Origin of the sequence: Pseudaminobacter soli (ex Zhang et al. 2022), assembly GCF_014595955.1 — a bacterium.
In the GTDB taxonomy this organism is placed as follows: Bacteria; Pseudomonadota; Alphaproteobacteria; order Rhizobiales; family Rhizobiaceae; genus Kumtagia; species Kumtagia pseudosoli.
In genome coordinates, this window is the sequence record NZ_JABVCF010000009.1 from 168,676 (window position 1) to 281,362 (window position 112,687).

Consider the following 112,687-nt stretch of genomic DNA (forward strand, 5'->3'; position numbering starts at 1 on the left):
TATCATCTGAACCAGGCCAACCCTCTCCTCCATGAAATTGAGCTCGGCGACAGCCTATGGGCGTTCACTCGCACGGTCTCTGGTGCCTATGCCCTCGCGGCTGAATTGGTCGTATGTGCTAAAACCATCAATTCACCAGGCTTTCGTTACGGAGCCTATCGCGTTTGGGGTGACCTGAGGCTCTCGCGCTACTTTTCTGTGGCGTATCAGCCCGACATAACCGCTCTGATAAGGTCGTTGAAGATTTCGGCCGGTGGCGATGTTCTTGGGAGAGCTTTTCAGGGCCATGCAGCCGTTCGCCGGATTACCCCGGAAGATAACGCAATTCTAAGCGCCTATTCGAAGGGTTTGTCCTTAGAGCCAAGGGCACGGTTGATACCGGAGGAACGATTAGAAGCCTTATTGGTGTCGGGAGATGCGGCTGCGGTGGCTCAACTTTTAAAGGATGAGCCTTCGGGGTTGGACAAGGAACGTCGTGAATATCTGACTGCGCGGGCAACGCCGGCCCGCGATCGTCGTCTCGTAGCTCAGCTTCAGGACCTTTATAATGGAGCATGCCAACTTTGCGGGTGGGCGCCGCGATCAGTATACGGCTGCGATATCTGCGAGGGACACCATATTCGGTGGCTAAGTCGCGGTGGCGCAGATGAGTTAGCGAATCTCGTGTTGGTCTGCCCGAACCACCATCGCGCAATCCATCGCATCGATGCGCCTTTCGATTTCTCCGTTCTAAGTTTTGTTTTCCAAGCGAGCTCAGAACCGCTTCTGCACTCGTTGCACGAGCTGACTGCGTGACGGCGACAGCAGCGCCATTTGCTTGCTCGTTGCCGATCTGTGCGAGCAGGGCTGGCAGGTCGATATTTCGGGTGGGGGCATCAGTTTCTCGCCACCCGGTCTCGAACGAGCCGGCGATCAGAGTGTTGATGATGTCAAAGCGCGGGTTCGGTGCGCGCTCCAGGCTGCTCGGGCCCGACAGTTGCAGGAACCTTCGGTTCGCTCCTTTCTGACGCGTATGGAGCGGAGAACTGCTCGACCGGAAGGTCGCTTCTCGGTCCTTGATCTTATCGATGATGGCCGTGCCCTTGGGCGCGAGTTGGCGAAGATCAATGGCTTGCCCGCTAGCGAACGCGACCCGGTTCTCGCCCGCCTCATCGATCCAATCATTGAGGTCTGCGAGACGGGAGCCAAATGCCCCGACACCGGCATCTCCCTGATCGACATCTGGCGATACTTCCGCCACACCTGGGCGCACGAATACAGGGCCATCCCCGGCCGGCAGATGATGGTGCTTGTCAGGAACGCAGCAAGGCCTCGACGCCCCATCATTGGAATAGCCATGCTGGCGAGCCCGGTCATGCGTCTCACGAAACGCGATCAGTGGATCGGCTGGTTGCGTGAAGCGATGGCCGACAATCTTGCTTCGGGGGTGCTCGATCCTGCGGCGTTTGGACCGGCAATGCTGCAGCGCCTGGACCAGTCCATCGCCTCTGTCCGTTGGGACGACCTTGCCACCACAAGCGAGATCACCGATCCGACGGAAGCCGTCGTTCTTCGGCTGGAGCAGGAGGCGGCCGGCGCCGCGTTCAAGCGCGAAGCATTGCTTCGAGCGCACTTCGAGGCCCATCGTCGGGAGGACGGCCAGGTGCCGCCATTCCGCGGCGCGGTGCAGGCGGCAGGCGACGAGACCGATTGGCGCGCGGCTTCAGAGGACCTGCTTTTCGTTCGCAAGCGCGCCGAGAGCCTGGCGCAACTTCTGTTCGCCAAGCAAGTTTTGCGCGCCAGCGGACTACATCAAGATCCCCATCGCTCGCTCCAGCAACTGCTTGCGGGTAAAATGGGCCAGCGTGCGATTGACATCACGTTGGCCGAGTTTCGCAAGGCGGGTCTGTCGAGCGAAGTTGCCGACATCAGCATTTGCGGCGCGGTCCACCCGTACAATGAACTTCTTGGCGGCAAACTGGTTGCGCTCCTGCTGACTTCGGCCGAAATCCGCGACGCCTATGCCGCACGCTACGGCAACCAGGTGAGCGTGATCGCTTCGCAAATGGCGGGCCGGGCGATCACGAAGCCCGCCCGCTTGAAGATTCTTACGACGACCAGCCTCTACGGGGTGGGTTCGAGCCAATACAATCGCCTCGTCCTGCGTGAGGCGGAATACGCTGATCTCGGCCAGGACGTTCGCTGGGCTGCGATAGGAAGAAGTCTGACGGGCGGGTTCGGCACACTTCACCTGAGTGCTGAAACCGCGCAGGCGTTGAGGTCCATAGCCCTCGCACGCCATGACTCCCGGCGCGTCAACAATCGTTTCGGGGAGGGAACGAGCCCCCGTCTGCGGCAAATCCGGGAAGGACTGGACGCTCTCGGGCTGAAGAGCGATGCCATCTTGCATCACGCGACACCGCGCATCTTCTACGGCTGCGAACTCTCGCCCGGGGCTCGTGCCAGTCTTCTTGGCCTATCTCACGTCGCTCCTTCCGCCCCTTCGGCAGCGACAATTGCAACCGCCTGGCGGCGGCGGTGGCTCTCTGCCCGCTGTCAGCGGACAGAGACCCTGGATCGACTCACTGATCTAGGTCCAAATAGCGTCCGCGCTTCATTGCACGCCGATTTCGACGGGCAGTTCCTGCTTCCCGGCCTCGTCTAATTCCCGGGTGTCAGTACTGGGAACGTTGCACATGAAGACACCGCCTAAGGTCGTTACCGGGGCTCATGGATTCATTTTCGTCCTCTGCGACGCGCGATATCTACGATGCAGGAGGAACTGCCGAACGAAGTGATCATCCTTGACTACGATCCGTCCTGCTACGCGGAACTGCGCAACGTCTATAACAGCGGACGAACGACGTCGGAGCCGGCCACGCTACAGCCGGATCAACTCGACCAGATTTTGGCCAACGGCGCCGGCATCTTCCGGCGGCGGCAGACCACTCCCAGAACGAACTGTTCGAGTTCACCTGGCTATTGGCCCATCGGGAGATGATAGGCCTGGCGGAAATAGTCGCGGAAGGCCTGCATGACGGGCGTGAAAGCGATGCCGCGTTTCCAGGCCAGGCCCACGTCCATGGCCGGGATCGGGTCGCTGAGTTGGATCGTTTCGATGCGCCTTCCCTCCAGCGACCAAGGCCGATGCACCATGTCGGATAGGATGGCCACGCCCTGTCCGTTAGCGACAAGCGATCGTACGGCCTCCACGGACGAGGTGCGCAACCGCACTGACGGACGGTAAGGTGTCTTGCTCCAGTATTTGAGAGACGTATGCGCCGCCTCGTCGACGGTCAGCATGATATAGGGCTCATCGGACACCTCCTGCAGCCCGACCGAGCCGAGCGATAGCAGCCTGTGCCTTGCCGGGACCCACAGCCGCCGGCGTGACGACAGGTGGGTTTCTGTCGAGAGGTCCGGATTGTTCGTATTGGCGGTCAGCATCACCGCCAGGTCGTAGCGGTTGGCCAGAAGGCCCTCCTCGATCGCATCTCGATTGAGCTCGAAGAGTTGAACATCGAGTTGCGGGAAACTGCGTCGCAGCCGCTCCAGGTGGTGGGGAAGGTAGTAGCCGACGACCGTGTACGAAGCAGCCACTCTCAGCGTGCCCTCGAGATCGCTGCCCGGCACGTTGATGTTGGTCATCTCGTCGATCTTGGCCAGCAACTCATAGGCATGGAAGAGCATCTGCCGGCCGGCGGCGGTAAGTTCCATGCCCTGCTGCGAGCGCGAGAACAGCGTCGCGCCGACTCTCATCTCGAGATCTTTGATTGCGGTCGTGATTGCCGACTGCGATATCGACAGGGCAACGGCAGCTTGGGACACCTGCCCAGTCTCTGCAGTAGAGACGAAATACCGGATCTGCTTGAAGCTGATTGCCATATGCGCTGATTATCGGATTTTTGGATAATTGGCCACCGTCGTTCGATGCAATCGATAATGCCGAAATGTTCAGCGATTAAATCTTTAATCGCACGGCAGGGAAAGGTCGAATCTGCCGGGATTCTGCTGATTCCTATTGTTCCAGTGGAAACGAAGCACATCGAAAATTCAGAATGCGGACATAAGAGAATAGAATTTTTCAATGCGCGCAGCTTTGGCTAACGTGACGGAAGATTAGGGAACAACGGCGCGAAACAGCGCTGATAACGGGAGGACTGCCAGCATGCGGCTGTCTGCGGTCGATCTCAATTGCGACATGGGAGAGGCGTTCGGGCGATGGACCATCGCCGACGCCGATGACGCGCGAATCATGGCGTTGGTCAGTTCGGCCAACATTGCGGCCGGCTTCCATGCGGGCGATCCCATGCTGATGAACGAGACGGTGCGGCTGGCCGCACAGCATGGCGTAGGCGTCGGCGCACATCCCGGCTACCGGGACCTCCAGGGTTTCGGCCGCCGCAAGATCGCCGGCAGCAACGAAGAGATTCTCAACGACGTGATCTACCAGGTAGGCGCCGTGCGCGAATTCGCGCGCTGCCACGGCGTCAATCTCCAGCACGTCAAGCCGCATGGCGCGCTCTACATGGAGATGGCCGTCAACGAGGATTTGTCGCGCGGCTTCATCGACTTCATGCGCCGCACGTCGCCGGACGCCTACGTCTTCTGCTTGGAGTCATCGCTGACGTGCCGCATCGCCCGCGAGATGGGACAGCCGGTCGTACGGGAATTCTATGCTGACCGGGAGTACGACAGGAGCGGCTCGATCGTCTTTGCGCGGCGGGTTGGTCGACTGGACCCCGAGCGAACCGCGGAAAAGGTGGTTCGCGCCTGCCACGAGGGGAAGGTGCGCACCGTCGATGGGGACGACATCGACGTCCCCTTCGAGTCCATTTGCTTCCACTCAGACACACCTGGCTGCGTCGAGATCGGCTCCGCGATACGCGACGCGCTCACCGCCAACGGCATCCGCATTGCGCCGGTGTCCGAGATCGTCGCCAGCCCAGCCAAGTCCTCCAGGAGCGCCATATGAGCAAGCAAGAGATCCGGTCGCCGCTTCCCGGTGTCTTCTACCGAAGGCCTACGCCGGACAGCCCTCCCTACAAGAACGACGGCGACGCCGTGGCCGCCGATGACGTCATCGGGCTGATCGAGGTGATGAAGTCATTCCACGAGGTGAAGGCGGGAGTAGCGGCTCGGGCCATCCATTTCCTGGCCGACAATGAGGATGCGATCATGGCCGGCGACGTCATCGCAGAGGTCGAGGGATGACCATCGGCTCCGTCCTCATCGCGAACAGGGGTGAGATCGCTGTGCGCATCAACAGTGCCGCCAAGGCGCTGGGCCTGCGTACCATCCAGGTTCACAGCACGGCCGACACGGACTCCCTTGCGGTCCGTCTGGCCGACGAGGCTGTCCCGATCGGTCCGCCGGCGGCCAAGAAGTCCTATCTCAACATTCCGGCGATCATAGAGGCGGCAAAGACGGCTGGCGCGGACGCGGTCCATCCGGGATACGGCTTCCTGGCGGAGAACGCGGATTTTGCGGACGCGGTGGTCGCGGCCGGCATGCGCTTCGTCGGCCCTTCGGGCACCGCGATCCGGCTGTTGGGCGACAAGGTGGCCGCTCGCGAGGCCGCCCGCAAGGCTGGCGTCCCGACGGTACCCGGCAGCGACGGGCGCATCTCCAGCGCAGCCGACGCGGCGAACATTGCGGACGAGATCGGCTTCCCCGTCATGATCAAGGCCGCCGCGGGCGGCGGCGGACGTGGCATACGCATCATCAAGGAGCGCTCGGAGTTCGAACGGCAGTTCCTGCAGGCAGCCGCGGAGGCCGAGGCCGCGTTCGGCGACGGCGGCCTCTATGTCGAGAAGGTCATCGAGCGCGCCCGCCATGTAGAGGTCCAGATCCTCGGCGACGGGAAGAACTTCGTCCATTGCTTCGAACGCGAATGCTCCCTCCAGCGTCGCCGTCAGAAGGTCTGGGAAGAGGCGCCGGCTTTCCGCCTGCCGCCGGAGGTGCGCGACCGCCTCTGCGCGAGCGCCGTCGAACTGGCCCGTTCGGTCGGGTATGTCGGCGCGGGCACCGTGGAATATCTCTACGACGAAGACGCGCAGGCCTTTTATTTCATCGAAGTCAACACCCGCATACAGGTCGAGCATCCGGTAACGGAGATGATCACCGGCATCGACCTGGTGCAGGAGATGCTCAAGATCGCCGGCGGTGCACCGCTGTCGGTGAGGCAGGAGGACATCGCGATCAGTGGTCACGCGATCGAGTGCCGCATCAACGCGGAAGATCCTTTCAAGGACTTCCAGCCCTGGCCGGGAAAGGTGGAGGGACTGACCGTCCCCGAGGCGGCGCATGTGCGCTTCGACACCCTCCTCTACGAGGGCTACACCGTGCCGCCCTTTTACGACTCGCTGCTGGGCAAGCTGATCGTCCACGGCGAGACCCGCGAACAGTGCCTGTCCAGGCTCGGTGAGGCGCTCGGCGAGCTCGAGATACGGGGCATCCCGACTACCGTGCCGCTCCACACCGCTCTGGCGGCCGACCCGGACGTGGCCTCCGGCCGTATCCACACACGTTTCCTCGAAGGCTGGCTGGAAACACGCTTCGCCGCGCGGGACAGCGAGAAAGAGGTGGCCTGATGAAGAACCGGTACAGTTTCGGCGGCGACGAGCACCTGTTCGTCGAATGCGACGAAAGCATGTCGCTCGAGGCTTTCTTCAAGAGCCTGTCGATGACGAAGGCCGTGAAGGCGAGCGGCATCAGGGGAATCACGGAGATATGCCCGGCCAATGCCTCCTTCCAGATCAAGTTCGACCCGGACGTCATCAGCCCGGGCGACCTCCTTCGTGAAGTGCAGGCTATCGAGGACGCGGCCGAAAGGGCGGAACCGGTCATCGGTACCCGCATAATCGAGATCCCCGTCTTCTATCAGGACCCCTGGACGCACGAGACGCTCATGCGGTTCCGCGAGCGGCATCAGGACCCCAAGGCGACCGATCTCGAATACGCCGCCCGCATCAACAACTACGCGACGGTGGAGGACTTCATCGCTGCGCATTCGGGCGCCCCGTGGTTCGTGTCGATGGTGGGCTTCGTGGCGGGGCTGCCCTTCATGTACCAGATGGTGGACCGCCCGCGGCAGTTGCAGGTTCCCAAATATCTCAGGCCGCGCACGGACACCCCGAAGCTGACGGTCGGCTATGGCGGCTGCTTCTCCTGCATCTATTCGGTGCGCGGGGCGGGCGGATACCAGATGTTCGGAATCACTCCGATGCCGATCTTCGATCCCGAGCAGAAGGTGAGCTACCTCAGGGACTTCATGGTCTTCTTCCGGCCGGGCGACATCGTCAAGTTCAAGTCGGTCGGTCGAGAGGAATACGATCAGACGGTCGCGGATGTGGAAGCTGGCCGCTTCGCTCCGGCCATGCGGGACGTGACGTTCGATCTGACGGAATTCCAGAAGGGCATCGACGCCTACAATGCGAAGCTGGAGGGGGCGATCCATGGGCGTTAGGGTCATCAATCCGGGTCTCTCCACCACCGTCCAGGACCTCGGCCGTCCCGGCTACTTCCATCTCGGCATTCCGATCGGCGGCGCCATGGACCGGCTCGCCATGCGGGCGGCGAACCTGCTCGTCGGCAATCCGGAGGACGCTGCAGGGCTGGAGGCCGTCTTCGTCGGGCCGCAACTCGAGTTCACGGCCGATACGGTCGTTGCCGTCACCGGCGCTGACATGCCGATCAAGGTCGACGGCGAGCAGAAGCCGGGGTGGACGGCCCTCGAAGTCAGGAAGGGCCAGGTGCTGAGCTTCGATTTCCTGAACAAGGGCGCGCGCATCTACATCGCGGTCGCCGGCGGCATCGACGTGCCGGTGGCGCTGGGGAGCCGCTCCACCTATCCGATCGGAGCGCTGGGCGGCTTCAAGGGGCGGGCGATCGCCGCCGGGGACGAACTACCAGTCGGCGCGGCTGGTGGCGCCAAGGCCGGCCGCAGCGTGCCGGAGGCCCTGCGACGCGGCCCGGGCCGGCCAACGGAGCTTCGCGTCCTGCCCGGCCTCTACTGGCATCGCATTGCCGAGAGCTCGCAGGCGGGCTTCTTCGAAGACGACTGGAAGGTGGCTCCGGAGGCCGACCGGATGGGCTATCGATTCCGGGGCGGGCGCAAGCTCGAATTCGTGGAGCGCGAGCAGCCTTTCGGCGCCGGGTCCGATCCCTCCAACATCGTCGACAGCTGCTATCCCTACGGCTCCATCCAGGTGCCGGGTGGAACAGAGCCGATCATCCTGCATCGGGATGCTGTGTCGGGCGGCGGCTACTTCATGATCGGCACCGTCATCTCGGCCGACATGGACCTGATCGGCCAGATGCAGCCGAATACGCCTACGCGTTTCGTCCAGGTCACGATGGAGGAGGCCATGAAGGCCCGCGCCGACCGCGCAAGGCTTTTGCAGGACATACGCACCGCACTCGTTTGAATACTGGGCGAACTGCCGCCACCACGCCCGGCGGCACAGAATAAGGGGAAGGGGAACTACAATGAAAAAACTGACGGGACTGATACTCGCCGCTGCCGTCTCGACCGCAGCACTCTCCCAGGCTTTGGCGGATGACTGGTTTCCGTATGACGCGGCCAAGATCGAGCCGCCCTTCGCGGCCGACGGCAAATCGGTAGACGTCTCCTACGAGCCGCTGCCGAAGGCCGAGAAGGCCTGGAACATCTGCGTTTCCTTTCCGCACATGAAGGACGCCTACTGGCTCGGCGTCGGCTATGGGGTGGCTGAGGAAGCTGCCAGGCTCGGCGTGAAGATGAACATCGTCGAAGCCGGCGGCTACACGGAGTTGGCCAAGCAGATCTCGCAGATCGAGGACTGCGTGGCGAGCGGCGCGGAAGCGGTCGTCATCGGCGCCATCTCTTACGACGGCCTGAACAACCTCGTCTCCGAGGTTGCCAAGAAGGGCATCCCGGTCGTTGACGTCATCAATGGCATCGGATCGCCGGACCTGACCGCGAAGTCGCTTGTTTCCTTCGAGGTGATGGGCAGCAAGACCGGCGAGTACCTGGCCGGGAAGCATCCAGCCGGATCCGAGGAGGTCGAGGTTGCCTGGTTCCCCGGACCGGCAGGCGCGGGCTGGGTGGAAGCCGCCCACAAGGGCTTCATGGAAGCCGTCAAGGGATCGGCGATCAAGGTCCTGGAGCCGAAGTTCGGCGACACCGGCAAGGAGGTGCAGCTCAAGCTGGTGGAAGACGCGCTCCAGGCCAATCCCAATGTCCGCTACGTGGCAGGCACGGCGGTCACCGCGGAAGCGGCGCAGGGCCTGATCCGCGAGCGCGGGTTGCAAGGCAAGGTCGACCTGCTCGCCTTCTACATGACGCCCGGCGTCTACGAGGGCATCAAGCGCGGCTTCATCCTCGCCGCTCCGGCCGATTCCATGGTCATCCAGGGCCGCATCGCGGTCGACCAGGCTGTCCGCGCCCTTGAGAAGAAGGACTTCATCAAGCACGTGGGCCCGAAAATCTTCGTGGTCGACCCGGAGAACGTCAATACGGTGCCGCAGACCAACATCCTGCCGCCCGACGACTACAAGCCGGTCTTCAGCGTGAACTGAGGCGCTTGTTCGTCGACGGTCCCGCCGACAGGGCGGGACCGTCAGCACGGGGTAGAGACATGAGCCAACCGCCTCTGGTCGAGATGACCGGGATCAGCAAGGAATTCCCGGGCGTCAAGGCGTTATCGGACATCGATTTCCGCCTTGATCGCGGCGAGGTCCACGTCCTCTTCGGCGAGAATGGGGCCGGCAAGTCGACCCTCATCTCGATTATTTCAGGTGTCCATCCTCCGACCGCCGGCACCATGCAGATCGAAGGCAAGGAGGTCGCGTTCCGCTCTGTCTACGACGCGCGTCAGGCCGGTATCGGCACCGTGTTCCAGGAATTCTCGCTTGTTCCCACGCTCACCGTCTTCGAGAACGTGCATCTCGGCCAGGAGCCGCGGCGAGGTCTCTTCGTCGATCGCCGAGCCATGGAGAGGAGCACCGAGGCCCTCTTCCGCGATCTCGGCTTCGAAGTGGATATTCGCGCACCGGTGGCCCAGCTCTCGCGAGCTCAGCAGCAGATGGTCGAGATTGCCAAGGCGCTGCATGCAAAGGCACGCGTGCTGATCCTCGACGAGCCGACGGCCTCCCTGACGGAAAAGGAAACAGAGAAGCTCTTTTCCTTCATGCGCCGCGCCAAGGAGAACGGCGTCGGCATCATCTATATTTCGCACCGCATCCAGGAATTTGCCGAGATCGCGGACCGCATCACTGTCCTGCGTGACGGAAAACTGATCGGCACCGTGAAGGCCGACACGGTTTCGGAACGCGACTTGGTCGAACTCATGACGGGCCGGGCGATCGACAAGGTCTATCCCCATATCACGCGCCGGCCGGATGGAGAGACGCTTCTTTCGCTGCGCGGCATCGTCGCGAGCGGTGTCCGGGGCGTCGACATCGGCGTCCGCGCCGGGGAGGTGCTGGGATTGGCGGGCCTCGTCGGATCGGGCAAGTCACGGGTCTGGCGCAGCATCCTGGGCCTGCAGCCGTTGAAGGCGGGAACGGTGACGCTGCGGGGCAAGGACGTCACCGGCCTGCCGACGCGAAAGCTGTTGAAGTCGGGCATCTTCTACCTGCCGCCCGACCGCAAGGGCGAGGGCCTGGTGCTGACTGCATCGGCGCGTGACAATATCAGATTGAGCCTGCTCGGACGCCGTGACCTCGCCGGTGCGTTTGGCATGCCTTCGCCAGCGCGCAGCAAGACAGAGGCCGACGCCATCGGCGCGCGCGTGGACTTGCCACCGCGAGCTTTCTCGAAAGCGGTCGCGACCCTGTCCGGCGGCAACCAGCAGAAGGTGCTGTTCGGCAAGGGGTTCGGCGAGGACCATCTGGTCTACATCTTCGACGAGCCCACCGTCGGCGTCGACATGGGCACCCGCAGCCAGCTTTATCTTCTCATCAGGGATCTGGCCGAGTCGGGCAAGGCCGTGGTGATCGTGTCCTCCGACCTACCGGAGGTCATGCATCTTTCGCACCGGCTGCTGGTGTTTTCCAGCGGCAGGATCTCCGCCGAGTTGGAAGGGCAGGACATCGTCGAAGAGACGATCTTGCGCCACTTCTTCAGTGAAACAAGGGTTTCCGCCTGATGACCTCGCCAGACTCCGTCACGAACGGATCGAGCCCGGTTTCGCCGCGTTTCGCGCCCGCCGCAGCAGTCAGGACGCTTTTCCTGAAGGTTGGCGTGCTTCCGTTCTTCCTTGTTGCGGCGCTGATCATCTTCTCGCTGGTCTCGGGCAATTTCCTGTCGCTGGAGAACCTGACGAACGTAGCGCGGCAGTCGGTCTACCTGATCCTGGTCTCGCTCGGACAGATGATCGTGCTCATCACCGGCGGGTTTGACCTCGCGGTCGGCACCACGATCGCACTGACGTCGGTCGTCAGCGCGCTTGCCATGGTTGCGCTTGCCACCGCCATGCCGGACTACGTTTGGCTCGTGATCGCCCTTGGCTGTCTCGCCGGTTTCGCAGCCGCCCTCGCGGTCGGCTGCCTCAACGGCGTCGGAATCGCTCAGTTCGGCGTGTCGCCCTTCATCATGACGCTGGGCGTCCAGTCCGTCGGGGCCGGTACCGCCCTGTTCCTGACGGGCGGCGTTCCGGTGTCGCGCCTGCCTTACGAATTCGGCAACCTCTTCGGCTTTGGACGCGTCCTGGGCATGCCGGTTCCGGTCCTCATTGCCATAGTGGCCATCGTGGTCATCTGGATCATGATGAACCGCACACGGCTTGGCGCCCATATCTACGCCGTGGGCGGAAACAAGAAAGCCGCGCATCTGTCCGGCGTGAATACGAAGAAGGTTCTGTTCTCCGCCTATGCGATCTGCGCGCTGTTGGCATCGCTTGCGGGTCTGCTGCTGACGGCGCGCGTGGAATCCGGCGAGACCAATCTCGGCGGCTCCGTGGCCCTGGAGTCGATCGCCGCCTGCGTCATCGCCGGCGTCTCGCTCAGGGGCGGCATCGGCCGCGTGGAGAGCGTGGTGCTGGGCGCCTTCTTCATCGTCCTCGTTCAGAACGGCATGAACATCGCGCAGATCGGCTCCTACCTTCAGATGGTCCTGCTCGGTGGTTTGTTGATCCTCGCGGTCATCCTGGACCAGCTTCGCTATCGCATCCTGGTCGGTCGGGCCTGACACTCCGCCAATCACTCCGCCAGCAAGCAGAGGATCAAGCGTTGCCAGCAACAACCAACGAGAAACTGTTCATGGCGCGCAGCATCGATGACGCGGTCGCCGCGCTCGCCGACCGCGCGGACGCTACTGCCCTCGCCGGCGGGACCTGGATCATGCGCGCGCCGATCCGGCGCGAGCCTCCGATCCGCTTCTGCGTCGGCCTGACCCGAATACCGGAGCTGAACGCGGTCGACATCTCCGCAAGCGAGATCCGCATTGGCGCCTGCGTGACCCATGCGCGGCTGGTTTCCGCGCTGGCCGGCGTCCGCGGCTGCGAAGGGCTCGTCACAGCGGCCGGCAGCGCGGCAAATCCAGCAGTCCGGCAAATGGCCACGATCGGAGGCAATCTGTGCGCGTCCGCCTTTCCGGCCTCGGATCTCGCACCGTCGCTCCTGTCCCTCGATGCGGAGGTCGAGCTTTCCGGACCGGGCGGGGACGAGCGGCTCCCTGTCGGCCGCTTCCTGGAGCGTCGAGGCTCGCTTGAGCCGGGCATTCTCCTGACCGCCGTCGTGATCCCGCGCAGGGCCCTGAAATCCGGTCATGCGCGCTTGCCGTTGCGCAAGGCCGGCGACTACCCCGTCGCGATCGTCAGCATGACGGCGGAGCTTCGAGGCGATGGGGCGGTCGAGGACATCCGAGTTACGGTGGGCTCGGTGGAGGCCTCGCCGCGTCGCTGGACGCAGCTCGAGCAAGCACTTTTGGGGCGCCGGCTCGACCCGAACGGTGCGTACGACCTGGCCCAGGCCGAAGCCCATATCTTCACCGGACGCGATGGTGTCGATGCGCCGGGTTGGTATCGGGTGCAGGTGCTGCCGGCCTTGGCTCGGCGTGCCGCTCAAGCCGTTCTTGCCGGTCCATGACCAAGATCTAGCGCAGCGGATGACCATGGCCACAAACATCTTGATTAACGGCGAGGCACACGTTTCGACGCGCGAGCCGATGACGCCGCTCCTTGACGTGCTCCGCGAGGAGTTGTTCCTGACGGGCGCGAAATCGGTCTGCCGCGAAGGCATATGCGGCGCCTGCATCGTCCATCTCGACGGACAGCCGGTGGTGTCCTGCCTGGTGCCGGTCGGCACGCTCGAGGGACGGGAGGTCCGCACAGTCGAATCGCTCGCGGCCGAGGGCGAGCCGTCTCCGCTTCAGCAGGTGATGGAAGAGCACGACGTGGTCCAGTGCGGAATGTGCTTCCCCGGCATCCTCATGACCCTCACCAGCTTCTTTCGCGAACGGCCGGATGCCGGCCGCGACGAAGTGAAGGCCGCTCTCGTCGGCAATATCTGCCGCTGCACGGGCTACGAGCGCATCGTGGATGCGGCCATAGCCTTGGCGAAACGGAGCTGAACCATGGCCATCGCTGATCCCGCAAACGTCACGATGGACCTGCCCCGGCGCGACGCGCGCGACAAGCTTCTCGGGCGCACACGCTACACCGTCGACCAATCGCTGCCGCGCATGCTTCATGCCGCCGTCCTGCGGTCCGAGGTGGCTTCCGCGCGTATCGTGAGGATCGACACCTCGCGCGCGACGAAGATGCCCGGCGTCCGCGCCATCGCGCTGGCGGAGGATGCTCCAGGCATGCATGGCATCGGCATCGCCGACCATCCGCTGTTCGCCTACGACGTCATCCGCTTCCATGGCGAGCAGATTGCCGCGGTCGCCGCCGACACCTACGAGCAGGCACAGGCGGCAGTCCGTGCGATCGAAGTCGAGCTCGAGCCTCTCGACCCTGTCCTGACCATGGCCGAGGCGCTGGCGCCCGATGCGCGGCTCGTCCACCCCGACTGGAAGAGCTACGAAATCCTATTCGAAGGCGGTGCGCGTGGCGGCAATGTCGCCTGGGAGGCGACGGTGGTCCGTGGCGACACCGAGAAAGCCTTCGCGCGAGAGGACGTGATCGTCGTCGAAAGCTGCTTCCGGGTCGGCCGTCAGAACCACGTGTCGCTCGAACCCAGAGCTGCCGTCGCTTCCTACGAGGACGGCCGATACCACATCGAAACTTCCACGCAGGCGCCCTGGACGGTTCGCAACCAGACGGCCAAGCTCCTCGGAGTCCCGCCATCACAGGTGCGCGTGACAGTGCCGCCCGTCGGTGGCGGCTTCGGTCAGAAGTTCGACTGCACCCTGGAGCCCTACGCGGCCATCCTGGCCCGCAAGTCGGGACGGCCGGTCCGGCTGGTCTATTCGAGGCAGGAGGAGATGCTGACCTGCCTTTGCCGCGAGAATGCCGAGATCAAGATCCGCTCGGCGGTCACACGCGACGGCGAGATCGTTGGCCGTGAAGCCGTCGTGCTGATGGATTGCGGCGCCTATGGCGGCGAACAGATCTTCCTGACGACCATGACGGCCCACACGCTGATGGGCAATTACAGGCTCGGCTCCGTCAAGCTCGCGAGCCGCGCGATCTACACCAACACGGCTCCAAACGGCGCCTTCCGCGCCTGCAACGGTGTCTACAATACCTTCGCGCTGAAGCGGCATACGGACGAAATCTGCGAAGCGGTCGGCATGGATCCGCTTGAATTCCGGCGGCGGAACGTGCTGGGGGACGGCGATCTCGGCGCGACGGGTCAGGTGTTCGAGGGCGAAGTATTGGGTCCGATGCTCGACCGCATGGCGAGCCTGCGGGATAAATCGCCGTCCCTGGAGCATCGGGCGGGCAATCGCCTCTATGGCCGCGCGACCGTCGTGGGGACCTGGTTCATCTTCGTCGGCCCCTCCACCGCGACCATCAATCTCAACGCCGACGGGACCGCTACGCTCGTCACCGCAGGCGTGGAGATCGGTCAGGGCACGATGGTTCAGGCGATGCCGCAGATCGTGGCCCATGAGTTGGGCCTGCATCCGGACGATGTGATCGTCCGGACCGCCGATACGGACGCGGCCGGCCTCGACCTCGGTGTAGGCGGCGGCCGGACGACCGTATCCGTGGGTGCCGCGAGTCGCGCGGCGGCGGAGGAGGTACGCAACAAGATCCTGAAGGCCGCGAGCGAGTTGCTCCAGGTGGCGCCGGAGAAGCTCGTGCTGCGCAACCGGCGCGTCGAGATCGCCGGCGTGGAAGGATCAGGCATGACGATTGCCAGTGTGGTCCAGCATGCGCAGCGGGCGACGGGTCCGGTGGTCGGCAGCGGCTCCTTCACCAACCCCGGCGTCGCTTCGATGCCGGGCTGCGCCGCCGGGCATTTCATCGATGCGCTCGAAATCCCCGTCTTCAGCGTCCACGACTGCGAGGTGGCGGTCGACCCCGACACGGGGCATGTCGAGGTCTTGAGCTACAAAGTGGTCCAGGATGTCGGCCGCGCGCTCAATCCGCGCGCCATCTATGGCCAGATCCAGGGCGGGGTGACGCAGGGTTTGGGCTACGCCCTACATGAAGAGCTCACCATCGGGGAGAACGGCTGCATTCGCCAAAGCAGCCTCGAGACCTATCGCGTTCCGCTCGCTCTAGACACGGTACCCGTTCAGATCGATCTTTACGAAGGAGCCCCCTCCATCGGGCCGCTGGGCACCAAGGGCGCCGGCGAAGTGCCGATCCTCAATGTCGCCGCTGCCGTTGCGTGTGCCGTCGCCAACGCGACCGGGCGCCGGGTTCAGCAGACGCCACTGACGCCTCCACGCGTGCTGGGCTTGCTGCTGGGCAGGGAACCCGCCATCGAATTGCCTCACATTGCCGATGACTGGTGGGAAAATGTGCTGATGAAGCGCCCATCGATTCCGGTCAGGCGCTCGTAGCTCGGCTACGCCGCGCTCGACGACGACATGGAGGCCACCTTAGCGACGATTGTCCAGCAGCACTGAAAGGCCCCGCGTCGCGGCCATCTGCAGAATCAGTTCTTCCAGAGCCTTGTTCGAGAGCCGCGTCGAGTAGCGGGTGCGTATCTCTGGAATAGCCACCCCGAGCGAAACCGGTGTCGATCGGCCGTGATCATCGAGATACCGGCCTACCGCCATCACCAAATCGGGGTCTATGTCCTTCGGAAGCTCCTTCAAATCTCACGCCCCCTCTTCCGCCAGAAGATTACGTAGGAAGCCGGGCGCGAGCAAGCAACCCAAGAATAATGGGCGAACAAAGTGTTAGCCTCAGAAGGGCTTCTCTAGAGGGCACCTGTGCCTGGCGGCCGACTCCTGTTCGCCGGTTCGGGCCTCCGCGCGGCTGATCCCCCGCTCCACCCGCCCCTTTTGAGGACGATCGCCAGCCACCAATAGGACCTTAGTCCGACACAAGGCACGCAGAGGTCCTCAGGCCCTCTCGAAGCCGAAACCACAACGAAAGCAGCGCGTTGGCGCGCAGAGCCAGAACAGGGTCTGGCAAGCGAGTGCGCAGATGCGGCATGCGACGGAGCCGGGGCGCGCAATCTCTACGAGGAGCAAGACAATGTCAGTAGTGTCCAAGACTTTTGCAGTCGTTCTGATGGCTGCATTGCCTGTTGGTCCAGCGCTCGCCCAGGGCGGCGGCGATGGAGGTTCGGGTAAAGGGGGCCCGGGGAGTTCATCCGGTGACCGAGCCTGCGGCGAGTCGGTCTGGGTGGGCGGATGCGGCGGCATCACGCTGCGGCCATCGCTTGATGAGATCACCGGATCGATCGGCACCTCCAAAAAGGCCAGCGCGGTCGATGCGGCCACCGGCAAGAAGTCTACGGCGAACAAGGCGGGAGGCGCGAGTTCGCCAGCCGCCGGCAAGGCCGGTGCAAGAGCTGGCCAACGCGATTCCACGTCAGAACATAACAGGGGCAAGGACAATGCCGGCCTGAATGCCGGTCCCGGCAATGGTGGCGAAGGGGCCTCCGGCGAACACGGGGATCGCGATCCCGGCAATTCGGGCAGCCATAACAACGCGCCCGACAGCCGTGGAGGAAAGTCGAAGGGCAAACGGTAATCCGCGGTCGCACTGTAGTCGGCGGCACCTTCCTGTGTATCGGATAGTGCCGCCGAGACAACATCTCCAAGTCTATAATGCAGCCATTCGCCATCTCACAAATGGATGATTACGATGGAGTTCTGGAGTCATCCACAGTGTTCCACGATCGTATAATTTGCTCGACAGATTTCTTCTTACGCAGTACGTTCTTCTGGGGGATCAAGGGGGAACGCGATGGACCACGACGTGTTGCGGCACGTAGCGCAGATCACGATTGCGTATTTGCAGCAGAACAGTGTCGCCGGCTCAGACTTGCCGAAGCTGGTGGAGCTTGTAGGCAAGGCAATTCTCGAGGCACACGCCAAGGAGCAAATGCCGAGACCGCTGAGTTCTGACCGCGTTGCTCAGATCGCCAGAAACCCCGTCGTCGGCTTGAAGAGCCGTCCGCAGTCGAAGCCTGTGGGATGGGTAGTCCTCTCGCCCAATGAATACCGTGACAAGCGAGCCCCACGTGCTGGGTACAGAACCGTATCGCCGGCTGATGCCGCGATGCGATTGACAATGGAACAGCATATCGGGCTGGTGAAAAGAATGCTGTCAGACCGCGAGCGGTTCGATTTCTCTCAAAGCGGTTCTCTCTGACGGCGAGAGGGGACTGGTCAATTCCACTTCGCTTCCGCGTGAACACTTAACCGGTCCAAGGGGCACGCCTGACGCCAGGAAGGCTGGTTCGATCCTGTGATGGGCAGTCCCATCTGCGGTGGCGAAGCGTTCGGCACGCAGCGAAGGCGCAATTGACTTTGCAAAGGGCAATTTCGAAGCGAGCCGGAAGCTGAAACTCCACCGCTAGTCGTATAAGAATAAGACGGCCCTCAAAGCGCCCGCCTCACCTCCAGGGCTTGTTTCGACCACCGGGAATCTTCGCTGTTTGCTGGAACAGACATGCCGCGTTGGTGTTTGGCACCACGATCGACGGCGTAGAGTCGCCACGTGCGGCGATTACCGCAGCATTAAAACAGCCGCGATCTGTCTCGGGCGGAACCCGCTGTGGGTTCGCTCACCCAATGAATGATCGAGCGCTAGGATGACAACAAGCGTGGAGAGCGGCCATGAGAGCACTGGTTTGGCACGGTAAGGAGGACATCCGCTGCGACCAGGTTACAGATCCCGGCATCGAGGAGCCTCGAGACGCCATAGTCAAGGTAACGGCCTGCGCGATCTGCGGCTCTGACCTCCACCTCTTTCACAACCTGATCCCGGCGATGCTGCCTGGCGACGTGATCGGACACGAGTTCATGGGAGAGGTCGTCGAGGTCGGCCCGGGAGTGAACGGAAAGCTCAGGAAGGGCGAGCGGATCGTCGTGCCCTTCACCATCTTCTGCGGCGAATGCGAGCAGTGCAGGCGCAAGAATTTCTCGTGTTGCGAGAGGACGAACAGGAATCGGAAGTTGGCCGAGGCCACATTCGGCCATCCCATCGCCGGGCTATTCGGCTACACGCACCTCACCGGCGGCTATCCCGGTGGTCAGGCGGAATATGTTCGCGTCCCCTACGCCGACACGACCCACATCAAGGTACCGGACAGCTTGACCGACGAGCAGGCGCTGTTCCTGGGCGACATCTTCCCGACCGGCTGGCAGGCTGCCGTCCAGTGCGACATCGAGCCCACCGACACGGTCGCCATCTGGGGGTGCGGCCCCGTCGGACAGATGGCGATCCGCAGCGCGATCCTCCTCGGCGCCAGGCAGGTGATCGCCATCGATTGCATCCCCGAGCGCCTCTCGATGGCGGAGGCGGGCGGTGCGATCCCCATCAACTTCGAGGAGGAGAGCGTCATCGAGCGCCTGAACGAACTCACCGACAACAAGGGGCCGGAGAAATGTATCGACTGCGTCGGCATGGAGAGCCACGTCTCGATGTCGCAGCCCGACACCATCTATGACCGGGCAAAGCAGATGCTGATGATGGAGAACGATCGGCCGCACGTGCTGCGGGAGATGATCTATGTGATCCGGCCAGCCGGCACGATCTCGATCCCGGGCGTCTATAGCGGCTTCTCCGACAAGATCCCCCTGGGACAGGCCATGAACAAGGGCCTCACCTGGCGGATGGGCCAGACGCACGTGAACCGCTGGACCGATGATCTCACCCGGCGCATCGAAGAAGGCGAGATCGATCCCTCCTTCGTGATCACGCACACTGTCGGCCTCGAAGAAGGCCCGGAGATGTACAAGATTTTCCGCGACAAGCAGGACAGTTGCATCAAGGTCGTGCTCAAGCCCGGGCAGGAGGTGACCATACAATGACTTACCTGTCGAACATCGTGCGCTCACCGGGAGATCCGAAGATCATCCGTTCCGGCCCCAGTTCCCTGGGGACCGCGGATCGTCTAGCCCGCGCATTGGGCTGGTTCAGCATCGGCCTGGGCCTTATGGAGTTGATTGCGCCGCACCGGATCACCCGGACCCTAGGCATGGAAGGCCAGGAATCGCTTATTCGCGCCTATGGCGCGCGCGAGATCGGAAGCGGGATACTGTCCTTGTCCATCGACAAGCAGGTCGGCTTGTGGAGTCGTGTCGCGGGCGACGGGCTCGATGTGGCGACGGTGATGCCCGCAATGCGCGACGACAATCCGAAGCGCGACAATGTCGGCCTGGCGCTGGCGATGCTTCTTGGTGTCATGGCGCTCGATGTAATCGCTGCTCAGTCCGTGACATCGCGGCATAGCCGCGGCAGCAGACAATGGCGCGACTACAGCGACCGCAGCGGCTTCCCGCGAGGCATAGAATCTGCCCGTTCGCAGGCTCATCGGCGACCGGGATCGCGACATGAAGGACCAGGAATTGCTGCTGTTCATTAGCGAGCAAGACTGGCCACGGCTGAAGCCGAAGCCGAGCCGGCACTCGGTCTAATCTCGCTGCTATGGAATGGAGCGTGGACCGTCAATAAGTCGCGCGCCCGCCCGAAAGATCGAACACCGATCCGGTGGTAAAGCTGTTTTCCTTCGAGACCAGCCAGGCCACCATGCTGGCGGCCTCTTCCACTTCCAGGAAGCGCCCCCGCGGGATCTTCGAGAGCATGTAGTCGATGTGCTCCTGCTTCATCTGGTCGAAGATGCGGGTGCGGGCCGCCGCTGGCGTGATGCAATTAACGGCGATGTCGAGTCCGGCAAGCTCCTTGCCGAGCGATTTGGTCAGCGCGATCACGCCGGCCTTTGACGCCGAATAGGCCGAAGCGTTCGGGTTGCCTTCCTTGCCGGCGATCGAGGCGATGTTGACGATCCGGCCATAGCCGCGCTGCCTCATTCCCGGCACCACGGCACGGTTCACGTGGAAGGTGCCGTTGAGGTTGATCTCGATTACCCGCCGCCAATCCTCGAGCGGGTAGGTCTCCAGCGTATGGTTCGGGCCTGCTATGCCGGCGGAGTTGACCAGGATCGAGACCGGACCGGACTCCTGCTCGCTGCGGGCATGCGCGGAGACCGCTGCATCGGCGTCGGTGATGTCGACCACGACACTGCGTGCCGCCTCGCCGAGTTCCGCGACGGCTGCCTGCAGCCGCTCGGCGTCCATGTCCCACAGGCTGACCTTTGCGCCCGACTGCACGAGTCTCTGAGCTACGGCAAAGCCGATCCCCTGCGCGCCGCCAGTGACGACCGCCGTCTGGTCCGTAAGATCGATCCTGTTCATATAGCCTCCCCATTCTTCCAAGCAGCGCCCCCGGCAAAACTCTCTGGCCGGCAGGCCAGCATGGGGTCGCCGGTGATTCTTAGCCAGATTCACATTGCCGGGAAATGGTGAGGCGCCAATGCCGACATGATCTCGGCAACTGTCATAAGATCGGAATACTTCTGGCCCATGTCGAACAGATTGGCCTCGTGCGGCCCCAGCGCGCGGTCGCCCACGCAGTCGGTGGCGACCATCGTCCGGTAATTGAGGCTCATGGCATCGATGACGCTCGCGCGTACGCAGCCGCTGGTCGTGCACCCCGTGACCACCAAGGTGTCGATACCCTTGGCGATCAGGTTCGCAGCAAGCGGAGTCGCGAAGAATGCGGAGGCCTGCGTCTTGCGGATCACGAGTTCGCCGGGCCGCGGCTCGAGAGCCGGCACCACCTGGCTCGCCGCGGCGGCCTCCGTGAGGTCGCGCAGGCGCGGCACCTTCTCGCACCAGAGGCTCGCATCCGAACCGTCCGCGGCATAGACGATGCGCGTGAAGATTACCGGCAGGTGGTTTTCCCTGAAGAAGGCGAGCAGCGGCACGGTCGCCTTGACCGCCTCGGCGATGTTGCCGCCGCCGAGGATCTCGGGATCGTGGAAGCCGTTGACGAAGTCGATGACGAGCAGCGCCGGGCGCGCGCCGAAGCCGGTCTTCTGGCCGAACTGCTGCTTCTGGTAGACGTCGTTGCCGCTCACGAGGCCCTCCTCAGGATCGAGAGATCCCCCTGTTCTTTGACGCCGGCGAAGCGCTCCAGCGATTTCAGCAGGTCCTCGCCGCGATAGCCGCGCCCGATCACAACGATGGTGTCGTCCTCGCGCCCCTCCTGCGCCGGCAGCATCTCCGGCGACTGGACGACCTTCCGCACGCTCTGCAGCAGCAGGCGTCCGGCAGGCGTTCGCACGACGCCTTTCACCCGCATCACGTCGTCGCCGCGCGCATGGAGCAGCGCCGAAAGCCAGACCCCGAACGCGGTCCAGTCGATCCGATCGTCCAGTTGGAGCCGCGTCGGGAAGATCGCCGATGCCTCGCCCTGCAGTTCCGGAAGCGGTTCGGGAATTTCGCCCTCTCCGGAGGGCGGCGGCACCGGCGAGCCCTTGATCGCGCCTTCGATCATGGCAGCCGGGCTGAGCGTCTGGAGCGTCGCTACCAGCCGCCCGAGCGAGGCCATGTCGGCCTCGTCGAGCTTGGTCACGACCAGCCGGTCGGCCGCCTCGACCTGGCGCCGACTGAGCGGCTCGCCGACGAGTTGCGCCAAGCCATGCAGGCCGTCCACGCAGACGATAGTCTCGCTGACCAGGATGTGATGAACCAGCATCGGATCCGTCCGGATCGCCTCGAGAATGGCGCCAGGGTCGGCAAGGCCGCTGGTCTCGAGTACGATGTGCTTGAGCCGCGCCTCGCCGGAGGCCGTGCGGCTCCGAATATCACAGAGGCGCCGCAGCCGTTCGACGAGTTCCGTCCTGGCCTCGCAGCAGGCGCAGCCGCCGGCCAGCACCTCGATCGCCGAGGCGCGCGCGAGCAGCGCATCATCGATTGGCGTTTCGGCCGCTTCGTTGACGATGACGTGGGCACCGGTGAAGGCGTCGGCGTGAAGCTGGTGGCGCAGCCAGGTGGTCTTGCCGGAGCCGAGAAACCCGCCGAGCAGGGTCAGGCGCATGCGGCCGTCAGTCATGGGCGGGAACGAGGCTCCAAGTCGAACGGAATGAAGCCCCCTCCCGGCTCGCTATGCTCGCCACCCTCTCCCCGCTGGGGAGAGGTGGCCGCCGGCATCGCCGCCGCGCTCTTCTCCCCACCGGGGAGAAGGTGGCCGCGAAGCGGCCGGATGAGGGGGACGAACTAGGATCGAACGCCATGATCGCCCAGTTGCCCCCTACTCGCCCAGAAACCGCGGATCGAGCGGATCGATCGGCCGCCCGAGCATCCGCTCCGCCTCGCACCAGACCTCGTCGAGATCGCGTACGATGGTCTGGCTGCCGAAGTGATTGCCAATCTGGATGCCGGGCATTTGCCCGTCATCATGGGCGGTGAGGCCGTAGGCCGGCAGCACGGAACGCAGCACCTGCGCCCGCCGGTAGCGGGCGCGCAGCCGGTCGCCCGGCGAGGCGGCGCCCGTCTCGGTCCAGTGGCCGGGTGCGGCCGGATATCCGCAATTCGCGCACATGGAGTTCTCCGCCGACGATGGAGCAACCACCCTAGAGCGGTTCACGGCAAGATGGAAACCGCTCCGGTGCTGCTCCTAACCCGGTCGGGATGGCGGCTCAGATGACTTCCGGCCGCTTCCCGCCCGCGAATGGATAGCGCTTGCGGAAATCGTCGGCGATCTCCTCGAAGGTCATCCACTTGACGCCGGAATGGCCGTTGATGTGCTCGATCAGCCGCTCCAGCATGAGCAGGACCTGCGGACGGCCGCTGACGTCGGGATGGATGGTGAAGGCAAAGACCGCGTAATCCATCTCGCGATAGACCCAGTCGAACTGGTCGCGCCACATCTCCTCGATGTCGCGCGGATTGACGAAGCCGTGGCTGTTGGGCGCCTTCTTCATGAACATCATCGGCGGCAGGTCGTCGACATACCAGTTGGCGCCGATCTCGACGAGGTCGATCTCCTTGCCGTGCTTGAGCGGATGCATCCACTCCTCGGCCTTCTTGGAATAATCGATGACGTTCCAGGAATCGCCGACGCGCGCATAGAAGGGCTGGAAGTCGCGATAGCCCTGGCTGTGGTCGTAGGTGAAACCGTACTTCTGCAGCAGCGCGGCGGTCGATTGCGACATCTCCCACCACGGCGCCACATAGCCGCGCGGCTTCTGGCCGGAATGCTTCTCGATCAGTTCGATGCTCTTGACCAGGACCGCCTCTTCCTGGGTCGGCGTCATCGCGATCGGGTTCTCGTGCAGATAGCCATGCGCGCCGAGTTCGTGGCCGTCCTTCACGATCATCTCGATCTCCTTCGGGAAGGTCTCGATCGAGTGGCCAGGGGCGAAGAAGCTGGTCTTCAGGTCGTATTTCTTGAACAGCCGCAGCAGGCGCGGCACGCCGACCTCGGTCGCGAAGATGCCTCGCTGGATGTCGGATGGCGAGTCACCGCCGCCATAGGAGCCGATCCAGCCTGCAACCGAGTCGATGTCGGTGCCGAACGCGCAGATGATTTCCTTCTTTGCCATTTACATGCTCCCATTCTGGCCGTCGTCGCGGCATGTTGGATTGGTCCAATCGAATTGATAGGAACATGGACGCATTGAAAAATCCAGAATTTTCTTTATCGTGAAGAACAACTTAAGCTATTGTCGTTCCACATTAATTTGTATTGCGCATCAATCGATGAGTAATTCTGGATTGCTGAAGCGGAAAGAAAAATGAGCTGGGGAGAGTTGTAGTGGCGAGTTTGAAGATTACGATCGCGGACATGGTTTTCACCGCGCGCCTGGAGACGGACAAGGCGCCGCATACATGCGCGGCCTTCGCCGCCCGCCTGCCCTTCGCAAGCAAGGTCGTGCATGTGCGCTGGAGCGGCGAAGGCGTATGGATCCCGCTCGGCGACCTCGACTTCGGCGTCGGCTACGAGAACCACACAAGCTATCCTGCGCCGGGGCAGATCCTGCTTTATCCCGGCGGCATATCGGAGACCGAGATCCTGCTCGCCTATGGCGGCGTGCATTTTGCCAGCAAGATGGGCCAGCTTGCCGGCAATCATTTCATCACGTTGACCTCCGGCCTCGACCTACTACCGGAGATTGGTCGGCGCGCGCTCTGGCAGGGCGCGCAGGACATCAAGTTCGAGGCGGCATGACGCGACCATGGGCGGCGCGCTCAACGACTATTCCGCCTGGGTGGGCCGCTCCGAGGAGAGCCGCGACAGGCTGACTGCCGGCCCGCTCGACCGGCTTGCAGCGACGCTGGACCGCGACGATCCGCGCGCAAGGGACGGCGACGTGGTGCCGCCGCTCGCCCACTGGCTGTTCTTCCTGCCCGATGCCCGCCAATCCGAGATCGGACCGGACGGTCATCAGAAGCGCGGCGGCTTCCTTCCGCCGGTGCACGAACTGCCGCGCCGCATGTGGGCCGGCAGCCGCATCGCCTTCCCGGGAGACATCCGCGTCGGCGACTTGGTCACCCGCCGCTCGACCATCAAGTCGGTGACTACCAAGGAAGGCTCCAGCGGCCCGCTCGTCTTCGTCACCGTCCGCCACGAGATCGGCAGGGAGGGCGAGCCGGTCGCGATCGTCGACGAGCATGACATCGTCTATCGCGGGCTGGAGGCGCCGGCTGCAAAACCCGCCCCCGCAGCACCAGCCGGTGCCTGGCATCGACAGTTTGTGCCCGACGCGGTGATGCTGTTCCGCTATTCCGCGCTGACCTTCAACGGCCACCGCATCCATTACGACCGCGACTATGTCACGCGCGAGGAAGGGTATCCTGGTCTCGTCGTCCATGGCCCATTGACGGCGACCCTGCTGCTAGACTTGATCCGCCGCAATGCCCAGCGATCGCGTATCGCGCGCTTCTCCTTCCGTGCCGTGTCGCCGCTGTTCGACGGCAACGAAATGAGCCTGGACGCCGATCCCCCGAACCCGGGCGGCATCGTGAAGGCCTGGGCGCGGAACCACGAGGGCCGCCTGGCCATGACAGCCGAGGCAGTGCTCGAATGAGCGGCAAGCTGCGACCTATCGATCGTCGTCCGCCTGCCAACGCCTTCAAGGGCGATGCTACAACGTAGGCGCCTCCCTCTCCTCGTACATCACGGGGAGAGGGTAAGCATCTCCGGTCAACGTATTACACGCCGATCGGCATATGCTCGGCCGAGCGGGTGACGGCGCGCGGAGCGGTCAGTTCCTTCCACACTGACAGCGCCTTCGCGACCGCCGGGAACGGCTTGCGGTGCAGGAGCTTGCCGCGGCCGGGCTGCGGCTGCGAGTTCTGGCCGTAGGACCACACGACGTCGCCGCGCGAGATCGTGTAGCGGGCTTGGCCGTTCACATGGAAGCCTTCGAAAACGTTGTAGTCGATGATCGACTTCTGGTTGGCGGCCGAGATCGTCTTCGAAATCTTGGGATCCCAGACGACGAGGTCGGCATCCGAGCCCGGGAGGATCGCGCCCTTCTGCGGATAGATGTTGAGGATCTGCGCGATGTTGGTCGAAGTCACCGCGACGAACTCGTTGGGCGTGATGCGGCCGGTCTCGACACCCTTGGTCCAGAGCACAGAAAGCCGGTCCTCAAGGCCGCCGGTGCCGTTCGGGATCTTGGTGAAGTTGCCGATGCCCGTGCGCTTCTGCTCGGTGGTGAAGGCGCAGTGGTCGGTCGCCACTACCTGCAGCGAACCAGCGGCCAGGCCGGCCCAGAGCGAAGCCTGATGGCTCTTGTCGCGGAAGGGCGGGCTCATCACGCGGCGCGCGGCATAATCCCAATCCCTGTTGAAGTACTCGGTCTCGTCGAGCGTAAGGTGCTGGATCAGCGGCTCGCCAAATACACGCATTCCCTTCTGCCGTGCCCGACGGATCGCCTCATGCGCCTGCTCGGACGAGGTATGGACGATGTAGACCGGCACCCCGGCCGCATCCGCGATCATGATGGCGCGGTTGGTCGCCTCGCCTTCCACCTCGGGCGGGCGCGAGTAGGCATGCGCCTCAGGGCCGTTATTGCCTTCGGCCATGTACTTCTGCTGCAATGCGGCGACGATGTCGCCGTTCTCGGCATGGACGAGCGGCAGCGCGCCAAGCGCCGCGCAGCGCTGGAACGACGCGAACATCTCGTCGTCGTTCACCATCAGCGCGCCCTTATAGGCCATGAAGTGCTTGAAGGTGTTGACGCCGCGCGCGACGACCTTCTCCATCTCCTCGAAATGCTTCTGCGACCAGCCGTTGACGCACATGTGCAGCGAGTAGTCGGACGAGGCCTGCCGCCGCGCCTTCGCCTCCCAATCGTCCAGTGCGGCGAGCATGCCCGCCTCGCCGGGAATGACGAAGTCGACGACCAGCGTGGTGCCGCCCGAAAGCGCCGCGAAGGTCCCGCTCTCCCAGGTCTCGGCAGCCGTCGTTCCCATAAACGGCATTTCGAGATGCGTATGCGGATCGATGCCGCCCGGCATGACATAGGCGCCTTCGGCGTCGACCGTCTTGTCGCCCTTCAGGTTCGGCCCGATCGCTGCGATCTTCTCGCCCTCGATCAGGATATCCGCCTCGTAGGTCCGGTCCGCGGCGACGATTGTGCCGCCCTTGATCACTGTCGACATGCTCTTCTCCCTTTATTCACGCTTCCCCTCGCGACCACTGCTCTTGCTGCGGCCACGATTTGATCACACTTCCGGCGGCGGGACCGCTCCCTTGCGCTCGACGATAAGCCTATACGTTTCCGGCTCGCGATGCTTGGCGAAATTGAAGATGGTCTCGCGGTAGCGCTTGCCGAGGTCGAGGTCGCAGCGCGCGGTGATGATCTCGTCATCCAGCGACACCGCCTGGGCGACGATCTCGCCGGACGGCGCGATGATGGCGCTCTGCCCGACCATGTTCGAGCCTTCCTCGACGCCGCACTTCGCCGTGCCGATCACCCAGGTCGAGTTCTGGTAGGCGCCGGCCTGCATCGAGAGATGGTTGTGAAACTGCGTCAGGCTGTCGATGTCCTTATGGCCGGTGTGGTCGTAAGGGGTGTTGTATCCAAGCATGACCATCTCGACGCCTTGAAGGCCCATGACGCGGTAGGTCTCGGGCCAGCGGCGGTCGTTGCAGATGCACATGCCCATCACCCCGCCGAAGCCGCGGAACACTGGAAAACCTAGATCCCCCGGCTCGAAATAGCGCTTTTCCAGATGCTGGTGCGTACGGCCAGGCTGCGGCTCGACATGGCCGGGCAGATGCACCTTGCGGTATTTGCCGATGATGTTGCCGGACCGATCCACCAGGATGGAGGTGTTGAAGCGCCGCTTGCGGCCGCCCTCCTGCACCAGTTCGGCGTAGCTGACATAGAATCCGACGCCGAGCTTCTTCGCTTCATCGAACAGCGGCTGGGTCTCCGGCCCGGGCATCTCCTTCTCGTAGTAGCTGTCGAGTTCGGCCTCGTCCTCGATCAGCCAGCGCGGGAAGAAGGTCGTCAGCGCAAGTTCGGTAAAGACCACCAGTTCCGCGCCCCTCCCCTTCGCCTCCCGCATCATCGCGATGAGACGCCTCACCGTATCCTTGCGCGTCTCCGATTTCGCGATCGGCCCCATCTGGGCCGCTGCCGCGTGGATGATCCTTGCCATATCTAGCCTCCCTTCTCCGCCTTGCTTCGTTCCAGAACGAAGCGGTGAATCTCCATGTGATCCGCCTTCTGGCCCAGCTCTGCCGAGGCCGCAGTCCAGAGTCCGGCGGCGGCGCGCAGCCCATCGAGATCGAGGCCGAGTTCGTGCGACAGGTCCGCGGCCGTCCGCAGATCCTTGGCCATCAGCGCCATTGCGAATCCCGACGCGAAGCTGCCGGAAAGCACGAAGGGCTTCATCTTCACTTCGGTCGAGTTGTTGCGTCCTGTCGAGACGTTGAGCACGTCGATGAGGACGTCCGGATCGACCCCAAATCTTTCCGCGACGACCACCGCCTCGCAAGCGGCGACCAGCCCGGCCGCGGAGACGTAGTTGTTGAGCGCCTTCACCGCGTGGCCCGATCCGACCGGCCCTGTCGCGACGATCGAACTGCCCATCGCCTCCAGCACCGGCCGCGCCCGCTCGATCTCACCATGATCGCCGCCGGCCATGATCGCCAAAGTGCCCGCCTCAGCGCGCTTCACCCCGCCTGAGACGGGAGCGTCGACGAACTGCAGGCCCTTTGCCGTCAGTTCCTCGGCCAGCCGCCGGGTCTCCAGAGGCGCAGAAGAACTCATGTCGATGACGAGCGCGCCCGGCGCCAGCGCATCCGCAGCCCTTCCCGATCCCATGAGCACGTCGCGCACGACGGGGCCGTTCGGCAGCATCGTTATCAGGACAGACGAGTCCTTCGCCGCCTCCGCAGGCGTGGCGCAGGCGATCCCGCCCGATGCGGAGAACGTCGCGAGCGCCGCTTGCGAAACATCGCTGCCGCGCACGCCGAATCCCGCCGCCACCAGCCGCGAGGCCATGGGCATACCCATCATGCCCAGGCCGACAAATGCCATCGGCCCGGGCGGCAGGATCGGCTCAGTCAATCCCCATCTCCTTGAACACCTCCTTGGCGATGCGGAAACTGTCCATGGCAGCCGGCACGCCGCAATAGGTACCGATCTGCAGAAAAATCTCCTTCAGCTCCTCCTTGGTGAGGCCGTTGTTGATCGCGCCGCGGATATGCAGCTTGAGTTCGTGCGGGCGGTTCAACGCGGCGATCATGCCGAGATTGAGGATGGACCGCGAGCGCCGATCGAGGCCCGGTCTGTTCCAGGTGCCGCCCCAGCACCATTCGGTCGTGAGTTGCTGCATCGCCCAGTTGAACTCGTCGGCCTGCTCCAGCGAGCGGTCGACATAGTCGGCGCCGAGCACCTCTCGACGCGTCTTCAGCCCGCGCTCGAAGCGTTCGGATCGTGGCTTGTTGGCTGTCATCGGTCCTCCTCAGGCCTGCGCCTCTCGCAGCTCTCGCTCGATCGCAATTGCATGGCCGAGCAGGCGAGTGTCCTCGTCATGCGCCGCCGACATCAGGATGCTCGTCGGCAGGCCTTTCTCGTCACGGCCGCTGGGAAGCGCCACCGCGCAGAGGTCGAGCACGTTGCCGAGTGCAGTGTTGCGCAAGGTCTTAAGATTGACGGCATGGAACAGTTCGTCGTCCGCCTCCAGCGGTGCCACTTCGGGCGCGGTGTGCAGCGTTGTCGGCATTGCAAGCAGCGCGCCGGAGAGCCGCGCAGTGATCCGGGGTATCAGTTGCTCCCGCGCCTGCTGGATGGAGAGCAGGTCGGCCGCAGACATGCGCTTGCCGCCCATCATGCGGAAGATCACGCGGCGATCCACCTGCTCCGCCTGTTCGCTGTCGGCCATTTCGCGATATTGGGTATAAGCCTCTGCGGCGATCAGCGTCCCATAGCGCGCAGTGATCTCGAGAACTTGGTCGAGTCCGTCGACGTGCTCCCGCCTGATCGTTGCGCCGGCCTTACCGAGAGAATCGAGTGCCCGCTCGTAGTTTTCCAGCACCGCCGGTTCGGCGCCATCCGTCACCACATTCGTCGGGACGACCACCGTCAGCGACCTGATGTCCGCCCGGCGCACGGGAGATGCAACCTCACCCCGCAACAGCATATCGGCGACGATGCAGTCCTCCACGGTGCGCGCGAGCGGACCAATCGTGTCGTAGCTGCGGGCGAGCGGGATCAGGTCGTGCTTGGCAATGCGGCCGGTGCTGGTCTTGTAGCCGACAATGCCGTTGAAGGCCGCGGGGATGCGCACCGATCCGCCTGTATCTGTGCCGATCGCGATTGGGACCAGCCCGGCTGCCACCGCCGTCCCCGATCCGGACGAGGAGCCGCCGGGAGCGCGGTGCGTGGTCCGGTCGTTCGGATTGACCGGCGTACCAAAATGTGGATTGAGGCCGAGCCCCGAATAGGCGAACTCCGTCAGGTTGAGCTTGCCCATGGTGACCATCCCGGCCGCAGCAGCATTTGCAACGCAGGGCATGTCCCGGTCCCGGACCGGACTGTCGGCCAGCAGCGCGGAGCCCGCCGTGGTGCGGGTGCCCGCCACGTGGAAGAGGTCCTTCCAGGCGAGCGGCACGCCGTCCAGCGCGGAGAGCGGGTTGCCTTCGCGATAGCGCCTGGCGGAGGCTTCCACCTCGCGGCGCGCCCGTTCGGGCGTGACCGTGATGAAGATGTTGGCGGCCGTGGACTTGTCGATGCGCTCCAGCAGGCACTCGATCACCTCGACCGGACTCGCTTCGCCGCTGCGATAGGCGAGCGCGATGCCTGCGGCCGAACGGCTGGCGATTGTCTCGATATCGGTCACTTCCCATCTCCCGTTCCTTCGCCAGACGATTGCTCGCCAGGCAAAACATCACCGTCGCTTCGCGCATGCGCGAAACGCTTCGTCCGTTGCTTCCGCAGCGGACTGGGGTTACCTCTCGCTTGCGGCGCGACTGGCCTCGAACGCCGAAGCCGAACCAGGCGCGCAAATAATTTCGGCCAGGCACGGCAAACCGCACCTAGCGCCTACCCCAGAAGGGCAGGCCCACTTCAGTTTCATTCGCTCCTCGGATCGCGCGGCCTCCCTCGGCCGCGCGCCGCATCCTCCAGGTTTCCCTAGTGTCCGTGGTCTGCGGCCACGCCGGAATCGACCTTGCTCAGCACATGGACATCCTCGGCCTTCCAGTTCGCCACGACCGGATCGCCGGTATCGACCGGCTCAGCGAAATAGGCCGAGTCCGAAACGTTGGCGACGAACACGTCGCTGGCGACGTTGATGGTCACCTTGACGTAGCTGCCCTGATACTCCGTGGCGTCTACGATGCCTGCTATCGAGTTCACCGCATTGACGCCGTTGCCGCGTCCTTTCTTCAGCGAGACGCGGTCGCGACGGACCGCGACCGACAAGGGCGAGCCCGCGGCAGCCGATGACGCGGCGTGCGCGGTCTCATAGATCGAGCCGTCGGCGGCCTTCAGCTTGAGCACGCCATTGCCGCTCTTCTCGACCGTGCCGGTGAGCACGTTCTGGCCGCCCATAAAGCGGGCGACGTAGGGGGTCTTCGGCTTGTCGAAGATGATGTTGGCGGTATCGGCCTGGTCGATGCGGCCGGTGTCCATCACGACCACCATGTCGGCCAGCGCGATCGCCTCAGGCTGGGTATGGGTGACGTGCACGAAGGTGATGCCGAGTTCGTTCTGCAGGCTCTTCAGTTCGCCGCGCATTTTGAGCCGCAGGAACTCGTCGAGCGCCGAGAGCGGTTCGTCGAGCAGCAGCACCTTCGGATTGGTGATGAGCGAGCGGGCGAGCGCCACGCGCTGCTGCTGGCCGCCCGAGAGTTGAGCCGGCATGCGGTCCTTCAGATGATCGAGTTGGACACGCTGCAGCATCTCGAGCGCGCGCTGACGACGCTCCTCTTTCCCGACGCCCCGCATCTTCAGGTAGAAGGCGACGTTGTCCTGGATCGTGAGGTGCGGGAACAGAGCGTAGCTCTGGAACATCATCGCTGTACCGCGTTCCACCGGCGGCTTGCCCACGACCATCTGGTCGCCGATGTAGATTTCTCCGGAGGTCGGCGTTTCGTGACCCGCGATCATGCGCAGGATCGTGGTTTTGCCGCAGCCGGACGGGCCGAGCAGGCAGCAATAGGAGCCGTGCGGAATGGTCAGGTTGATGTCCTTGACCGCATAGGAATTGCCGAACTGCTTGGTGACGTTGACCAGCCGGATTTCGCCCGATCCGGGCTGGGCGGCGACGCTCGTGCCCTGGAGATTTGGGTTGGCCATCATGTTCATTTTCCGCGGGACCGTTTGCGTTGGATGATGAGGATCGACGAAAGCGCGAGCGCAATCACGGCGAAGGAGACGATGGTGGTCACCGTGCCCAGCGCATAGAGCGCTGGCGAGGTGACGTTGGTGGTCATCGTCCAGATCTCGAGCGGCAGCGTGTTCTTCGTGCCGACGGTCAGCCAACTCCTGGGGAACTCGTCATAGGAGAGCGTGAAGCCGAATAGCGCCACCGCGATCATGCCGGGAAAGACGATCGGCACGACCACGTCCTTGACCGTCTGCCAGCGCGACGCGCCGAGATCGTGGGCCGCCTCTTCGTAGGACGGATTGAGCCGCCCCAGCACCGCGAACATGATGAGCAGCCCGAACGGCAACGCCCACGAGAGATGCGCGCCGAGAGCCGAACCCCACCAGCTCGCCGTCAGGCCGAGGTATCGGAAGGTCACCAGTATGCCGATCGACAGTACCAGGCCCGGTACGATGAGGCTGGCAATGGCCATGTAGAAGATCGCCGTCGAACCGCGGAAGCGGCGGCGGAAGGCAAAACCCGCGGTAACCGAGATCAGCACCGTCAGGAACATCACGATGAGCGCAAGCGGCAGAGACCGGTTGAACGCGCCGGCCACGTCGCCGGTGCGCCGCGGGCTGAACAGTTCGTGGAACCACATGAGGGACGGATCGCGCAGCGGGAAGACGAGCGAAGCCGACGGCCCCTGGAAGGACAGGATCAGCACCGCGATCATCGGCCCATAGAGGAAGATGACGAAGAGCGTGAACAGCGCTGCGAGGACGTAGAAGGTCCAGGGACGCGAGCCGTAGGAGGGGGACGCGGACATCGGCCTTTACCTCACGAGTTCCTTGCGCACGTCGACGAGCCGGAAGATGGCGGCTGCGATCAGAAGCACGACGATGAGAAGGATCACGGCGTTGGCTGCCGCGCGCGGATAGTTCAGGAACTGCAGGTCGTTGAAGATGCCGGAGGTGGCCGAGCCCGACAGGCCGCCGCTCATCACGGTCACGACGAAGAAGTCGCCCATCACCAGTGTCACGACGAACAGTGCGCCGAGCGCGATGCCGGTCTTGCAGAGCGGCAGCACCACATTCCACACTACGCCCCAGCGGGTCGCGCCGGCGTCGACGGCCGCTTCGAGCAGAGACTTGTCGATGCGCGCCATGGAATTGAAGATCGGTACGATCATGAACAGGGTGAACAGGTGGACATAGGCCACCACGACCGAGAAATCCGAGTAGAGCAGCCATTGCAGCGGCTGGTCGATGACGCCCGCCTTGATCAGCGCGCTGTTGATCAGTCCCTCGGTGCCCAGCACCGGGCGCCACGAGATCATGCGGATGATGTTCGACGTCCAGAAGGGAACGGTGCAGACGAGGAAGAGCCCGATTGCAATCAGCAAGCTGCGGACGTGGAAGACGAGGAAGTAGGCGATCCAGAAGCCCAGCACAAAGGTGATCGCCAGCGTGATCAGCGTGAACTTGACCGTGGACAGATAGAGCGTCCAGGTCGTCGGATTGGAGAACAGGTCGATATAATTGCGGAAGGTGAAGTCCGGCACGATGCCGACCAGCATCTGGTATCGGAAGAAGCTGACCACGACCACAAGCGCGACCGGGACGGCGAAGAATAAGAGCAGGACCAGCATCAGCGGCGCGACCTGAAGGTAGGTGGTCAGCGGCGATTTGCTGGCGGCATTACTGGGCGACATCGGGGCATTCCAAGGCGTTGCTCAAGCGGGTGATGGCGAGGGCGGCGACAAGGGCCGCCCTCCCCGGAATTCGAGGCTTACGCCGCGTTGAACTCGTTCCACTTGGCGTACAGGAACTCGGCCTCGTCCATGAGGTTGTTCCAGACCGCCACCTTCGAGAAGCGCTCCTCGTAGGAGCCCCCGTCGCGCACCTCGCCGGCCGAGTTGGTCTTCTCGCCGGTCGGGCTGGTGATGTCGGCGGTCGCGGCCTTGCCCTCGTAGAAGAAGCCGCGCTCGTTCTCGGTCAGAGCCGCCTTGGCGGTCTCCGGATTGGAGCTGTAGTAGCCCTGCTTGGCGATGAAGCCGCCGACCCAGCCGGAATTGTACCAGTTGAGGTACTCGTAGGCAGCGTCGCGCTTCAGGCCGTCGAGATGCGCCATCAGACCGAGGCCGTTGCCCCATCCGCGATAGCCTTCCTTGAGCGGCTGGTAGACGCAGTTGATGCCCTGCGTGCGCACGGCCGTCACGGCAGGCGACCACATCGACTGGATAACCACCTCGCCCGCCGCCATCAGGTTGACGCTTTCGTCGAAGGTGTTCCAGAGCGCGCGGAAATGCTTGGCCTTCTTCAGTTCGATCAGGCGGGCGATCGTCTTCGTGAGCTCTTCCTGGGTCGGGTTGCCCTTGTCGCCAAATTTCAGCTCGCCAGCCGCCTCCATCGCCATCATAGCGTCCATGATGCCGTTGGTCGGGATGTTCTGGATAGCTGCCTTGCCCTTGAAGTCGGGGGAGAACAGATCGGCCCAGCTCGTGATTTCGCGTCCGGTGAGATCGGGACGGATGCCGAGCGTGTCAGCATTGTAGACGCCGGGGCAGAAGTTCGCCCACTCGGTCTTGCCGGTGGCGAAGGCGTTGCTGTCCTGGTTTTCGCGGTAGATGAACTCGAAGGGCGAGTCGCCCTCGCGGGAGGCTTCCTTGCCGGCGAATGTTCCCTCGGTATAGAGGGGTGTCAGTTGGCCCCAGTTCTTGATCTTGGCGATCTCGACGCCCTGGAGGACGCCCTGCGGCACGGCGACCTTCGACTGCCAGATCTCCATGTCGGCGATGTCGATCGACTTCGGATCGTTGACCATGCGGTTGATCAGGCCGGGGTGGTCGACCACGGACATCTCGACCTTGAAGCCGAGGTCCTGGCTCGCCTGACGCGCGATGTCGACGATCGTTGAATAGGACATGCCGGTATGCACCAGCGTCACGTCCTTGAGGTTTTGCGCCCACACGGTGGGAAAGCCGGTAATAGCGGTTGCGCCCGCGATCGCCGCACCGCCCTTGAGCACGCCGCGTCTTGTCACCTTCTTGGCGGAAAGTCCGTCTGTCTTCTTCATGCTATTCTCCCATTGTTGTCAGCATTCACTGCCGTCCGGATTGCCGCCTCACCGGTTCCCCCGATGTTTTTCTAGCTTTCTTGCGAAGCCGATGAGCCAGCAGGTCTAGTTAATCCAATTCAGCCCTTCTCTTCTCGTCCGTTCCCTCACTATCATCCTCGTTTCTTCGCCCGGCAATCCCGGCGCGAGCCAAACACACCGATGCGCAAAAGGCAGGCAAGGCTTCGCTCAAATAAGCGCATGGCGCTGCAACGCCTGCAAGCGGTGGCCGCAGGTAGATCCATTAATCTGTTCACCCTCGCGCCACTTACGGGCGCTTTTTTCAATTGATAGAAAGACTAGACAGCAGAGTTTTGATTGTGAAATAATTATTTCTGAAATCATTGATCCAAAAATGTTATCAATGTGCGCTATGATCTGAAGCACCTTGCGACCTTCGTGGCAGTGGCCGAGGAGCTCAACTTCCATCGCGCCGCCGACCGTCTGACCATGGCGCAGCCCGCCGTGAGCAGGGTCGTTCTGGAACTCGAGGAAAGACTGGGCGTAAAGCTTCTGGAGCGCACCACTCGTAAGGTAAGACTTACGGAATCGGGGCGCTATCTGCTCGAAGAGGCCCAGGACATCCTGGGGCGCATCGACGTGGCCGAGAACACCGTCCGGCTTCTCGCCTCCGGCACCAAGGCGATCCTCAGGATCGGCTACACGACGATCACCGGTCATTCGCTTTTGCCAGACATCACCCGGGAGTTCCGGCGGGCCAATCCGGACGTGCGGCTGGAACTGACCTATCTCCATGCCCCCGCGCAGCGCGACAAGATCCTCCAAGACGAGATCGACCTCGGCTTCATCGAGGGCTCGTTCCAGAGCTCCGAGATCGAGTCACGGCCTCTCGCCCAGCATAGGCTGATGGCGCTGCTGCCGCCGAACCATCCGCTCTCGACACGGCAGTCCCTTACCATTGACGATCTCGCACGGGAGGAGTTGGTCATGGGCACCAACGCCGAGTGGCCGACGCTGCGCCGCATCGTCGTCGACGCCTTCCAGAAGGCCGGCCAGGTCCTGACCGTGGCACAGGAGGCGTCGAGCCTCACCGGCATCCTCGGCCTTGTCACCGCAGGCGTCGGCATCACCATCTTCACCGGCATGCCACGCTTCTGCGGCGAGCATGCGATCGTGCCGAAGCCGATCGTCACCGATCCGCCGGTGATCGTCGAGACGCATCTTGCCTGGCGCCGCGCCAGTCTGAGCGGCGCAATGCGCCGCTTCATCGAGACCAGCGAGCACGTCGGCAGGAGCTACATGCTTTGACCGGCTGACCAATGCTGCCGGTCCAATCCATCCAGAAAAGGGGAACATCGAGATGGAAAACTGGGCGAACCGCAAGACGCTGATACTGGGCCGCAGCGAAATGATCGGCCTGCTAAAACCGGGCGAGTACAACGACTGTGTCGAGCAGGCCTACCGCATGCATGGCGAGGGCCGCTTCTACATGGATCCGAAGGGCCACATCGTGCTCGACCGCTTTCCGGGCGAGTGGGAGGCGATGCCTTCCTACATCGAGGAGCCGCATGCGGCCGCCTGCAAATGGGTCTCGATCCGCGAGTGGAACCGCGAGCGGTTCAACCTGCCGACGGTGTTCTCGATCCTCATCTACACCCATCCGGAGACCGGGTTTCCACTCGCCATCGTCGACGGCAGCTATCACACGGTGATGCGCACCGGCTCGGCCGCCGCCGTCTCGGCCAAGTGGCTGGCGCGCAAGGATTCCCGCAAGCTGGCGATCGTCGGAGCCGGGCACATGGCTGAGGGCGCGCTCGCGACCTGCAACGAGGTATTCCCCTGGTCCGAGGTGCGGCTCTGGAGCCGCAGCCAGGAGACGCTCGACCATTTCGTCAAGGAGCAGCAGCCGAAATACGGCAGCTTCGAGATCAAGCCGTCGACCAACATCGAACAGGTGGTGCGCGGGGCCGACGTGGTCGTCACCATCACGCCGGCGCGCGGGCCGATCGTCATGGACGAATGGATCTCGCCGGGCACGCACATCGCAGCGGTCGGCGCCGACAAGAAGGGCGATCAGGAGCTTGAGGGCAAGATCCTGCAGCGCGCCCGCATCTTCGTCGACGACATCCGCCAGTGCCGCACCGATGGCGAGATCAACGTGCCTCTCTCCGAAGGCCTGATCACAGAGGCCGACATCGCCGGCGAGATCGGCGAGGTGATCACCGGCAGGAAGCAGGGCCGCACCTCGGACGATGAGATCACGCTGTTCGACTCGACCGGCATCGCGCTGCAGGATTCGGCGACCGTGCCGCTGGAATACGAGCGCGCGCTGGCGGCTGGAGTGGGCATCGAGAAGAAGATGATTTCGACCTGAGGAAGCTGCCGGGAGAGATTGAGAAGGGCCCCTGCTTCTTCGTCATCCTAAGGCGGAGCAACCGCGGAGCGGTGTCGCGAAGACCCTAGGATCCATGCCGGAGCAATGCGGCCGTATCCGGCAAAGCAGATTAACACTGGGATGCGAGCGGGCTCGGCACCGGCTGTGTTCGTCCGGACTGGTCCGGCATGGATCCTCGGGTCAAGCCCGAGGATGACAAACGCAGAGATGAAATCGGCCAATCGTCGCACGCGTCAATCAACCCCGCGAAAAACTTCGAGTCTCAGCCCGAACCAGCTAGACCCTCGAACCATTCGGGATTGGCCTCCTCGGGCGGAGGCCTGTCGGTTGTCCCCTCATCCGCCTCTCTCACGTCCTCCGCGAAATCTCCCGCAGCGCCTCCTCGAACCGGCCGATCTCCTCGACCGTGTTGTAGTGGACGAGCGAGACGCGGATGGCGCCGCTGTCCATGCTGAGCCCCAGCCGGTTCATCAGCCGCGGCGCGTACATGTGGCCGTCGCGGATTCCGATCTCGCGGCTCGCCATCTCCTCCACGATCATCTGCGGCGACAGCGTGCCGATGTTGAACATGAAGGTCGGCACCCGCTCCTGGATGCGGCTCTCGTCCGCAATGCCATAGACTGTCGCGCCGCAGCCCTTCAGCACGCGCAGCATCTCGCGGGCGAGCAAGATCTCGTAGTCGCGGATCGCACCCATGCCGGCGACGATGTTGTCCCGGCGCGTGCGGTTGTTCGACGGCGCAAAGCCGCGCCCGACCGACTCGAGATACCTGACCGCGGCATCCATGCCCGACACGTTCTCGTAGATGAAGGTGCCTGCCTCGACCTTGTAGGGAGGCTCGTCGGGGATGAAATCCTCGCGGAAGGTGGGCAGCCGCTTGAGCGCATCATACCGCCCCCAAAGAAAACCCATGTGCGGCGAGAAATTCTTGTAGCCGGAGCAGACGAGATAGTCGCAGCCCCACGCCTGCACGTCGATGAGCGCATGCGGGCCGTAATGGACGCAGTCGAGGAAGAGCTCCGCGCCAGCCGCATGGGCGATCTCAGCAACGGAAGCGACGTCGACGATCGAGCCAATGGCGTGCGCGGCCACCGCGCAGGCGACGAGCCGGGTGCGGTCGGAGACGAGCGGGCGCAGGTCATCAACGTGGAGATTGCCGTCCTCTCGCATGCGCCACCACTTGATCTTCACGCCTGAGGGCGCGAGCGCCAGCCAGGTGGCGATGTTGGCGTCATGGTCCATGTCGGTGACGACGATCTCGTCACGATCCGACAGCATCTGGCCGATGCCGAGGCTGACCAGCCGGATGAACGAGGTGGCGTTCATCCCGAAGCAGATCTCCTCCGGGCGGTAGGCGTTGATCAGGATCGCCACGCTCTCGCGCGCAGTCGCCACGGATTGATCCACCCGGACGCTGCGGCCATAGCGCCCGCCGCGCTGCACGTTGAAGTCGGTGAGGTGGGTGGTCACCGCATCGAGCACGCTCTGCGGGATTTGCGCGCCGGCCGCATTGTCCATGAAGATGAAGGAGCCCGCCTTCTGCAATGCCGGGAACTGGGCGCGCACCGCCTCGATTCGGAAAGTATTCTGCTGATGCACGGCTATCTCCTCCAGTCCGTGATGAGTTGTTCTGGTTCGAGGCGGCGAGCCCTTACCGCTCCGCCGCCTTCGCGCGCTTCTCCACCCATCCGACCAGCCGAACCATGGGCCAGAGGAAGGCGAGATAGACGACCGCCGCGGCGATCAGCGGAGACGGATTGGCGTAGAAGGCCTGCGCGTCGTTGGCTTCCTTGAGCAGTTCCGGTAGCGCCACGGCCGACGCCAGCGAGGTGTCCTTGAACATCGACACGCAGTTGCTGGTGGTCGGCGGGATGACCAGCCGCACAGCCTGCGGCAGAATCACCTTGCGCAGCGTGAGGATGAAAGGAAGTCCGAGCGCGTGCGCGGCCTCGAACTGGCCCTTCGGGATGCTCTCGATGCCCGAGCGGAAGACCTCGGCCGAATATGCCGACATGACGAAGGAGAACGCCAAGGTCGCCGACGCCCAGGACGACAGCCGGATGCCGACGAAAGGCAGCGCGTAGTAGATCAGGATCAGCACCACCAGCACCGGCATTGCGCGAAAAATGTCGATGTAGCCGATGGTGAGCCAGCGGAACGGCTTTGGCGCGTAGAGGCGTACGAGGCTGATCACCAGCCCGAGCGGAATGCCGATGCCGATCGCGCAGAGGCCGAGCAGCAGTGTGTTGACCAGGCCTCGCATCAGCGCCGGCAAAGCCGACGCCATGACCTGCGCGTTGAAAAAAGTCTCGAGCAAAGTCATTACGAACTCCCGCCAAAACAATCGTGCCGGCATTCAGCCGGCACGATCAACACAGAGATGCTGGTGCGATTACGCTTTCGGCAGCGGCGCCTCGACGACCGTGGAGGAATCCGCCGGCGGCTCGGTGCCGAACCACTTCTTATGGATGGCGGCCAGCGTCCCGTCCTTCTTCATCTCGGTGAGCGCGTCGTTGATCTTGCCGAGCAGCGGATGGTTCTTGGTCATCATCAGCCCGTACTGCTCGCCGGTCTTGATGCGGTCGACGACCGCCAGACCCTGCATCTTGGTGAACGCGTATCCCATGCCGGGTACGTCGCTGACCACGCCGTCGATGCGGCCGGCGGAGAGATCGAGCAGGACCTCCTGCTGGGTGTTGTAGCCCTTGATCTCGGCAAAGCCCTGTTCGGACTGGTGCTCCTTCGACCACTTGTCGCCGGTCGAGCCCGACAGCACGCCGACGATCTTGCCCTTGAGATCGGCAAGCGACTTAACCTCGCCGTCCTTCTTGGCGGCGATGCCCATGTCGGAATCGTAGTAGGGCTGCGTGAAGGACTGCGAGCCGAGCCGCTCCTGGGTGATGGTGATCGAGGAGATCGCCACATCGATGCGCCCCGAACTGGTCGCGGCGAAGAGCGGCTGGAAGTCGAGGCCCTGGATGTCGACGTTCATGCCGAGCCGCTTGGCTGCCTCGGTGACGATGTCGACCTCGAAGCCCTCGAAGTTTCCGCTCTCGCCCTTGAACTCGAAGGGCGGGTTGTTCGGGTAGGACCCGACATTGAGCGTCTCCTGGGCGACGGCCGGCCCGGCCGAGATGCCGAGCGCGGCGGCCAGAATGAGCAGATTTCGGCGGCTAAGTATCATTATGTTCCCCTTCTTTGTTGTGAGGGCTCCCCGCCCTCTGGTTGTTTGCCGTTCCGCCTTCCGCGGCTCGTCAATTCAAGGCTTCGACCATCCGGTCGAGCGCAGTCTCGATCTGCTCGGCGCTGCGGAAGACGCACATGCGCAGAAACCGGTCGGCAGGGCTGCCGAACAGGTAACCCGGCGCCAGTCCGACGCGGGCCTTCTCCAGAATGTCGGTGCAGGCGCGGCGCGAGTCGCTCTCTCCTTCCAGTGCGAAGAACGCGTACATGCCGCCGCGCGGCTTGGCCGGGAGTACGACCCGGTTGATCCGGCCCAGCCTGTCATAGGCAAGGTCGAGCCCCGTCTTGACCCTTTCCTTGATCTCCTGGACCAGCGACTCCCCTTGCCGTATCGCGGCAGCCGCGCCGGCCTGGATCGGTCCGGCGGTTCCGCTGTTGATGTACTGCGTCATCGCGGCGAGTTGGTCGGCAACGCCGGACGGATGCGTCAGCCAGCCGACGCGCCAGCCGGTCATCGCCCAGGCCTTCGAGAAAGTATTGACGGACATCACCCGGTCGCCGTCTTCGGCGATCTGCAGGATGGAGGGCGCGACATCTCCATCGAAGTAGAGCCGGCCATAGACCTCGTCGGAGATGATCCAGATACCGGTGCGGCGGCTGAATTCGAGCAGCGCCTCCATCTCGGCCTTCGTGGCTGTCCATCCGGTGGGGTTGGACGGGGTCGACAGGAAGATCGCGCGGGTCCGGGCGTTGCAACTGGCGAACAGTTTGTCGAGATCGAGCCGCCAGTCGCCATCCCTGAACTCGAGCGGGAACGGCCGCGGCTCGCCGCCGATCAGGTGAATGGCGTTGTGGATGTTCGGCCACTGTGGCGCGACATAGATGACGTTCGTGCCGACGTCGACGATCAGTTCCAGCGCCATGTAGAGCGCCTGCATGCCGCTGGGCGTGACGGTCGTGCGCTCGATGGGGATCGGCCGGCCGTGCAGCCGCGTTTGATAATCGGCCAGCGCCTCGATCAGCGGCCCGTACCCGCGCATGTTGGGAATGTAGAAGGTGAGCCCGTCGTCGAAGGCGGCCTTGGCCGCCTCGCGGATGAAGGCCGGCGTGACCATGTCGCCTTCCCCGTACCAAAGCGCGATCACGTCGCCCAGTTCGCGGGCGCGTATTGCCAGGTGGGAGATGTTCTCGGTTTGGAGGTCGCGAATTTGCGCGCGGATGCCTTCGAAGGCGTAGCGCGCCCTGCCCGCGGCTTCAGGTGGCATGAAAGACAATAAGGACCCCCACAGGACTTTTGCGCATGTTCGCCGGCGCCTGCTAGTATGAGATCATTCTATTGTCGGCCCGACAAGCAATGCTATCCGAAGCCGTGTGCATTTCAAGGCGCAAGTTTTAAGCTTAAACAAATTCGCCCCCTGCTTGCTTACCTTGATCGCCATCGGCAGATTCGGTTTTCGCCCTCCTGAGTCTTTCCGCCACGGCCTCCCCGAGAAACATCGTGTCGCTTGCCAGAATAAAGAAGCTGGCACCCTTCACGGACCATTTGGCGACGTCTTCCGGCCTTGCGCAGAAAATGCCAGCCGCCTTGCCCTTGGCCAGCGCCGCTGCAATGATGCTTTCGATCGCACTGGCAAGGCGCACGGCATGTTCGGGCCCAATCGCACCAAGCGAGACCGACAGGTCGCCGGGACCGACGAATACCACATCCACGCCCTCGGTCGCAGCGATCGCATCCGCATTCGCGAGCCCTTCGGCGGTCTCGACCTGGACCGCGACCAGCACCCCTGAATTTGCCGCGGCCAGATACTCGAAGATGCGATAACCGTAACCGGCGGCGCGCCCCGGCCCGACGCCGCGCTCACCTTCCGGCGGGAAACGCGCTGCCTTGACCGCCGCCCTCGCCTGCTCGGCGCTGGAAACGCGCGGCACAAGCACGCCGCGGGCGCCGCTGTCGAGAGCGGCCGCAATCGCCTCCGGTCCGTGGCCCGGGACCCGGACCAGTGCCGGGACGCCATGCACGTCGGCAGCCCGAACCAGGTTCTCGATGCCGTCGCGGGCGATCTGCGCATGTTCCCAATCCATGCACAGGAAGTCCGGACCCGAGTGCGCGACCACCTCTACGGCGACAGGGTGCGGGATCGCTGCAAACGTGCCGACGAGCTTCGCCCTTTCGAGACATCTATCGCGGAAGCCGGTCATTTGGCGTCCGTTTGTATCCATGCTGCCGCCCCCCTTCCGGATGTTCTTCCTTGTAACTAGGAGGAGAAGGCAGTCACCCGCAATACTCGCTATTTCATGCTTGAACTTTTCTCAGGCGCTCGTAGCGTGGCGTCCGGCGAGGAAACCCCAACATGATCAAACCGCATCCCCTGAGGGGGCCGAACCGGCTGAAGCTCGGCATCTTTTCCACCAATGCCGACGGCGGGCTGGCGATCACCGACGTGCCCGAGCGCTGGCTAGCAAGCTGGAACGACAACCTCACCGCCGCCCAGATCGCCGACCGCGCCGGTCTGGAATTCGTGCTTCCCATCGCCCGCTGGCGCGGTTTCGGTGGCCGCAACAAGGTGCGCGAATGGTCGTTCGAAACCTTCACCTGGGCGGCCGGTCTGGCGGCGGCCACCGAGCAGATCGGCTTGTTCATGACCGTACACGTGCCGCTGGTGCATCCGCTCTATGCAGCCAAGGCGCTCGCCACCGTCGACCACATCAGCCAAGGGCGTGCCGGCCTCAACATCGTCTGCGGCTGGAATCCGAAAGAGTTCGGCATGTTCGGCGTGCCGCTGGTCGAAAAGGGTTATGACCAGGCGGCCGAGTGGATCGACATCGTCGAGCGGCTTTACACGTCCCACGAGCCCTTCGACTTCGACGGTAGCTATTATCAGCTGAAGCAGGCGGTAAGCCGCCCGTCGAGCCTGCAAAAGCCGCGGCCGGTGACGATGAACGCTGCCTTCGGCGGACCGGGCCGCGATTTCGCATCGGCCAAATGCGATTATCTCTTCACCACCTTCTCCGAAATCGCCGAGGCCGGCAGGCATGTCGCCGACATCCGCGAGCGCGCCGACAGGAAGGGTCGCAGCGTCGGCTGTTACACGGTCGCCCATGTGGTGTGCCGCGAAACTGTCGAGGAGGCCGAAGCCTATTACGAGCGCTATGGGGTGACCATGGCCGACCATGCGGCGGTCGACGCGCATATGGCCGGCAAGAATGAATTCTCGCAATCGCATGACCGCAATGCCTACGATCTCTACCGCCAGCGTTTTGCTGGGGGCGCCGGCAGCTATCCGCTGGTCGGCTCGCCGGAGAAGATCGCTGAAGACATGATCCACATCGCCGTACAGGGCTATGAGGGCATCGCGCTCTCCTTCGTGAACTACACGCAGGAGTTGCCCTTCTTCTGCGACCGCGTGCTACCGCTGCTGGAGAGGGCGGGGTATCGGGTGTGAGGCGCGTGGCTGCGCTTGGAAGTCGCTGATCTTCTTGCCGATCAGCTGGCCAAAGAGCCCCTCTCCGTCTCGCCGTGCGGGCTCGCCACCTCTCCCCAGAGGGGCGAGGAAAGGCGCCAGACCGTGCGGCCGTCGCTCCTCTCCCCGCTGGGGAGAGGTGCCGAGCGAAGCGAGGCGGTGAGGGGCCGTCAGCCCCCGCTTACCCCCGCCTGATACATCGGCCCGCCCTTATGTGCCGGAAAACCGTAGCCGTTGATCATCACAAGATCGATGTCGCTCGCCCGCTCGGCGATGCCCTCGGTCAGCAACGCCCGGCCCTCCTCGGCCATGGTGGACAGCAGTCGTGATACGATCTCTGCGTTCGGAATCGGCCTCGCGAGAATGCCTTTCGCGGCGCGTGCGGCTTCGATCATGGCGGTGACGTCCGGATCGACCTGGCGCTTGCCGTCGACATAAACGTACCAACCGCGCCCCGTCTTCTGGCCGAAGCGCCCGGCCTCGCAGAGCCGGTCGGCGATGTCGACATAGCGGACGGAGAGATCGCGCGTGGCTGCCTGCCGTTTGCGCCGGGCCCAGGCGATCTCCAACCCGGCCAGATCGAAGACGGCAAACGGCCCCATCGCGAAACCATAGCCTTCCATCGCGGCATCGATCTCATGCGGCAGAGCGCCCTCTTCGAGCAAGTACTCCGCCTCGCGCCGGTAAGCGGAAAAGATGCGGTTGCCGACAAAGCCCTCGCAAACGCCGCAAACGATCGGCAGCTTGCCGAGCCTCTTCGCCACTGCCAAACCTGTCGCCAGCACATCCGGCGCGGTTTTTGCCCCGCGCACGACCTCGACCAGGCGCATGATATTGGCCGGCGAGAAGAAGTGCATCCCGAGCACGCGCTCAGGCCGGGAAGTTGCGGCGGCGAGCGCATCCGGGTCGAGATAGCTGGTGTTTGTGGCCAGCACCGCATCCGGGCGCACAATGCCATCGAGCTCGCGAAACAGCTTCGTCTTCACCTCGATATCGTCGAACACCGCTTCGATCACCAGATCGGCTGCGGCAAGAGCGTCCAGCCCGTCGGCGATCGTCAGCCGGCCGAGCCGCTCCGAGCGTCCGGCATCGTCGAGGCGGCCCGATTTGACGGCTCGCTCGAGCAGCCCTTCGATCCGCACCCTACCCTTCTGCGCTGCATCGGCTGACTGCTCCACGGCGACAACCCTGTAGCCTGCATCCAGCGCCGCCAGGGCAATGCCCGAGCCCATCAGTCCGAGCCCCGCCACGCCGATGGTTGACACCGGCCGGGGCTCGACGCCCTCCAGTCCGGCAACCTTGGCCGCCGCTCGCTCGGCAAAGAAGACGTGCCGCAATGCCTTCGCCTGGTCGGAATCGCGCAGACGCAAGAAGGTGGCACGCTCTTCGGCGAGCCCCTCGTCCAAGCCGACTTCTCCGGCAAGCCGGACAAGCCGGATCGCCTCCGCGGGCGCGGCCTGGCCGCGGGCCTTGGCGAGAACCTTTGCCGCTGCGGCCTCGGCAGCCTGATCGTCCGCATGCGGGACCTGCAACTGCCCGGTCCGCCGAAGGCTGGAGCCGACCAAAGCGCGGGCCGCACTCGCCGCCGCCTCGATGACATCGGCTTCGGCCAGCCGGTCCACCATGCCCAGCCGCATGGCCTCCTCGGCTCCAGCCATCCGTCCAGTGCCGATCAGCTCGATTGCAGCAGGGATCCCGGTCAGCCGCGGCAGGCGCTGGGTCCCGCCCGCGCCAGGCACGATGCCGAGCTTCACCTCCGGCAGCCCGAGCTTCGCCCCCTTCGCCGCGACCCGAGAATGGCAGGCCAGCGCGAGCTCCAGCCCGCCGCCGAACGCCGCCCCATTGATCGCCGCCACCACGGGTTTCTCGCTCGCCTCGATGGCAGCGACCACCTGCGGCAGGATCGGCTCAGCCATGGGCTTGCCGAACTCGCGAATGTCAGCCCCGCCGACGAAGTTTTTGCCGGCGCCGGTGACCACGACGGCCGTGATCTCCCTGCTCGTGTGCGCATGTTCGACCGCCGCCGCCAGCCCCGCCCGCATCTCGGCGGATGCCGCGTTCACCGGTGGGTTGTCGATCGTGATGACGAGGACGCCATCGGCAATGTGGCCGGTCACGGTTTCGGAAAAGCTGATGGTCATTCCCATCTCAATCCGGCAGCACCGCGATGGCCTGGATCTCGACCTTGGCGCGCTCCTCGACCAGTGCGACGACCTGCATGGCCGCCATGGCCGGGAAGTGCCGGCCGATCACCTCGCGATAGGCCTGCCCGATACCCTTGAGGCTGGCGAGGTACTCCGCGCGGTCGGTGAAGTACCAGGTCATCGAGGTGATATGCTGCGGCTCGGCGCCTGCCGACTTCAGCACGTCAACGACATTCTGCAGGGTCTGGCGGACCTGCCCGACCAGATCGTCGGTTTCGAACTGGCACTGCGGATTCCAGCCGACTTGGCCCGCGACATAGATCTGGCGGCCCCTGGCCATCACCCCGTTCGCGTAACCCGCCGGCTTTGCCCAGCCCTCCGGCTGCAGGATCTCATGCATCATATATCCCCAGATTGCCCTTATCGCTTAGACCGAAATGACTTCTCTTCGAGTCGTCATTCGATCTAGGCTCTTGTTTCTGCCGCATGATCTTCTCCGAAAAGTCTGCAACTTTTTGCTGCGCTGACCTTCGGTTCGGGATCATGCTCTAAAGCTCGGTCCGCACTTTCCAGAGTTCCGGAAAGAGCTGCACCTCGAGCATCCGGCGCAGATAGGACACGCCGGCCGTCCCGCCGGTGCCGCGCTTCAGGCCGATGATCCGCTCGACTGTGGTGACGTGATTGAAGCGCCAGCGGCGGAAATAGTCCTCGAAGTCGACCAGCTTCTCGGCCAGTTCATAGAGCGCCCAGTGCTCGCCGGGCGCGGCATAGATTATCTTCCACGCCGCACGCACCGCATCGCTTTCGGCGCGCGTTTCGCGCCAGTCGGTCCGCCGCGCCTCGTCGCCGATGTCGAACCCTTTGCGGGCGAGCAGGAGCAGCGCCTCGTCATAAAGGCTGGGCTGCGAGAGGATCGCCTCCAGTTCGGCCATCACCTCCGCGCGGTGCTGATGCGGCCCCAGCATTGCGAGGTTGCGGTTACCGGCGAGGAACTCGATCGCGCGGTACTGCCAGGACTGGAACCCCGACGACTGGCCGAGCGAGCCGCGGAACTCGGTATATTCGCTGGGCGTCATCGTCCGCAGCACGTCCCAGGCATTGTTCAGCTGCTCGAAGATGCGCGCCACGCGGGTCAGCATCTTGAAGGCGGGCTGCAGATCGTCGCTCCGGATCGCCCGCATCGCCGAGCGGATCTCGTGGATGGCAAGCTTCATCCAAAGCTCGGAGGTCTGGTGCTGGATGATGAACAGGAGTTCGTCATGGGCGGTGGACAGCGGCTGCTGCGCTCCGAGCACCCGGTCGAGCATCAGATAGTCGCTATAGGACATACGTTCCTGGAACGACATTTCCGCCCCTTCCTGGACGGGATCGTAGGGCTTGGCGCTCATGTCACCGCCGCCTTTCGCATGTATTCCGGGCGGTCCCAGAGCCGGTCCGCCATGATGCCGGCGAGGATGTCGACCGCCTTCAGCACGTCGTCACGGCCGAGATAGAGCGGCGTCAGGCCGAAGCGGACGATATCGGGCGCCCGGAAGTCGCCGATGACGCCGCGCGCGATCAGCGCCTGCATGATTGCATAGCCCTGCTCGTGACGGAACGAGACCTGGCTGCCGCGCCGAGAGCCGTCCCGGGGGGAGGCCAGCGTGAGTTCGGGACAGCGCGCCTCCACCTCGCGGATGAACAGGTCGCCGAGATCGACGGAGGCCTTGCGCACGTCTTCGATGGACACGCCGTCCCAGACGTCCAGCGCCGCCTCCAGCGCGGTCAGCGCGATCACCGGCGGCGTGCCGCAGCGCATGCGTTCGATGCCGCGGCCCGGGCGGTAATCGAGATCGAAGGCGAACGGCGCCTCGTGGCCCATCCAGCCGGAAAGCGCCGGACGTGCGATTTCCGTATGCTGCGGCGCTACGTAGATGAAGGCAGGTGCCCCCGGGCCGCCGTTGAGATATTTGTAGGTGCAGCCGATAGCGAAGTCCGCTCCCACGGCCGTAAGGTCGACCGGCAGCGCGCCGGCCGAATGCGCGAGGTCCCAGATCATTAGGGCGCCAACCTCGCGTGCCTTTTTGGTGAGCCGCCCCATGTCGTGCAGACGCCCGGAGCGATAATCGACCTCGGTGAGCATAACGGCGGCGACGGTCTCGTCGATCGCGTCTTCCACCTCCTCCGGCTCGACCACTTTCAGGACGTGTCCTTGCGCCAGCGAACCGAGCAGCCCCTGCGCCATGTAGAGGTCGGAGGGGAAATTGCCGCTGTCGGACAGCACGACCTTACGGTCCGGCCTGAGTTCCAGCGCCGAGGCGAGCGCCTGGTAGACCTTTATCGACAGCGTATCGCCCATCACGACGGTGCCCTCGGGCGCGCCGATCAGCCGGCCGATACGGTCCCCCACCCTGCGCGGCTGCACGTACCAGCCCGCGCTATTCCAGCCACGGATCAGCTGCTCGCCCCATTCCGCGCTCAGCATTTTTGCCACCCGCTCACCGGCCGCAATCGGCAGCGGCCCGAGCGAATTGCCGTCCATGTAGACGACGCCTTCGGGGATATGGAATTGGGCGCGGGTTTTGGTGAAGTCGGTCATGCGGGGACATTCTCCTGACGGGCAATTTGCGCCTTATGACGAGGATGATCGCCCATCATCCCTCCTCCCTCAGCCTGAAGCGCTGGATCTTGCCGGTCTGCGTCTTGGGCAAGGACTCCCTGAACTTGATCGAGCGCGGGTATTTGTAGGGCGCGATCGTCGCCTTCACGTGGTCCTGCAGGAGCTTGCGCGTCAGGTCGTCGGCCCCCACGCCGTCGGCCAGGACTACATGCGCCTCGACGATCTGGCCGCGTGCCTCGTCGGCAACGCCGATCACCGCGCATTCCGTGACATGAATATGGGCAAGGAGCGCTGCTTCGACCTCGGGGCCGGCGATATTGTAGCCGGACGAGATGATCATGTCGTCCGAACGCGCAGCGAAGCGGAAGAAACCTTCCTCGTCCTGGATGAAGGAGTCGCCGGTGAGATTCCAGCTATTGCGCACATAGTTGCGCTGGCGCTCGTCGGCCAGATAGCGGCAGCCGGTCGGGCCGCGCACCGCGAGCCGGCCGATCGTGCCGCGCGGCACTTCCCTCATCTCTTCATCGACGATCCGCGCCTCATAGCCGGTGACCGGGCGGCCGGTACGGCCCGGAGCCATGTCGGAGAGGCGGTTTGAGATGAAGATATGCAGCATCTCCGTGGATCCGATCCCGTCCAGGATCGCCTTGCCGGTCTTTTTCGTCCAGGCCTCGAACACGGGGGCCGGAAGCGTCTCCCCCGCCGAGACCGCGATCCTCAGCGACGACAGGTCGGCGCCCTCCTCCATCGCCTGCAGCATGGCGCGGTAGGCGGTCGGCGCGGTAAAACTGATCGTCGCGCGGTATTTCTCGATGATCTCGACCATGTTCGGCGGCGTGGCGTTTTCGAGCAGCGTCGCCGCGGCGCCGAAGCGCAACGGGAAGATCGCCAGGCCGCCGAGGCCGAAGGTGAAGGCGAGCGGCGGCGAGCCGACGAAGACGTCGTCCGGCGTGACGCCGAGCACCTCCTTCGCATAGCCGTCGGCGATGATCAGAAGGTCGCGGTGGAAATGCATCGTCGCCTTCGGCACGCCGGTCGTGCCGGAGGTGAAGGCGAGCAGCGCGACATCGTCGCGCCCGGTCCGCACAGCCTCGAAGCGCACGGATTTGTCGAGCGCGGCTCGGTCCAGCTCCGCGTCGTGGTTGGCGGTGCCGTCGAAGCCGACCACCTGTTTCAGGAACCGACTGTCCTTGGCGCAGGCGACCATCTCGTCCATCAGGCGCGTATCGCAGAGCGCGAGCGAGATTTCGGCCTTGTCGACGATCTTGGCGAGTTCGCCGGCCCTCAGCATCGGCATTGTGTTGACCACCACCGCGCCGGCCTTGGTCGCAGCCAGCCAGCAGGCGACCATCGCCGGATTGTTGGCCGAGCGTATCAGCACGCGGTTGCCCGGCTTGACGCCATAGTTTTCGACCAGCGCATGCGCGAGCCGGTTGGTCCAGTCCGACAGTTCCTTATAGGTGCGCCGCCGGCCGTTGCCGATCAGCGCGGTGCGGTCACCGAACCCTTTTTCGACCAGCCGATCAGTAAGCTCGGCGCCGGCATTGAGGTATTCCGGATAGTCAAAGCCCTGCATGAGCAAGTCTGGCCATTGGTCGGCCGGCGGAAGGTTGTCGCGCGTGAACGTGTCGAGATGGGCGGAGGGGCCGAGGGTCATGGCGCGACTGCCCTCTCCCCCCTCGAGGGGGAGATGGCCGCGAAGCGGCCAGAGGGGGTTGCCTCAGGAGGAGACGCCAATGGAACGCCGGCGCACGGCATGGACCTACCCCTCCCGCCTCGCTCCGCTCGGCACCCTCCCCTCAAGGAGGAGGGAAACGCCTGCACCATCATCTCTCTCCTCCCATGACCTGCCTGGCGATCACCACCTTCTGCACGTCCGACGCACCCTCGTAGATGCGCAAGGCCCGGATCTCCCGGTAGAGGCTCTCCACGATGTGGCCCTTGCGCACGCCGTCGCCGCCATGCAGTTGCACGGCTTTGTCGATCACCTCCTGCGCCTTGTCCGTGGCGAAGAGTTTCGCCATGGCGGCCTCGCGCGTCACCCGCGCCGCGCCCATGTCCTTGGTCCACGCGGCGCGGTAGACGAGCAGCGCGGCCGCATCGACGTCGAGCGCCATGTCGGCGATGTGACCCTGCACCATCTGCAATTCGGCCATGGGTGCGCCGAACAGCTGCCGGGCGGCGGCGCGCTTCACGCTCTCGTCCAGCGCGCGGCGCGCAAAGCCCAGTGCCGCCGCGCCGACGGTCGAGCGGAACACGTCGAGCACGGACATGGCGATCTTGAACCCCTCGCCGGGCTTGCCGATCATCGCAGCAGCGGGGACGCGCACCTCGTCGAAACGCAGGCGCGCAAGCGGATGCGGCGCGATGACCTCCAGGCGCTCGGCGATCGCCAAGCCGGCTGCGTCGCCCGGCACCAGAAAGGCGGAAATGCCCCTAGCCCCCGGCGCCTCGCCGGTGCGGGCAAAGACGACGTAGATATCGGCAATGCCGCCATTGGAAATCCACGTCTTCTCGCCTGAGAGGACATACGAGTCGCCGTCGCGCCGTGCCGCCATGTCCATGCTGGCGACGTCGGAACCCGAGCGCGGCTCGGAAAGCGCGAAGGCTGAGATAGCCTTTCCGGCCCGTGTCTTTTCCAGCCATGCCCGCTGCTCGGGCGTGCCGAACAGGCTGATCGCGCCGGTGCCCAGCCCCTGCATGGCGAAGGCGAAGTCCGCCAACCCGTCATGGCGCGCCAGCGTCTCGCGCGTGATGCAGAGCGTACGCACGTCGAGCGGCGCGGAATCAGCAGGATCGACCGCCGTCGGCTTCAGCCAGCCGTCCGCACCCAGCTTCGCAACCAACTCGCGGCAGGCGGCGTCGACGTCATGATGGTCGACCGGGAGGTTCTTTTCGCACCACGCCTCCAGCCGCTCGGCATGTTCGCGATGGCGGTCCTCGAAGAAGGGCCAGGAGAGGAAGGAGCGGTCAGGCATCTTGTCCAAGCCTCCACTTGACAGTTTGCGCCCCTTCGCGCCCCCCTCTGTCCTGCCGGACATCTCCCCCACGAGGGGGGAGATTTGCCGGCCGCATCGATTCCGCTATTCGCCAACGTTGAAGGTTGGCGAAATCATTGACGACAGCCGATCTCCCCCCTTGTGGGGGAGATGTCCGGCAGGACAGAGGGGGGCGCTGTCCCGCCAACCTGCCAACGTCCAGAAGGGGCGTCATCCTCAATCCCCTTCAAACACGGGCTTTTCCTTGGCCACGAACGCCCGGTAGGCGCGCTCGAAGTCGCGGGTCTGCATGCAGATCGCCTGAGCCTGCGCCTCCGCCTCGATCGCCTGGTCGAGGCCCATCGACCATTCCTGGTTGAGCTGGGTCTTGGTGATGCCGTGCGCGAAGGTCGGTCCGGCGACGATGCGCCTTGCAAGCTCCAGGGCCTCCGCCTCCAGGGAATCGGCATCGATCAACCGGTTGTAAAACCCCCAGCGATCGCCCTCCTCAGCCGACATGGTGCGGCCGGTGTAGAGAAGCTCCGCCGCCCTGCCCTGCCCGATGATGCGCGGAAGCATCGCGCAGGCGCCCATGTCGCAGCCGGCGAGGCCGACGCGGGTGAACAGAAATCCGGTCTTCGCCTCGGGCGTTGCGAGGCGGATGTCGGAGGCCATTGCGATGATCGCGCCGGCGCCGACCGCGACCCCGTCGACCGCCGTGATGATCGGCTTGCCGCAATTGAGCATCGCCTTGACCAGGTCGCCGGTCATACGGGTGAAGGCCAGCAACTGCTTCATGTCCATGTCGACCAGCGGCCCGATGATCTCGTGGACATCGCCGCCCGAGCAGAAGTTTCCGCCATTGGGCAGGAAAACCACGGCGTCGACATCATCCGCATAGACGAGGTCGCGAAAAGTGTCGCGCAGTTCGGCATAGGATTCGAAGGTCAGCGGATTCTTGCGCTCGGGACGGTTTAGGCGCACCTGCGCCACCCGGTCCTCGACGGTCCAGAGGAAATGCTTCGGGCTGAGCCCCGCCAGTTGCTTGGCCATCATTCCTTGCCCTCCCAATTGCTGCGGAAGGATTTGAGCATGTTCGCCAGGCGCCGCGTCTCTTCCTCGCTGACGCCGCCCAGTAGTTCGCCAATCCAGGCCTCGTGCGCAGCCGCCATCCTGCGGAACAGCGCGATGCCCTCCTCGGTGAGCCGCACCATGGACGTTCGACGGTCGCCGTTGCGCCGCGAGCGCGTGACCAGCCCGTCGGAAACCAGCCGGTCGACGATGCCGGTGATGTTGCCGTTCGAGACGAGAAGGAAGCGCGACAGATCGCTCATCAGCATGCCTTCGGGCGCCCGGTAGAGTGCCGCCATCACGTCGAAGCGCGGCAGCGTGGTGTCGAAGTCGCGCTTCAGCCTTTCGCGCAGTTCCGCCTCGATGGTGCGCGAGGCGCGCAGCAGCCGGATCCAAAGGCGCAGGCGCTCCTTGCCGTCCTTCGAGATCTCGGGCGCGGAAAGCGGCGCGCTCACCATGTCTCGCCTCCTGAAACTGAAATCGCCTGGCCTGTGACCGAGCGCGCCTGCTCGCCGCAGAGCCACAGCACGGTGGCTGCCACCTCGTCGGGCTGGATGAACCGGCCTTGCGGATTGACGGCGGCAAGGTTTTCGCGCGCCGCTTCGGCGCTGCGCCCGGTCTTTTCGACGATGCGCGCGACCGACTCGTCGAGCATGTCGGTCTCGACGAAGCCGGGGCAGACGGCGTTCACAGTCACGCCGCTCTTCGCCGTCTCGGCAGCGAGCGCTCGCATCAGGCCCACCACGCCGTGCTTGGCCGCCACATAGGCGGACACGTAGGGATAGCCTTTCAGCCCTGCCGTGGAGGCAATGAAGACGATGCGGCCCTTTTTCCGCGCCGTCATGCCGGAGAGCGCCGGCTTTACCGTCAGGAAAGCCCCGGTGAGATTGACGTCGAGCATCCGCCGCCATTCCGAGAGCGGCGTGCGATGGGCCGGTGCGCTGATGGCAGAGCCGGCATTGGCCACGACGATGTCGAACGGCCCGCGCTCGGCCTCCGCCTTCTCGTAGAGGCCTGACACTTGGTCCTCGTCGGTCACGTCCGCGGCGAGCGCGAAGATGCGGTCGGACTGCTCCGCCACTTCGGCAAGCTGCGCCTCGCGTCGCCCGCAGATGGTGACGTCCACGCCGGCGCCCGCGAGCGCCAGCGCGACAGCCTTGCCGACACCCGACCCGCCGCCGGTGACAAGCGCGTGGCGGAAGGGGATCATGGGAGCACCACTCATACCTTCAGCCCCATGGTCGCGTTGCGCTCGGCGAGCCGGTACATCTGGTCGCGGCCGCGCAGATAGGGATCGGGCCACTTCACCTCGCGGTCGTTGAGCGTGACCGCCGCGTGCAGCATCCAGTAGGGATCGGAGAGGTGCGGGCGGGCTAGGCAGACGAGGTCGGCACGGCCCGCCATGAGGATGGAATTGACATGGTCCGGCTCATAGATGTTGCCCACTGCCATCGTCGCCATCCCGGTCTCGTTGCGGATGCGGTCGGAAAACGGCGTCTGGAACATGCGGCCATAGACGGGCCTTGCCTCGATCGTGGTCTGGCCCGCCGAGACGTCGCAGATGTCGACGCCGGCCGCCTGCAGCATGCGCGCGATCTCGACCGCATCGGCCGGCGTCACGCCTTCATCACCGACCCAGTCGTTGGCGGAGATGCGCACGGAGATCGGCTTCTCCACCGGCCAGACGGCGCGGATCGCGTGGAAGATCTCGAGGGGATAGCGGATCCGGTTCTCGAGCGACCCGCCATATTCGTCGGTGCGCCGATTGGTCAGCGGCGTGATGAAGGAGGAGAGCAGGTAGCCGTGCGCGGCATGGATCTCCAGCATGTCGAAGCCTGAGCGCTCCGCCATCTCGGCCGAGGCGACGAATTGCTCGCGCACCATGTCCATGTCGGCGCGTGTCATCGCGCGGGGCACTTGGTTGCGCGGCGACCAAGGTACGTCGGACACCGACATGACCGGCCAGTTGCCCTCGGCAAGCGGCGCGTCGCCTTCCTCCCAGCCAAGTTGCGTTGAGCCCTTCGGGCCGGAGTGGCCGACCTGGGCGCAGATCTTCGCCTCGGTCTCGCGGTGCACGAAATCCACCAGCCGCTTCCAGGCCACCTCATGCTCGGGGGCATAGAAACCTGGGCAGCCCGGCGTAATGCGGCCTTCCGGGCTGACGCAGGTCATCTCGATGTAGACGAGCCCTGCACCGCCCTTGGCGCGTTCCGCGTAGTGGGAAAAGTGCCAGTCGGTCGGACAGCCGTCGATGGCCTTATACTGCGCCATCGGCGAGACCACGACGCGGTTCTTGAGCTTGAGCTCGCGCAATTGAAACGGCGCGAACATCGGCGCTCGCCTCACATTGCCGGCGCTGCCGGAGCGGCGGTGGAACCAGGCTTCGGCATCGCCCAGCCATTCGGGATCGCGCAACCTCAGGTTCTCGTGGCTGATGCGCTGCGAGCGGGTCAGCAGCGAATAATTGAACTGCACGGGATCGAGATGGAGATAGCGCTCGACCTCCTCGAACCATTCGAGCGAATTGCGCGCGGCCGACTGCAGCTTCAAGACCTCGGTGCGGCGCGCGCTCTCGTATTTGTCGAACGCAGCGGCCAGCGTCGGCTCGGAGTGCACGTAGTCAGCCAGCGCCACGGCGCTTTCCAGCGCGAGCTTGGTGCCCGAGCCGATCGAGAAATGCGCACTCGCCGCTGCATCGCCCATCAGCGCCAAATTCTTGTGCGACCAGCGTTCGCAAAGCACGCGCGGAAAGTTTAACCAGGCCGAACCGCGGAGGTGGTTCGCGTTCGACACCAAGGGATGGCCGCCGAGATGCTTGGCGAAGATCTTTTCGCAGGCGGCGATCGACTCTTCCTTGGTCATGTCGCCGAAGCCGAACTTGTCCCAGGTCTCCTGGCTGCATTCGACGATGAAGGTCGCAGTGTCGGGATCGAACTGGTAGGCGTGCGCCCACACCCAGCCGTGCTCGGTCTCCTCGAAGATGAAGGTGAAGGCGTCGTCGAACTTCTGGTGCGTTCCTAGCCAGACGAACTTGCACTTGCGTACGTCAATGTCGGGCTTGAAGACCTCGGCAAAGGCGGCGCGCGAGCGCGAGTTCAACCCATCCGCCGCCACCACGAGGTCGTGGGTCTCCATGTACGGCCCGGGGTCCGGCGCCTCGGTCTCGAAGACGAGATTTATGCCGAGTTCGCGGGCGCGCCTCTGGAGGAGCAGCAGCAGCCGCTTGCGGCCGATGCCGCAGAAACCGTGGCCCGTTGAGACGGTGCGCACCCCCTTGTGGATGACGGCGATGTCGTCCCAATATGCGAAATAGCGCCGGATCCAGACCGCGCTGACGGGATCGTTCTTATGAAGGTTGTCGAGCGTCTCGGCCGACAGCACGACGCCCCAGCCGAAGGTATCGTCGGGCCGGTTGCGCTCGACCACGGTGATGTCGTGGGCGGAGTCGCGAAGCTTCATCGATATGGCGAAGTAGAGGCCGGCCGGGCCACCGCCGAGAACCGCTACCTTCATCGCGATCTCCTCCTCGCGTTCGATCCACTATCGCGCCGGACGATGATTATTTCAAGCTTGAAATTTCAGGATTGAAGCGTTTTGTCTCACATGCTCCGAGGTGCGTCCTTCGAGGCTCGGCCCGCCGAGTCACAGATTTACCGTATCGAAGCAGTGCGGGCCCGCATCGCGGCGAAAAAAATCGGGAAAAAGCATAGCGGGGCGAGCCTCGAAGGACGCACCTCGCTCCTGCAGCACCTTACCCCCTTCTCCCGACAGACACTGCCCCAAGCCACTCCGGATCGACCTCCGGCAGCGGGATCGCCGCGATCAGTTCCCGCGTATAGGCATGGGCCGGACCATCGAAGATCGCCTCGGTCGGTCCGGCCTCGACGATCTCTCCCTGCCGCATCACGATGACCTGCCGGCATAGCCTCCGGATCACCGAGAGGTCATGGCTGATGAAGGCGACGGTCAGGCCCATCTCGTCCGCCAGTCTTTCCAACAGCGTGAGGATCTGCGCCTGGGTGGAGACGTCGAGGCCCGAGACGATCTCGTCGGCCAGCACGAATTTCGGCTCGAGCGCCAGTGCTCGCGCTATGCCGACGCGCTGGCGCTGGCCTCCCGACAGTTCGTGGCGATAACGGCTCGCAAAACTCGCCGGCAGGCCGACCCGCTTCAGCGCCTCGGCGACCCTGTCACGAAGATTGTCGCCCATCCCGTTCTGCTTCAGCGGCGCGGCGATGATCGCACCGATGGTGCGGCGCGGATTGAGCGACGACATCGGGTCCTGAAAGATCATCTGCAGGTCGCGCCGCAGCGGCCTCAGTTCCGCCTCGGCAAGATGCGTGATGTCGCGGTCCTCGAAGACGACGCTTCCGCCGGTGGGTTCGATCAGACGCACCAGCGCGCGCCCGAGCGTCGACTTCCCGGAGCCGGACTCGCCGACGATACCGGTGACGGAGCGCGCCGGCAGGTCGAAATCAAAACCCTTCAGGATCTCGGCCAGGGGCGCGCGGCCGAACAACGGCTTGCGCGTCATGTCCGGCAGCGCGACCTTCAGCCCGCGCACGCGGAAGAGGGCGTCAGCCATGCGGCGCTCTCCAGTCCCGGTCGGCGGCCGCGATCTCCTCGGCAAGCCCGGCCAGGACGGCATCATCGACAGGCTTCAGGGATGCGAGCGGATCGGTGTAGCGCGGCGTCGCGGCCATCAGAGCGCGTGTGTACGGGTGACGCGGCGCGGCGAACAGCGCGGCCGTGTCCGCCTCCTCCGCGACCTTGCCAGCATAGAGCACCGTCACCTTCTGGCTGATCTTGGCGACCACGCCGAGATCATGCGTGACGAACAGGATCGCCGTGCCATGCTCCCGCTGCAAGGCGGCGATCAGCCTGAGGATCTGCTTCTGGACCGTGACGTCGAGCGCCGTGGTCGGCTCGTCGGCGACGATCAGCCGGGGCTCGGCGGCGAAGGCAGCGGCGATCAGCACGCGCTGCCGCATGCCGCCCGAAAGCTCATGCGGATAGGCGCGCAGGACCCGCTCCGCATCGCGGATCTGCACCTCGTCCAGCAGCTGGCGCACGCGCGCGTCCGCCTTGGCTGCGTCCCAGCCGAGAATCTTCGTCAGCCGGTCGGTCATCTGCGGCCCGATCCGGCGCGATGGGTTGAGCGCCGTCAGCGGGTCCTGGGGGATCAGCGCGGTGCGGGCTCCGATGAGGGTGCGGCGCTGTTTGGGAGACAAACCACCAAGCTCGGTGCCCTCGATGGCGATCCGGCCCTCGGCTACCCGCACGCTCGGCGGCAGCACGCCAAGCACCGCCTTGCCGATCATGCTCTTGCCTGCGCCGCTCTCGCCGACCAGCGCCCGCACCTCGCCGGGATGAACGGCGAGTGAGACCGAACGCAGGACGCGCAGGCCGTTCGGCAGGGTGGCGCTGAGGTTGGAAATTTCGAGGGCGGGAGTCATGGAACCTGCCAGCCCTTTCCGTCGCCATAGGCGGTCGTCAATTGTGCCTGTAGGCGAGGAATATCCATTCCGATAAGTGGCTGCTTTGCCGGTCTGAGTTCTGCCTCTGCTTTGTTTCCTCGACTCCGAGGCATGGATTCCCGACACTCTCCGCTTCGCTTCGCTCGCTCACGAAGTCGGGAATGACGATTCCCATGTTCCGCTTCAGCTAGTCGCCGAGGTTGGTGATTAGCTGTGAGGCCGGTGAGGGTCGTCATTCCCGACCTCGTGAGCGAGCGAAGCGAAGCGGGAAGTGTCGGGAATCCATGCCTCGGAGGTGACGACACCAGAGCCGGTGTAGAACTTGGCAGTTTGCGGGGGCTCCAACGGAAGACCGCCGCAGGCTGCGGAAGGGGCGCAACGCAACCACTCATCTCAGCACCGGATCGAAACGCGCCTTCAGCCCCTCGCCGAACTGGCTGAAGGAAAGCACGGTGAGGAACAGCGTGACCAGCGGAAAGACCAGCACCCACCATGCCTGGTGGATCGAGAGCCGGCCCTCGGCGATGATGCCGCCCCAGGTAGGGTCGTCGGTCGAGATCGACAGGTTCACGAAGGACAGAATCGCCTCGACGATGACGGCGATGCCCATCTCCAGTGAAAGCAGCGCCACGATCGAGGGAAGCACATTGGGCAGCACTTCGCGCAGCATGATGTCGAAGCGGCCGAAGCCGGCGATACGGGCGTTCTCGACATAATCCATGCGCGACTGCGACATGGCCTCGGCGCGCACGACACGGCAGAAGCGCGTCCAGTCGATTACCGCTATCGCAACGATCACCGAGGTCAATCCGGTGCCGAGCACCGCTACGAGCAGGATGGCGAACAGCACCGGCGGAAACGCCATCCAGATGTCGACGATGCGCGAGACGATGCGGTCGGCCCAGCCGCGATAGTAGCCGGCGATCAGGCCAAGCGCCGAGCCAACCAGGCAGGCCGCAGTGGCTGCAGCAAAGGCTACGGAGAAAGCGATGCGTCCTCCGTAGATGATGCGCGAAAAGAGGTCGCGGCCAAGACTGTCGGTTCCGAGCCAGAAACCCGGCTCCGCCCCCTGCATCCAGAAGGGCGGGAGACGCTCGTAGAGAAGGTCCTGGGCCAGCGGGTCCTGCGGCGACACCAGCGGGGCGAACACCGCCGCGAGCAGGATAAGCAGCAGCCATCCTCCCGAGAGCCAGAGCCGCGCATTCCATGCACGCGGCAGCGCGCGCGTCTCAGCCATGACGGAGTCGCGGGTTGAGCAGCGCGTAGGTCATGTCGACCGCCAGGTTGATGAGCACGAAGATGAGCGCAAAGACCAGCACGATGCCCTGGATCAGCGGCAGATCACGATTGATCACCGCGTCAATCGCCATGTTGCCGAGCCCTTCGTAAGAGAACAGTCGCTCTACGATGACGGTGCCGCCGATGAGGAAGGTGAACTGCACGCCGACCAGCGTCAGCGTCGGCAGCGCGGCGTTCTTCAGCGCCTCGCGCAGGATCACCTGCGTCTCGGAAAACCCCTTCACCCGCGCCAGGACGACATAGTCGAGAGACAACAGTTCCTTCAGCGACTGCTTGAGCAGTTGCGCGATGATGGCTGCCAGCGGCAGGGCAAGCGCCAGCGCCGGCATGAACATGTGGCCGATCAGGTCTTTGGTGAGGTCGAAGCGCAGCCTGAGGATGCTCTCGATAAGGTAGAATTGCGTGACGAAGGGCAGTTCGAGCTGGGGCGAGACCCGGCCGGAAATTTCGAAAACCGGCATCAGCACGCCGAAAATCAGGATGAGCACCAGCCCCCAGAGGAAGTCGGGAATGGACAGCGCCGCGCCGTTGGCTACGTCGATGCCGGCCTCCACCGCGGTGCCCCTCTCCCGGGCGCCGATGATCGCCAGCGGCAGGCCGATCGCAAGCGCCAGAAGCAGCGCCATGATTGACAGTTCGAGCGTTGCCGGAAGCCGGTTCATGACCAGTCCGAGCACGTCCTGCCTGAGCGAAATCGACATGCCGAAGTCGCCCCGCAGAACACCGGCGAGCCAGATGAAGAACTGCTCGATGAGCGACTTGTCCAGCCCGTAGAGCGCCCTCAATCGAGCGATATCTGCATCGCTCGCGCCCGGCGGCAGCATCATGGCGATCGGATCGCCCGGCGCGATGCGGATGACCACGAACACCACCACCGCCACGCCGAACAGCGTGACGGCCATGGTGAACAGGCGGATGAGCAGGCACTGGAGGATCATTTTGTTCGGGCCAAGTTGCGGCAAGGTGCATCCTTCGAGGCTCGCCCATCAAGGCAGGCGACCTCTCATTCAAGGTTGTGCGGGCTCGCACCTCAGGATGAGGACCGGCGCGCCTGCAAGGCTAACCGGCGACGCTGAACCCGAGATGCCGAACCTCCGGGACTAGATGCAGGGCCTCAAAGATGAAGGCATTTGGCACAAACGTTCCTCATCCTGAGGTGCGACCCTGAGCGCGAGCGACCAAGTCGCGAGCAGTCGAAGGCGAGCCTCGAAGGACGCACGCCAATGCCGCGCGCCCTTACAGAACGCGCAGCATCGGCGATTTCCTCACGCCGGCGTCATCAGCGCGGGCAGCAGCGCGCCGGAGACATGCGGCACCACCTTCACGCTCTTTGAATGCACGATCGGCTGCGCATACTGGATGAGCGGGATGACATAGGCGTTGTCGGCGATCAGCTTGGACACCGCCTTCCAGCCGGCGATGCGCTTGGCCTCGTCGGGTTCGCCCCACAGCGGATTGATCGCGTCGATGACGTCCTGACCGTCCCAGACCGAGTGCGGGCTCGGCCCATACATGGCGAAGCCGGTCGAGGTGGTCGGATCGCCGATCGCGTTGCCCCAGTTGTAGAAGGCGGCGGGCGCGAGCTTGTCGGCGGCCCGCAGTTCGTAGTGCTTGGCGATCTCGTAGACCTCGATGTTGGCCTCGATGCCGACTTTGCGCCACATGCCGACGATCGCCTGGATCATCTCGTAGTCCTTGGGCTTGAAGCCCTTGGTGGTCTGGATCGTGAACTTGACCGGATTGTCGGTCGAGTAGCCGGACGCCGCGAGCAGCTCCTTGGCCTTTTCCGGATTGTATTCGACCTTGATCGACGGATCGAATGCCGCGTATTCGGGAGTCTCAAGCGTATTGAGCGGCAGGCCGTAGCCGCGCAGCAGCCGGTCGACGAGGAGCTTCTTGTCGATGGAGATCGCCGCCGCCATGCGCACGTTGTTGTCGAGCATCACGTCGATGTCGTTCAGGAAGATCATGCCGATATCGGAGATGTTCGTCACCGAACCGGTCAGTCCGTCCTTGGCGATCAGGCGGTCGTATTCCTCGTAGGGCACTTCGAGCGTCACCTGCGAGGAGCCGGACTCGATCTCCGCGACACGGCTCGCCGCATCGGGCACGAACTTGATCGTGACGTTCTCGAAAGCCGGCTTGCCGCCCCAGTAGTTCGGGTTGGCCTTCAACCGCAGGAAGGCGTTGCGCTCGAACTTCTCGACCATGTACGGGCCCGTGCCGATCGGCTTGGCCTCGAAACCCTCCGCCCCGACCTTCTCGAAATAGGCCTTCGGCATCACGTAGCCGGTGAGGAACGACATCCATTTGAAATAGACCGGATCGAACTGGACGACGTCGCCGGTGATCTTGTTGCCGTCGATCTTGAAGTTGTTGACGTTCTTCCAGACGAACTGGATCGGGTTGCCGGTTTCCTCCTTGCCGGCCCGCTCCAGCGACCAGACGATGTCCTCGGGCGTGAACGGCGAGCCGTCGTGCCAGGTGACGCCTTCGCGCACCACCATCATCACCTTGGTGCGGTCCTCGTTCCACCCCCACTGGGTCAGCAGGCCGGGACCGAAGGAAAGATCCGGCGCCTGCGGGATGAACTGGTCGAACACCGACTGGTAGATGCCCTGGATGGTCGGGTTCACCGCCGACGGACCGGTCGTGGGATCCCACGATGGCAGATTGACGTTGTAGGCGATGGTGAGTTCGTTCGCCTGGGCTCTCGCCAGGCTTGGCATGCCGATGGCCGCCACGCCGAGCGCGGATGCGCCGTAGCCCATGAGTTGACGTCTGTTGATCGTCATTGTCGTTCCCCTTCTGGTTGTCCCGACCCCGGTTGTTCCGGGTGTATTTGCTTGGTCGCAGCCCTCCAGCTACGAGAATAGATTGTTACTTCCCGGCGAGTTGCTGCGCCAGCATGAAACCCGAGCCGGCCCCCACGCCGCAGCCCGGCCATGTAGCGGCGCCGATCAGGTGCAACCGTTCGACCGGCGTGTTCCACTTCGCGAAGCCGCGCACCGGCCTGAACAAAAAATTCTGCGAGAGGTGATGGCTACCGCAGATCTGGTCGCCGCCGACGAGGTTCGGGTTTTCACGCTCGAGATCGAGCGGAGAGAAGATCGCCCGGCCGAGGATTTTTCCGCGCAAGCCCGGAGCATGGCGCTCCAGAATGTCGAGGGCGCGTTCGGCGTAGCGCTCCTTCACATCGTCCCAGTGCGCCGGCTCGATCTGCCCGGCCGCATCGCCCCGGATCTCCGCCGGCAGCGCCCGCACCTGCAGCCACAGCACGTGCTTGCCTTCCGGCGCGCGCGATGGGTCGATCGCTGTAGGCTGCCCCACCACCAGCACCGGCTCGTCGGGCAGCATCCCGCTCATCGCCTGCTGATAGGTTCGCGCCATGGCATCGAGCGACGGCGCGAGATGGACATAGGCGAAGCGGCGCAGCTCGGCTCCGGCGCGCCAGTCTGGAAGATCTTCCATCGCGAGATGGATCATCATCGTCCCCGGCGCATGCCGGAACGCCTTGGCCGAACGATCGAAGCTGGCATCGCCGGAGCCCTCGGGCAGCAGTTTTCCGGGAAGCGCTCCGGGCGCGACACCCGCCACGACCGCCTTGCGCGCCCTGTGCATCTCGCCGGAAGCGAGCCGCACGCCGGTGGCGCGGCCGCCTTCCGTGACGATCTCCTTTACCTCGGCCGAGGTGAGGACCTTGCCTCCAGCAGCAGTCACCATTGTTTCGAGTGCCCCGATCATAGTGTCGGCCCCGCCCTTGCCTAGCACCATGCCGAAACTCTGGTTCGCCATGGATTCCAGGTATGGGAACACGGCTCCACCGGCGATGTCGGGCGCGAAGTCGAGATGCATGCCCCACGCGGCGAGAGTCGCCCGCACATGCTCCGACTCGAACGTCTCGGTAAGCCAGGCGCGGGGCGACATGAGAAGCAGACGGACGGTGTCGAGCGCGCCCATCTTCTTCTTGCGCCATGCGTTCCATGCCGTGCCGGCCAGCGCGCGTAACGACATCGGCGAGCCGAGCACTCGAAACAGATGCTCCGCCTCACCCGGGAACTCCGCGACAAGCCGGCGCCACATATCGGCATCAGCCTCGGAGAATTCCGAAATCCGCGAGACCGTCGTATTCAGGTCCGTGCTCACGCCGAACCAGCGCCCGTCCGGGAACACGCTGGCGAAGCAGTCGCTTGCCGGGACGAACTCCAGTCCGGCTAAGATCAATTCATTTGCATATTTCTTGTGGAAGGCAGAGCCCGCGAACAGGCTGAGGTTCATGGCCCCGAAGTCGTGACGGAAGCCCGGCAGAGTGCATTCTCTTGTTTGAACTGCGCCGCCGATGCAGTCGTTGCGTTCGAAAAGCGCGACCTTCCAGCCTTTCAAGGCCAGATGAGCGGCACAGGCGAGGCTGTTGTGGCCCGCCCCGATGAATATCGCGTCGAACTCGCTCACTCCCCCCTCGCCTTTTCTTTAGGCTTAAAGATAATTGCAGATGCATATGTTTTCGTCTAGTGGATATTGGGGGAGCTTGAGGACTGCTCAAGAAAAACGTTTGGAGGGGACATTCATGAACACGCAGCAACTTCTTGGCGAGCTTGCCGGACAGCTTCTGTCGGGCGGGATCGAAGTGGTCGACTTGACCGCCGTGCTCGGCCCCGAGACGCCACTGATCAAGCTGCCGCCGGAGATTGCCGTCGACACGCCGAAGGTCGAGATCCACACCATCTCGAACTACGACAAGAACGGCCCCTTCTGGGCCTGGAACTGGCTGAAGCTCGGCGAGCATTCCGGCACGCATTTCGACGCGCCGATCCACTGGATTACCGGCAAGGACTATCCGGACGGTGCCACCGACACGCTGCCCGTCGGCAAGCTGGTCGCGCCGGTCAATGTCATCGACTGCTCCAGGGAATCGGACGAGAACCACGATTTCCTTTTGACGGTCGACCACATCAAGGCTTGGGAAGACAAACACGGCGCGATCAAGGCCGGCGAATGGGTTGTGATGCGCACCGACTGGTACAAGCGCAACCACTCGGAGGCCGAATTCCTGAACGCCAACGAAACCGGCCCGCACACGCCCGGTCCGACCGCCGAAGCGATCCAATACCTGATCGGCAAGGACATCGTCGGCTGGGGCAGCGAGACGATCGGCACCGACGCCGGCCTCGCAGGCGGCATGAACCCGCCCTTCCCCGCGCACAACCTGATGCACAAGGCCAACAAGTACGGCCTCGCCAGCCTGTGCAACCTGGACAAGCTGCCGCCGAAGGGCGCCATCCTGATCGCCGCGCCGCTGAAGATCGAGCACGGCACCGGCAGCCCGATCCGCGCGCTGGCGCTGGTAGCTAGGGGGTGAGCTAGGCCGACTTCGGAATAGGATCCGGCTGGCCATGAACGGCAGGTGGAAGTTGGCGGAAATGGGTAGGTTGGGCAAGGCAGGTGCCCCTGCGCACCCCCCTCTGTCCTGCCGGACATCTCCCCCTCAAGGGGGGAGATTGGCAGCGTTGATCGTGCCGCCATTTCTGCAACGCTGGCGATTGGCGAAACCGACGCGGCCGGCTCAATCTCCCCCCTTGAGGGGGAGATGTCCGGCAGGACAGAGGGGGGTGCGAACGGGCACTCGCCAACCCCTTAGGGCAAACGTTATCCCGCCTGCGAGCCGCCGCCCATGATCCCCGACCACATCATCGTCGGCAGCGGCATCAATGCGCTCGTCTGCGCGGCGATCCTTGCCGGGAAGGGCCGCAAGGTGCTGGTGCTCGAGCGCAACGACCGCATCGGCGGCTGCATCCGCACCGACGAGATCACCGCGCCCGGTTTTGTCCATGACGTGATGGCGACGACCTGGGTGCTGTTCACGACCGGGCCGGCATTCGCCACCCTTGGCAAGGACCTCGCCCGCCACGGCCTCGAATTCTGCAACAGCGGCACACCGACCGGCGTGCTCATGCCGGACGGCCGTCACGTCGTGCAGCGGAGGAACCGCGCGGCGAACGTCTCCGCGTTGAACGCGCTGGCTGAAGGCGACGGCGACCAGTATGCTCGGGATGTCGACGACATCGGGCGCAATGCCGGGCTGCTCTTTGGCCTGCTCGGCGGCCGCCTGTGGTCGACGCAGATCCTGAAGCTCCTGTCCGCCGAGGCATGGCGGCGCGGACCGCGAAATCTCGCCGCGTTCCTGGGCGAGGCGTTGGTTCCGGCGCGCGGCTGGCTGGAGACGTCATATGCGTCCGAGACATCGCGGGCGTTGTGGGCTCCGTGGGTGCTGCATGCCGGCCTCGGGCCCGAGGACGCCTTTTCCGGCCAGATCGCCAAGGTGATCACCTTTGCGCTGGAAGCGGCCGGCGCGCCGATCGTCAAGGGCGGCGCACGGAACATGCTTTCCGCCTTCGAGGCTCTGATCAAGGAGCGCGGCGGCACGATCCGCACTGGCGCCGACGTCGCCTCCATCATTCGCTCCACCGGCCGCGCGGTCGGCGTGCGCCTCGCCTCCGGCGAGGAGATCCGGGCGCAAAAGGCCGTCATCTGCTCGGTGACGCCGACGCAGTTCTACGGCCGGCTGCTCGATGGCGGGGCCGGCGAAGGCGAAGGCCAGGCGGTTCGTTCGTACCGATACGGCAAAGGCAACTTCCAGATCCACTACGCGCTCGATCGTCCGACGGCCTGGAGGGGCGAAGGGCTGGGCGAAGTCGCGCTGCTGCACCTCACGCCCGGGCTCGACGGCGTGTCGAAGGCCTGCAACGAGGCGATCCGCGGGCTGCTTCCGGAAACCCCGACCATCTGCGTCGGCCAGCCGCATGTGCTCGACGCCTCGCGCTGCCCGCCGGGCAAGGCAATCCTCTGGCTGCAGTTGCCGGAAGCGCCTCGTTTCGTGAAGGGCGACGCCGCCGGGGAACTCTCCATCCCTTCCGATGGGTCCTGGACGGAATCGCTGCGCGAGGCCTATGCGGATCGCGTCGAGCAGATCCTTTCCAATCACATTGACGGTTTTCGCGAAAGCGTGATCGCGCGCCGCGCCTATTCGCCGGCCGACCTCGAGTCGATGAACATCAATCTCGTCGGCGGCGATCCCTATGGCGGCTCGTCGACGATAGACCAGTCCTTCCTGTGGCGGCCGTTCAAGACGAGCCGCAATCACGAGACGCCGGTCGAGGACCTCTATCACATCGGCGCGTCGACGCATCCGGGCGCGGGGCTCGGCGGCGGCTCGGGCTTTCTCCTGGCGCAAAGGCTCTAGATGGACCAGAGCGTGCAGCCACGGCGCCAGCGCACCGCCACCCTTGGACAGATCGGGCTGCAGCAGTTCGCGCCCTATCTGATGAACCGCATCATGGGCCGCTACAATGCGACCCTGCGCGACGAATTCCGCACGCGCGGCCTCACCATTGTCCAGGTTCGTACGATGGCGGTATTGTCGGTGATCGAGGGAGTCACCGTGAACGACCTCTCCGTCTATACCGTCATCGAGCAGTCGACGCTTTCGCGCACCCTCGACACATTGGAGGCGCAGGGGTTTGTACGCCGCGAGCAAGGCGAGACCGACAGCCGGGTGCGCAAGCTCTACCTCACCGATGACGGCCGCGCCGAATTTGGCCGAGCCTGGCCGGCCATGCACGATGCGTTCGAGGCGATGTTCGACGACATCGACGACGCCGAATACGCCGGATTCATTGCGACGCTACAGAAGATGCTGAAGAATATTCGCAAGCACGAGATTTGAGCGATGCTGGATAGCCCCCTCTCCGCCTCGCGGAGCCTGTCCTCGGGCCGGCCAATGGCCGGACCCGGGGGAGCGGACGGGAGCCAAGCTGGACGCCCATCCTCGCCCCCTTTAGGGGGAGAGGTGGCCGCGAAGCGGCCGGAGAGCGGGTGCTTTTCAGCTTCTGGAGATGGCCATGGCTGAGCGCTCCTTCGTCAAGGAAGTCGAAAAACTTCGCCTCGGCGAGGGCCAGGAATTTGCCGGCGAAGGCATCCTCGCCATCACCAAGGCGCTGCTGCAGTGCGGCGTCGGCTATGTCGGCGGCTACCAGGGCGCGCCGATCAGCCATCTCATGGACGTTCTCGCCGACGCGCAGGACATTCTTGGGGAACTCGGCGTGCATTTCGAGGCGAGCGCCTCCGAGGCGACCGCCACGGCCATGCTGGCTGCCTCCGTGCACTATCCGATCCGTGGTGCTGCGACCTTCAAGTCCACGGTTGGCACAAACGTCGCCTCCGACGCGCTGGCGAACCTCGCCTCGGGGGGCGTCACCGGCGGTGCGCTGATCATCGTCGGCGAGGACTATGGCGAAGGCTCCTCCATCATGCAGGAGCGCAGCCACGCCTTTGCCATGAAAAGCCAGGTCTGGCTGCTCGACCCGCGCCCGAACCTGCCGTCGATCGTCAAGGCGGTGGAGGACGGTTTTGAGCTTTCGGAGGCCTCCAATACGCCGGTCATGCTGCTGGTGCGCATCCGCTGCTGCCACGTCCACGGCCGCTTCGTGGCCAAGGACAATAAGCGCCCGACCATGACTGTCGCCGAGGCGCTGTCGGCGCCGCGCCGCGACACCGGCCGCATCGTGCTGCCCCCCGCCTCCTTCCTGCACGAGAAGGAGAAGGTGGAGAAGCGCTGGCCGGCGGCGGTTGATTTCATCCGCTCGCGCAAGATCAACGAGTTCTTCGGCCCAGCCGACGGCAAGGTCGGCATCGTCTGCCAAGGCGGCATGTACAACGCCGTCATCCGCGCCCTGCAACGGCTGGGCCTCGCCGACACCTATGGCGACACCGAGGTGCCGCTCTATGTGCTCAACGCCGCCTATCCGCTGGTCGACGACGAGTTCCTGACTTTCTGCGAAGGCAAGGACGCAGTGCTGGTCGTCGAGGAAGGCCAACCCAACTATATTGAGCAGTCCTTCGCCGCGATGCTGCACAAGGCCGGGCGCGACACGAAGGTTGTCGGCAAGGAGTTTTTGCCGATGGCCGGCGAATATACCGGCCAGGTGATGCTCGACGGCATCGGCGGCTTCCTGCGCACCCATGCGGCCCATCTGTTGCCGGCCGCGGTGCGCGCGCCCAACACGGCGGGCAACGGCCACGACATTCCCGACCTCACCCGCGTCGTGCCCGGCCGACCGCCGGGCTTCTGTACCGGCTGTCCGGAGCGGCCGATCTTCGCGGCGACGAAGCTGGTCGAGCAAGAGCTCGGCAAGCACCACATCGCCTCCGACATCGGCTGCCATCTCTTCTCGATCATGCCGCCATTCGAGCTCGGCGCCACGACGATGGGCTACGGCCTCGGCCCTGCCTCGGCGTCCGCCTTCAATTCGCCCGAAGCGAAGAAGCGCTCGATCTCCTTCGTCGGCGACGGCGGCTTCTGGCACAACGGCCTGACCTCCTCGATCGGCAACGCCGTGTTCAACAAGAACGACGGCGTGATCGTCATCGTCGACAACTATTATTCTGCGGCGACCGGCGGACAGGACATCCTGTCGTCGCGGGCGGACAACCGCACGAAGGCGACGAAGCACCCGATCACCGAGGCGGTGAAGGGCATGGGCGTCAAATGGGTGCGCCAGATCGACCGCACCTATGACGTGCCGAAGATGCGGGCGACTCTCAAGGAGGCGCTGACTACCGGGGAGACCGGACCGAAGGTCATCGTCGCTTCCTCGGAGTGCATGCTCAACCGTCAGCGGCGCGAGCGGCCGCTGGTCGACAAGGCGATCAAGGGCGGCGAGCGTGTGGTCAAGCCGCGCTTCGGCGTCGACGAGGACATCTGCACGGGCGATCACGCCTGCATGCGCCTCTCCGGCTGCCCGTCGCTCTCGGTGAAGACGCTCGACGATCCGCTGCGCGACGACCCGGTCGCGCATATCGATCAGTCCTGCGTCGGCTGCGGCAATTGCGGCGAGGTGGCCGACGCGGCGGTGCTCTGCCCCTCCTTCTACCGTGCCGACACGGTGCACAATCCCGGCGGCTGGGACCGTTTTGCGGACGCGATGCGGCGGAAGGCGATCGGAATGCTGCAACGCCTGCGCGAGCGCCGGAGGCTGACCTTCGCCGATGCTTGACCGCCCGCGAACGCCGGCGCCGGCAGGCGCCTCAGAGGTCATCAAGCTCGCCATCCTCGCGGTCGGCGGACAGGGCGGGGGCGTGCTCGCCGACTGGATCATCGACGTTGCCGAGCGCAGCGACTATCTCGCCCAATCAACCTCCGTGGCCGGCGTGGCGCAGCGCACCGGCGCGACCATCTACTACATCGAGATGGCGCCCGACCGCGGCCGGCTTCCGGTCTTCGCGCTTTCACCGGCGCAGGGCGACGTCGACATCCTCATTGCCGCCGAGCTGATGGAGGCGGGCCGCGCCATCATGCGCGGCTTCGTGACGCCCGACCGCACCACGCTCATCGCTTCCTCCCACCGCATCGCGGCGGTCTCGGAGAAGATCCTGCCCGGCGACGGCCGCGCTGACTCCGCCAAGGTCCGCGAGGCCGCGCTTGCCGCCTCGAAGCGCTTCATCGCCTTTGACATGGAGCAGATCGCAGTATCGGCGGGCTCGGTGATCTCGGCCAGCCTGCTGGGCGCGCTGGCGGGCTCGGGCGCCCTGCCCTTTTCGCGCGAGACCTACGAGCAGGCGATCCTCGCCGGGGAGCGCGGCGTCAAGGCGAGCCTGGCAGCCTTCGCTGCAGCGTATGACAGGGCAGCAGACGTTAGCTCCTCAAAACCCGACGAGCGTGCAAGGTCTGTGATTTCACCCCCACCCCTCACCCCTCCTCACAAGGATGAAGGGTTGGAGGTGGGGGCGTCTGATGGCGGAAGCGGCAGCCAGGTGAGGGGCGGCACAGCGGTCTCAAAACAAGGCGTAAGCGGTCCCGCTTCGCAGGTGGCCGGCTGGTACGCCCAGCTCGCCCGAGTCAGCCGTCTCCCCGAGCCCGTCCGCGAGATGGCAATCCGTGGCCTGAAGAAGGTCGTCGACTACCAGGATCTCGCCTACGGGGCGGACTATCTGGACCAGTTGGACCGGGCGATCGCGTTCGACGACGCCGGACACGGCTTCGCCCTTTCGATTGCCGCAGCAAAGCACCTCGCCAACGCCATGTGCTACGATGACATGATCCGCGTGGCCGACCTCAAGACGCGCTCCAGCCGCGTGGCGCGGGTCAGGCGCGAGGTTGGCGTGCGCGGCGATGCGGTGCTGCGGGTGACCGAATATTTCCATCCGCGCATCGAGGAATTCTGCGGCACCATGCCGGTCCGCCTCGGCCGCTTCATCGAAGACCGCCCTGGCCTCGCCGCTTTCCTCGACCGGCGGATCAACCGTGGCCGCCGTGTGCGCACCGACGGCATGATCGGCTTCGCCACCCTGTGGCTGATCGGCGGCCTGCGTCGCTGGCGCCGGAAACTGCTGCGCCACGCTGTCGAGGTCGAGCACCTCGATCGCTGGTACGCGTTGGCGCTCAGCCACGTTCCGGCCAACTACGCGCTGGCGGTGGAGGTCTTGGAATGCCGCCGCCTGATCAAGGGCTACAGCGACACCCACGCCCGCGCGCATTCAAAGTTCGACCGCGTGCTCTCCGGCCTGGAACTGGTGAAGGGCCGGGCCGACGCCGCCGACTGGATCAGACGCCTGCGCGAGGCCGCGCTGAAGGACGAGAAGGGCGAAATGCTCGACGGCGCCCTGAAGACAGTCGCCTCGCTCTGATCAATGCCCCGCCCCCATCAATCGCCCCGCCTGCCGTACCTCCAGAACGGCTTGGTCTCCTCCAGCCGCTCCCAGGCGGCTCTCGTTTCCGCCCAGCCGATTTCGGCCCGCGCATGGGTCACGCCGAGCATCCAGCCGATGCCGCGCTGGAGGGTAACGTCGTCTGCCGGTGGGGACGCAGCGCCCGACAAGGACCGTCTTACAATCTCGGCGTCGTTGAGGTGGCCGAACATGTCCTGCAGCACCTTGAGTCGCCTCAGGAATGGCTGGACCCGCTTGGGCCTGTAGAGTGCGGCGAAGAACTCGACCGCATAGCGTAGCCGCTTCAGAGCCTTGCGCAGGTCGTGGCGCTGTTCGGTGGTAAGATCCTCGACGCCGCCGGCGCGCTTCCTGACGCGTTTCCATGACTTCTCAAGAGCGTCTGCGGCGACCTCGCTGACCGGCCGATCAAGGTTGCCGCTGCCCGAGTCCTCCGCCTGCGCCCGCCAACCGTTGGTCTCGATATAACAGGCAAGATCGAGCAGGAATTCCTGCGTTCGCTGCCCCCGAAGCACTGTTCGGAGAGCCTCGCGACGCTCTGACGCGATCGACGCAAGCTCCCCAGCAAGCAGCAGGAGTCCGGGCTCGTCTTGGTGCGCGTCGGCTTCCCGCCTCACGACATCGTCGGCGACCACATCAAGATCACGCAGCCCGCCGACGTCATGACCTAGCCAGCGCGCCTCGTCACCAAGGCGTGAAAGCACAGGGCTTTCCACCACCGAAGCGAATACCGCGAATGCAGTCCGCAGTCGGCGCAGGCCCACACGCAGTTGATGCGGCCCTTCAGAATCGTCCAGTTCCAGCACCGCCTGCACATTCTCGGCGATCTGGTCGAAACATTCGCGCAGGATGGCGCGGAACGCCTGCTCCGTGGTCTCTTCCCCGTTCAGTTTGATCGGCTTGGCGTTGCGGGCCGCGAGCGGCGGCTCGATCCGACCCTCCTCCGCGAGCATGTAGCCGCGGGCCGCCTTGGAGAAGCGTGAGAAGCGCACGCCGACTTCGGGCATCAGCTTGCGGGCCAGCGCAAAGAGCCCGGCCGGACGGCCCTCCAGGAGCTCGAATTCCGCTTCCCGCCACGCGTCGGCACGGCCGCTGGCGCGGATCTCTCCAACGTCGACGGCCAGTTCGGCGCAGGTGCCATCCGTTAGGCGTACCTTCCCGGCTGTCCGCCTTATCCTGGTTTCGCAGATCGGCTGAAGCGGATCGTCCTTCACCCAGCCGCGCACCTGCTCGCGAACCGCCTCGTCGGCGATCGCCTCCAGGTCCACATGATCGTCCGGTACGACGGCCTCGATCTCGCGGGCCTCCGAGAGCCCGCCATACATCTCGGCACGCGTCTTGACGGTCTGCACCCACCGCCTCCCGTCGCGCCGCACGCGCAGCGACGTTCCGGCCCTGCCAAGGGCATGGTCCGGCGTGTCGAAATAGATGCTGTAGAGATCCTTCGGCCTCGGCACGGCGTTTGCCAGGCCCTGATCCACCGCACGCTGCCACAGCGAATGCGACGACGCTTCGTCTAGCACGAACTTCAGTTCGGTCTCGGTCATGCGGCGCATTTTCAGTTCGCCGAAGACTTACCTCATGAGCCGCCAGAGCAACAAGAACCATGAATGGCAGCGGCCCCGACCTCGGCCGGAGCCGCCGCTACGGTCTCACAGGGAAATGACGAGCCCTTCGAGGCCGGCTGGGTTTAGGTAAGGTCGATCGCCCGCTCTTCCTTGATGCTCTGCTCGGCGGCGAGCACGATCCGCAGACTGTTGACGGCAGCGTCCATAGATTCCGACAGGTCGAGATTCTCCTGAATCGCCTTCAGGAAGAAGGCCTGCTCGCGGTCGCAGAGGTCCTGATGGCCGGGCTCGTCGGACATCGAGAACACCTCGTCAGGCTTCGTCCAGTTCTTGTTCTCGTCGACCGCCGCGTAGTGGATCTTGATGGCGTCGGTCTTGGTGTGCTTGTCGATGTCGGCGGAGTCGGAGAGCTTCTCCGTCTCGCTGACGCTGCCGCCCTGGTTGGCGACGATGGACACGGCGCCCTTCGGACCGATCACGTCCTTCACGAAATAGGCGATCTCGCTCATCATCGGGCCCCAGCCGGCCTCGTACCAGCCGACCGAACCGTCGTCGAAGGTGACGTGCAGGTGGCCGTAGTTCTGCTGCGCGGCCTCGGCCCAGAGCTTTGCGCCGATGCCGTGGACGCGCACCGGCTTTGCCCCGGTCATCTGGCACATCACGTCGACATAGTGCACGCCGCAGTCGACGATCGGGATCAGCGAGTCGATCAGGTTCTTGTGCCAGTGCCAAGCCGGGCCGCTCGACTGCTGATTGAGGTTGAGGCGCATGACCAGCGGCTTGCCGAGCGTCTTGCCCATCTCGATGAATTTGATCCAGGAGGGATGCACGCGAAGGATATAGCCCAGCACCAGCTTGCGGTTTTTTGCGCGCGCCGCGGCCACGACCTTCTCAGCGTCCTCGATGTTGGTGGCGATCGGCTTTTCCATGAAGACGTGGCAGCCCGCCTCGATCGCCTTCAGCGCGTATTCGGCGTGCGTGTTGGGGTAGCTGTTGATGGAGACGGCGTCGGGCTTAGCCTCCCGCAGCGCCTGCTCGTAATCTTCGTAGAGCGGATAGCCCTTGAACTCGTCGGGGATCTTCTTCGACTTGATCGAGCGGCTCATCAGGCCGACGATCTCGAAGCCCGGATTGCGATGATAGGCGCTGGCGTGCGAGGCCCCCATATTGCCGAGGCCGACGACGAGGATTTTCACTTTGTCCGGCATGGGACCCTCCCTGAGAATCTTCAACGAAATCTACCCCTCTCCGCCTCGCTACGCTCGGCACCTCTCCCCCGTTCCGGGGGAGCGGACGGAGCCATGCTGAACGCCCGTCCTCTCCCCTCACGAAGTGGGGGAGAGGTGTCGCGCGAAGCGCGACGGAGAGTGGGCAACTATTTCGGCGGTGACTTACACCGCGTCGTCGAACATATGTGCGCGTACGTTCTCCATATCGATCTTGGCGAACTCGTCCGACAGTTTGTAGTCGTCGGCATCGGCCTTGACCTTGGCGTGGTCGAAGTCGTTGGCACCCTTGATCAGTTCGTTGCTGCAGACGTCCTCCGCCTTCACTGGATTGGTGATCTGGCCGATCTTGTGGATCTCGTCGAAGAAGGCCTGCCAGCTTGCCATGTCGTGCCAGCCCCAGCCCTCGCGCTTGTCCATGTCGCCGCGGAAGACATTGTCCTGCTGCAGTAGCGAGGTGGTGCCGAGTTCCGGTCCGGTGTTCTTGGCGAAGGCCGGGAACTGCTCGAACACCGCCTCGACCGCCGCGCGCGGGTTCTGGTGGCCGAATTCGAGGCCCATCGCCCAGCCGCGCAGATACTGCTCCAGGAAGGCCTTCTTGTCGGGGTCTTCGAGGTCGGCGGCGCGCACCACGAAGGTGTTGGCCGGCAGCTTGGAATTCTGCACGCCCAGCCAGTAGTCGAACTTCAGGCCGGTCGCGATCCACTCGGCGCGCAGGCCTTCCCAGGAGAGCGCCGCGTCGCCCTGGCCGCCGGCAAGTGCGGTGCCCCAGGTCGGCCAGCCAGCCTCGACATACTTCACCTTCTTGATGTCGACGCCCTGGGCGGCCAGCATCGGGTCGACGATCGCCTGCCAGGCGGCGGAGCCGAGCAGCACGGTCTTGCCCTCCAGGCCCTTCAGGTCCTTCATGCCCTCGCCCTTGCGGAAGGCGATCGAGAAGGTGTCGCGCGCGCCCATGTGGAACACGGACTTGAGCTTCATGCCGTTCTGGATGGCGAAGGAGAACACGCCCGGCGACGGGAAGCCCATGTCGGCCTGGCCGACGTCGACGAACTTCACGGTCGCCGTGCCGTCCGATGGGCCGGGCTCCATGGCGGTGTTGAGGTCGCCGAAGTAGCCCATCTTTTTCGCCGCCCAGTACGGATAGTCGTCGAGCACCTCGAGCGTGCCGCGCGGCGAAATCCAGGTGAACTTGTCGTAGCCGGCAGCACTCGCCCGAAATGCCGATGCGCCGAGCGCGGTGGCGGTGACGACGCCTGCGCCCGTCACCTGCAGGAAATAGCGGCGGCTCATGCCGCCATTGATCAGATTGGTCATGTCCACTCTCCCATTTGACAAGATCGGTGACGCCTTCCCCAAGGCGTGTCCGTTTAGATTTGCTGCCTCAGGCCTCCCAACTCGCCCATTTCTTCCCGATGAGGAAGAACAGCACGTAGATGAGGATGCCGAGGATAGACAGAAGCAAAACTACGGCGAAGAACTGCGGCATCTGGATCATCGAGGAATAGCTGGTCAGCCGGTTGCCGAGGCCGAAGCCGCCTCCCACCATCTCCGCCCCGACCGCCGTGAGCAGACCGAAGATCGCGCCGATCATCAGGCCGACCAGGATCATCGGCAGCGCCATCGGCGCCCTGATCTTCCAGAATATCTGCAGCGTGCTCGCGCCATAGGAGCGGGCGAGCGCGATCTTGGCGCTGTCGACCCGCCGGAAGCCGGTCGCCGCGTTGATCATCACCATCGGCCCAGCCGCAAGCGCCACCGCGATGATTCGCGGCGTATAACCAAAGCCGAAGCGCAGGATGAGAAGCGGCACCAGCGCCAGCATCGGCGTCGTCACCAAAAGCAGGATGTATGGCGCGACGATCTTTTCCGCGAACGGGAACTGGGTGATCACCGCGGCCAGTATGAGCCCGACGATCGAGCCGATCGCGAAGCCGGAAAGCAGTTCGATCAGCGTATAGCCGAGATGCGGCGCAATCAGCGGAAACTCATCGATGAGCGCCCACGCGATCTGGCTCGGCGGCGGCATGATGTAGGCCGGCACCTCGAAGAGGCGCAGGGCGAGTTCCGCACCGCCGATGATCGCCACCGCGACCAGTATGATGGCGACGATCTCGGCCGCGGACTTGATGCCCATGCCGCCCGAGAAGGCGGACAGATTGGTAAGGCTGACCTCGCCGCCTTCGCCGGCCTTGGGCTTGCTGAACTCGGGGATGGCGTCGCTCTGGCTCATCGGCACATCCTCAATGCACGGGCTCGGTGACGGGGCGCGATCGTGCGACCCTTCCGCCGACTATGTCCAGCTTGATCGCATTGGTGAGGTCGAAGACCTCCTTTGTTGCCATGATCTCGAAGGAGCGCGGCCGCGCGAACGGCACGACATATTCCTTGGCGACGCGCCCCGGTCGCGGCGACAGGACGATCACGCGGTCGGAGAGGAAGATCGCCTCTTCGATAGAGTGGGTGATGAAGACGATGGTCGTCGGCGCGTCGAGCCAGATCTCCTCGACCAGCCGGTTCATCTCGTCACGCGTAAAACTGTCGAGCGCGCCGAACGGTTCGTCCATCAGGAGGACAGACGGTTTCAGCGACAGTGCTCGCACGATCGCCGCGCGCTGCTGCATGCCGCCGGACAGCTCGCGCGGGAATTTCCCGCCGAAGCCATCAAGACCGACGCGATGAAGGAGGTGATTGATCCAGGCGCGGTCCGGCGTCGTGCCCTTGATCTCGAAGGGAAAGTTGATGTTGGCATCCAGATTGCGCCAGGGCAGCAGGTTGGCTTCCTGGAAGACGATGCCGATATCGGGATGCGGGCCGGTGATGCGCTGGCCATCAAGCAGGATCTCGCCGCGCGTCAGCCCATGAAGGCCGGACATCGACCACAACAGCGTGGTCTTGCCGCAGCCGGATGGGCCGACAATCGACACGACTTCATTGGCGCGGACATCGAGGCTGCACCCGTCCAGAGCCAGAAGGCCGCCGGACGCGGTCTGATAGACCTTGGTCGCGTCGCGCACGCTGAGTTTGGCGGTTCTTGGGTCGCCAGCTGACATTTGCCCCTCAGGAAGTAGCGGACGATTTCATTGACCATCCGTCTGATCAAATCAGTGTGTAACTTCCCTACTTCACTGTCAAGCGTCGGACAGAGAGACGAACGTTTTGCGACATTCACCCTTTATATAACAGGCTGATCTTCCTCGATTTTTATCTTCTTGAAAGCCATGTTGCTTTCCTACATACTCCCGCGGACGATCCTGCTCCGAGTAGCGGCTCCGGCCCCTCGGCAAGCTTCGGGCGACTTCATGGCCACCTTGCGGTCGATTGCGGAAGGAAAGACATCCCATCGATGACTGACGCCGACGCACAGGGTCGGGAAAGGCCTGATCAGCCTGCCATAGCGAGCGAACAGGCTGCGCGCATTCCCGACATCATATCTCTGGTGAAGGACTCCTATCCCGACCTTCGGCCAGCCGAACGCCGGGTTGCCGACGTCGTGCTGGACGACGTGCAATTCGCGGTGGACGCTTCGAATGCCGCCCTGGCGCAGCGCGCCCAGGTGAGCGAGCCGACCGTGACCCGCTTCTGCCGGGCGATCGGCTGCGAAGGCGTACGCGATTTCAAGCTCAAGCTGGCACAGAGCCTGGTCGTCGGGGCGCTCTATCTGAGCAAGCCGCAGACCGCCAATGCCGAAAGCGGCCTGCCCTTCTGGAGCGCCGTGTTCGAAGAGGCGCACCGCGCCCTGCAGGAAGTGGAGCGGCAGATCGATCCCGCACAGCTCCAGAGAGCGGCCGAACTGATCGCCAAGGCGCGGCAGGTGACGGTGTTCGGCCTGGGCGGCAGTTCCTCGGCATTGGCGATGGAGACGCAGAATCGCCTGTTCCGTTATGGCATTACCGTCTCGGCGCATTCCGACCCCTATCTCATGCGCATGACCGCTTCCACGCTGAAGCCGGGTGATGTCGTCCTCGCCATCTCGGCTACCGGACGCACGCGCGAAGTCATCGAGGCGGTGGAGCTTGCGCGGCATTATCGTGCCTCCGCGATCTGCGTCACGGCACCGGACACCGAACTGGCGCGCGCATGCGACGTCAGCCTGACGGTCGCGATCCCCGAATATCCCGACACGCTGAAGCCGACCGCTTCCCGCTATGCCTTCCTCGCCATCGTCGACCTGCTGGCAGCCGCATCCGGCTACCGCCTGGACGGGTCGGCGCGCGAGACGCTGCGCCGTATCAAGTACAACATCCAGCTCCACCGCGCCGGCAAGGAGATGGAGCCGCTGGGCGATTGAGGTTGAATGGGAGTTTGAACCGGCCGCAGCGCTAGCTGGGTAGGTCCTCGGGGGCGCGGCACGCCAGTCGCATATCCAATAAAACGAACTTCTACAAAGAGGGGAAAATGAACACCGTCGCTCCAGCAAATGAAGCCGCCGCCTGGGTTTCGTCCTTCAGCCGAGCCCTGCAAGCGGGCGACATTGACACGGCATGCGCGCACTTCCTCGAAGACGGATACTGGCGCGACCTTCTCGCCTTCACCTGGAACATCAAGACCCTTGAGGGCCGCGACGCCATCCGCGCGATGCTGACCTCGAATCTCGGCTCGGCCGCACCGTCCAACTGGCAGCCGAAAGGCGAGGCAGAAGTGAAGGACGGGCTAGTCGAGGCCTGGTTCACCTTCGAGACCGCCATCGGCCGCGGCGAAGGCATGGTACGGCTCAAGGACGGCCGCGCGCGCACCCTGTTCACTGCCATGATGGATCTGAAGGGCTTTGAGGAAAAGTCCGGCCCCGCCCGGCCGCTCGGCGTGCGGCACAAGGCCGACCGCAACCGCGAGACCTGGTCCGAGGCCCGCCGACGCGAGGAGCGTGAACTCGGCGCGGCAGTCCAGCCCTATTGCGTGATCATCGGTGGCGGCCAGGGCGGCATCGCGCTTGGCGCCCGGCTGAAGCAACTCGGCGTGCCTGCGGTCATCCTGGAAAAGAATGCCCGCGCCGGCGACTCCTGGCGTCGGCGCTACCGTTCGCTCGTGCTGCACGACCCGGTCTGGTACGACCATCTGCCCTACATCCCCTTCCCCGATCACTGGCCGGTCTTCACGCCCAAGGACAAGATGGGCGACTGGCTGGAGATGTACGCCAAGGTGATGGAGCTGAATTATTGGACCGAAAGCGCCTGCACGTCCGCCTCCTATGACGAGACGGCCAAGCGCTGGACGGTGGAGGTGGACCGCGCCGGCGAGCGCGTGGCGCTTACGCCTTCGCATCTCGTCTTCGCCACCGGCGCCTACGGCCCGCCGCGCATGGTCGATCTGCGCGGCGCCGCCGACTTCCGCGGCGAGATCCTGCATTCCAGCCAGTATTCCGATGCGGCAAGTTTCAAGGGCAGGAAGGTCGCCGTGATCGGATCGGCGAGTTCGGGCCATGACGTAAGCGTCGACCTCTGGGAAGCCGGCGCCGACGTAACCATGATCCAGCGCTCGCCCACGACCGTGGTGAAATCCAGCACCCTGATGGAACTGGGCTTCGACACCTATTCGGAAGAAGCGCTGGCGAAGGGCATCACCACCGAAATGGCCGACATGATGGCGGCCTCCATGCCGTTCGGACTGCTGCCGGAAGGCCAGAAGAAGCTCTACGCCGAGATCAGGGAGCGCGATGCCGACTTCTACCGGCAGTTGTCGGCCTCTGGCTTCGCGATCGACTTCGGCGAGGACGAGACCGGCCAGATGATGAAGGCCTATCGCACCGGCTCCGGCTACTACATCGACGTCGGCGCCTCCGAGTTGATCATCAATGGCGAGATCAAGGTGAAGAGCGGCGCGTCGATCGAGAGCATGACGCCGACCGGCATCCTGTTCGACGACGGCAGCGAGATCGAGGCGGACGTGGTGATCGCCTGCACCGGCTACCAGTCGATGCACGAGACGGTCGCTGAACTCGTCTCGCGCGAGGTGGCGGACAAGGTCGGGCCGTGCTGGGGCCTCGGCTCCGGCGTGCGCGGCGACCCCGGCCCCTGGCAGGGCGAGCCGCGCAACATGTGGAAGCCGACGGCGCAGGAAGCGCTCTGGTTCCACGGCGGCAACCTGGCGCTCTCGCGGTTCTATTCGAAGTTCCTGGCGCTGCAGCTCAAGGCGCGGATGGAGGGGCTGGAGACGCCAATCTACGGGGCGCCGGCGTAGCAGCATAAGCTCATCCCAGACCCAAGGCGCGTACGCGCCTTGGCAACGCCCCCTCACCGTGCTTCGCATGCATTTCGGGAAATCGATACTGGCGCTCTCGAACTGCCGAGGCCGTTCAAACCACCGCTGTCATGCCGCCGTCGACGTTGATGAGCTGGCCGTTCACGTAATCGGACGCAAACGAGGCCAGGAACACCGCCGTGCCAATCAGTTCTTCCGGGCGGCCCCAGCGCCGTGAGGGCGTGCGGGATTCCACCCAGGCGCTGAAGTCCCGGTTCTCGAGCAGCGCCGTATTCATCTCGGTAATCATGTAACCGGGCGCGATCGCGTTCGCCTGGACGCCGCTTCCCGCCCACTCGGCCGCCATCTCCTGCGTCAGCAGTTTCAGGCCGCCCTTGCTGACGGCATAAGGCGCGATCGTGGCGCGCGCCAGCGTGCTGGTGGTCGAAGCGATGTTGATGATCTTGCCGCGCCCGCGCGCAACCATGCGACGCCCCGCCTCCCGGCCGATGACGAAAGCGGCGGTGAGGTTGACGTCGAGCACCCGCTGCCATTCGGCGGTCGGCAGGTCGAGCATCGGCTTGCGCCACTGGATGCCGGCATTGTTGACGAGGATGTCGATCTCGGTCGCCTCGTCGTCGAACCTCCTGAAGGCGGCGACGACCGCGGCCTCATCGGTGACGTTGAAGGCGATGCCCTCGGCCTGAAGCCCACGGTCCCGGAACTCAGCTACGGCCTCTACGACGCGCTCGCCATTGGTACCGTTGAGGACAACCTTCGCGCCTGCCTCAGCCAAGCCCTGCGCGATCGCCCGGCCGAGCCCGCGCGTCGAACCGGTGATGAGCGCGATGCGCCCGGTAAGGTCGAACAGGCTGATGGACATTCAGTACCCCTCCCAAAGGTCCCGCATCCAACCTTAGCTGCGAACGAGGCGCCCTGCCATGCCCTTCGGGAACGGAAGGCTCAGCAGCAGCACCGTCCAAAATGCCTGGCAGCCACGTCGACATGCGTCTCGTGGCCGTTCGGCTGAAAATGCTCGATGTCATGCACGTCCGAGGCACCCTCGTTCGGCCACCACACGCCGCCGGCGACAATACCTTGCGAGACCAGCCTCTGCTCTGCAACCAGCCGCGCCCCGGTGGAATCGACGAAGCCGAATTTTCCCGAGTGCAGCTTCAGCAGCGCGACGTCGGCCGGCCCGCCGACCGCCAGGCGCCCGAGTTCCGGACGGCCGATGACGTCGGCCGGCTTGCAGGTGGCGGCGCGCAGTACATCGTTCAGTGGCATGCCCAGCGCCATCAGCTTCGACATGCAGACCAGGATGTCGAAGGCCGGCCCGTCGACGCAGTAGAGGTGGAGGTCACTGCTGATCACGTCGGGTGCAAGACCCTCCTTCAGCATCGACTTGGCGACCTCGAAATCGAACGAGCCCATGCCGTGGCCGATATCGAAGATCACGCCGCGTTCGCGCGCCAGCTTCATGTCGGGCCGGACCTCGCCGGACGCAAAGACAGGGGCGTTCGGGAACGGCCGGAAGCAGTGCGTCAGCACATCGCCCCGGCGCAGGCGCGGCAGCACCTCGGAGCGGCCGGGCGGTGGCTCATCGATATGCGCCATCAGCGGCAGACCGACCTTGTCGGCAGCCTCGAGGCCGATGTCGAGCGGCGCGACGCCGCTATTGCCGCCGGCGATCCGTCCGGCGCGTACCTTGACGCCGACGATAACCTCGCCGTGCTCGCGCACGCAGGCGACCACCTCGCGCGGATTGCAAAGCGCGAGATCGCCGCATTCGCCCACCATCACGGATTTGGAGAAGCCGAAGATGCCGGCAAACGAGATGTTCACATAGGCGACGATGCGGACCTTCGAGCGCTCCATCACGTGGCGGCGGAAGCCGAGGAAATTCCCTGCTCCTGCGCTGCCGGCATCGACGAAGGTCGTCGTGCCGCCTCGCGCTGCCAGCCGGTCGGCGTCGACGCCAAGCGAGGTGCCGCCCCAGTAGACATGGCTATGCAGGTCGATGAGGCCCGGCGTGACCAGGCAGCCGGTCGCATCGATGACGCGCTTGGCACGGTCGGGACCGATTCCGGTGTCGATCGCGGCGATCTTGCCGCCGGAAACGGCAACGTCGCGCAATTCATCCAGGCCGGTCGCGGGATCGATAACGCGGCCGCCGCGCAGGAGAAGGTCGAAGGTCATGCCAAAAGGCTCCGTTTGGCTAAGCGCAGGTCTGGGGACCTTCCCAAACCTGCTTAGGCGGTCAGGCCGGCTTGTAGGCGACGGCTTCGACCTCGATCTTGATGTCGATCATCAGCCGGGATTCGACCGTGGTGCGGGCCGGCGGATTGGTCGGGAAGTGCTGCGCATAGATGCGGTTGAAGGTGCCGAAATCGCGCGCATCTTCGAGCCACACCGTGGTCTTCACCACATCGTCCATGGAGCAACCGGCGAGCGCCAGCGCCGCCTTGACGTTCTGGAGCACCTGCTCGGTCTGCTCGGCGATGCCGCCCTGCACCACATTGCCGTCCTTCCCGACCGGCACCTGGCCGGAAACATAGACGAAATCACCTGCCCGGACGGCCGGCGAAAGCGGCACATGGGATGTTCCGAAACACTGCTTCGGCAAGGTCAGACCTCCTGGAATGAAAGAGCGCCGGCTGCAGTCATGAGAAAAACAAAGGTGGACGTGCGCGACGCCGCTGCGGTTTCTACTAGCTTCGGGCGATCGGAATCGTTCTGGCGCAGCCGCCCCCTGCACACCAGCTTGGGGCACGATGGTCATATAGATCGTGTTGGAAAGCAACATATTTTCACATTCCGTGTTGCTTTATTACACAGCCCCCATCATCTTGTCGCCGGCTCTGACGAGGAGAGCCGGCCGGCGTCGAGAGGGAGGCAGGAATGATCGGCTTCGGGGGCCGCAGCGTCGTGGTCACGGGCGCCGGCGGGGGCGTGGGTCGCGCTTTGGTCGAGGCCTTACATGGCTGTGGCGCGCGGATCATCGCCTGCGACACAGAAGGCGCGGCGCTCGACAGGCCGGAGATCGCGGAAGCACACCATTTCGACCTGCTGGACGATGCTGCCGTCGCCGCATTCGCCGCGAAGGTGACCAGGGACGGCCCGCCGGCTGCGGTGATCTCGAACGCTGGCTGGACGCGCGCCGAGACGCTGGCCGCGGTCACCGCGGAGGCCTTCGACCGTGAGATGAACCTCAACCTGCGCAGTGCCGCCCTCCTGTCACAGGCGTTGATCCCCTCAATGCGAGATCAGCCGGGCGGCGGCGCCTTCGTCTTCATCTCCTCGGTGAACGCGATCGCCCATTTCGGCAACCCGGCCTATTCCGCCGCCAAGGCAGGCCTGCTCGCCTGGATGCGGGCGATTGCCACCGAGGAAGGCCGCAACGGCATCCGCGCCAATGCGGTGGTTCCCGGCTCCATCCGCACCGGCGCGTGGGAGCACCGCATCGCCGAGAAGCCGGAGATCATGGAAAAAGTCGGACGGCTCTATCCGCTTGGCCGACTGGTAGAGCCCGCCGAAGTCGCCCGCGCCGCCGTGTTCCTGGCGTCGTCGGCGGCCAGCGGCATCACCGGTGTCTCGTTGAATGTCGATGCGGGCCTGCTCGCCAGCAATCTGCCATTCCTGAATGAAATCGCGTAGGCTCACCAAGAATAGTCGGGAGGGATAAGCAGATGCTCATAGAAGAGCTTGACACCCCGGCCGTGGTCATCGATCGCCGGCTGGTGGAAGCAAATCTGGGTCGCGCCCAGGAGCACGCCAATCGCCGCGGCCTGAAACTCAGGCCCCACATCAAGACCCACAAGCTGCCGCTGTTCGCCCAGCGCCAGGTCGAGCTTGGCGCAGCGGGCATAACCTGCCAGAAGATCGGCGAGGCTGAGGTCATGGCCGATGCCGGGCTGCAAGCCATATTCATCTCCTACAACATCATCGGTCGGCAGAAGCTCGAGCGCCTGCTGGCGCTGCATCGCCGGGTCACGCTTTCGGTGGTGGCGGACAGCCCCGAGGCGGTCGACGGCTACGCGAGCGTCTTCACTGACGCAGCACGTCCGCTTGCCGTCCTCGTCGAGTGCGATACCGGTGCCGGACGCTGCGGCGTCCAGACTCCCGTCCAGGCTCTAGAACTCGCCAAGCGCATCGCCAGCCATCCCGGGCTGCGCTTCGAAGGTTTGATGGCCTACCCGGCGCGGGGCAAGATCGCCGAGACGGATGCATGGCTCAGCGAGGCGCTCGACCTGTTCAAGAAGGAGGGGATCGAAGTCCGCCGCGTCTCGAATGGTGGCTCTCCAGATTTCTATGCGGACACGGCCGTTGCGTCAGCGACCGAGCATCGTCCCGGCACCTACATCTATTCAGACCGCATGCAGGTAGGCTGGGGCCACGGCAGCCTCGAGGATTGCGCCCTGACCGTGCTCGCCACCGTGGTCAGCCGCCCGACGCCCGACCGGGTCATCCTCGACGCGGGATCGAAGGCGCTGGCTGCCGACACCTGCGCGGCGCCCGGCCACGGCCACATCGTCGAGTATCCGGAAGCCGTCATAACCATGCTTAACGAGGAGCATGGGATCGCCGACTTCTCCCGCTGCGCCTCGCGGCCGGCAATCGGCGAGAAGGTCCGGATAATCCCCAACCACGTCTGCGTCGTCACCAATCTCTTCGACGAAGTACATCTCGTCGAGGACGGCGAGGTCGTGCAGACGCTTCCCGTGGCCGCACGCGGCCGCATGGGCTGAGTTCAAGAGGGCAAGCACATGAAATTCGACAAGAACCCCTTTCCGCCGGGGGATCCGGATCGGCATGAGCTCTGGGACATGCTGATGCGGCGCGACTTCGAGGCGTTCGTCGCGCAGGACTGGTCGATGGTGAACGACGACTTCATCACCGAGAGCTTTTTCGGGGTTCACGCCCACTTTCTCAACGACGCCGACGCGTGGCGGCTGCAGTTCCCGAACCTCGAAAGCTATCGCGACGAGTGGCTGCGCCAGGCTGCGGATTCTGCCAGGACTGAATTCGCCGAGCCGCTGCTTGGCGCGCTCTACCGGGTTACAAACCTGCGCGACATCGATGTCGACGGCGACCGTGCGGTGCTGCACAAGAAGTTCAACGGATCGGTCGCGAAGGCGGACGGCACTGTGGATCGGCTGAACTGGCAGACGCTCTACTTCTGCAGGAAGGTCGATGGCCGCTGGAAGATCGGCGGCTTCGTCGGTTACATGCCCCACCCCCTGGGTCGCTAAGGCCCGTTAGCCGGTCTTTTCTGATAACAGCCGCTGCACCGCCGGGTTTCGCCGGTGCAGTTTCAGCCTCAGCGGCCGGGCCCAAAAAAAATTTATTTCTGCGCCGGCGGCGAACCGAAAGCCGACTGCATTGTTGTCATGAAAACGCGCGGTCATTCGACCGACGCGCGATGTGCGGTGCAGAAGAGGCTTTTATCCCATGACGCGATTGTCGGAACAGACTGAGAGTGACGAGGTGGAACTGAGCATCGCGCTGGAGAAGGTATGCTTCATCATCGTCAAGGCGCGTGAGTTCGACGCGAAGGACGTGTCGACCCTGCCTGAGGACGCGTCCAATCCGACCGACGATCGTGACGCCAGTGTCCTGGAGGACCGCCCGAACGACGCCTCCCAGCAAGAGCTGAGATCTATGATCCGGAACTCCACGGTCGATGAGCAGATCGACCTCGTCGCCTTGAACTGGGTTGGTCGCGACGAGTTTCCGGATTCGTGGAACGAGGTGCGGGCGCAAGCCGCCGCCGAGCATAACGATCGCACCGCCGATTATCTGATCGGCGATCCGCTCCTGGCGGATCATCTCGCCGATGGCCTCTCCGCAATCGGCCTCAGCTGTGCCGACTATGAGGCAGAGCATCTCTGAGATGGAGCTGCCGTTAGGGCAATCCTCCCGTCATTGACATCCGTCAATGTTAGGGCCGCGAGCTTGTGATCTGGTCTTGGCATCGATCGCCGGCCAGACCGGCGCAATGGCCCCACAGGGGTAGGATTGGAGCCTGACAATCCGAAAGTTTGTACCCGATTTCAGGCGGCGGCCCCGCCCAAGCGGACGAATGCACCTGCTGGCGCTGGACAGCCGGATTCGGTGTCGGGCCAATCGTGAAGAAGAACAACACGGGAGTTGAAATGCACAATCATCATGCAAGCGAAATGGACTGCCACCGACGCCAAGCCCTCGGCCCGTATCCCCGACTGACGGTTGCCGTTCTTGCCGATCTCGATCTGTCGGACTCCGAGATAGGCCGCTACTTCGGTATCCCCTCTCGGCAAGTCGCATGGCTGCGTCCATGTAATCTTGCGGATGAGCTTTCTTCCTTCAGCTCCGTTCACAAGGGAAGTTGAAGCGGCACTTAAGTGGATGACCCTAAGTGGATGGCGAGTAATCCCGAAGCGGACGATTGCTTCGATTCCTTTTTGACTATGATCAAAGCAGTTTGTCGTGAATTGCTTAGGTTTGGGCAGTCATGAGCGTCCAACTGGATAGACCGCGCTCCGCCGTCCACAATGTCGCGATCCCGCCTCTGGGCCTCGCGGGCCTGCTGACTCTGCCGCACGAGGCCACCGGCATCGTGGCCTTCGTGCACGGCAGCGGGTCGAGCAGGCTTAGCCCGCGCAACACCTATGTCGCACAATCCTTCAATGACGCTGGCTTCGCGACGCTTCTCTTCGACCTGCTCACCGCGCGGGAGGAGACGAACCGACAGAATGTCTTCGACATCCCGCTACTTGCGGAAAGATTGATCGGGGCCGTGCAGTGGGTGATGAGCGATCCGCGCTCGGCGCACCTGCCCCTTGGGCTGTTTGGGGCAAGCACGGGGGCCGCGGCCGCTCTGGTCGCAGCCGCTTGCCTGGATAGGAAGGTCAGAGCGGTCGTATCGCGTGGCGGCCGTGCAGACTTGGCCGATGCGGCCTTGCCGGAGGTGGAGGCGCCGACGCTGTTGATCGTCGGGGGCGACGACACTCAGGTATTGGCCCTGAACCGCTCGGCGCTGGCCCGTATGCACTGCACCAAGACGCTGAAGGTCGTCCCCGGCGCTACCCACCTCTTCGAGGAGCCTGGTACGCTCGACATCGTTGTTGCGGAGGCGAGCGAGTGGTTCAAAGAGCACCTCACAGCAGAACGTCTGGCACAAGGCTGACATGTACTTCGCTGATCGCACCGAAGCGGGGAAGTGCCTCGCGGATATCCTCTCTGCCTATCGCGGCGACGATGTAGTGGTACTAGCATTGCCGCGCGGAGGGGTGCCGGTCGCGGCTGAAGTCGCAGCCGCACTCGGGGCTCCGCTGGATTTGTTGCTGGTCCGCAAGATCGGCGTCCCCGGCCAACCCGAGCTTGCGATGGGCGCCGTCCTCGACGGCAGCGACCCGGTGATCGTGCGCAACGACCACATCATCCGACTCGCCTGGGTATCCGCCTCGGAATTCAATGACGCCCGCGACAGGGAAGTGTTGGAACTGGAACGCCGGCGCAAGCGATATCTCGGGGAGCGCATGCCGCTCGATATCAGCGGTCGCGTTGTCATCGTCATCGACGACGGCATCGCCACGGGAGCGACTGTCAGGGCGGCGATCCGCGGCCTGCGGCGCCGCAATCCCAAGAAGATCATCCTGGCGGTTCCGGTCGCCCCGGCCGACGCTGTGGTGAGGCTGAAGAGGGAGGCGGACGAGGTCATCTGCGTCGAGCAGCCCGATTTCTTCGAGGCTATCGGCGCCCACTACCGCGATTTCCGGCAGCTCTCGGACGAGGATGTGATCGAAGCGCTCCGCGATGCGGAGGCGCGAATGAGCACACGCGAGACAACAGCGGCTGCCGAGCGCAAGGGCACTGCCCAGGACCCCAAGAGCTCAAACGCCACACCCGCCGACGCCACCAGACCAATTGTCTGACCGTTCGATCGAACTGACGCTCGGTCCCCGAAGCCCGCCCTTCGGTCGCGAGGCGAATACTGCCGAGCTTTGACATTGCGCAAAGCGTACATCCGAAATTGAGGATAGTTCTAGAAGCTCACCAGAGTTGGAGAGCGCCATGGGCCTGATCAGGTTCGCTTCGCTTGGCGTCATGGGACTTTTTCTATGGTCCTGGTTCCAACCGATTCAAGTTGTGACCATTCCGGGCCACCCCTATCGGACCTACCTGTACTGCAAGCGAACGAAGCCGCTCGGACAGTTCGATCCAAACTGTGATCTCCCGATCCTGGGATACAAGAATTTCTATCGCCCCCCGGGCCTCGGAAATTTGTGAAATCCGGCTGGCGGGGCCAGTAACGCTCCACGCCTTCGGCCGCCCGGCGATTGGCGGCTCCACTTACGTGCCAAAAACAGTGCCTGCGAAGGAGAGTGGGAAGACCAGACTGTCCCCGAACGCGGCCGGCTGGAACAGGGAGGAATCTCGATGCGTCGACTACTCTTCCTGGCAATGCTCTTCACGACGATTTGGAACCCGGCGTCAGCCCAATACGGAGGCTTGCGCGTGAGGATCGACCTTTCCCAACAGTTGATGACCGTGAGTGAGGGTGGCGCACTTCGCTATGCATGGCCGGTCTCGACGGCCCGCCGGGGATACCAAACCCCGGTCGGCACATATCACCCGCAGCGCCTCGAGCCGGTTTGGTACTCGAGCAAGTACGACTGGGCGCCGATGCCCCACGCCATCTTCTTCCGGGGCGGCTATGCCATCCATGGCACCTATGAGACCAGATGGCTTGGGCGGCCCGTCTCCCACGGGTGCGTCCGCCTCAGCCCCGGCCACGCTCGCCGGCTGTATGATCTCGTGGAGGAGTATGGCCACTCCGGCACGACGATCGTGGTCACGCGCTGATTGCCTGACTCAGGCGGCCACCAGGTGTCCGCCCCCCATATCCTGCAGCCTGAGCTTCGTCGGCTCGTCGCCGAGCCGCCTGACCGGGCTTGGGATCTCCGCTTCAAGTCTGGCGAAGCGCTCGCGGCGCCGAGCCGGATCCGGGATCGGGACAGCCTCGATGAGGCGCCTGGTGTAGGGGTGGCGCGGATTTGAGAAGATCTGGTCGCGTGTGCCCATCTCGACGATTTGGCCGAGATACATCACCGCGACCCGGTCGGAGATGTTCTCCACCACCGCCATGTCGTGCGAGATGAAGAGATAGGCGACGCCGAACTCGCGCTGCAGATCCTTGAGCAATCCCAGCACGCGTGCCTGCACGGAGACGTCGAGGGCCGAGACGCTCTCGTCGGCGATGATCAGCTTGGGCCTGAGCGCCAGCGCCCGGGCGATACAGATGCGCTGGCGCTGCCCGCCGGAGAACTCGTGCGGATAGCGCTCCATCTGGTCGGCCGAGAGTCCGACGCGCTCGAACAGGGCCGCAACACGGTCCTGCCGCTCCTGACGGTTGCCGATGCCATGGATGACCAGCGGCTCGGCGACCAGATCGCCGACGCGCATGCGCGGATCCAGCGACGCAAAGGGGTCCTGGAAGATCATCTGCACGTCGCGGCGCACCGCCTTGCGGTCATCGCGACCGAGGCCGACGAGATCGCGCCCGCCGATGGAAATGTTGCCGGTATACGGCACCAGCCCGGCGATCGCCTTGGCCGTCGTCGACTTGCCACAGCCGGATTCGCCGACCAGCGACAGGGTCTCGTTCGAGGCGATCGCGAAATTCACGCCTTCGACGGCATGGACGCGCCGATCGACCCGTCCGAAGAAGCCGCCATGGAGATCGAAGCGGACGTGGAGATCGCGAACGGATGCGACGGGAGCATTGGCATCACGGCTGCTATCCCCCTCCCCCTTGTCGGGAGGGGTTAGGGGTGGGGCTGATACCGCTTCCCGCCCGCCACCGATCCGCGGCACGGCGGCCAGAAGTTCGCGCGTATAGTCCGCCTGCGGGCGGGCGAAGATGTCGGCCGCCCTGCCCTCTTCCACCATGCGGCCGTGGCGCATGATAATGACGCGGTCGGCCATCTCGGCGACCACGCCCATGTCGTGGGTGATGAGGATGACGCTGGTGCCGTTCTCGCGCTGCAGGTCGCGAAGAAGCTCCAGCACCTCGCCCTGCACCGTCACGTCGAGGGCCGTCGTCGGCTCGTCGGCGATCAGCACGTCAGGCTTCAGGGCGAGGGCCATGGCGATCATGACGCGCTGGCGCATGCCGCCGGAAAGTTCGTGTGGGTACTGCTTTAGGCGCCCTTCAGCGTCAGGAATGCGCACCGCCTTCAGCGCCTCGATCGCCTTCGCGCGGGCTGCGCTGCGCGACAGGGAGGTGTGCGTTTCGATCGCCTCGATGAGCTGCCTTCCGATCGACAGCACCGGGTTCAGCGAAGTCATCGGCTCCTGGAAGATCATGGCGACGCGGTTGCCGCGGATGCGGCGCATCCGGCTTTCGCTCAGCGAGGCCAGGTCCTGGTCGCCCAGCCGGATGGACCCGGACTTGATGAACGCCGCGGGTTCCGGAAGCAGGCCCATGATGGCAAGCGACGTCATAGACTTGCCGGACCCGGATTCGCCGGCGATGCACAGCGTCTCGCCGCGGCCAAGCTCGAAAGAGAGGTCGGACACGACTTCGCGCACGCCGTCCTCGGTGCGTACGGCAATGGTCACGCCGGAGACGCTGAGCACCGGCCCGACCGAATTGCTATCCGGGGCGGCCGCCCCGGATAGCTTGTTGGATTCCACCTGGCTCATTCGAACACGCAGCGGGGGAAGTAGAACGACACCACCCAGTTCGGCATGTCGACGATCTCGCTGATCCTGAGGTCGCCACAGACCGAGACGAGCATGTAAGCGTCCACCGGGTCCAGGTTGTAGCGGCCGGCGAGGAGATCGACCATCTGAGCGACGGCGCTCTTCGCGCCTTCCATCAGGTCGGGACCGATGCCGGTCGTCACCTCGTAGCCCTTGGCGTCGAGATGGCGCGTGACCGGACCTGGCGTCGTGAAGCGCGGCGTCTTCAGCAGGGCGTCCTTGACCAGATCCAGCGTCAAAACGGCGTTCATCGGGCTCTCGATCGCCGTGCCGCAGACCTCGCCGTCACCCTGCGCGGCATGCGTGTCGCCAACCGAGAACAGGGCGCCCGCCACCTCCACCGGCAGATAGAGCACCGTGCCGGCCGCGAGGTCGCGGATGTCGAGATTGCCGCCGACGCGCCGCGGCGGCACGACCGAATGCAGCCCCGGCTCGGCCAGAGCGTTTCCGATAGTCCCGGCGAAAGGCTTCAGCGGCACGCGGCCGTTCTTGCCAAAGAGGGCCGGCTCGAGCGAAGTCGCATCATATTTCCAGATGTTGAGCGCCGGCTCCTTGAAGTCGTCGGCGAGCAGCCCGAAACCCGGAATATTGGCCGTCCAGCCGAAGCCGGACGGTTTGAACGACTCGATCGTGACCTTCAGCGCGTCGCCCGGTTCCGCGCCCTCGACATAGATCGGGCCGCTGACCGGGTTGATCTTGCCGAAGTCGAGCGTGCCGACATCGGCCACCGTGCTCTCGGGCGTCAGTTGGCCACCCGAGGAGTCCACGCACTCGAACTCGATGGTCGAGCCGGGCGCCACCCGCTCGGCCGGGACAAACGAGTTGTCCCAGCCGAAGTGATGCTGACGTCCGTGGATGGTGTAGTTGCAGTTATTGCACATCGTTGACGTACACGTGGTCGTAGTTGACGGGGATGTGGACCGGGTCGACGTAGAGGTTGTCGGCGCCGCCCATCCGTGAGGACTTCATGGTGAAGCGCTGCTCGTTGAACACCGGAGCCCACGGGGCGTCTTCCATGATCTTGGTGTAGATCTCGCTCCAGAGCTTGTTGCGCTCCTCCGCCTTGGCCGGATCGGTGATCGAGTCCGCCTCGCCGGCCTTCTTGTCGAGATCCTCGTTGCAGTACCAGGACCAGTTCCAGCCGCCGGGCACGGCGCCGCCGCAGCCCAGGATCGGACCGTAGAAGTTGGACGGATCGGGGAAGTCGGCGATCCAGGCCATGCCGCCCGACCAGATCATCGGCGCGCCTTCCTTCTCGCCGCCGGCGGCGATGACGTTGGCCTGGGCCAGCGCCTGGATGTTGGCTTTGATGCCGATGGCGGCCAGATCCTGCTGGATGCCCTGCGCGATACGCGGGTTCGGGTCGGTGTTCATGACGTAGAGCTCGGTCTCGAAGCCGTCGGCATGTCCCGCCTCGGCCAGCAGCCCCTTGGCCTTCGCCGCGTCATAGGCGTAGCCCTTGTAGTCCTGGGCGTAGCCCGGCATCGACGGCGGCAGCGGCTGGTTGGCCGGCACCGCGCGGTTGTTGATGAGCTGGACGATGCGCTCCTTGTTGATGGCCATGTTGACCGCCTGCCGCACCTTCACGTTGTCGAAGGGCGGGATGTTGACGTTCATGGTCACATAGCCGGTGTGGAGCTGGCCGCCCTCGACCACGCGCGCCTTCTGCTCCGGGTCGTTCATCACTTCCTGGAACTTGGCCGGCGGAATGCCGTCGCCGGGGACGTCGATCTCGCCCTTCTGCAGGCGCAGCAGCGCCACGATCGGCTCCTGGCCGATCTCGAAGGTGATCTTGTCGAGATAGGGAAGCCCCTTGTTCCAGTAGTCGGCGTTCTTCTCGAACACGACCCGCTGGCCGAGCGTCCATTCGCCGAGCTTGAACGCGCCGGTACCGACCGGGTTCTTGCCGAAATCGGCGCCGTGCTTCTCGACCTCTTCCTTCGGCACGACATGGCTGAAGTTGATCGCCATCACGTGCAGGAAGGTGGCGTCGGGCCGGGTCAGCTCGAACTTGATGGTGGACGGATCTACCACGGTGATGCCGGACAGGCCCTCTGCCTTGCCCTCGGCAGCCTCGTCGTAGCCCTTGATCGTGGCGAAGAAGCCCTGTCCGGGGCTCTGCGTCTTGGGGTCGACCACGCGTTCGATCGAGTACTTCACGTCCTCGGCCGTCATCTCGCGGCCGTTGTGGAACTTGACGCCCTGGCGCAGCTTGAAGGTGAAGGTCTGGCCGTCTTCCGAGATCTCATAGCTCTCGGCTAGGTCGGGACGCAGCGTGGTGGTGCCCGCCTCGTAGTCCATCAGCCCGTCGAACAGGCTCTTGATCATCGACCAGTTCTGCCAGTCGTAGCCGATGGCCGGGTCGAGGGTGGCGACATCGTCCTTGTAGGTGATGATGATGTCACCACCAGGCTTGGCGTTCGGGTCGAGTTCCTCGGCCACGGCGGCGCCGCCGGACATGCCGAGCGTCAGCGCAAGCGCCGAGGCTGCGACGGTGCTGGTCAGAATTCTCTTCAACATTTGGATTACCCTTTCCCCTGGTTATCTGAGCTTGATGCGTGGATCGATGAAGGGCGCGATGATGTCGGCAAGGAAGTTGCCGAGCACGATCGCGAACGCAGACACGAGCGTGACGCCCATGATGATGGGGATGTCGACACGCTGGATCGCCTGCCAGACGAGCTGGCCGATCCCGGGCCAGCCGAATACGCTTTCCACCACGACGATGCCGCCCATGAGGATGCCGATGTCGATGCCGATCATGGCGATGATGGGCAGGATGGCGTTGGGCAGCGCGTGGCGGACGAGCACCGTGATCCGCGCCAGTCCCTTGGCGCGTGCAGTGCGAATGTAGTCCTGACGCAGCACGTCGATCATCGACGAGCGCATCATTCGCGCATACCAGCCGGCGCTCATCACGGCGACGGTGAGCGATGGCAGCACCAGATGCGAGAAGGTGCCGTAGCCGCCGATGGGGAACCAGCTGAGCTTCACCGCGAACACGTAGAGCAGCAGCAGCCCGACGACGAACTGCGGCGCGGACACGCCTATGAACGAGGCGACCATCAGCGATTGGTCGGTGGCCGTGCCGCGCCGCACCGCAGCGATCACGCCCATCGTCAATCCGATCAGCAGTTCGCAGACGATTGCGCCGACCATGAGCAGCAGCGTCGCCGGCAGGCGAGCCGTGATGAGCTGCGCCACTTCCGAGCGCTGGATGTATGAGCGTCCGAGATCGCCCTGCAGCAGGTTCCAGAGATAGCGCCCGTACTGCACCAGGAACGGCTGGTCGAGACCCAGTTGGCGGCGGATGCTTTCCACGGTTGCAGGCGTGGCGCTGCGGCCGGCGATCTGGCGCACCGGATCGGCGGGAAGCAAGTAGAGCAGCGCGAAAGTGATGAGCGAGATGCCCAGCAGGATCAGCGCGGACTGGATGAGGCGGCGGCCGAGATAGGCGATCATGAACGGCCCCGCTGCGTCGGGTCGAGGATGTCGCGCAAGGCGTCACCGATCAGATTGAAGGCGAGCGCCAGCGCCAGGATGGCGATGCCGGGGAAGAACACCAGCCAGGGTGCAGCCTGGAAATAGGTCTGGTTCTCGAAGATGATGTTGCCCCATGACGGCGTGGGCGGCTGCACGCCGATGCCCAGATAGGACAGCGTCGCCTCGAGCAGGACGGTGGTGGAAATGCCGAGCGTGCCCCAGACGATGATGGTGGGGATCAGGTGCGGCAGGATGTGCATGAACAGGATGCGCGCGCTGCTGGCGCCGATGGTGCGCTCGGCGTCGATGAACTCGCGCTCGGCGAGCGAGCTCGTCTGCGTGAACATGACGCGTGCCGTCTGCACCCAGTTCACCAGCGCTATGACCAGCGCCACGATCCAGAGGCTCGGCTGGAACACCGCCGCCAGGCAGATGGCCAGCAGCAAAGCCGGAAATGCCATCATCAGGTCGGTGAAGCGCATCAGCACGCTGCCCAGCCAGCCGCGGTAGTAGCCGGCGACCACGCCGACCAGCGTGCCGATCAGCAGCGCGATGCCGTTGGCGACGATGCCGATGATGAGCGAGGTGCGCGCGCCATAGAGGATGCGCGTGAACAGGTCGCGGCCGAGCAGGTCGGTGCCCAGCCAGAAGGTGGCGTTGGGCGGCAGCGGCTCGCCCGAAAGCGTCAGGCCGTCGAACATCTGCTCGTCGGGCCCGAACTTCGTCAGCCAGGGCGCCAGCAGCGCGCCGGCGACGACGAGCACGACGATCACCAGCCCGATCAGGGCCAGTGGGCGCTGCGCCAGCTTGCGCAGCACGCCGGGACGCGGCTTGGTCATCGGTCTGCTGTGGACCTCAGGCGCGGCGGGACTGCTCATCCGAACCTTCTCCATCCGCCATTGCCACGACGCGGCGCGCCGCTTCCTCGATACTGATCTGCCATGTCATTGCGAGCGACCTGAGCTGCGCATATGCGCGATCGTCGTCCACACCCTGCGACGAAAGCGCCACGACGGCGCGCACGATCGTCTGCCGCTCGGCCACGCGCGACTGCAGCGCGGCGATCTCGTCGGCAAGGCGACGCTTCGCCTCGAATGCCTGTCGCGCAATCAGAAGGGCGCTGTAGACGCCTGCATTGCCGACCGGCTTCAGCAGTTGGGCATCGGCCTTCTGCGACAGCGCCCACTCGATGCGACCGGGCGCTTCCGAGCCGATCAGGGCAATCAGCGGCATCGGCGCTTCTCCGGCGCGCCACGGAAACTGCTCGTCGAAGCCGAGATCGACGTCGAAGAAGACGAAATCCGCAGCAAGCACCTCGGCCGGGAGCTCCGGCCAGCAGTCCGTCGCCTGCAGGCCGATAGCCGTCAGTTGCCGGGTGATCGCCGCCACGGTGGCGTGCGGCCGATGCAGCACGAAGGCCGTCGCTCCGCCAAGATTAGGGATACGCGACACCCGGCTCATGATGACACCGCCCTGAGCCGCGCCGCGCCGAAGGTCTCGGCCCGGTCGTAGCGCGAAAGGTAGGGATCGGGCGCCACGGCCTCGCTGCGGCTCACCAGTTCGAAACCGTTGCCGGCGATGCGGCCGATCTCCACCGGCAGTGTCGCGTGCTGGGTGCGTGGATCGAGAGTGATCCTGCCGAAGGGCGTATCGAAGACGCGGTTGCGGAATATCGCCGGGAGATCGGAGAAAGTGGCATCCGCCTTTGCCGCAAGGACCTGCGCGAGAACCTGGACCGAGGCGTAGGAAGCCGCCTCGAACGACGAGGCGGGTTGGGAAGCCGTAGCGTCCGATCGCCTGAAATATGGACCGACCGAAAGGTGCCCCCTGCCAGCCTCGCCGATCGCCGGTAGCTCGCATTCGCTCAGGTTGCAGGACACGATCGGGCAACGCTCGGGCGCGAAATGCCGATCCTCCCGACCGAGCTTCTCGAATTCGGCGAAGAATGCATAGGAAGAGGTGCCGATCAGGTTGTTGAGGATGAAGTCCGGCCGGGTTGCGCGGATCTCGGCGATCAGCCTGCGCACGTCGGTCTCGCCGATCGGCAGGTAGCGCTCGCCGAGCACCTTGCCGCCGGCGTCGGTGATCAGATCGCGGGCGACTCGGTTGGTCTCCCATCCCCAGATGTAGTTGGAACCGAGCAGGAAACCGTCGGCGCCGTGGTCCCGCACGACATGCTTGACGAGCGGGACGAGGTGCTGGTTGGGGCAGGCATGCATGTAGACGACGTGCTCGTTCGCCTCGAAGCCTTCGTAGGGGCAGGCATACCAGAGCGTCGCGCCCGCCTTTTCCAGGACCGGGATCGTCTCCTTGCGGCTCCACGAGGTGACGCAACCGACGACGTGCCGCGCGCTGCTGGTGCGCAGGATGTCCTCGCAGAGCAGAGCATATTGGTCGACGTTGCCCCCGGGGTCGCGCTCGACCGGCACCAGTTCGATGGGAGAACCAGGATCTGCATTGACGTCGGCGATCGCCCGCAGCGCGCCGGCGCGGCAGGCTTCCGAAATCAGCCTGTAGCTGCCGGAGCGCGCATAAAGCACACCGATCTCGACCCTCTCGCCCACGCGAACTGCCATCCCCAAAACGAAAATGCCTCGCGGCCATCGCCCCGGAACGGGCGGGCTCACGAGGCATGTCTGCCCTCCGGCATTCAAGGCCGGCATTTGATCCTTACCGTATTGTGACAGCGCGCCGAGTCAAGTGCCAAACGGCCGCAGCCGGGCATGCGCCGCCCGGCAAGACGCTACCCCTTCAGCACATCCGCCCATTCCGAACGCCGGCGGAACTGCGCGGCAGCGAACGGGCAGAGGGGGATGATCTTCTTGCCCGCCGCCCTGGCATCCTCTACCGCCCGCGCGACGAGGCGCAGGCCAATGCCTTGACCGCGGAACGCGTCCGGCACGCCAGTGTGGTCGATGATGATCATACCCTCGCCTGCCTTTGAGAAGGTCATCTCCGCCTCGGTGCCGTCGGCGCGGTAGACGTAGCGCCCCTTCGAGCCGCTCTCTTCGCGTTCGATCTGCAGCGGAGCATTCGGATTGTCACCAGGTCTGGTCATGCGAGAAAACTCCGTGCGGCTTCGAGTTCTGACTGGCGTATCTCGTGGCCGCCGGGGTGCCACTCGACCGCCACATCGCCTCCTGCCTCGCGAAGATAGGCCTCCAAGCGGGCCGTGAGATTCGGGGGGCAGATCGGGTCGTGCCGCCCGGCGGTGATCAGGATCCGCTTTCCTGAAAGCGAGCCCTCGATCAGCGGCTTGAACGGGATCAGCGGATGCATCAGCACGGCGCGATCGAAGAGGTCCGGCCTCATGAAGAGGATAGTTGCGAGGATGTTCGCGCCGTTCGAATAGCCGATGCCGTAGACGCTCTGGGCTTTCTCGGTTTGCTTGTGCCCCGCAACGAAGCCCGCCATCTTGGCCGTGGCGCGGGCGAGGTCGTCCATGTCGTAGACCCCTTCGCCCGTGCGGCGGAAGAAGCGGGCCGCGCCACCCTCGGAGACATCGCCACGCGGCGCGACGATCGTTGCGTCGGGCACAAGCTGGCGCGCCAGCCTGGCCATCTGGGTGTCTTCGCCACCCGTTCCGTGCAAGGCGAAGACGAGCGGCGCGTCGGGAACGCCGGGCAGGCGCGTGTGCTGGTAGGAATCAAGGGACATCACGCTCTCCAATCATGCTTCGAGCGGCTGCAGATGCTGTTCGAGATAGGGCCTCAGATGCGCGTGCTGCGCGGGCAGCTTCAGCGCCTCGCCGAGATGCGCCGTGTCCTCGTCACGGTCGAAGCCCGGTTCGGTGGTCGCGACCTCGAACAGCACGCCGCCGGGCGTGCGGAAATAGATCGCCCAGAAATAGTCGCGATCGATGACCGGCGTCACCTGGTATCCGGTGTCGAGCAGGGCCTTGCGAACCTCCAGTTGCTTCGCCCGGTCCTCGACGGCGAAGGCGATGTGATGCACCGAGCCCGCTCCGAGCCGAGCGATGGGCGCTCCCGGCGCCGTCTCGATGTCGATGACGTCGGCGCCGTTGCCGTCCTTCCGGGCAAGCCGCTTGATGTTGCCCGAGTTGTCGACCTCCTCGTAGCCCATGAACTTCAGCAGTTCCTCGGTTGCGCCGCCGTCCCGCAGTCTTAGCGACGCGGAATGAAAACCGCGGATCGCGTCTTCGGCCGGCACGCCGCCCTCGGTCCAGGGTGCACGAGCATCGTCTTCGACCTCGACCAGCGCAAAACCGTCACCATCGGGACCTTCGAAACGCAGCCGGTCCTGTCCAAAGCTGGTCTCACGCATCAGGCCTTGGACACTCGCATCGCTGAGGCGTTTTTCCCAATAGAGCAGCGCGTTCCGCGGCACCGAGAACACCGTGGTCCCCACCTCCCCTGCTCCGGGCCGGCCCCGGGCGATGTTTGGAAACGGGAAATAGGTCATGACCGTGCCGGGCGTGCCGACCTCATCGGCATAGTAGAGGTGGTAGACGTCCGGCGCATCGAAGTTGACCGTCTTCTTCACCCGCCGCAGCCCCAGCGTTCCGGTGAAGAAGCGGTTGTTCTCGCGGGCATCCCTCGCCATCGATGTGACGTGGTGCAGCCCCTGGATCTGTTTGAGCATCGTCCTGCTCCTTGCTTGAATTCGCCGATGCGGCTTTGCTGGCGCTAATGTCGGTGGCGAGACGGTTTTTCGAAAGTACACAAAAGCAGATGGATTGTTCAGTGTCTGGAAACGCGAGCCCATCCCCGAAGTCCAACACCGCAGGCAGGCGTCCAAACGTCCTGTTCATCACTTGCGATCAGTGGCGAGGCGACTGCCTGTCGGCTGCGGGCCATCCGGTGGTGAAGACGCCCAATGCCGACGCACTTGCAAGCGAGGGCGTGCTGTTCCGCAGGCACTATGCGGGCGCCGCGCCTTGTTCGCCGGCGCGGGCCTGCATCTATACGGGCCTCTACCAGATGACCAACCGGGTCTGCCAGAACGGCACGCCCATGGATCACCGCCACTGGAACATCGCGCTCGCCGCACGCGCGCTTGGCTATGACCCGACGCTGTTCGGCTACACCGACGTCGCCCCCGATCCGCGCGAGCGCCCGGCCGGCGATCCGGCCCTGCGCACCTACGAGGGTTTTCTGCCGGGCTTCACCGTGCGCCAGGCCCTGCCCGAGCATCAGAAGCAGTGGCTGTCATGGCTGAAGACGCGCGGCGTCGATGCCACCGCGCCATTCCCCGACATCCACCGGCCGGCGGGAAATGGTCATCCGGAGGTCTCCAGGGCGGTTCCGATCTATGGCCGCGACGAGACGCCGAGCGCCTTCATGGCGGGCGAGTTCATCCGCTGGCTGGGTGAACAGGACGAACCGTGGTTCGCCCACATCTCCTTTCTCAGCCCGCATCCTCCCTTCATCGTGCCGGCGCCGTTCAACGAAATGTACGGCGATGATCAGGGACCTACCTTCCATCGCGCCAAAAACTGGCAGGAGGAGGCAGCGAGCCATCCCTTCCTCGACTATGCGATGCGCAAGATGCTGAAGCACAGCTTCATTCCTGGCCGGGCAGGCCTGGTCCGCGATTGGAGCGAGCAGGAGTTCCGCACCATCCGCGCGCTCTACTATGGCATGATCTCGGAGGTGGACTCGCAGCTCGGCCGGATCTGGGAGGGATTGCGGAGCGCCGGAGCGTGGGACGACACGGTGATCGTGCTGACCTCCGATCACGCCGAGATGATGGGCGACCACTTCATGCTCGGCAAGGGCGGCTACTTCGACCAGAGCTATCACCTGCCCCTCATCATAAAGGCAAACGGAGCAGCGGCCGGAGTCGTGGTCGATCGCTTCACCGAAGCCGTCGACCTCGCGCCTACCATCCTGGAACTGGCCGGAGGCGATTCCCCGAACTGGCTCGACGGTCGCTCGCTTTCGCCCTTCCTCCATGGCGAGATGCCGGGCGATTGGCGCGACTGTGCGCATTGGGAATATGATTTCCGATCGGTTTCGGAACGCATTGCCGAGCAGTACTTCGGCCTGCCGTCCCAGAGATGCAACCTGTCGGTGATCAGGTCCGAGCGCTACAAGTACGTGCATTTCGCCGGACTGCCGCCCCTGCTCTTCGATCTGCAGGAAGATCCCGGCGAACTCCGCAATGTGGCTCAGGACGGCGCCTATCGCGACGTACGCCTCGAATACGCCGAGCGGCTGCTCGCCTGGCGCGCGGAGCATCTCGAGCAGAGGCTCGCCCTGGTGGCGCTCACGGACAAGGGCGTGGTTTCTCAGCAGAGGGAATAGCTTGTCTCTAAATGAAATGGCCCGCGCCATTGGCGCGGGCCATTCCAGAATGTTTGCGCAGTAGATTACTGCACGGTAATCAGTTGCTTGTCCCGGTTCTGGGCCCAGCTGCTCTTGTCATAGGTCGGAGCGGCTTCCAACTGCTCCTTGGTGAAGTTCGTGTAGAGATAGTGGTTGTTGTCACCGTCGGTCATGAACTGCAGCTTGTCCATGCCCAAGGCCACTTCCTTCTCGCCGATGCCGAGGAAGCCGCCGACATCGATGATCACCGCATCAACCTTGCCATCGGTGGTCAGGACGACGTCGCCGATCTCGCCGACCCTCTCGTCATTGGCGCCATAGACGGTGGTGCCATCGAGATTGTCAGCGCGGATATCCGCGGTCGGCATTTCCTTCAGCGAGTTCTTGTCGATCGCCCCAGTCTGCGTCTGGTCAGTTGCGGCAGGCGCCTGAGCAGTCGTGTCGGTCTCGGCGGTCGTATCGTTCGCCGGCGGCGTGGCCTCAGCCGTGGTGTCGGGAGTGGGTTCTGTGGTCGTCGCGGCGGTAGAGTTGTCAGCCGGCATGTTGGTCGAAGCCGTAGTGTCGGCTGGAGCGGTCGTGGCCGTTCCGTCCGCCGGAGCCATGGCGGTGTTCGCCGGAGCCGCCTCATAGGCCTTCTTGTCGAACTCGGCCTGGGCCTGCAGTTGGTCCTTGGTCGCGTTCACCACGATCCAGCGATCGCCGTTCTTCTCGGCCCACTCGATCTCGTTGTAGTTCATCGCGACGTTCTTCTCGCCGATGCCGAGGAAGCCGCCGACGCCTATGACAACGGATTCCACGCCGCCGTTCGAGCCGATGACCACGTCGTTGACTTCGCCGATCCGCTCGGCGTCGTCGCCGGTGCCGTTATAGACGGTCTCGCCGATCAGGTTGCTGGCCAGAAAGCCGTCAGCCCGCGCAACAGGCGCGGCAGTTGCCTGATCCTGTGTCGTGGCAGAGGGCTGGGCAGGAGCCGGCTGGGCCGGCTGAGTAGCGTCCTGGGCAAGCGCAGCACCCGACAGAAGCGTCGCGAGGGCAGTGGTAGCCAAGAGTTTGCGAACCATGATATCTCTCTCCTTGTGCCTGAATTCCGTTGGTGAATTCTATGCATCGCCGCGCCCGGCTCGACCTGCCAGGGAGGCCGGGCGCCGCGTCACGACCGATAACGTAGGCGTGAAGGATCGGTTCCGAACTTTCCCCCTCTCGTAGACCACGCGTCAGTTCAAAGACGCGCGAAAACCTTTGTTGTGTCGCGGTTTTCGGCCCAAGGCACAGGCTTGCCGGCCGGTCACGCATCAAAAGATGCAGGTGAAGAGTCAGACGCTCTGCAACTCGAAATGTCTGCTGAATTAAGACCTCGCGGATTCCCGAAGTGCATCCGCAGTTCGGCAGGGCCCTAAGCGCAGGAATATCTCGCCCGCTACCAGCCGCATGCCGGAGCTACTGGTTTCCGTCGGTCTGCGCGCCGCTGGCAGCGTCGGCCGCGGGATTATCGATCTGCTCGCCCCAAATCTCTACGCCGGCCCAGACCACCATGGCCAGCAACAGCGCCACGATCAGCACGATGAGGACCGGCCGCCCCGTCTTCGCTTGCCGCGCCTTATCTGTGCGGATTTCCTTCGCCATCCGATGAACCTCCTGTCAGTGACCTTCCGACAATGCGTAGTCGAGAAGGAGGTTCCGGGGGCGGGACTGCCGGCCGGTCGAGGCGCTGAATTAGCTGGATTAGAAGTCGTCGCGTGGATCCGGCCTGCTCAGCAGGCGGTAAACGACATAGGCGCCCGCCGCCACGACCGGCGCTGCGAGAAGCGCAAATCCGGATCCTTTCTTGAGGAGGCCCGGTGCGGCCGCCACTCCCGCGGCCACGGCGGCATTGGTGAGATCGCGATTGCGTTGACGCGCAGCCGCACCGGCGCGTGCCCGCGCCGTCCTCCTATGGACGGCGTATATGATCAGCGCCACAACCAGGAAGACGAGGCCGATGCCGACCGCCGCCTCGATCTCGCCGAACCGCCTTGAAGCCCAGATGGTCACTGCGATCAGCAGAAACACCAGTCCGATGAGCGCGAACAGCGCCGCGACAAGATAGGCAACCACCGCGCGGCGCATGCGCCGTACGGCGGCTATGGTTTCGCCGGTCGCGAGCCCGGCAAGCAACGATACGAGCATCCCCCTCCGGACCTCGTCGACTAACGGCGGGAAAGAAGAGCGAGGAAATATCCGATGCCTGCTGCGATCGCGAGCGAAGTTATCGGCTTCTCCCGCACCGTCGAAGTGAGTTGGTCTTCCAGTTCCCGGGCATTGGTTCGCAGACCCTCGAGCGCCGCTTCGCCCTGGACGCGAAGCTGCTCCACACCTTCCGTGGCGGCCCGCCTTGCAGTGCTGTAGGAATGCTGCCCGGTACGCGACAGCTGTTCGGTCAGCCTGGCGATGTCCTCGCGAAGCTGACGGATGTCAGCCTCGAGATCGGGGCGGTTGGAAGTTTCGGCGTCGGACGAAGACGTGCCAGTCGCAGCTGCCATCAAATTCCTCCATCTTCTTCAATGTTTCGAAACGCCGCTCAGCCCCCACGGTTCCCTCAAGGAACGAAACGTAGCAAATTGTATTGTGGAAGGCGAGTTTCAGCGGGGGATACCAATGTCGAGCCGAAGTGCGGCGGCCACCAGCCGCAAGGCGCCGCCCATGGTGCGGCTGCCGCCGAAGTCGAACTTCGAAGTCCTGCTGGCACGCGGCGCCCAGGTGGCAGTGATCGTCATCGCCCTCGTCGCGGCAGTCGCAGCAATTTCCGCCGGAGCCTACATCCTGGTTCCCATCTCGGCAGGCATTGTCATTGGTCTCATGCTCGGCCCCGTCGCCTCTCGCCTCGAGGCTCACAACATGCGCCCAGGCATTTCGGCCCTGATCGTCACGGTGTTGTTCCTGCTCATTCTTCTGGCTTGCGCGCTTGCCATCGCCGCGCCCCTGGCGCTCTGGATTGAGAGGCTTCCGCAGATCTGGACCGACCTGAAAACTCAATTGCGCGAGCTAAGCGGACCGCTGGAGGCGGTGCGCGGAATGCGCGACCAGCTGCGCGAGTTCACCGGCGGAAAGGGCATTGCGGTTTCGGTGGACGACGGCATGGGGGTCGAGAGCATGATGGCGTTCGCGCCCGCCGTCATGGGCCAGTTCCTGATCTTCTTCGCGAGCCTCTATTTTTTCGTCGCAACCCGCAATCAGACGCGGGTGGCCATCCTCAGCATGTGTTTCAGCCGACGCCTGCGCTGGCGCGTGGCCCACGTCTTCAGAGACGTCGAGACCCTCGTATCGAAATACCTGATCTCCATCGCCCTCATCAACGTCGCCGAAGGAGCCACCGTCGGCCTGGCGCTTTGGCTCATCGGCGTGCCGTCGGCCGCCATGTGGGGTGCCGTCGCGACCGTCACAAACTTCGTCGTGTTCGTGGGCCCGGCGGTGATGGTCGCCATCCTGTTCGCCGTGGGCCTGATGGCCTTCGACACGCTCTGGGGCAGCCTGCTTCCTGTCGGCGTCTACCTGTTCATCAACATGCTCGAGGCCCAGTTCGTCACCCCGATGGTGATCGGCAAGACCATGACGCTGAATCCCTTCGCCGTGCTCCTGTCCCTGATCTTTTGGATCTGGCTTTGGGGGCCGGTCGGCGGCTTCATCGCCGTCCCGGCTCTGCTGATCGCCTATGCGGTTGCCCGCAACATCATTCCCGGAACAGTCTGGTGGAGCGATGGCGCGGAGGATGATCCCGCGGGGCGAACCTCATGATCCGATGTTAAGTCTCTTGGAAGCTGGGCAGGCTGGGGCAACCAACCTGGCTTCCCTATGTCTTTTTTAAATGACAATATTTTCCTTTGAGCCCATGCGTGTCGGGTCAAGGGAGGCGGGTTTCTGTGGGCTTGCTTGAAGGATTGCGCATCCTGGTCCTGGAGGACGAGTTCCTCATAGCCATGGATGTCGAACAGATTTGCCGTGATGCCGGCGCCGCCGACGTGGTGCTGGCGCGTACGCTCGAAGAGGCCGAAGCCTTCTGCTCGGAGTCGACCTTCGACGCCGCTGTCGTCGACATTTTCTTGGGCCAGCAATCGACCTTCGCCTTCGCAAGCAGCCTGAAGGCACGCGGAACGCCGTTCATCTTCGCATCAGGCTACAGCGATCTCGGAGAGAATGCGGCAGAGTTCGCGGACGTAACCGTCGTCGGCAAGCCCTATGAGGAAACCGAACTGGTCAAGGCTCTCGCAGCTTCACGTCTGAAGGCCTGAACGCCGCCTGTCAGGCGGCGTTGGAGCCCATCACCTGGGCGGAGATGGCGTCCGGACCATAATCCTGCTCGCCAGCGATCTGCAGGATGTCCTGAAGACGGGTGCGTGCGCGGCTGACCCGGCTCTTGATGGTGCCGACGGCGCAATTGCAGATGGTCGCCGCCTCTTCATAGGAGAAGCCTGAAGCGCCGATCAGAATGATCGCCTCGCGCTGGTCCTCGGGCAATTGCTCGAGGGCGCTACGGAAGTCGGCCAGATCGAGCTTGCCGTGCTGGCTCGGGTGCACCGCAAGCCGCTCGGTCATGACGCCTTCCGAATCCTGCACTTCCCGCCCGCGCTTGCGCATCTGCGAGTAGAATTCGTTTCTCAGGATGGTGAACAGCCATGCCTTGAGGTTCGTGCCCATCTGGAAGGAATGGTGCTTGTCCCAGGCCTTGACCAGCGTCTCCTGAACCAGATCGTCCGCCTTGTCGGAGTTCTGGGTAAGAGAGACTGCAAACGCCCGCAGGCTCGGGATAGCCGCAAGCAGGTCCTGCTTGAACTCAGGGGTGACGGCCATATCGGCTAGTCCCTTTTCCGAGTCGCTTCAGCTTGTTCGAGCTCGCGAAGAAGCTGCGAGAATCGATCGGGCACCTCGTCCGAAACGAGATCGTCATAATACTGCTTTAGCTTGCGGCCGATCTCGGAGTTGACCCCGAGCGGGTCGGTCGACCCTTTCGCCCGCGGCGTTCTGCCATCCGCCGCCGCGATGTTATCCTTCATCGATTTCACCGTACTGCCCTATAGAATACCCCGCCTACGGCCCCGCCGCGGCCAGAACCCTGCCCATCAAAGCCCAAAACGCCCGTCGGCTCGATTTGGTTCCAGCAGGCCGGAACTTTTTCCACCTGGCTCCGTTGAGGGGCTGAACCGTCCGTGGCACTTCCTTTATAATATAGTTCACTAGCACTAGAGGGATTAAGAATGAGTCTGTCAGCAAGCATCGCGCCTCACCTGCCGTATCTGCGCCGGTTCTCGCGTGCCGTGTCCGGCTCGCAGCAGAGCGGCGATGCGCTGGTGGCGGCCATGCTCGAGGCGATCGTTGCAGATGTAAGCATCTTCCCCGAGGCCTCGTCGCCCCGCATCTCGCTCTACAAGCTGTTTGCCAAGCTGTTCACTTCGGTGGCCATCCGCGTCCCCGATGAACGTGCACCGACCGGTTGGGAGAGCCGTGCTGCGGCCAATCTCACGGCGATCTCGCCGCGGCCCCGCCAAGCGTTCCTGCTGGTCGCGGTTGAAGGCTTCAGCGACGAAGAGGCTGCCGAGGTACTCGACGTCGACACGCGGGAATTCCAGTCCCTGCTCTCCCAGGCCAGCGCAGAGATTTCCCGCCAGGTGGCGACCGACGTCATGATCATCGAAGACGAGCCGCTGATCGCAATGGATATCGAGCAGATGGTCGAAAGCCTCGGCCATCGCGTGGTCGGCACAGCGAGGACGCACACGGAGGCGACCGCGCTGTTCAATAGGACGCATCCCAAGATGATCCTTGCCGACATCCAACTCGCCGACGGCACCTCGGGGATTGATGCAGTGAATGAGATCCTCTCTACGGCTTCCGTGCCGGTCATCTTCATCACCGCATTTCCGGAACGGCTCCTTACCGGCCAGCGGCCCGAGCCGGCCTTTCTGGTAACCAAGCCCTTCAGCCCGGAAATGGTGAAGGCGCTCATCAGCCAGGCATTGTTCTTCGATCGGCAGGCCAAGGCGGCCGCCTGATCCCCCGAGACAACGCTGTCAAGTCGCTCCTCCCGGAACCAAGCCCGGGAGGTCGGCGTTCCCGTTTTGCAGTTTAGGAGGTTGACAATGCTATACTGGGCACTGGTTTTTCTTGTTGTCGCCATTATTGCCGGCGCGCTTGGCTTTGGCGGCATTGCCGGGACTTCTGCGGGAATCGCACAGATTCTATTCTTTGTGTTCCTTGTATTCCTGGTGATTTCGCTTATTGCGGGCTTTATGCGGCGGGCGTGAGCTCACGCAAGGCTGGACACTGGTGACCGCATCCTTTTCGAACGGTTTCCAGCAGCCGCCGGGCCCGCTTTTTGGCGCGGTCCGGCGCAATCGCGTTTTGAGCCACTCGCGTCGGCGCGGGGACGGGAACTCAAATCGTAAAGTCGACGGCCGCTAACGCTGAGGTTCGGGCGATGGGCGCCCAGATTAACGGAACTGAATTGGGTCGGGGAGGCAGCCTTCTCAAGGCGCTGGCCAATACCGGCATTTCCGTCGTCTACTGCGATCTGGATTTTCGCGTAGTCTGGGCGGAAAATGTGCCGTCGATCTGGTCGACGGAGCCGGTCGAAGGTCGTTTCCTGCACGAATTTCTGGAGGAGGAAGCCTCCGACCAATTGATGTCCACCCGGAAGGAGGTCATCGCTTCCGGTGTGACGCAGAAAGTGGAAATCTGCATTCCGGCGGACGACGGCGCCAACTGGTTCGCCGTTTGGGTGGACTCCGATCGCGCTCCCTCCGGCGAGGTGGTGGGCATCATGGCGACCGCGGTCGACATCACCGACCAGAAGCGACGCGAGCAGACGCTGCGCACGCTGCTGCGGGAGGTCGCCCATCGCTCCAAGAACCTGCTCGCGATCATCCAGAGCATCGCCACCCAGACCGGCCGCCACTCGGACAGCGTGGATGGTTTCCTGTCCCGGTTCAGGGGCCGGCTTCTGTCGCTTGCCTCCACCCAGGATCTGGTGACGTCGTCGAACTGGCGGGGCGCCGCCCTCCACGATCTCGTCCTCGGGCAGGTGGCGCGATATACTGCCGATCCTTCGGCGAGCATCCGCATCGAGGGCGAAAGGCCCTACCTCAATCCGAACGCAGCGCTGCATATCGGGCTGGCGCTGCATGAGCTGGCAGTGAACTCCGTCAGCTACGGCGCCCTTGCGCGTCCGGACGGCTACGTGACCCTGACGGCGCATCGTGTGGAAGACGGCCCCCCTGCCCTGTCGCTGGTCTGGACCGAGGCGATCAGCATCGCGGACCAGGCGATCGGCCAGAAGCGGTTCGGCAGCGTAGCGCTGGAGCGGGTCGTGCCGGCGGCGCTCAATGGCTCGTCGACCCTCGAGCTCGCCAGCGACCGCCTGACCTACTCGCTGATCGTGCCGCAGGGCAGCTTCGAACTGGAATAATCAGAAATCGCAAAGTTGTCCTGCTCCGCCCGCTGGCCGGATGCAGAGTTCCTGGATTCTTCGAATCCGCCCAATAAGCTCACAATGCGGGAAGTTGCAATTTAACTTTTGGGAACCATGAAATCCCAAAGACCGTTCCTTCGACGAAAGGAACTTGGTCATGGAACACATCGCGGCTCTTCTTCTCATCGTCGGCTGCTCCGGAGACTTGAAGGACTGCAGCGAGATGCCCGCTCCCACTCCGATCTATGAAACCTTTGAAGAGTGCCAGGTCGAACTGCGCATCACCCTCGCCTCGATGGCAGGGCAGCGTGACAAGGTGCTCGGCCAATGCGTCTATGTCGACCCCGCGATGGAAGAAGAGGATGCCGAACTGGTCTGGGACGTCCAGAAGGACGGCAAGCTGGTTGCTTCCATCGAGGCCGGCAACTCCGCGATCGCCACCAGTGTGGACCGTTCGCTGACGACAGGCAGCATCAATCGCTGATTGCAAAAGGCTTTGCGGAGCGGCTCTTTCTCCGTCATGCTGGCGCGACCATCGCGCATGGCTGAGGGAGGGACCGCAATGAGGAAACTGTTTTTCACGTCAGCATTCGCTTCTGTCGTCGCTGGCTGTACGACCCCTCCGACTCCCTCAGCCGATCCTGCCGCCGCGCTCGCCGCCTCGCGGGTCAACGCCGCGGCCGCGACGAATGTCGGCGCGGGCAGCAGGCCGGGCTTCTGCACGTTCAAGGATCCGAGCGGCAAGCTTTTCGAGAAGAAGTGCTGAACTGACGAGACAGCACCGCAGCATTTGCAGGGTTCCGGCAGCACCGGGCCGGGAGCATCCGTTCCAGCCTGCCGGGGATGAATATTCGTAGAGCCGTCCTGCTTTTCCACTGGATCGTGACAGCCTGGACTCGCTCTGACACTATCCGCGCCCATGGCGATCAGTGCAGGCCGGGAGGCTGCTTCCAAATCGATGTCAATCGGAATACGTCACGACGACCTTCGCCGGCGCAACCGCGCTATGGTGATCTCCGCCGTCCGCCGCGCCGGAGAGGCTTCCCGCACGGAGATCGCCGCCACGACCGAGTTGAGCCATTCGACCATATCGGCGATCGCATCGGATCTCATCGCGGAAGGCATTCTGCTCGAGGCCAAGAGCTTGGAACCCATTCCTCTCAGGCGCGGACGGCCGCAGGTCGCGATCGGGCTCAATCCCAAGGCGGCAACGGTTGTCGCCATCGCGCTCCGTTTCAACTTCCTGTCCGCTGCCCTCGTAGACTATTCCGGCCGGTCCCTCGCCAAGGAGTGCAAGAAGCTCCCGACTTACGAACTCTCGGAAGCCGAACTGGTCGGCGAATGCATTGCGATCGTCCGCCGTCAGCTAGCAAAACCCTCCGCTGCCGGCCGGTGCGTGGCAAGGATCGTGCTGGCGGTGCAGGGGACCGCCGATGCGGCGCGGCGCACGATGCTCTGGTCGCCGATCACCAGGCATGAAGGCATCCCCTTCGGAGAGCACCTGGAGGCGGCCTTCGACGTCCCAGTGACCGTCGAAAACGACTGCAACATGATCGCCGCCGCGCTGCGCTGGCGCGATGGAGTGCGCTACTGCGACGACTTCATCGCCATCCTGCTTTCGCATGGCATCGGCATGGGCATGGTCCTCAAGGGCGAGATCTTCACCGGCACGCAATCGTCAGGCGGCGAATTCGGCCATATGATCCATCGCCCCGGCGGCGCCTTGTGCCGTTGCGGCCGCCGGGGCTGCGTCGAGGCCTATGCCGGCAACTACGCGATCTGGCGCAGCGCCCGCGGAGCCGGCGACGACGAGCCACCAGTTGCGAATCCCGGCCCGGTCGACATGGCCGCGCTCGCCGCTGCCGCGCGGGATTGCGACGGGCCGGAACGCGAGGCTTACAGAAGGGCCGGCGAAGCTTTGGGTTACGGGCTCGGCAGCCTTTTTGCGCTGATCGATCCGGCTCCTGTCGCGATGGTCGGCATCGGCGCGGCCGCGTTCGACCTTATCGAGCCTTCGCTGCGCGATGCGATTGCCAAGACCTCCGGAGGACTCCACTCCAAGGCGATCTCCTTCGCCACCGAGACGGACGAGGTGCCGCTGATCATGCAGGGCTGCGCGATGCAGGCGCTGACCCACATGGACGAGGAAGTCTTCGCCAGTTCGAGCCCGGCTGCAATCCGCGGCCGGCATGTGGCCTGAACTCGTTGCGGTCCAGCGCCTGTGGGCGGATTGATACAGAGGCGTTCATCTGCTGGACCGGCACTCGACGCGCCGTCCTCTGCACTGGCTTTTCAGGCGACTTTCGGTATCAGGGCGTCGATTGCTTCGGCTTTTCGGCCAGGGATTGGCGCGTCCCGAACCCGTTCATTGAACCGACGGCCGCTGTCTGCGTCGAAAAGATGGATGTCGGTCGCATCGACCGCAAAGCAAAGCGGTTCGCCCGGCGTAAACGTCCGCGCGCCCGCGACATGGGCGATCAGCGCCGTGCCTGCGAAGGTGCCATGCACCAGCTTCGCGGAGCCCAGTTCCTCGGAAAAGTCGAACTTGCCGGAGATGCAGCCCGGCTCCAGCCGCACCGCCTGGGCACGGAATCCGGCGGTGACCGGGCCGTAGCCGACATCCGGCCACTGGGCGCAGTCGTAGGCGATCTGCTGGCCGTCCGAAAGTACCAGTACGCCCTTGTCCGGATCGGCCGTCACGTCGATCAGGTTCATGCCCGGCGTGCCGATAAAGCCGGCCACGTAAGTGGTCTGCGGCTTCTGGTAGACCTCGGCCGGCGTGCCGACCTGCTCGACAACACCCTTGTTCATGACGACGATGCGGTCGGCGAGCGTCATCGCCTCGACCTGGTCGTGGGTGACGAACAGCGTAGTGGTGGAGAGACGCTGGTGCAGCTTGCGAATCTCCACTCGCATGGCGACACGCAGCCGCGCGTCGAGGTTCGACAGCGGCTCATCGTAGAGGAAGACTTTCGGCGCGCGGATCATCGCACGACCCATCGCGACACGCTGGCGCTGACCACCGGAAAGCTGCGCCGGACGCCGCTCCAGAAACTCTTCCAGCCCGAGCGCCTTCGCCACTTCCTGCACGCGCTTGTCTCGCTCCGCACGTGGAATGCCGGCGATTTTCAGCGAATAGCCGATGTTCTTCGCGACCGTCATGTGCGGGTAGAGCGCGTAGTTCTGGAACACCATCGCGCAGCCGCGCTCGCGCGGCTCCAGCCTGTTGACGACACGACCGCCGATCTCGATCTCGCCGGTGGTTATCGCCTCCAGCCCGGCGACCATGCGCAGCAGCGTGGACTTGCCGCAGCCTGACGGGCCGAGGATGACGATGAACTCGCCCGTGGCGATATCGAGGTCCACACCATGCACGACCTCGTTCTTGCCGTAGGACTTGCGGACATTGCGAAGGGTGATTTCGGACATGGGAAGCCCCTACTTGTCGGTCGAGATGAGGCCGCGCACGAACCAGCGTTGCAGCAGGAGGGTGACGAGGACGGGCGGCGCCAGCACGATCAGGTTGGCCGCCATCGCCGTGTTCCAGATCGGTGGCGAGCCGAACAGCGGTCCCGGCACCACCTTCTGCAACTGCATGGTGGCGGTTGCGTAATTGGCGTGATCGGTGACGATCAGCAGCGGCCACAGATACTGGTTCCACGACCAGACGAACATGATGGTGGCGAGCGCCGCCATATTGGTCTTGGAGAGCGGCAGCAGCACTTCGAGAAAGAAGCGGATCGGCCCGGCACCGTCCATCTTGGCTGCCTCTGCGAGTTCGTCCGGCACCGTCAGGAAGAACTGGCGGTAGAGAATGTGCCGGTCGCAGTCGCCACCAGCGGCAGGATCAACCCCGAATAGGAGTTGAGCAGGTTCCATTCTGGCAGGCTGACGCTGAGACCGACGGTGTTCAGGATCGACTCGAACGGCCCCAGCGCATTGGCGGCGACCGCATAGGTCGGCACGATGCGCACTTCCAGCGGCAGCATCAGGGTGATGAAGATCAGCCAGAACATCAGCATCCGCAGGCGGTAGCTGAAATAGACGATGGAGAAAGCCGAGAGTGCGGCGATCGCAATCTTGCCGGCTGTCACCCCGCCCGCGACGATGAAGGAGTTGATCATCACGCGGCCGAAATTGCCCTGGTTCCAGGCGAGGGTCAGGTTTTCGATCAGGTGCGAGCCGGGCCAGA

Annotated in this window: 108 protein-coding genes and 1 pseudogene (2 of these 109 running past the window's edge); 46 read left to right on the forward strand and 63 right to left on the reverse strand. The window is 64.2% G+C overall.

Annotation, left to right across the window (positions count from 1 at the left end):
* The 3 genes from HUI96_RS30080 to HUI96_RS17645 all read left to right on the forward strand — a co-directional run.
* Positions 1–795, forward strand: the 3' portion of a protein-coding gene (locus HUI96_RS30080) for an HNH endonuclease (protein WP_188255994.1). 63 nt of this gene lie to the left of the window's left edge; the window shows 795 of its 858 coding nt (coding positions 64–858); its start codon lies off the left edge, out of view; it ends in the stop codon at positions 793–795.
* Positions 796–1,111: 316 nt separating this feature from the next.
* The gene (locus HUI96_RS17640; protein ID WP_210320214.1) at positions 1,112–2,644 is read left to right on the forward strand and encodes a Druantia anti-phage system protein DruA; all 1,533 of its coding nucleotides are present in this window, start codon (positions 1,112–1,114) and stop codon (positions 2,642–2,644) included.
* Between the two features lie 105 nt (positions 2,645–2,749).
* Positions 2,750–2,980, forward strand: coding sequence for a hypothetical protein (locus tag HUI96_RS17645; protein ID WP_188255995.1), 231 nt, complete (start codon positions 2,750–2,752; stop codon positions 2,978–2,980).
* On the opposite strand, the gene HUI96_RS17650 is transcribed toward HUI96_RS17645, so the two are convergent.
* Entirely contained in the window at positions 2,959–3,864 is a 906-nt protein-coding gene (locus HUI96_RS17650; RefSeq protein ID WP_188255996.1) for a LysR family transcriptional regulator, read from the reverse strand. The two genes, HUI96_RS17645 and HUI96_RS17650, sit on opposite strands and share 22 nt — an antisense overlap.
* Positions 3,865–4,147: 283 nt before the next feature.
* Between HUI96_RS17650 and HUI96_RS17655 the strand changes: the two genes are divergently transcribed.
* From HUI96_RS17655 to HUI96_RS17705, 11 genes are all read left to right on the forward strand, one after another.
* Positions 4,148–4,954, forward strand: coding sequence for a 5-oxoprolinase subunit PxpA (locus tag HUI96_RS17655; RefSeq protein WP_188255997.1), 807 nt, complete (start codon positions 4,148–4,150; stop codon positions 4,952–4,954).
* Positions 4,951–5,193: an acetyl-CoA carboxylase gene (locus HUI96_RS17660; protein WP_188255998.1), complete on the forward strand. Its 243-nt coding sequence runs from the start codon at positions 4,951–4,953 to the stop codon at positions 5,191–5,193. The genes HUI96_RS17655 and HUI96_RS17660 overlap by 4 nt, the downstream gene beginning before the upstream one ends.
* Positions 5,190–6,572, forward strand: a complete 1,383-nt coding sequence (locus HUI96_RS17665; protein WP_188255999.1) for an acetyl-CoA carboxylase biotin carboxylase subunit — start codon at positions 5,190–5,192, stop codon at positions 6,570–6,572. Before HUI96_RS17660 ends, HUI96_RS17665 begins: the two co-directional genes overlap by 4 nt.
* Complete coding sequence (locus HUI96_RS17670; protein WP_188256000.1) at positions 6,572–7,447, forward strand: 5-oxoprolinase subunit B family protein; 876 nt, start codon at positions 6,572–6,574, stop codon at positions 7,445–7,447. Before HUI96_RS17665 ends, HUI96_RS17670 begins: the two co-directional genes overlap by 1 nt.
* The gene (locus HUI96_RS17675; protein ID WP_188256001.1) at positions 7,437–8,408 is read left to right on the forward strand and encodes a biotin-dependent carboxyltransferase family protein; all 972 of its coding nucleotides are present in this window, start codon (positions 7,437–7,439) and stop codon (positions 8,406–8,408) included. The genes HUI96_RS17670 and HUI96_RS17675 overlap by 11 nt, the downstream gene beginning before the upstream one ends.
* 61 nt (positions 8,409–8,469) lie before the next feature.
* Entirely contained in the window at positions 8,470–9,540 is a 1,071-nt protein-coding gene (torT, locus tag HUI96_RS17680; RefSeq protein ID WP_188256002.1) for a TMAO reductase system periplasmic protein TorT, read from the forward strand.
* 59 nt (positions 9,541–9,599) lie between these two features.
* Positions 9,600–11,111, forward strand: coding sequence for a sugar ABC transporter ATP-binding protein (locus tag HUI96_RS17685; RefSeq protein ID WP_188256003.1), 1,512 nt, complete (start codon positions 9,600–9,602; stop codon positions 11,109–11,111).
* A complete protein-coding gene (locus tag HUI96_RS17690) occupies positions 11,111–12,151 on the forward strand; it encodes an ABC transporter permease (protein ID WP_188256004.1) in 1,041 nt (346 codons plus the stop codon). The genes HUI96_RS17685 and HUI96_RS17690 overlap by 1 nt, the downstream gene beginning before the upstream one ends.
* Before the next feature lie 71 nt (positions 12,152–12,222).
* Positions 12,223–13,050: an FAD binding domain-containing protein gene (locus HUI96_RS17695; protein ID WP_188256005.1), complete on the forward strand. Its 828-nt coding sequence runs from the start codon at positions 12,223–12,225 to the stop codon at positions 13,048–13,050.
* Between the two features lie 25 nt (positions 13,051–13,075).
* A complete protein-coding gene (locus HUI96_RS17700; RefSeq protein WP_188256006.1) occupies positions 13,076–13,534 on the forward strand; it encodes a (2Fe-2S)-binding protein in 459 nt (152 codons plus the stop codon).
* A gap of 3 nt (positions 13,535–13,537) precedes the next feature.
* Complete coding sequence (locus HUI96_RS17705; RefSeq protein ID WP_188256007.1) at positions 13,538–15,922, forward strand: xanthine dehydrogenase family protein molybdopterin-binding subunit; 2,385 nt, start codon at positions 13,538–13,540, stop codon at positions 15,920–15,922.
* Positions 15,923–15,961: 39 nt separating this feature from the next.
* Here HUI96_RS17705 and HUI96_RS17710 read toward each other — a convergent pair whose 3' ends face one another.
* Positions 15,962–16,180, reverse strand: coding sequence for a hypothetical protein (locus tag HUI96_RS17710; protein WP_188256008.1), 219 nt, complete (start codon positions 16,178–16,180; stop codon positions 15,962–15,964).
* A 385-nt stretch (positions 16,181–16,565) separates the two neighbouring features.
* On the opposite strand from HUI96_RS17710, the gene HUI96_RS17715 reads away from it, so the two are divergent.
* From HUI96_RS17715 to HUI96_RS17730, 4 genes are all read left to right on the forward strand, one after another.
* Entirely contained in the window at positions 16,566–17,066 is a 501-nt protein-coding gene (locus HUI96_RS17715; RefSeq protein WP_188256009.1) for a hypothetical protein, read from the forward strand.
* Positions 17,067–17,282: 216 nt separating this feature from the next.
* Entirely contained in the window at positions 17,283–17,690 is a 408-nt protein-coding gene (locus HUI96_RS17720) for a hypothetical protein (protein ID WP_188256010.1), read from the forward strand.
* 467 nt (positions 17,691–18,157) lie between these two features.
* The gene (locus tag HUI96_RS17725; RefSeq protein ID WP_188256011.1) at positions 18,158–19,354 is read left to right on the forward strand and encodes a zinc-dependent alcohol dehydrogenase; all 1,197 of its coding nucleotides are present in this window, start codon (positions 18,158–18,160) and stop codon (positions 19,352–19,354) included.
* The gene (locus tag HUI96_RS17730; protein ID WP_188256012.1) at positions 19,351–19,908 is read left to right on the forward strand and encodes a hypothetical protein; all 558 of its coding nucleotides are present in this window, start codon (positions 19,351–19,353) and stop codon (positions 19,906–19,908) included. Before HUI96_RS17725 ends, HUI96_RS17730 begins: the two co-directional genes overlap by 4 nt.
* Before the next feature lie 82 nt (positions 19,909–19,990).
* Here the strand turns inward: HUI96_RS17730 and HUI96_RS17735 are convergent, their stop codons facing one another.
* From HUI96_RS17735 to HUI96_RS17755, 5 genes are all read right to left on the reverse strand, one after another.
* Positions 19,991–20,737 (reverse strand): SDR family NAD(P)-dependent oxidoreductase, encoded by a 747-nt coding sequence (locus HUI96_RS17735; RefSeq protein ID WP_188256013.1) that lies wholly within the window; start codon positions 20,735–20,737, stop codon positions 19,991–19,993.
* An 89-nt stretch (positions 20,738–20,826) separates the two neighbouring features.
* A complete protein-coding gene (locus HUI96_RS17740) occupies positions 20,827–21,462 on the reverse strand; it encodes an isochorismatase family protein (protein ID WP_188256014.1) in 636 nt (211 codons plus the stop codon).
* Positions 21,459–22,439, reverse strand: coding sequence for a CobW family GTP-binding protein (locus HUI96_RS17745; protein ID WP_210320215.1), 981 nt, complete (start codon positions 22,437–22,439; stop codon positions 21,459–21,461). The genes HUI96_RS17740 and HUI96_RS17745 overlap by 4 nt, the downstream gene beginning before the upstream one ends.
* A gap of 198 nt (positions 22,440–22,637) precedes the next feature.
* The gene (locus HUI96_RS17750) at positions 22,638–22,928 is read right to left on the reverse strand and encodes a hypothetical protein (RefSeq protein WP_188256015.1); all 291 of its coding nucleotides are present in this window, start codon (positions 22,926–22,928) and stop codon (positions 22,638–22,640) included.
* Positions 22,929–23,025: 97 nt separating this feature from the next.
* On the reverse strand, positions 23,026–23,931 hold the full coding sequence (locus HUI96_RS17755; RefSeq protein ID WP_188256016.1) for a polysaccharide deacetylase family protein: 906 nt from the start codon (positions 23,929–23,931) through the stop codon (positions 23,026–23,028).
* Between the two features lie 212 nt (positions 23,932–24,143).
* Between HUI96_RS17755 and HUI96_RS17760 the strand changes: the two genes are divergently transcribed.
* Together HUI96_RS17760 and HUI96_RS17765 are read left to right on the forward strand one after the other, a co-directional pair.
* On the forward strand, positions 24,144–24,557 hold the full coding sequence (locus tag HUI96_RS17760) for a DUF3830 family protein (RefSeq protein ID WP_337918438.1): 414 nt from the start codon (positions 24,144–24,146) through the stop codon (positions 24,555–24,557).
* 7 nt (positions 24,558–24,564) lie between these two features.
* Positions 24,565–25,416: an FAS1-like dehydratase domain-containing protein gene (locus HUI96_RS17765; protein WP_188256017.1), complete on the forward strand. Its 852-nt coding sequence runs from the start codon at positions 24,565–24,567 to the stop codon at positions 25,414–25,416.
* A 124-nt stretch (positions 25,417–25,540) separates the two neighbouring features.
* Here the strand turns inward: HUI96_RS17765 and hydA are convergent, their stop codons facing one another.
* From hydA to HUI96_RS17810, 9 genes are all read right to left on the reverse strand, one after another.
* Entirely contained in the window at positions 25,541–26,998 is a 1,458-nt protein-coding gene (gene hydA, locus HUI96_RS17770) for a dihydropyrimidinase (protein WP_188256018.1), read from the reverse strand.
* Between the two features lie 63 nt (positions 26,999–27,061).
* The gene (locus tag HUI96_RS17775) at positions 27,062–28,003 is read right to left on the reverse strand and encodes an N-carbamoyl-D-amino-acid hydrolase (RefSeq protein WP_188256019.1); all 942 of its coding nucleotides are present in this window, start codon (positions 28,001–28,003) and stop codon (positions 27,062–27,064) included.
* A 2-nt stretch (positions 28,004–28,005) separates the two neighbouring features.
* Positions 28,006–28,887 carry an NAD(P)-dependent oxidoreductase gene (locus tag HUI96_RS17780; protein WP_188256121.1) on the reverse strand — a complete coding sequence of 294 codons (882 nt, stop codon included), beginning with the start codon at positions 28,885–28,887 and terminating at the stop codon, positions 28,006–28,008.
* A 22-nt stretch (positions 28,888–28,909) separates the two neighbouring features.
* Complete coding sequence (locus HUI96_RS17785; RefSeq protein ID WP_188256020.1) at positions 28,910–29,305, reverse strand: carboxymuconolactone decarboxylase family protein; 396 nt, start codon at positions 29,303–29,305, stop codon at positions 28,910–28,912.
* Between the two features lie 9 nt (positions 29,306–29,314).
* Complete coding sequence (locus HUI96_RS17790) at positions 29,315–30,691, reverse strand: amidase (protein WP_188256021.1); 1,377 nt, start codon at positions 30,689–30,691, stop codon at positions 29,315–29,317.
* 293 nt (positions 30,692–30,984) lie between these two features.
* A complete protein-coding gene (locus HUI96_RS17795) occupies positions 30,985–32,154 on the reverse strand; it encodes an ABC transporter ATP-binding protein (RefSeq protein WP_237684188.1) in 1,170 nt (389 codons plus the stop codon).
* 2 nt (positions 32,155–32,156) lie between these two features.
* Positions 32,157–32,990: an ABC transporter permease gene (locus HUI96_RS17800; protein ID WP_188256022.1), complete on the reverse strand. Its 834-nt coding sequence runs from the start codon at positions 32,988–32,990 to the stop codon at positions 32,157–32,159.
* 6 nt (positions 32,991–32,996) lie between these two features.
* Positions 32,997–33,875 (reverse strand): ABC transporter permease, encoded by an 879-nt coding sequence (locus HUI96_RS17805; protein ID WP_188256023.1) that lies wholly within the window; start codon positions 33,873–33,875, stop codon positions 32,997–32,999.
* 77 nt (positions 33,876–33,952) lie between these two features.
* On the reverse strand, positions 33,953–35,239 hold the full coding sequence (locus HUI96_RS17810; RefSeq protein ID WP_188256024.1) for an ABC transporter substrate-binding protein: 1,287 nt from the start codon (positions 35,237–35,239) through the stop codon (positions 33,953–33,955).
* Between the two features lie 405 nt (positions 35,240–35,644).
* Between HUI96_RS17810 and HUI96_RS17815 the strand changes: the two genes are divergently transcribed.
* Positions 35,645–36,547, forward strand: coding sequence for a LysR substrate-binding domain-containing protein (locus HUI96_RS17815; RefSeq protein ID WP_188256025.1), 903 nt, complete (start codon positions 35,645–35,647; stop codon positions 36,545–36,547).
* A gap of 52 nt (positions 36,548–36,599) precedes the next feature.
* Positions 36,600–37,613, forward strand: coding sequence for an ornithine cyclodeaminase family protein (locus HUI96_RS17820; RefSeq protein WP_188256026.1), 1,014 nt, complete (start codon positions 36,600–36,602; stop codon positions 37,611–37,613).
* 369 nt (positions 37,614–37,982) lie between these two features.
* Here HUI96_RS17820 and HUI96_RS17825 read toward each other — a convergent pair whose 3' ends face one another.
* The 5 genes from HUI96_RS17825 to HUI96_RS17845 all read right to left on the reverse strand — a co-directional run bounded on the left by HUI96_RS17825 (position 37,983) and on the right by HUI96_RS17845 (position 43,016).
* The gene (locus HUI96_RS17825; RefSeq protein WP_337918439.1) at positions 37,983–39,233 is read right to left on the reverse strand and encodes a cysteine desulfurase-like protein; all 1,251 of its coding nucleotides are present in this window, start codon (positions 39,231–39,233) and stop codon (positions 37,983–37,985) included.
* A 52-nt stretch (positions 39,234–39,285) separates the two neighbouring features.
* Positions 39,286–39,957, reverse strand: a complete 672-nt coding sequence (locus tag HUI96_RS17830; protein ID WP_188256027.1) for an amino acid ABC transporter permease — start codon at positions 39,955–39,957, stop codon at positions 39,286–39,288.
* A 69-nt stretch (positions 39,958–40,026) separates the two neighbouring features.
* On the reverse strand, positions 40,027–40,818 hold the full coding sequence (locus HUI96_RS17835) for an ABC transporter substrate-binding protein (RefSeq protein WP_188256028.1): 792 nt from the start codon (positions 40,816–40,818) through the stop codon (positions 40,027–40,029).
* Positions 40,819–40,888: 70 nt separating this feature from the next.
* Positions 40,889–42,082, reverse strand: coding sequence for a pyridoxal phosphate-dependent aminotransferase (locus tag HUI96_RS17840; protein ID WP_188256029.1), 1,194 nt, complete (start codon positions 42,080–42,082; stop codon positions 40,889–40,891).
* A 133-nt stretch (positions 42,083–42,215) separates the two neighbouring features.
* Complete coding sequence (locus HUI96_RS17845; protein ID WP_188256124.1) at positions 42,216–43,016, reverse strand: HpcH/HpaI aldolase family protein; 801 nt, start codon at positions 43,014–43,016, stop codon at positions 42,216–42,218.
* Between the two features lie 152 nt (positions 43,017–43,168).
* Between HUI96_RS17845 and HUI96_RS17850 the strand changes: the two genes are divergently transcribed.
* Positions 43,169–44,260: an LLM class flavin-dependent oxidoreductase gene (locus HUI96_RS17850; protein ID WP_188256030.1), complete on the forward strand. Its 1,092-nt coding sequence runs from the start codon at positions 43,169–43,171 to the stop codon at positions 44,258–44,260.
* 188 nt (positions 44,261–44,448) lie between these two features.
* Here the strand turns inward: HUI96_RS17850 and HUI96_RS17855 are convergent, their stop codons facing one another.
* The 16 genes from HUI96_RS17855 to HUI96_RS17930 all read right to left on the reverse strand — a co-directional run bounded on the left by HUI96_RS17855 (position 44,449) and on the right by HUI96_RS17930 (position 64,298).
* A complete protein-coding gene (locus HUI96_RS17855) occupies positions 44,449–46,419 on the reverse strand; it encodes a 3-hydroxyacyl-CoA dehydrogenase NAD-binding domain-containing protein (RefSeq protein ID WP_425299229.1) in 1,971 nt (656 codons plus the stop codon).
* Positions 46,420–46,426: 7 nt separating this feature from the next.
* On the reverse strand, positions 46,427–46,822 hold the full coding sequence (locus HUI96_RS17860) for a RidA family protein (RefSeq protein WP_188256032.1): 396 nt from the start codon (positions 46,820–46,822) through the stop codon (positions 46,427–46,429).
* A gap of 148 nt (positions 46,823–46,970) precedes the next feature.
* Positions 46,971–47,810, reverse strand: a complete 840-nt coding sequence (kynA, locus tag HUI96_RS17865) for a tryptophan 2,3-dioxygenase (RefSeq protein ID WP_188256033.1) — start codon at positions 47,808–47,810, stop codon at positions 46,971–46,973.
* Positions 47,807–49,000 (reverse strand): kynureninase, encoded by a 1,194-nt coding sequence (gene kynU, locus HUI96_RS17870; RefSeq protein ID WP_188256034.1) that lies wholly within the window; start codon positions 48,998–49,000, stop codon positions 47,807–47,809. Before kynU ends, kynA begins: the two co-directional genes overlap by 4 nt.
* 55 nt (positions 49,001–49,055) lie before the next feature.
* On the reverse strand, positions 49,056–50,678 hold the full coding sequence (locus HUI96_RS17875; RefSeq protein WP_188256035.1) for a benzoate-CoA ligase family protein: 1,623 nt from the start codon (positions 50,676–50,678) through the stop codon (positions 49,056–49,058).
* Between the two features lie 169 nt (positions 50,679–50,847).
* Positions 50,848–51,999, reverse strand: coding sequence for an acyl-CoA dehydrogenase family protein (locus HUI96_RS17880; protein WP_188256036.1), 1,152 nt, complete (start codon positions 51,997–51,999; stop codon positions 50,848–50,850).
* Positions 52,000–52,236: 237 nt separating this feature from the next.
* A complete protein-coding gene (locus tag HUI96_RS17885) occupies positions 52,237–53,055 on the reverse strand; it encodes an enoyl-CoA hydratase family protein (protein WP_237684189.1) in 819 nt (272 codons plus the stop codon).
* The gene (locus tag HUI96_RS17890) at positions 53,052–53,528 is read right to left on the reverse strand and encodes a MarR family winged helix-turn-helix transcriptional regulator (RefSeq protein ID WP_188256037.1); all 477 of its coding nucleotides are present in this window, start codon (positions 53,526–53,528) and stop codon (positions 53,052–53,054) included. The genes HUI96_RS17885 and HUI96_RS17890 overlap by 4 nt, the downstream gene beginning before the upstream one ends.
* On the reverse strand, positions 53,522–54,295 hold the full coding sequence (locus tag HUI96_RS17895) for an SDR family NAD(P)-dependent oxidoreductase (RefSeq protein WP_188256038.1): 774 nt from the start codon (positions 54,293–54,295) through the stop codon (positions 53,522–53,524). The genes HUI96_RS17890 and HUI96_RS17895 overlap by 7 nt, the downstream gene beginning before the upstream one ends.
* On the reverse strand, positions 54,292–56,583 hold the full coding sequence (locus HUI96_RS17900) for a bifunctional salicylyl-CoA 5-hydroxylase/oxidoreductase (RefSeq protein ID WP_188256039.1): 2,292 nt from the start codon (positions 56,581–56,583) through the stop codon (positions 54,292–54,294). Before HUI96_RS17900 ends, HUI96_RS17895 begins: the two co-directional genes overlap by 4 nt.
* 238 nt (positions 56,584–56,821) lie before the next feature.
* Positions 56,822–57,655: an ATP-binding cassette domain-containing protein gene (locus HUI96_RS17905; RefSeq protein WP_188256040.1), complete on the reverse strand. Its 834-nt coding sequence runs from the start codon at positions 57,653–57,655 to the stop codon at positions 56,822–56,824.
* Positions 57,648–58,526, reverse strand: coding sequence for an ABC transporter ATP-binding protein (locus tag HUI96_RS17910; RefSeq protein WP_188256041.1), 879 nt, complete (start codon positions 58,524–58,526; stop codon positions 57,648–57,650). Before HUI96_RS17910 ends, HUI96_RS17905 begins: the two co-directional genes overlap by 8 nt.
* Positions 58,527–58,935: 409 nt before the next feature.
* Positions 58,936–59,784, reverse strand: coding sequence for an ABC transporter permease (locus HUI96_RS17915; protein WP_188256042.1), 849 nt, complete (start codon positions 59,782–59,784; stop codon positions 58,936–58,938).
* Positions 59,777–60,784 (reverse strand): ABC transporter permease, encoded by a 1,008-nt coding sequence (locus HUI96_RS17920; protein WP_188256126.1) that lies wholly within the window; start codon positions 60,782–60,784, stop codon positions 59,777–59,779. The genes HUI96_RS17915 and HUI96_RS17920 overlap by 8 nt, the downstream gene beginning before the upstream one ends.
* A gap of 327 nt (positions 60,785–61,111) precedes the next feature.
* On the reverse strand, positions 61,112–62,641 hold the full coding sequence (locus tag HUI96_RS17925; protein ID WP_188256043.1) for an ABC transporter substrate-binding protein: 1,530 nt from the start codon (positions 62,639–62,641) through the stop codon (positions 61,112–61,114).
* Between the two features lie 85 nt (positions 62,642–62,726).
* On the reverse strand, positions 62,727–64,298 hold the full coding sequence (locus HUI96_RS17930) for an FAD-dependent oxidoreductase (RefSeq protein ID WP_188256044.1): 1,572 nt from the start codon (positions 64,296–64,298) through the stop codon (positions 62,727–62,729).
* A 115-nt stretch (positions 64,299–64,413) separates the two neighbouring features.
* Between HUI96_RS17930 and HUI96_RS17935 the strand changes: the two genes are divergently transcribed.
* From HUI96_RS17935 to HUI96_RS17955, 5 genes are all read left to right on the forward strand, one after another.
* On the forward strand, positions 64,414–65,205 hold the full coding sequence (locus HUI96_RS17935) for a cyclase family protein (protein ID WP_188256045.1): 792 nt from the start codon (positions 64,414–64,416) through the stop codon (positions 65,203–65,205).
* A 312-nt stretch (positions 65,206–65,517) separates the two neighbouring features.
* On the forward strand, positions 65,518–67,086 hold the full coding sequence (locus HUI96_RS17940; RefSeq protein ID WP_188256046.1) for a phytoene desaturase family protein: 1,569 nt from the start codon (positions 65,518–65,520) through the stop codon (positions 67,084–67,086).
* Positions 67,087–67,569, forward strand: coding sequence for a MarR family winged helix-turn-helix transcriptional regulator (locus HUI96_RS17945; RefSeq protein ID WP_188256047.1), 483 nt, complete (start codon positions 67,087–67,089; stop codon positions 67,567–67,569). It begins immediately after the preceding gene.
* 175 nt (positions 67,570–67,744) lie between these two features.
* Positions 67,745–69,898 carry an indolepyruvate ferredoxin oxidoreductase subunit alpha gene (locus HUI96_RS17950; protein ID WP_188256048.1) on the forward strand — a complete coding sequence of 718 codons (2,154 nt, stop codon included), beginning with the start codon at positions 67,745–67,747 and terminating at the stop codon, positions 69,896–69,898.
* Positions 69,891–71,528 carry an indolepyruvate oxidoreductase subunit beta family protein gene (locus HUI96_RS17955; RefSeq protein ID WP_188256049.1) on the forward strand — a complete coding sequence of 546 codons (1,638 nt, stop codon included), beginning with the start codon at positions 69,891–69,893 and terminating at the stop codon, positions 71,526–71,528. Before HUI96_RS17950 ends, HUI96_RS17955 begins: the two co-directional genes overlap by 8 nt.
* Positions 71,529–71,545: 17 nt before the next feature.
* On the opposite strand, the gene HUI96_RS17960 is transcribed toward HUI96_RS17955, so the two are convergent.
* The 5 genes from HUI96_RS17960 to HUI96_RS17980 form a co-directional block, all read right to left on the reverse strand.
* On the reverse strand, positions 71,546–73,123 hold the full coding sequence (locus HUI96_RS17960) for a CYTH and CHAD domain-containing protein (protein WP_237684190.1): 1,578 nt from the start codon (positions 73,121–73,123) through the stop codon (positions 71,546–71,548).
* A gap of 134 nt (positions 73,124–73,257) precedes the next feature.
* Positions 73,258–74,343: a Gfo/Idh/MocA family protein gene (locus tag HUI96_RS17965; protein ID WP_188256050.1), complete on the reverse strand. Its 1,086-nt coding sequence runs from the start codon at positions 74,341–74,343 to the stop codon at positions 73,258–73,260.
* A gap of 183 nt (positions 74,344–74,526) precedes the next feature.
* The gene (locus HUI96_RS17970) at positions 74,527–75,678 is read right to left on the reverse strand and encodes an ABC transporter substrate-binding protein (RefSeq protein WP_210320216.1); all 1,152 of its coding nucleotides are present in this window, start codon (positions 75,676–75,678) and stop codon (positions 74,527–74,529) included.
* 67 nt (positions 75,679–75,745) lie between these two features.
* The gene (locus HUI96_RS17975; RefSeq protein ID WP_188256051.1) at positions 75,746–76,594 is read right to left on the reverse strand and encodes an ABC transporter permease; all 849 of its coding nucleotides are present in this window, start codon (positions 76,592–76,594) and stop codon (positions 75,746–75,748) included.
* A gap of 10 nt (positions 76,595–76,604) precedes the next feature.
* Positions 76,605–77,414, reverse strand: coding sequence for an ABC transporter ATP-binding protein (locus HUI96_RS17980; RefSeq protein WP_188256052.1), 810 nt, complete (start codon positions 77,412–77,414; stop codon positions 76,605–76,607).
* A 293-nt stretch (positions 77,415–77,707) separates the two neighbouring features.
* On the opposite strand from HUI96_RS17980, the gene HUI96_RS17985 reads away from it, so the two are divergent.
* Together HUI96_RS17985 and HUI96_RS17990 are read left to right on the forward strand one after the other, a co-directional pair.
* Entirely contained in the window at positions 77,708–78,652 is a 945-nt protein-coding gene (locus tag HUI96_RS17985) for a MurR/RpiR family transcriptional regulator (protein ID WP_188256053.1), read from the forward strand.
* Positions 78,653–78,759: 107 nt separating this feature from the next.
* A complete protein-coding gene (locus HUI96_RS17990) occupies positions 78,760–80,538 on the forward strand; it encodes an NAD(P)/FAD-dependent oxidoreductase (RefSeq protein WP_188256054.1) in 1,779 nt (592 codons plus the stop codon).
* Positions 80,539–80,653: 115 nt separating this feature from the next.
* Here the strand turns inward: HUI96_RS17990 and HUI96_RS17995 are convergent, their stop codons facing one another.
* The 3 genes from HUI96_RS17995 to HUI96_RS18005 all read right to left on the reverse strand — a co-directional run bounded on the left by HUI96_RS17995 (position 80,654) and on the right by HUI96_RS18005 (position 83,164).
* On the reverse strand, positions 80,654–81,421 hold the full coding sequence (locus HUI96_RS17995) for an SDR family oxidoreductase (RefSeq protein WP_188256055.1): 768 nt from the start codon (positions 81,419–81,421) through the stop codon (positions 80,654–80,656).
* An 80-nt stretch (positions 81,422–81,501) separates the two neighbouring features.
* On the reverse strand, positions 81,502–82,737 hold the full coding sequence (locus HUI96_RS18000) for an amidohydrolase/deacetylase family metallohydrolase (protein WP_188256056.1): 1,236 nt from the start codon (positions 82,735–82,737) through the stop codon (positions 81,502–81,504).
* 61 nt (positions 82,738–82,798) lie between these two features.
* Positions 82,799–83,164 carry a RidA family protein gene (locus HUI96_RS18005; RefSeq protein ID WP_237684191.1) on the reverse strand — a complete coding sequence of 122 codons (366 nt, stop codon included), beginning with the start codon at positions 83,162–83,164 and terminating at the stop codon, positions 82,799–82,801.
* A gap of 275 nt (positions 83,165–83,439) precedes the next feature.
* Between HUI96_RS18005 and HUI96_RS18010 the strand changes: the two genes are divergently transcribed.
* The 7 genes from HUI96_RS18010 to HUI96_RS18040 all read left to right on the forward strand — a co-directional run bounded on the left by HUI96_RS18010 (position 83,440) and on the right by HUI96_RS18040 (position 89,385).
* Positions 83,440–84,195 (forward strand): SDR family NAD(P)-dependent oxidoreductase, encoded by a 756-nt coding sequence (locus tag HUI96_RS18010; RefSeq protein ID WP_188256057.1) that lies wholly within the window; start codon positions 83,440–83,442, stop codon positions 84,193–84,195.
* Positions 84,196–84,227: 32 nt separating this feature from the next.
* Positions 84,228–85,286, forward strand: a complete 1,059-nt coding sequence (locus HUI96_RS18015) for a D-TA family PLP-dependent enzyme (protein WP_188256058.1) — start codon at positions 84,228–84,230, stop codon at positions 85,284–85,286.
* 18 nt (positions 85,287–85,304) lie between these two features.
* A complete protein-coding gene (locus tag HUI96_RS18020) occupies positions 85,305–85,790 on the forward strand; it encodes a hypothetical protein (RefSeq protein WP_188256059.1) in 486 nt (161 codons plus the stop codon).
* 199 nt (positions 85,791–85,989) lie between these two features.
* Positions 85,990–86,430, forward strand: a complete 441-nt coding sequence (locus tag HUI96_RS18025) for a DUF3775 domain-containing protein (protein ID WP_188256060.1) — start codon at positions 85,990–85,992, stop codon at positions 86,428–86,430.
* Positions 86,431–87,031: 601 nt separating this feature from the next.
* The gene (locus HUI96_RS18030; protein ID WP_188256061.1) at positions 87,032–87,706 is read left to right on the forward strand and encodes a dienelactone hydrolase family protein; all 675 of its coding nucleotides are present in this window, start codon (positions 87,032–87,034) and stop codon (positions 87,704–87,706) included.
* Between the two features lies 1 nt (position 87,707).
* The gene (locus HUI96_RS18035; protein WP_188256062.1) at positions 87,708–88,454 is read left to right on the forward strand and encodes a phosphoribosyltransferase; all 747 of its coding nucleotides are present in this window, start codon (positions 87,708–87,710) and stop codon (positions 88,452–88,454) included.
* A gap of 505 nt (positions 88,455–88,959) precedes the next feature.
* A complete protein-coding gene (locus tag HUI96_RS18040) occupies positions 88,960–89,385 on the forward strand; it encodes a L,D-transpeptidase (RefSeq protein WP_188256063.1) in 426 nt (141 codons plus the stop codon).
* Between the two features lie 9 nt (positions 89,386–89,394).
* On the opposite strand, the gene HUI96_RS18045 is transcribed toward HUI96_RS18040, so the two are convergent.
* The 10 genes from HUI96_RS18045 to HUI96_RS18090 all read right to left on the reverse strand — a co-directional run bounded on the left by HUI96_RS18045 (position 89,395) and on the right by HUI96_RS18090 (position 99,372).
* On the reverse strand, positions 89,395–91,227 hold the full coding sequence (locus HUI96_RS18045; RefSeq protein ID WP_188256064.1) for an ABC transporter ATP-binding protein: 1,833 nt from the start codon (positions 91,225–91,227) through the stop codon (positions 89,395–89,397).
* Positions 91,224–92,168 carry an acetamidase/formamidase family protein gene (locus HUI96_RS18050; RefSeq protein ID WP_188256065.1) on the reverse strand — a complete coding sequence of 315 codons (945 nt, stop codon included), beginning with the start codon at positions 92,166–92,168 and terminating at the stop codon, positions 91,224–91,226. Before HUI96_RS18050 ends, HUI96_RS18045 begins: the two co-directional genes overlap by 4 nt.
* Positions 92,158–93,804 (reverse strand): ABC transporter substrate-binding protein, encoded by a 1,647-nt coding sequence (locus tag HUI96_RS18055; RefSeq protein ID WP_188256130.1) that lies wholly within the window; start codon positions 93,802–93,804, stop codon positions 92,158–92,160. The genes HUI96_RS18050 and HUI96_RS18055 overlap by 11 nt, the downstream gene beginning before the upstream one ends.
* 24 nt (positions 93,805–93,828) lie before the next feature.
* On the reverse strand, positions 93,829–94,749 hold the full coding sequence (locus HUI96_RS18060) for an ABC transporter permease (RefSeq protein ID WP_188256066.1): 921 nt from the start codon (positions 94,747–94,749) through the stop codon (positions 93,829–93,831).
* Positions 94,746–95,648 (reverse strand): ABC transporter permease, encoded by a 903-nt coding sequence (locus HUI96_RS18065; protein ID WP_188256067.1) that lies wholly within the window; start codon positions 95,646–95,648, stop codon positions 94,746–94,748. Before HUI96_RS18065 ends, HUI96_RS18060 begins: the two co-directional genes overlap by 4 nt.
* Positions 95,626–96,231 carry an ANTAR domain-containing response regulator gene (locus tag HUI96_RS18070; protein WP_188256068.1) on the reverse strand — a complete coding sequence of 202 codons (606 nt, stop codon included), beginning with the start codon at positions 96,229–96,231 and terminating at the stop codon, positions 95,626–95,628. Before HUI96_RS18070 ends, HUI96_RS18065 begins: the two co-directional genes overlap by 23 nt.
* A complete protein-coding gene (locus HUI96_RS18075; RefSeq protein ID WP_188256069.1) occupies positions 96,228–97,334 on the reverse strand; it encodes a transporter substrate-binding protein in 1,107 nt (368 codons plus the stop codon). The genes HUI96_RS18070 and HUI96_RS18075 overlap by 4 nt, the downstream gene beginning before the upstream one ends.
* A 179-nt stretch (positions 97,335–97,513) precedes the next feature.
* Positions 97,514–97,828 (reverse strand): GNAT family N-acetyltransferase, encoded by a 315-nt coding sequence (locus tag HUI96_RS18080; protein WP_188256070.1) that lies wholly within the window; start codon positions 97,826–97,828, stop codon positions 97,514–97,516.
* Positions 97,825–98,427 (reverse strand): alpha/beta hydrolase, encoded by a 603-nt coding sequence (locus HUI96_RS18085; protein WP_188256071.1) that lies wholly within the window; start codon positions 98,425–98,427, stop codon positions 97,825–97,827. Before HUI96_RS18085 ends, HUI96_RS18080 begins: the two co-directional genes overlap by 4 nt.
* 12 nt (positions 98,428–98,439) lie before the next feature.
* Positions 98,440–99,372, reverse strand: coding sequence for a VOC family protein (locus tag HUI96_RS18090; RefSeq protein WP_188256072.1), 933 nt, complete (start codon positions 99,370–99,372; stop codon positions 98,440–98,442).
* Positions 99,373–99,473: 101 nt separating this feature from the next.
* Between HUI96_RS18090 and HUI96_RS18095 the strand changes: the two genes are divergently transcribed.
* Entirely contained in the window at positions 99,474–101,036 is a 1,563-nt protein-coding gene (locus HUI96_RS18095; protein ID WP_337918443.1) for an alkaline phosphatase family protein, read from the forward strand.
* Between the two features lie 65 nt (positions 101,037–101,101).
* Here the strand turns inward: HUI96_RS18095 and HUI96_RS18100 are convergent, their stop codons facing one another.
* The 4 genes from HUI96_RS18100 to HUI96_RS18115 form a co-directional block, all read right to left on the reverse strand.
* Positions 101,102–102,118: a PRC-barrel domain-containing protein gene (locus HUI96_RS18100; RefSeq protein WP_188256074.1), complete on the reverse strand. Its 1,017-nt coding sequence runs from the start codon at positions 102,116–102,118 to the stop codon at positions 101,102–101,104.
* 376 nt (positions 102,119–102,494) lie between these two features.
* Positions 102,495–102,680, reverse strand: a complete 186-nt coding sequence (locus HUI96_RS18105) for a hypothetical protein (RefSeq protein ID WP_188256075.1) — start codon at positions 102,678–102,680, stop codon at positions 102,495–102,497.
* Between the two features lie 99 nt (positions 102,681–102,779).
* Positions 102,780–103,223, reverse strand: coding sequence for a hypothetical protein (locus tag HUI96_RS18110; protein WP_188256076.1), 444 nt, complete (start codon positions 103,221–103,223; stop codon positions 102,780–102,782).
* Between the two features lie 20 nt (positions 103,224–103,243).
* Positions 103,244–103,576 (reverse strand): DUF883 family protein, encoded by a 333-nt coding sequence (locus HUI96_RS18115; protein ID WP_188256077.1) that lies wholly within the window; start codon positions 103,574–103,576, stop codon positions 103,244–103,246.
* Between the two features lie 115 nt (positions 103,577–103,691).
* Between HUI96_RS18115 and HUI96_RS18120 the strand changes: the two genes are divergently transcribed.
* The gene (locus HUI96_RS18120; RefSeq protein ID WP_188256078.1) at positions 103,692–104,828 is read left to right on the forward strand and encodes an AI-2E family transporter; all 1,137 of its coding nucleotides are present in this window, start codon (positions 103,692–103,694) and stop codon (positions 104,826–104,828) included.
* A 125-nt stretch (positions 104,829–104,953) separates the two neighbouring features.
* The gene (locus HUI96_RS18125) at positions 104,954–105,322 is read left to right on the forward strand and encodes a response regulator (RefSeq protein WP_337918444.1); all 369 of its coding nucleotides are present in this window, start codon (positions 104,954–104,956) and stop codon (positions 105,320–105,322) included.
* A 10-nt stretch (positions 105,323–105,332) separates the two neighbouring features.
* Here HUI96_RS18125 and HUI96_RS18130 read toward each other — a convergent pair whose 3' ends face one another.
* A complete protein-coding gene (locus tag HUI96_RS18130) occupies positions 105,333–105,881 on the reverse strand; it encodes an RNA polymerase sigma factor (protein WP_188256079.1) in 549 nt (182 codons plus the stop codon).
* A 5-nt stretch (positions 105,882–105,886) separates the two neighbouring features.
* The gene (locus HUI96_RS18135; protein ID WP_188256080.1) at positions 105,887–106,084 is read right to left on the reverse strand and encodes a NepR family anti-sigma factor; all 198 of its coding nucleotides are present in this window, start codon (positions 106,082–106,084) and stop codon (positions 105,887–105,889) included.
* Between the two features lie 201 nt (positions 106,085–106,285).
* Between HUI96_RS18135 and HUI96_RS18140 the strand changes: the two genes are divergently transcribed.
* From HUI96_RS18140 to HUI96_RS18165, 6 genes are all read left to right on the forward strand, one after another.
* Positions 106,286–107,080, forward strand: coding sequence for a response regulator (locus HUI96_RS18140; protein WP_188256081.1), 795 nt, complete (start codon positions 106,286–106,288; stop codon positions 107,078–107,080).
* Positions 107,081–107,167: 87 nt separating this feature from the next.
* Positions 107,168–107,332, forward strand: a complete 165-nt coding sequence (locus HUI96_RS18145) for a DUF1328 domain-containing protein (protein WP_188256082.1) — start codon at positions 107,168–107,170, stop codon at positions 107,330–107,332.
* Positions 107,333–107,505: 173 nt separating this feature from the next.
* Positions 107,506–108,492 (forward strand): sensor histidine kinase, encoded by a 987-nt coding sequence (locus tag HUI96_RS18150; RefSeq protein WP_188256083.1) that lies wholly within the window; start codon positions 107,506–107,508, stop codon positions 108,490–108,492.
* A 160-nt stretch (positions 108,493–108,652) separates the two neighbouring features.
* Positions 108,653–108,979: a hypothetical protein gene (locus HUI96_RS18155; RefSeq protein WP_188256084.1), complete on the forward strand. Its 327-nt coding sequence runs from the start codon at positions 108,653–108,655 to the stop codon at positions 108,977–108,979.
* 78 nt (positions 108,980–109,057) lie between these two features.
* Entirely contained in the window at positions 109,058–109,261 is a 204-nt protein-coding gene (locus tag HUI96_RS18160; RefSeq protein ID WP_188256085.1) for a hypothetical protein, read from the forward strand.
* 192 nt (positions 109,262–109,453) lie between these two features.
* The gene (locus HUI96_RS18165) at positions 109,454–110,695 is read left to right on the forward strand and encodes an ROK family transcriptional regulator (protein WP_188256086.1); all 1,242 of its coding nucleotides are present in this window, start codon (positions 109,454–109,456) and stop codon (positions 110,693–110,695) included.
* 92 nt (positions 110,696–110,787) lie between these two features.
* On the opposite strand, the gene ugpC is transcribed toward HUI96_RS18165, so the two are convergent.
* Complete coding sequence (ugpC, locus tag HUI96_RS18170) at positions 110,788–111,924, reverse strand: sn-glycerol-3-phosphate ABC transporter ATP-binding protein UgpC (RefSeq protein WP_188256087.1); 1,137 nt, start codon at positions 111,922–111,924, stop codon at positions 110,788–110,790.
* A 9-nt stretch (positions 111,925–111,933) separates the two neighbouring features.
* A pseudogene (locus tag HUI96_RS18175) lies at positions 111,934–112,687 on the reverse strand (ABC transporter permease subunit); it runs 142 nt beyond the window's last position.

Bases quoted from the DNA above. Each gene is read 5' to 3' on its own strand.
- HUI96_RS17645 (WP_188255995.1), top strand. From the start codon at position 2,750: ATGCAGGAGGAACTGCCGAACGAAGTGATCATCCTTGACTACGATCCG.
- HUI96_RS17650 (WP_188255996.1), bottom strand. From the start codon at position 3,864: ATGGCAATCAGCTTCAAGCAGATCCGGTATTTCGTCTCTACTGCAGAG.
- HUI96_RS17655 (WP_188255997.1), top strand. From the start codon at position 4,148: ATGCGGCTGTCTGCGGTCGATCTCAATTGCGACATGGGAGAGGCGTTC.
- HUI96_RS17660 (WP_188255998.1), top strand. From the start codon at position 4,951: ATGAGCAAGCAAGAGATCCGGTCGCCGCTTCCCGGTGTCTTCTACCGA.
- HUI96_RS17665 (WP_188255999.1), top strand. From the start codon at position 5,190: ATGACCATCGGCTCCGTCCTCATCGCGAACAGGGGTGAGATCGCTGTG.
- HUI96_RS17670 (WP_188256000.1), top strand. From the start codon at position 6,572: ATGAAGAACCGGTACAGTTTCGGCGGCGACGAGCACCTGTTCGTCGAA.
- HUI96_RS17675 (WP_188256001.1), top strand. From the start codon at position 7,437: ATGGGCGTTAGGGTCATCAATCCGGGTCTCTCCACCACCGTCCAGGAC.
- torT (WP_188256002.1), top strand. From the start codon at position 8,470: ATGAAAAAACTGACGGGACTGATACTCGCCGCTGCCGTCTCGACCGCA.
- HUI96_RS17685 (WP_188256003.1), top strand. From the start codon at position 9,600: ATGAGCCAACCGCCTCTGGTCGAGATGACCGGGATCAGCAAGGAATTC.
- HUI96_RS17690 (WP_188256004.1), top strand. From the start codon at position 11,111: ATGACCTCGCCAGACTCCGTCACGAACGGATCGAGCCCGGTTTCGCCG.
- HUI96_RS17695 (WP_188256005.1), top strand. From the start codon at position 12,223: ATGGCGCGCAGCATCGATGACGCGGTCGCCGCGCTCGCCGACCGCGCG.
- HUI96_RS17700 (WP_188256006.1), top strand. From the start codon at position 13,076: ATGGCCACAAACATCTTGATTAACGGCGAGGCACACGTTTCGACGCGC.
- HUI96_RS17705 (WP_188256007.1), top strand. From the start codon at position 13,538: ATGGCCATCGCTGATCCCGCAAACGTCACGATGGACCTGCCCCGGCGC.
- HUI96_RS17715 (WP_188256009.1), top strand. From the start codon at position 16,566: ATGTCAGTAGTGTCCAAGACTTTTGCAGTCGTTCTGATGGCTGCATTG.
- HUI96_RS17720 (WP_188256010.1), top strand. From the start codon at position 17,283: ATGGACCACGACGTGTTGCGGCACGTAGCGCAGATCACGATTGCGTAT.
- HUI96_RS17725 (WP_188256011.1), top strand. From the start codon at position 18,158: ATGAGAGCACTGGTTTGGCACGGTAAGGAGGACATCCGCTGCGACCAG.
- HUI96_RS17730 (WP_188256012.1), top strand. From the start codon at position 19,351: ATGACTTACCTGTCGAACATCGTGCGCTCACCGGGAGATCCGAAGATC.
- HUI96_RS17735 (WP_188256013.1), bottom strand. From the start codon at position 20,737: ATGAACAGGATCGATCTTACGGACCAGACGGCGGTCGTCACTGGCGGC.
- HUI96_RS17745 (WP_210320215.1), bottom strand. From the start codon at position 22,439: ATGACTGACGGCCGCATGCGCCTGACCCTGCTCGGCGGGTTTCTCGGC.
- HUI96_RS17750 (WP_188256015.1), bottom strand. From the start codon at position 22,928: ATGTGCGCGAATTGCGGATATCCGGCCGCACCCGGCCACTGGACCGAG.
- HUI96_RS17755 (WP_188256016.1), bottom strand. From the start codon at position 23,931: ATGGCAAAGAAGGAAATCATCTGCGCGTTCGGCACCGACATCGACTCG.
- HUI96_RS17765 (WP_188256017.1), top strand. From the start codon at position 24,565: ATGGGCGGCGCGCTCAACGACTATTCCGCCTGGGTGGGCCGCTCCGAG.
- hydA (WP_188256018.1), bottom strand. From the start codon at position 26,998: ATGTCGACAGTGATCAAGGGCGGCACAATCGTCGCCGCGGACCGGACC.
- HUI96_RS17775 (WP_188256019.1), bottom strand. From the start codon at position 28,003: ATGGCAAGGATCATCCACGCGGCAGCGGCCCAGATGGGGCCGATCGCG.
- HUI96_RS17780 (WP_188256121.1), bottom strand. From the start codon at position 28,887: ATGGCATTTGTCGGCCTGGGCATGATGGGTATGCCCATGGCCTCGCGG.
- HUI96_RS17785 (WP_188256020.1), bottom strand. From the start codon at position 29,305: ATGACAGCCAACAAGCCACGATCCGAACGCTTCGAGCGCGGGCTGAAG.
- HUI96_RS17795 (WP_237684188.1), bottom strand. From the start codon at position 32,154: ATGATGGCCAACCCAAATCTCCAGGGCACGAGCGTCGCCGCCCAGCCC.
- HUI96_RS17800 (WP_188256022.1), bottom strand. From the start codon at position 32,990: ATGTCCGCGTCCCCCTCCTACGGCTCGCGTCCCTGGACCTTCTACGTC.
- HUI96_RS17805 (WP_188256023.1), bottom strand. From the start codon at position 33,875: ATGTCGCCCAGTAATGCCGCCAGCAAATCGCCGCTGACCACCTACCTT.
- HUI96_RS17810 (WP_188256024.1), bottom strand. From the start codon at position 35,239: ATGAAGAAGACAGACGGACTTTCCGCCAAGAAGGTGACAAGACGCGGC.
- HUI96_RS17820 (WP_188256026.1), top strand. From the start codon at position 36,600: ATGGAAAACTGGGCGAACCGCAAGACGCTGATACTGGGCCGCAGCGAA.
- HUI96_RS17830 (WP_188256027.1), bottom strand. From the start codon at position 39,957: ATGACTTTGCTCGAGACTTTTTTCAACGCGCAGGTCATGGCGTCGGCT.
- HUI96_RS17835 (WP_188256028.1), bottom strand. From the start codon at position 40,818: ATGATACTTAGCCGCCGAAATCTGCTCATTCTGGCCGCCGCGCTCGGC.
- HUI96_RS17840 (WP_188256029.1), bottom strand. From the start codon at position 42,082: ATGCCACCTGAAGCCGCGGGCAGGGCGCGCTACGCCTTCGAAGGCATC.
- HUI96_RS17845 (WP_188256124.1), bottom strand. From the start codon at position 43,016: ATGACCGGCTTCCGCGATAGATGTCTCGAAAGGGCGAAGCTCGTCGGC.
- HUI96_RS17850 (WP_188256030.1), top strand. From the start codon at position 43,169: ATGATCAAACCGCATCCCCTGAGGGGGCCGAACCGGCTGAAGCTCGGC.
- HUI96_RS17855 (WP_425299229.1), bottom strand. From the start codon at position 46,419: ATGACCATCAGCTTTTCCGAAACCGTGACCGGCCACATTGCCGATGGC.
- HUI96_RS17860 (WP_188256032.1), bottom strand. From the start codon at position 46,822: ATGCATGAGATCCTGCAGCCGGAGGGCTGGGCAAAGCCGGCGGGTTAC.
- kynA (WP_188256033.1), bottom strand. From the start codon at position 47,810: ATGAGCGCCAAGCCCTACGATCCCGTCCAGGAAGGGGCGGAAATGTCG.
- kynU (WP_188256034.1), bottom strand. From the start codon at position 49,000: ATGACCGACTTCACCAAAACCCGCGCCCAATTCCATATCCCCGAAGGC.
- HUI96_RS17875 (WP_188256035.1), bottom strand. From the start codon at position 50,678: ATGACCCTCGGCCCCTCCGCCCATCTCGACACGTTCACGCGCGACAAC.
- HUI96_RS17880 (WP_188256036.1), bottom strand. From the start codon at position 51,999: ATGCCTGACCGCTCCTTCCTCTCCTGGCCCTTCTTCGAGGACCGCCAT.
- HUI96_RS17885 (WP_237684189.1), bottom strand. From the start codon at position 53,055: ATGATGGCCAAGCAACTGGCGGGGCTCAGCCCGAAGCATTTCCTCTGG.
- HUI96_RS17890 (WP_188256037.1), bottom strand. From the start codon at position 53,528: ATGGTGAGCGCGCCGCTTTCCGCGCCCGAGATCTCGAAGGACGGCAAG.
- HUI96_RS17895 (WP_188256038.1), bottom strand. From the start codon at position 54,295: ATGAGTGGTGCTCCCATGATCCCCTTCCGCCACGCGCTTGTCACCGGC.
- HUI96_RS17900 (WP_188256039.1), bottom strand. From the start codon at position 56,583: ATGAAGGTAGCGGTTCTCGGCGGTGGCCCGGCCGGCCTCTACTTCGCC.
- HUI96_RS17905 (WP_188256040.1), bottom strand. From the start codon at position 57,655: ATGGCTGACGCCCTCTTCCGCGTGCGCGGGCTGAAGGTCGCGCTGCCG.
- HUI96_RS17910 (WP_188256041.1), bottom strand. From the start codon at position 58,526: ATGACTCCCGCCCTCGAAATTTCCAACCTCAGCGCCACCCTGCCGAAC.
- HUI96_RS17915 (WP_188256042.1), bottom strand. From the start codon at position 59,784: ATGGCTGAGACGCGCGCGCTGCCGCGTGCATGGAATGCGCGGCTCTGG.
- HUI96_RS17920 (WP_188256126.1), bottom strand. From the start codon at position 60,784: ATGATCCTCCAGTGCCTGCTCATCCGCCTGTTCACCATGGCCGTCACG.
- HUI96_RS17925 (WP_188256043.1), bottom strand. From the start codon at position 62,641: ATGACGATCAACAGACGTCAACTCATGGGCTACGGCGCATCCGCGCTC.
- HUI96_RS17935 (WP_188256045.1), top strand. From the start codon at position 64,414: ATGAACACGCAGCAACTTCTTGGCGAGCTTGCCGGACAGCTTCTGTCG.
- HUI96_RS17940 (WP_188256046.1), top strand. From the start codon at position 65,518: ATGATCCCCGACCACATCATCGTCGGCAGCGGCATCAATGCGCTCGTC.
- HUI96_RS17945 (WP_188256047.1), top strand. From the start codon at position 67,087: ATGGACCAGAGCGTGCAGCCACGGCGCCAGCGCACCGCCACCCTTGGA.
- HUI96_RS17950 (WP_188256048.1), top strand. From the start codon at position 67,745: ATGGCTGAGCGCTCCTTCGTCAAGGAAGTCGAAAAACTTCGCCTCGGC.
- HUI96_RS17955 (WP_188256049.1), top strand. From the start codon at position 69,891: ATGCTTGACCGCCCGCGAACGCCGGCGCCGGCAGGCGCCTCAGAGGTC.
- HUI96_RS17960 (WP_237684190.1), bottom strand. From the start codon at position 73,123: ATGCGCCGCATGACCGAGACCGAACTGAAGTTCGTGCTAGACGAAGCG.
- HUI96_RS17965 (WP_188256050.1), bottom strand. From the start codon at position 74,343: ATGCCGGACAAAGTGAAAATCCTCGTCGTCGGCCTCGGCAATATGGGG.
- HUI96_RS17970 (WP_210320216.1), bottom strand. From the start codon at position 75,678: ATGACCAATCTGATCAATGGCGGCATGAGCCGCCGCTATTTCCTGCAG.
- HUI96_RS17975 (WP_188256051.1), bottom strand. From the start codon at position 76,594: ATGAGCCAGAGCGACGCCATCCCCGAGTTCAGCAAGCCCAAGGCCGGC.
- HUI96_RS17980 (WP_188256052.1), bottom strand. From the start codon at position 77,414: ATGTCAGCTGGCGACCCAAGAACCGCCAAACTCAGCGTGCGCGACGCG.
- HUI96_RS17985 (WP_188256053.1), top strand. From the start codon at position 77,708: ATGACTGACGCCGACGCACAGGGTCGGGAAAGGCCTGATCAGCCTGCC.
- HUI96_RS17990 (WP_188256054.1), top strand. From the start codon at position 78,760: ATGAACACCGTCGCTCCAGCAAATGAAGCCGCCGCCTGGGTTTCGTCC.
- HUI96_RS17995 (WP_188256055.1), bottom strand. From the start codon at position 81,421: ATGTCCATCAGCCTGTTCGACCTTACCGGGCGCATCGCGCTCATCACC.
- HUI96_RS18000 (WP_188256056.1), bottom strand. From the start codon at position 82,737: ATGACCTTCGACCTTCTCCTGCGCGGCGGCCGCGTTATCGATCCCGCG.
- HUI96_RS18010 (WP_188256057.1), top strand. From the start codon at position 83,440: ATGATCGGCTTCGGGGGCCGCAGCGTCGTGGTCACGGGCGCCGGCGGG.
- HUI96_RS18015 (WP_188256058.1), top strand. From the start codon at position 84,228: ATGCTCATAGAAGAGCTTGACACCCCGGCCGTGGTCATCGATCGCCGG.
- HUI96_RS18020 (WP_188256059.1), top strand. From the start codon at position 85,305: ATGAAATTCGACAAGAACCCCTTTCCGCCGGGGGATCCGGATCGGCAT.
- HUI96_RS18025 (WP_188256060.1), top strand. From the start codon at position 85,990: ATGACGCGATTGTCGGAACAGACTGAGAGTGACGAGGTGGAACTGAGC.
- HUI96_RS18030 (WP_188256061.1), top strand. From the start codon at position 87,032: ATGAGCGTCCAACTGGATAGACCGCGCTCCGCCGTCCACAATGTCGCG.
- HUI96_RS18035 (WP_188256062.1), top strand. From the start codon at position 87,708: ATGTACTTCGCTGATCGCACCGAAGCGGGGAAGTGCCTCGCGGATATC.
- HUI96_RS18040 (WP_188256063.1), top strand. From the start codon at position 88,960: ATGCGTCGACTACTCTTCCTGGCAATGCTCTTCACGACGATTTGGAAC.
- HUI96_RS18045 (WP_188256064.1), bottom strand. From the start codon at position 91,227: ATGAGCCAGGTGGAATCCAACAAGCTATCCGGGGCGGCCGCCCCGGAT.
- HUI96_RS18050 (WP_188256065.1), bottom strand. From the start codon at position 92,168: ATGTGCAATAACTGCAACTACACCATCCACGGACGTCAGCATCACTTC.
- HUI96_RS18060 (WP_188256066.1), bottom strand. From the start codon at position 94,749: ATGATCGCCTATCTCGGCCGCCGCCTCATCCAGTCCGCGCTGATCCTG.
- HUI96_RS18065 (WP_188256067.1), bottom strand. From the start codon at position 95,648: ATGAGCAGTCCCGCCGCGCCTGAGGTCCACAGCAGACCGATGACCAAG.
- HUI96_RS18070 (WP_188256068.1), bottom strand. From the start codon at position 96,231: ATGAGCCGGGTGTCGCGTATCCCTAATCTTGGCGGAGCGACGGCCTTC.
- HUI96_RS18080 (WP_188256070.1), bottom strand. From the start codon at position 97,828: ATGACCAGACCTGGTGACAATCCGAATGCTCCGCTGCAGATCGAACGC.
- HUI96_RS18085 (WP_188256071.1), bottom strand. From the start codon at position 98,427: ATGTCCCTTGATTCCTACCAGCACACGCGCCTGCCCGGCGTTCCCGAC.
- HUI96_RS18090 (WP_188256072.1), bottom strand. From the start codon at position 99,372: ATGCTCAAACAGATCCAGGGGCTGCACCACGTCACATCGATGGCGAGG.
- HUI96_RS18100 (WP_188256074.1), bottom strand. From the start codon at position 102,118: ATGGTTCGCAAACTCTTGGCTACCACTGCCCTCGCGACGCTTCTGTCG.
- HUI96_RS18105 (WP_188256075.1), bottom strand. From the start codon at position 102,680: ATGGCGAAGGAAATCCGCACAGATAAGGCGCGGCAAGCGAAGACGGGG.
- HUI96_RS18110 (WP_188256076.1), bottom strand. From the start codon at position 103,223: ATGCTCGTATCGTTGCTTGCCGGGCTCGCGACCGGCGAAACCATAGCC.
- HUI96_RS18115 (WP_188256077.1), bottom strand. From the start codon at position 103,576: ATGGCAGCTGCGACTGGCACGTCTTCGTCCGACGCCGAAACTTCCAAC.
- HUI96_RS18120 (WP_188256078.1), top strand. From the start codon at position 103,692: ATGTCGAGCCGAAGTGCGGCGGCCACCAGCCGCAAGGCGCCGCCCATG.
- HUI96_RS18130 (WP_188256079.1), bottom strand. From the start codon at position 105,881: ATGGCCGTCACCCCTGAGTTCAAGCAGGACCTGCTTGCGGCTATCCCG.
- HUI96_RS18135 (WP_188256080.1), bottom strand. From the start codon at position 106,084: ATGAAGGATAACATCGCGGCGGCGGATGGCAGAACGCCGCGGGCGAAA.
- HUI96_RS18140 (WP_188256081.1), top strand. From the start codon at position 106,286: ATGAGTCTGTCAGCAAGCATCGCGCCTCACCTGCCGTATCTGCGCCGG.
- HUI96_RS18145 (WP_188256082.1), top strand. From the start codon at position 107,168: ATGCTATACTGGGCACTGGTTTTTCTTGTTGTCGCCATTATTGCCGGC.
- HUI96_RS18150 (WP_188256083.1), top strand. From the start codon at position 107,506: ATGGGCGCCCAGATTAACGGAACTGAATTGGGTCGGGGAGGCAGCCTT.
- HUI96_RS18155 (WP_188256084.1), top strand. From the start codon at position 108,653: ATGGAACACATCGCGGCTCTTCTTCTCATCGTCGGCTGCTCCGGAGAC.
- HUI96_RS18160 (WP_188256085.1), top strand. From the start codon at position 109,058: ATGAGGAAACTGTTTTTCACGTCAGCATTCGCTTCTGTCGTCGCTGGC.
- HUI96_RS18165 (WP_188256086.1), top strand. From the start codon at position 109,454: ATGTCAATCGGAATACGTCACGACGACCTTCGCCGGCGCAACCGCGCT.
- ugpC (WP_188256087.1), bottom strand. From the start codon at position 111,924: ATGTCCGAAATCACCCTTCGCAATGTCCGCAAGTCCTACGGCAAGAAC.